The sequence below is a fragment of the Streptomyces sp. NPDC053665 genome (assembly GCF_055585285.1).
The window spans coordinates 1-111,381 of record NZ_JBVJKK010000004.1; the positions used below are offsets into that span (position 1 = coordinate 1).

Consider the following 111,381-nt stretch of genomic DNA (forward strand, 5'->3'; position numbering starts at 1 on the left):
AGGTAGACCACGTCGAACCCCATCGCCGCGATCGCCGGCAACCGCCGCGCCGCCGTGCGGAACGTGCCGTGCGGCCGCTCGGCCGTGCCCTCCGAGCGCGGGAAGAACTCGTACCACGACCCGTACAGCGCCCGCTCCCGCTCCACCAGCAACGGCATCGGTTCGGACGTGCTGACCAGGTCCCGCAGCGGGTACCGGGCCAGCACGCGGTCCACCTCGGGTGTCAGGGCGGCCGCCAGCCGGTCCGTCGTGGGCAGCGAGTCGTCGCGCAGGGTCTCCGCCGCGTCGAGCAGCACACCGCGGCCGGCGTCCCTCGGTACGCCGGCCGCCGCCCGTTCGAGCAGTTCCGCGCCTTCCTCCAGCACCAGGCCCGGGTCGATGCCCGCGGGAACCTTTATCCCCGCCGCGTGCCGCCAGGTGGCGACCGGGTCGCTCCACGCCTCCACGCGGTACGTCCAGCGGCCGACGGCGCGCGGCGTGATCTCGGCGCCCCAGCGGTCGCTGCCCGGGGCGAGCTCGCGCATCGGCGTCCAGGGGCCGGGACGGCCCTCGGGGTCCTTCAGGACGACATTGGCGGCCACCGCGTCGTGCCCCTCCCGGAACACGGTGGCGGTGACCTCGAACGTCTCACCCACGACCGCCTTGGCCGGCCGGTTGCCGGCTTCCACGGCCGGCCGGACGTCCCGCACCGGGATACGGCCGATGGCCCGGGTCTTCCTCATGGTCCTCACCTCCACCGTGCTCGAAAGCCGGGCCGCGGAGGCCCGGTCAGGGGGACAGCTGCGGCGGGAAGGGCATCACCTTCCCGCCGGGGATCTCCGCTCCGCCACCGGCGGCCTGCGCCGGACCGCCGTGGCCGGGCGCGGTCTGTCGTTCTGCTCCTGCAGGTACGTGACGTGATTGGTGCGCAGGTACCGCTCGGCGGCGTCCGCCGCCTCCCGCGCGCAGCGCTTGCCCATGAGCACGCACAGCGTGTAGCCGGAGTCCTCGAACGTGCTCCGCACGGTGAGGTCGTTCGGTGCGGCGAGCATCACGCGTTCCCAGGCCCGGTAACGGCGCAACTGCCGGGCGACTTCGGCTCTGGCGGGTAGCAGCATGGCGCCGATCACCTTTCGGGCTCGGGGGGCACGGTCTCCCGACGGTCGGACGGAGGCCGCGCACAGCGACGCGGACCCGTGACGGCGATCGAGTTCTTTCACACATGGTGCACGCGCCATGACGCAGCGTCTTGTTGGATCTTCAACGAGTCGCGGCCGGGGTGGGCCGTTCGGGACCCGTCCCGCTGCTCACATGGGCGCTCCCACGCCTCAGGTGTGTCCTCGTGTTGCACGAACGGAGCAGCACCCTCACTCTGAGGGTGACTCAGAAGCGATACGCGCTCACGTTCTGTGTTCGGGGCTCGTTCCGCAGACGCGGACGAGAAGGAATTGAGCTTCGCGGTGAGGAGCCGACCGATGAAGACCGCAGTGCCCTGCTACTACCACCTCGACGTGGAAGTCAGCCCCGACCGGGTGGGACAGGTCAGCCGCATTCTGGCCGCTCACCTGAGGTTCTGGGACCTGGACAACCTCGTCCAGCCCGTCTGCGGCGGTGCCGAGATGCTGCTCAAGGCCATCGACGAGCACGCCACGGACAAGAACACGTCGATCGAGATGTGGTGGAACGGGCAGCACCTGATCACCGCCATCGGTGACAACGACCGCGGCCTGCGCCCCGACCAGGAACTGCGAGGCTGCCTGGAGCACCTCGCGGCGATGAGCGACGGCTGGGGCTGCTGCGCCACCGAGACCGGCAGCAAGGTCATCTGGTTCTCGCAGCGCGCCCGCGCCGGTGAGCGCGTCCCGCTGGTGCCGACCGCGCCGGCCCCGCGCGAGAGCGAGGGCCTGGACGTGCCCCGTGAGGTGCCCATCACCCGGCTGGCCGGTCCGGCCGGCACCCCGGCCGAGGTCCTGGAGGACGCCCGGTGACCCGCAGGCAGGAACGGAAAGGGGTGTCCGCCTGGGGCGGGCGCCCCTACCCGCTGGGTGCCGACTTCGACGGGGAGGGCACCAACTTCGCGCTCTTCAGCGAGGTCGCCGAACGCGTGGAGCTGGTCCTCGTCGACGACGACGGCACCCACACCCGGGTCCCGCTCAACGAGGTCGACGGCTTCGTCTGGCACGGCTACGTGCCCGGCGTCGGCCCGGGCCAGCGCTACGGCTACCGCGTGCACGGGCCCTGGGCCCTCAGCGCCGGCCACCGCTGCAACCCGGCCAAGCTGCTGCTCGACCCGTACGCCCGCGCGGTGGACGGGCAGATCGACAACCACCCCTCGCTCTACGAGCGCAACCCCGACGGCCCCGACCCGGCCGACAGCGCGGGGCACACCATGCTCGGCGTGGTGACCGACCCGGCCTTCGACTGGGGCGACGACGCCCGGCCCGGCCGGCCCTACGCCGACACGGTCATCTACGAGGCCCACGTCAAGGGCATGACCAGGACCCACCCCGAGGTGCCCGAGGAACTGCGGGGCACCTACGCGGGCCTGGCCCACCCCGCCGTGGTCGAGCACCTGACCTCCCTCGGCGTCACGGCCGTCGAGCTGATGCCCGTGCACCAGTTCGTCCACGACGGGGTGCTGCACGACCGGGGCATGTCGAACTACTGGGGCTACAACACCATCGGCTTCTTCGCGCCGCACAACGGCTACGCCGCCCACGGCACACGCGGGGAGCAGGTCGCCGAGTTCAAGCAGATGGTGAAGACCCTGCACGCGGCGGGCCTCGAAGTCATCCTCGACGTGGTCTACAACCACACCGCCGAGGGCAACGAGCTGGGCCCGACCCTGTCCTTCCGGGGCATCGACAACTCCTCCTACTACCGCCTGGTCGACGGCGACTGGAAGCACTACTACGACACCACCGGCACCGGCAACAGCCTGCTGATGCGGCACCCCTACGTCCTGCAACTGATCATGGACTCGCTGCGGTACTGGGTGACCGAGATGCACGTCGACGGCTTCCGCTTCGACCTGGCGGCCACCCTGGCCCGGCAGTTCCACGAGGTGGACCGGCTCTCGGCGTTCTTCGACCTCATCCAGCAGGACCCCGTGATCAGCCGCGTGAAGCTGATCGCCGAGCCGTGGGACGTCGGCGAGGGCGGCTACCAGGTGGGCAACTTCCCGCCCCTGTGGTCGGAGTGGAACGGCATGTACCGGGACGCCGTACGGGACTTCTGGCGAGGTGAGGACCACACCCTCGGCGAGTTCGCCTCCCGGCTGACCGGCTCGTCCGACCTGTACCAGCACAGCAGGCGCCGCCCCCGGGCCAGCGTCAACTTCGTCACCGCGCACGACGGTTTCACCCTGCGCGACCTCGTGTCGTACAACGACAAGCACAACGAGGACAACGGCGAGGGCAACCAGGACGGCGAGAGCACCAACCGGTCGTGGAACTGCGGGGCCGAGGGGGAGAGCCGCGACCCGGCCGTGCGGGAGCTGCGCATCCGCCAGCAGCGCAACTTCCTCGCCACCCTGCTGCTCTCCCAGGGCATCCCGATGCTCTCGCACGGCGACGAACTCGGGCGCACCCAGGGCGGCAACAACAACGCCTACTGCCAGGACAACGAGATCTCCTGGATCGACTGGGGGCTGAGCGAGGAGCAGCGGGACCTGCTGGACTTCACCCGCTACCTCATCAACCTGCGCACCGCGCACCCCGTGCTGCGCCGGCGCCGCTTCTTCCGCGGCGAGACGATCAGGCGGGCCGACCAGCCGCTGCCCGACCTGGTCTGGCTGGCGCCCGACGCCCGCGAGATGACCGACGACGACTGGCAGCGCGGTGACGCGCACTCGGTCGGGGTGTTCCTCAACGGCGACGCCATCGCCGAGCCCGACCCGCGCGGCCGCCCCGTCGTCGACGACTCCTTCCTGCTGCTGCTCAACAGCCACTGGGAGCCGGTCGACTTCCGCATCCCGGACGCCTCCTACGGCGAGAGATGGACGGCGCTGATCGACACGGCCGACCCCGACGGCACACCGGACGAGGCGGAGCACAAGGCGGGCACCGGCCTCACCGTCGGGGCACGCAGCCTGGTCCTGCTGTCCCGGCCCTCCCGGGCGGAGCGGGGCGACCGGACGCGGTGACGGCCACGGACTCCGGCCCCGCGGGAGCACCGCTCCCGCGGGGCCGGCGCATGCCCGGGGTGATCAGCGTGCGCGTCGCGCGGTGACGGTGAACTGCGCCCCGTCGTGGTCGCGCAGCACCGCCTCGTCGCCCCCCTTGGACACGACGCTGCCGCCGTGCAGCTCCGCGGCGCGGGCGCAGGCCGCCACGTCGTCGACGCTGAAGTGGACCTGCCAGTGGGGGCGGATGGCGGGATCCGGCGCCGCTTCGAGGGCGCCCGACTCGATCCGTGCGACGACGTCGCCGCGGCTGCGCAGCACGACCTCGCCGCCCTCGTAGTGGACCTCGCAGCACCCGGGGCTCCGCGACGCCCAGTCCAGGACCTCGCCGTAGAAGATGGCGGCGTCGAAGGCGTCCCGGGTGTGCAGGGTGATGAAGGCGGGCTGCGCGTTGCGCCAGGTCTCCCAGTCGGTGAACAGGTCGCCCTCCCAGATGCCGAAGGCCGCCCCGTCGCGGTCGGCCAGCAGCGCGGCCCGCCCGGGCGGCAGGGAGATCGGCCCCACCGCGACCGTGCCCATGCGCTCCTGCACCCGGGCCGCCGCCTCGTCCGCGCTGCGCACCGCGAAGTACGGCAGCCACGCCACGGCCATCTGCCACATGGTCGCCACGCCCGCGATCCCGGCCACCGGCGACCCGTCCACCAGGGCGATCCGGAAACGGTCGCCGAGCTTGGCCGGCCGCCACTGCCAGCCCAGCACCGCCCCGTAGAACTCCTCGGTCGCCCGGACGTCGCGGCTGGTCAGACTCACCCAGCAGGGAGCGCCGAACACGGAGTGCGAGGAGATGACGTCCTTCGTGCCGGAGGGGGTGGGCATGTCGTGGTTCATGGCAGTCGTGTCCTGATCTCGTCGGCCCGGCGGCCACCGGTGGATGGCCACCAGTGTCCGGCCGCGGCCATGGGCTGCGCCTGCCGAGTACCCCGGCGGGCGCACCGAAACGGAACCGGCTGGTCCACCCGGGTGGCACCCGGCGGGCCGGGTGACGACGATGGACGGGCCGGACACTGCGTCAAGGCACTCAAGCACCCTGTCCGGCCATCCGGGCAGCGGCGCACCGGACCCGGAGGTGACCATGCCCACGGACGGGGGCTCGGAGCGGATCCTTCAGATGCAGGAGGAGATCCAGCAGCTGAAGGAGGCGGTCGTCTCCCACGCCGTCGTGGACCAGGCGATCGGGATGGTGGTGGCACTCGGCAGGGTCTCGCCCGACCAGGGATGGGCCGTGCTGAAGCAGGTCTCCCAGCACACCAACACCAAGCTGCGCAACGTCGCCGAGATGATCCTCGTGTGGGGGCGCACCGGCCTGATGCCCGAGGAGATCCGGGCTGCGCTGGAGGACGCCCTGGACCGCGCGGGGCCGGTGCAGCTGCCCGGCACGCCCCCCGAGCGCTGATCCGCGCGGGAGGCGTGGCGCCGGCTCCCCGTTCACCCGGTCTCGGTGAGCAGTTCCTCGCGCAGGTGGGCGAAGCAGCTGCTGAGCAGCCGTGAGACGTGCATCTGGGAGATGCCGAGCTGTTCCGCGATGCGGCTCTGGGTCATGCCCTTGAAGAACCGCAGGTACAGGATGACCCGCTCGCGCTCGGGCAGGGCCTCCAGGCAGGGCCGGACGGCCACGCGGTCGACCACGATGTCGAAGGCCGGGTCGGGTCCGCCGATCGCGTCCCCGAGGGCGTAGCCGTCGGTGCCCGGCATCTCCGCCTCCAGCGACAGCGCGGAGAAGCACTCCAGCGCCTCCATCCCGGTGCGCACCTCGCCCTCGGTGAGCTGGGCGTACTCGGCGATCTCGGCCAGGGTGGGGGAACGGCCCGAGGTGGTCTGGGACAGGTCCTTGACGGCGTGCCGCACGCGGTTGCGCAGGTCCTGGACCCGGCGGGGCACGTGCAGCGTCCACATGTGGTCGCGGAAGTGGCGCTTGATCTCGCCGGTGACGGTGGGCACGGCGTAGGCCTCGAAGGCGTTGCCGCGGGCCGGGTCGTAGTGGTCGACCGCCTTGACCAGCCCCAGGGCCGCGACCTGGTAGAGGTCCTCCAGGGCCTCGCCGCGGCCGCGGAACCGGACGGCGATCCGCTCGGCCATGGGGAGCCAGGCCTCGACCAGTTCGTCGCGCAGGGCCTTGCGCTCGGGTCCCTCGGGCAGTCGTGCCAGCCGCCGGAACGCCTCGGCGGTGTCGGGGGCGTCGTCGTGCGGGTGCGTTCGGGTGCTGCCGGCGATACGCATGTGGTGCGCACCTCCCTGAGCAGGTGCGGAAGGGACGGACACCATGGGAAGCACGGACTCGGACCTCACGGAAGCACCCGGGGCCCGGCAGGCCGGCTCCCACGGATGTGCCTCCTGTCCGAAGCACTTCACCGCCCGCGGCCGGGCAGTGACAACGAAGCACTTCCGACAATACGACATTCGGGGCATCTTGGCCTGGCTGCGACCGAGAAGCCGTCGCCGCCTCCGGAGTGCGGTGACCATGCCGCCGCCCTGCCCGGTGGCCGGTTCCCTGCGCCGCCCGCCCTCGAGGCGGTGGTGTCCGGGCGGCTCCGGCGCCACCGGGTCGCCCGACCCGTTGATCTTCACTCGTGGAAGTGATGTGCGGCACGCCTGGGCAAGCGCTTTCTCCGGCGGCTCGCGGATAACCGCTGGGCACGGCTTGATCATCGATCAGGTACGGCGAACTGCCTGGCCACAGCGCATTCTGCTCATTTGACACTGCGCTCGGGCCACAGATAGGAAGCAGCTTCCAGAGGTCGAGAGGGTGCAGCGTGTACGAGCCGAACGTGGTCGGGGACTGGCAGGAGTACGAGGAGCATGCCGGTCTGCGCGTCCGCGTCCACCGTCTGGAACCGGCCGAACCGCCTCGCGGCAGGGACGACGCGGCCGACGGGCTCACCTACTTCCGCCTGCGCGTGACGGTCGAGAACCGCGGCAGCCGGCACCTCGGCATCCACCTGGAGGACGGCCAGATCGACGTGCGCGTCGGCCCGGACGGCGAGAGTGCCTTCGTCGACTGGCGCAACTCCCAGTTCATCGAGGGCTTCGACGTCTATCCGCTGCGCCGGGTCACGGCCGTGCTCTACGCGGCCGCGGCCGAGGAGGCCCTGAGCCTGGTGGACGTGCAGGTGCAGTTGCGCGTCGAGGAGGAGTGGACCGCCCGGCGTCTGTGGGCGGGCGGCATCGGGGTGCACGAGGGATCCCCCGGGGCCCCGCAGGGCCAGTGCCGCGACAGCCTGGCCCACCAGGTGAGCGTCTTCCTGCGGGACCAGGCGGAGGAAGGCACCGCCTGACCCGCCGTCAGGGCGACGCCGCGCTCAGTGCGGGATGCCGTCGATGATCTCCCGGGCGCCCTGGCGCAGCAGCGCCACCGCGACCGAGGTGCCGAGCGTGGCGGGATCGAGCCGCCCCGCCCACTCGTGGGCGTTCAGCCGTGTCTTGCCGTCCGGAGTGAACACGCAGGCGCGCAGGGAGAGTTCCCCGCCGCGGTCGACCCGCGCGAACCCGGCGATGGGGCTGTTGCAGTGCCCCTGCAGCACGTGCAGGAACATCCGCTCGGCCGTCGTCTCCCGGTGGGTGTCCGGGTCGCCGAGACCGCTCACCGCGTCGATCAGGTCGGCGTCGTCCTCGCGGCACTGGAGGGCCAGGACGCCCGCGCCGATCGGCGGCATCATCGTCTCGGTCGAAAGGATCTCGGTGATCACGTCCGTCCGGCCGATGCGCTCCAGGCCGGCGGCCGCGAGAAGCAGGGCGTCGGCCTCCCCGGCCGCCAGCTTCGCCAGACGGCGGTTGGCGTTGCCGCGGAACGGCACGCACTCCAGGTGCGGGTGCGTGGCCGCCAGTTGCGCGACCCGGCGCACCGAGGAGGTGCCGACGCGCGTCCCCGCGGGCAGCTCGTCCAGGGTGAGGCCGCCGGGGTGGATCAGCGCGTCACGGATGTCGTCCCGCTTGAGGAAGGCGGCGAACACCGTGCCCGCCGGGAGCGGACGGTCGGCGGGCACGTCCTTCACGCAGTGCACCGCGAGGTCGGCCTCCCCGGCCAGGAGTGCCGCGTCGACCTCCTTGGTGAAGGCGCCCTTGCCCTCCACCTGGGACAGGTCGCCGAGCCACTTGTCCCCGGTGGTCTTCACCGGGACGACCTCGGTGCGCACCGAGGGGTGGGCGGCGGCCAGTTCGGCCCGGACGCGCTCCACCTGGGCCAGCGCCATGGGGGAGTCGCGGGAGACGATGCGGATCAGTTCGGGGGCGGACATGCGCCCCACGATAGACCCTCCCGGTGGAGCGGAGCTCGCGTGCCTCCCCCGACTGCCGGGCGGCGTACGCCAGTTCGGGACGTTCGGCTGTGTGTTCCCCCCCCGGGCCGGACCGGGCGGGTCACGCGTAGGGGTCGAAGGGGATGCCCGACGGCTTGGCCTTGGCCAGGTGGCTCTCGAAACTGCCGTCCTTCAGGCCGAAGTGGGCGCTGCCGAAGTCATGGGAGGACAGCTTGTCGCGCAGCCCGGCCGGGTAGCCGTTCCAGCCGACCAGCGGCGGGTACTGCCAGGTGCCCCGGTGGTTCTCGGGCGGTTCGTCGCCCGGGCCGGCGAGGCGGAAGCAGTGGGTGCCGATCCCGTCCTTGTGGTAGACGATCTTGGGGTGCGTGCCGTCGAAGCGGACCTGCGCGGCCGCGTGCACGTCGAAGTCGCCGTGGGCGGAGGTCGAGACGTAGCGGACCTGGTCGTCCTGCACGAACACCGCGACGTGCTCGAAGTCGTGCCGGTGCCCGCCGAGGCTCACACCGGGCAGGGCCTGGTCCTTCTCGAAGTAGAGGGCGTACAGGACGGCGCACCAGCCGTTGTTGCACTTGGCGCGCGCGTAACCGTTGGTGTTGGCGAGGTCGGAGGCGTCGCGGCAGTTGCCGTCGAGCGCCCCGGTCGGCTTGAGCCCGCTGTTCACGCTGCCGTCGGGACCGATCGCGGCCGAGGAGTAGCAGCCGTCGGTGTCGTAGTCGTACGCCGGCTGGTACGTCCGCTCCAGGGGCTCGGCGTCGGCCGGCAGGGCGGGCGGCGGGGCGGCGAAGGCGGTCGCGGGCAGGGCGAGCACGAGGGCGGCGGCCCCGGCGGCCCCGGTGAGCCATCTCCTGCGGCGGCTGTACGGGCGTGACGACACTGCGTCCTCCTCGGGATCCGGGCGCAGCCCAACGGCTGTGGGGGGAACGGGGGTTCAGCTTCCTGGTTGAACGCGTCCATGCCAAGAGGGTCGGAGCATCCCGCGGGTGAAGGGCGGATCAACAGCCGGCGTCGGGACGCCGTTTCAGGCCGGGTCGTCCGGGATGGCGGCGGCCGACTCCTCGGGCGCGAGGTCCGGCCGCAGCCGCAGCCAGGACGGCTGTCGCAGCAGCCCCTCCCGGGTCCGGGTGCTGTAGCGGACCTCGCCGACCAGCCGCGGCACCACCCAGTGCGCGCCGGGTGCCCGGGGGGCCGGGTCGAAGGGGCAGGTGGCGGTGGCGGCCGCCGCCAGCAGCCCGGCCAGCTCCCGGCGCTCGGTCTCGCTCCACCCGGTGCCCACACTGCCGACGTAGCGCAGCCGTCCGCCCGCGCGCTGACCCACCAGGACCGCGCCCGGCAGGCCGGTGAGCCGCCCCCTGCCGGGCTGCCAGCCGCCGACCAGGACGTCCTCGGTGCGCATGTTGCGGATCTTGATCCAGGCCCGTGAGCGCACGCCCGGCTCGTACACCGAGTCCAGCCGCTTGCAGACCAGGCCCTCCAGGCCGTGCTCGCGGGTGGCGCGCAGCGCCTCGGCGCCGTGGCCGACGAGCGCGGCCGGGGTCGACCAGGACGGTCCGCTCAGGCCGAGGTCCTCCAGGGCCGAGCGGCGGCGTGTGTAGGGCAGCCGCAGCAGGGACTCGCCGGCCAGGTGCAGCACGTCGAACAGCACGAGGTGGGCCGGGACCTCCGCCGCCCGCCGCGCGGCCCGGGCGGGGGCCTGCGCCAGCCCCATGCGGGACTGCAGCAACTGGAAGCTGGCCCGCCCCTCGGCGTCCAGGGCCAGGATCTCGCCGTCCAGGACGGCCGGGGTGGCGCCGAGGGCGGTGCCCAGGGGGCGCAGCTCGGGGTAGGCGGCCGTGATCTCGTCGCCGGACCGGGCGCGCAGCACCACGGTGCCGTCCCCGGGCAGGTAGACCACCACGCGCTGGCCGTCCTGCTTGGTCTCGTAGGCCCAGCGCGCGTCCTGCGCGGCGGGGGGCAGGGTGCCGGAGGTGGCGAGCATGGGCGGGATCAGCGGCAGACTCACGGGTGAGATGTCGACGCCCCGGGGTGCGGTCACGCGCGCCGGCCGTCCCTTTCCCCTGAACGGCGCCCCGCTTTACTTGCGTTACGCAACGACATGGTAACGTGGTGCCATGCCCACCCCACCGCTCCCCGACGGCCCCTCGGCGGAGGTGACCGAGATCGAGCGCGCGCTCACGCGCATCACCTACCTGAGCACGCGCGCCCGTCAGCACGAGCGGCTGATGGCCCTGGCGGGGGTCCCGCTCGACCGGGCCGCCGTCGCGCTGCTGCGCCAGATCGCCGACGCCGATCCGCTGCGTCCGGGCGAGCTGGCCGCCCGGCTGGGTGTGGAGGCCTCGCACGTCACGCGCACGGTCCAGCAGCTGCACAGGTTCGGGTACGTCACGCGCGTCCCCGATCCCGACGACCGCCGCGCCCAGCGCATCGAACTCACCGAGGCCGGCCGGGAGGCCATCGCCAAGGTGCGCGAGGCGGGCGTCCGCGGTATGCAGCTGGCGCTGGCGCACTGGTCCCCGGAGGAACTGGGGCAGCTGGCCACGCTCTTCCACCGCATGGTCGACGACTTCCTCGCGTACGCCGCCGACGCGGCCCCCGAGCCCCACGGGACCCCGGCGCCCACCGCCTGAGGGCCGTGGCCGCGCACCCCTGCGCCCCGCCCCGCCCTGCCCCGGTGTCGACCGCCGAACCGGGCCGGTCCCGCGCCCCGAAGGGGCCGCCCGGGCTCCGAGGGATTCCTACCGTCGAGTAATATCGCGCGGCAGGTCATCAGAGGAGGAACCGTGTCCCGGTCCGAACGCTCGCCCCTGCTGCTCGCCGGCCTGCTGGCCACCGCGGGCATCGCCCACTTCGCCGCCCCCCGCCGGTTCGACGCGATCGTCCCCGGCGCCCTGCCGGGCTCGCCCCGGACCTGGACCCACGTCAGCGGTGCCGCCGAACTCGCGCTCGCCGCCGGCCTCGCGCTGCCCCGCACCCGGAAGGCGGCCGCGCTGGCCACCGCGGCGTTCTTCGTCGGAGTCTTCCCGGCCAACGTCAAGATGGCCGCCGACTGGCGGCACCGCCCCGCACGCCAGAAGGCCGCCGCCTTCGGACGCCTGCCGCTCCAGGTGCCGCTGGTGCTGTGGGCCCGCGGCGTCGCCCGGAACGCCGGGGGCAAGCGTTGAGCGGCCGCGTGGAAGCGGGGGACACGGTCGAGGACTTCTCGCTGCCGGACGAGACCGGCCGCGTCCGCAGTCTGTCCGGGCTGCTCGCCGAGGGGCCGGTCGTGCTGTTCTTCTACCCGGCCGCCCTGACGCCCGGCTGCACCGCCCAGGTCTGCCACTTCCGTGACCTCGCGGCCGAGTTCGCCGCCGTCGGGGCCCGGCCCGTCGGCATCAGCGCGGACAGCGTCGAACGGCAGCGGGAGTTCGCCGGGCAGCACCGCCTCGGCATGCCCCTGCTGTCCGACGCCGACGGCACGGTCCGCGAGCGGTTCGGCGTGCGGCGCGGCTTCTCCCTGGCCCCCACCCGGCGCACGACGTTCGTCATCGCGCAGGACCGCACCGTCCTGGACGTCGTACGCAGCGAACTGCGCATGAACGCCCACGCCGACCGGGCGCTCGCCGCACTCCGCGCGCACCGGCCCTGAAACCCGGCGCGCACCGGCCCTGAAACCCGGCGCGCACCGGCCCTGAAGCCTGGCGCGCACCGGCCCTGAACACCCGTCCCGGCGCCGCCCGTACGCCGCCCCGCGGTTGAGGCGGGACGGCACAGGGTCAATCCTGGACGAATGGAGGACTCCTCCGCTGCTGCGATCATCGACGCCCGGGGCATCGTGACGGGGTGGAGCGAGGGCGCCCGGCAGCTCACCGGCCACCCCGCCGCCGAGGTCGTGGGCCGGTCCGTACGGCACCTGCTCGCCGAGGACGTGTCCGCGCAGGCGCTGTCCGACCGGGCGGACACGGTCGTGGTGCGCCACCGCGACGGCCACCTCGTCGGGCTCCGGGTCCGGGCGTGCGCCGTGGCCGGCGGGGACGGGCGACCGGACGGATACGTGCTCACCGCGGCGCCGCCCGGCCGCGCCGAGACCTCCCTGGCGGGGCGCGCCTTCCAGCAGGCGTCCATCTCGATGTCCGTGTTCGACACCGGCCAGCGCTGTCTGCGCCTCAACGACGCCGCCTGCCAGGTGATGGGCGTGTCCGAGGAGAGCCTGGTCGGCCGGCACTTCCCCGGGACCGTGGAGGAGGCCGGCCACAGCCGCGGCTTCGACTGGCACCTGCGGCACGTCGTGGAGACGGGCCGGCCGCTGCGCTACGAGAGCTTCACCGGAACGCCGGCGCTGAACCGGGAGCACTCCTGGGTGACCGAGATGTGGCCGGTCCGCGACGCCGACGGCGACCTCGTGGGCACCGCCCTGGCCGCGTACGACAGCACCGAGCACTACTGGGCCCGGCAGCGGCTCGCCCTGCTGAACGAGGCCGCGGCGGCCATCGGCACCACCCTGGACGTCGTGCGCACGGCCGAGGAGCTCATCGGCGTCGTGGTGCCCCGGTTCGCCGACTTCGCGAGCGTGGACCTGTTCGACTGGGTCCTCGGCGCGCAGGAGGCACCGGCCGTCCCGGCCGAGGAGATCGCCCTGCGGCGGGTCGCCCACGGATCGGTCAGCGAGGGCACCCCGGAAGCCGCCGTGCACGTGGGCGACGTGGACGTCTACCCGGCGTTCTCACCGATCGCCCGGGCCATGCGCGAGAGCCGGGCCGTCGTCAGCCAGGCGGGGGAGCCGGCCTTCGTGCGCTGGGTCGCCGAGCGCGACAGCCGCTCCCCTCGGGGGCGCCCGTACCGCCAGGGCGCCCACTCGATGATGGCTGTACCGCTGCGCGCCCGCGGCATCACGCTCGGCGTCGCCGTGGCGGTCCGGGTGGCGCAGCCGGACGACTACGGCGGGGACGACGCCGTCTTCGCGGAGGAACTCGCCAGCCGGGCCGCGGTCTGCGTGGACAACGCCCGCCGCTTCGCCCGGGAGCGCGGCACCGCCCTCGCCCTCCAGCACAGCCTGCTGCCGCGCGGCATGCCCGGGCAGGCCGCCGTCGAGGTCGCCCACCGCTATCTGCCCTCCGGCTCGGCGGCCGGGATCGGCGGCGACTGGTTCGACGTCATCCCGCTGTCCGGCAGCCGGGTCGCGCTGGTCGTCGGGGACGTCGTCGGGCACGGCATCCCCTCCTCGGCGACCATGGGCCGGCTGGTCACCGCCGTGCGCACCCTGGCCGACGTCGACCTGCCCCCGGACGAGCTGCTGACCCACCTGGACGACCTGGTCACGCACCTGGCCTCCGACGACCTCGGGGACGAGGTGGCCGAAGTGGGGGCTACCTGCCTGTACGCCGTCTACGACCCCGTCGCCCGCCGCCTCCACCTCGCCGCGGCCGGGCACCCCGCCCCCGCCCTGGTGCTGCCCGACGGGTCCGCCCGGCTGATCCCGATGAGCGCCGGGCCTCCGCTGGGCGTCGGAGGCCTGCCGTTCGAGGCGACGGAACTCCCCTTGCCCGAGGGCTCCCTGGTCGCCCTGTACACCGACGGGCTGGTCGAGGACCGCCACCGCGACGTCGACCACGCGACCGACGAGCTGTGCCGCGCCCTGACCGTGCCCGCCGACTCGCTGGACGCCCTGTGCGACTCGGTGCTCAAGGCCGTCCTGCCGAAGGAGCCCTCCGACGACGTCGCCCTGCTGCTGGCCCGCACCCGGGCGCTGGGCGCCGACCAGGTCGCCACCTGGGACATCACCCCGGACCCCGCGCAGGTGGCCGTGATCCGCCAGGCCGCCACCGACCGTCTCACCGCGTGGGGCCTGGAGGAGACGGCCTTCGTCACCGAACTCGTCGTCAGCGAGCTGGTCACCAACGCCCTCCGCCACGGCGCCCCGCCCGTCCAGCTCCGGCTGATCCGCGACCGGACCCTCATCTGCGAGGTCTCCGACGGCAGTTCGACCTCCCCGCATCTGCGGCGGGCGCACCAGGACGACGAGGGCGGACGGGGGCTGCTGCTGGTCGCCCAGCTCACCCAGCGCTGGGGGAGCCGTCAGACCAGCCGGGGCAAGACCATCTGGTGCGAGCAGGCCCTCACGCCGCTGTTCTGAACGGCACGCTCACCCGGTCTCCGCGGCGACCTGGGCGAGCGTACGGCCGGACACCGCCGAACGGGCCCGGCGCGGATCGGGGGCGCTCCGCGTGCGGGAGCCGCCGGCCTGCTTCACCAGCAGCCACGCCTCCTCGCCGTCGTCGCCACCGCGGAAGCGGGTCAGCGCGTACGCCCCGCGCAGCTTCGAGCCGTGCAGCCGGAACGTGGCGTGCCCGCGCTCCAGCGACGCGGCGAAGTCCACCGGCCGGCCCCGGCGGTCGTGGCTCAGCGGCTCGTACGTGCCGCGGTCCCACACGATGACCGTGCCCCCGCCGTACTCACCTCGGGGGATCACGCCCTCGAAGTCCTCGTACTCCAGCGGATGGTCCTCCGTGGGCACCGCCAGCCGTTTGTCCCCGGGGTCGGCCGAGGGGCCCTTGGGGACCGACCAGGACTTCAGGACGTCGCCGACCTGGAGCCGGAAGTCGAAGTGCATGGTGCTCGCGTCGTGGATCTGCACCACGAAGCGCGGGCGCCGCCCGGGGGCGGCCCCGCTGCCCTCGGGCTCCCCGGTCCGGCCGAAGTCGCGTCTGCCGCGGTAGTCCCGCAGCCGGTCCCGCTCGGCCATGTGCGGTTCCCTCCTGTCCGGCCGGCCCGGGTACCCGTCAGAACTCCTCGTGCACCTCGGGGTCCCCGCCGACCCGGCGGTGGGCCCGGTCGGCCACGGCGGCCATCTCCTCCGCGCTCAGCTCGAAACCGAACACGTCCAGATTGGCGCGCTGCCGCTCGGGGTTCGTTGACTTCGGGATGGGCACGGCGCCCAGCTGGGTGTGCCAGCGCAGCACCACCTGGCCGGGCGTCACCCCGTGCGTCCCGGCGATCCGGGCGAGGGCCGGGTCCTCCAGCAGGGACGTCCCCCGGCCCAGCGGGCTCCAGCTCTCGGTGACGATGTTCCGGCCGGCGTGGAAGGCGCGCAGCTCGTCCTGCGGCAGGAACGGGTGCAGTTCGATCTGGTTGACCGACGGCAGGACCCCGGTCTCCTTCTCCAGCCGCTCGATGTGGGCGGGCGTGAAGTTCGAGACGCCGATCGATCGCACCAGCCCGTCGTCGCGCAGTTTCACCATGGCTTTCCAGGAGTCGACGTACCGGTCCTGGCGCGGCAGCGGCCAGTGGATCAGGTACAGGTCGACGTACTCCAGGCCGAGGCGGGACCGGGACTCCTCGAAGGAGGCGAGGGTCTCCTCGTAGCCGTGGTGGCGGCCCGGGAGCTTCGTCGTCACGACGATCTCCTCGCGGGGCACCACCCCGGCGGCCACGGCGCGGCCGACCCCCGTCTCGTTGCGGTAGTTCGTCGCCGTGTCGATCAGGCGGTAGCCCGCCTCCAGGGCCGAGACCACCGCGGCCTGGGCCTCGTCGTCGCCGAGCGGCCAGGTGCCCAGGCCCAGGGCCGGGAGCGCCGTGCCGTCGTTGAGCGTGTGCGTCGGGATGCTGATCACCGTCGGGCCTTCCCGTTGACTGTGTCGTCCCCCCAGCGTCGCGGACGGAGTGGGCGGTGATCAACCGGGGGACCGGGAGCCGTGCGGCCCGGAGGCGTGGTCGCCCTCCGCCGGGATCGCTGTCACGATCTCCCGGAAGGCAGGACCACGCCCACGACCAGCGGAGCGCTCATGACGACGGACAGCCCGAGGACGGACGAGGCGACGCGGAAGGCCGGGATCGAGGTCCGGCCGGTCGCCGGGCACATCGGGGCGGAGATCGACGGCGTGGACCTGGCCGCCGATCTCGACGACGCGACCGTCGCCGCCGTCCGGGCGGCGGTGCTGCGGTGGAAGGTGGTGTTCTTCCGCGGGCAGCGGCTCGACCACGCCGGGCACGTGGCGTTCGCCCGGCGGTTCGGCCGGCCGGTGGTGCTGCCGCGGCGCGGCAAGGCCTCACCGCCCGACGTCCCCGAGATCGAGACCACCGCCGACCGGCTGGAGCTGGGCGGGCGGTACGGCATGGAGCACGACGAGTGGCTGCGGCGGCGCCGCCACACCCTGCTGCGCGGCTGGCACTGCGACCACGGAGCCCGCGTCGACCCGCCCGCCGCGACGATCCTCCGGGCGGAGACCGTCCCGCCCTACGGCGGCGACACGACCTGGGCGAACCTGGCGGCCGCGTACGCCGGTCTGTCCGCGCCGCTGCGGGAGTTCGCCGACCGGCTGCGGGCCGAGCACCGGCTCGGCGTCGGCTACCAGCCCCGGCCCGGCGACGACGGCTACGTCCGTCACCTGCTGGAGCACCAGGTCGCCTCGCTGCACCCGCTGGTACGGGTCCACCCCGAGACGGGCGAGCGCATCCTGTACGTCAACGGCTACTACGTGGAGCAGATCGAGGGCCTGTCCCGGCCCGAGAGCGCGGCGATCCTGGAGTTGCTGCTGGAGCACGCGGTCCGGCCCGAGTACACGGTCCGCTTCCGCTGGGAACCGGGCAGCGTGGCGTTCTGGGACAACCGCGCCACGATGCACCTCGCCCCCGGCGACACGGCCCACCTGGACCACCCGCGGATCATGCACCGCGTGATGCTCGCCGGTGACGTCCCCGTCGGCCCCGACGGCCGCCCCTCGCAACCCGTCACGGGGACGGCCCCCGGCCGCTGGTGACCCGGGGTCACCTACGGCCGAGGGGGCTCAGCCACGGGGGTGCCGGCCGAGGGCGGGCCCCAGGTGCGTGGCCAGGTCGGTGAGGATCTGGACGTAGTCCTCGTGGCCGAAGGCGAAGGGGAGCGCGAAGGCGACCTCGTCGACCTCGCGGAACGCGGCGTGCGCGTGGAGCCGTTCGGCGATCTCAGCCGACGGGCCCACCAGGTCCGGTGCGAACAGCAGGCGGGCCGGGCCCTGCGGTGACGTGGTGCGCGGGGTGCGCCGGGCGGCGTACTCCGCGTAGCGGGCGCGCTGACCGGGGGTCGCGGAGTCCGTCGGGATCACCACCAGCCCCTGCGAGACCCGGGCCGCCTCGCCGTCGGGGTGGGCGGCGCGGAACGCCCGGACCTGGGCGAGCTGGATCGCCGCGAAGTCCCAGGGCCCCTCCGCGTCCTCGGCCTTCACGACACTGCTGGTGAGGAGGTTCATGCCGTGCTCGCCCGCCCAGCGGGCCGAGCGCAGGCTGCCGCCGCCGTACCACATGCGGCGGCCCAGCCCGGGGGAGTGCGGCTGGACACGGTCGGAGAAGACCTCGAAGCCCTCCACCCCGCTGAAGTCCGAGGCCGGCTTGCCGCGGACGAAGTCCAGCAGCCGCTCCACACGGCCGTAGCCGAAGTCCTCCGCGTCGGCCGTGTGCGGATACAGCGCGTCCTTGACCTGCTCGAAGTGCGCCGGCGGCCCCACACTGACGCCCGGGTTGAGCCGCCCGCCGGACAGCAGGTCGACCGTGGCGAGATCCTCGGCCAGCCGCAGCGGGTTCTCCCAGGCCAGCGGGATGACCGCCGTGCCGAGCTCGATCCGGCGGGTGCGCTGGGAGGCGGCCGACAGGAGGGCGACGGGGGAGGAGATGCCGTACTGGAGGTGGCGGTGGCGCACCCAGGCGCTGTCGAAGCCCAGCCGCTCGCCGAGCTCGATGATCTCCAGCGTGGACTCGTGACCCCGGCGCGGATCCGCCTCGTCGAACAGCCCGATGGTCAGGAAGCCCATTTTCCGCAGCGGTCGTGAGGTCGGTGGCACGGGCCCTCCGTCGTCGTTCGCTCGATGGCTCACGGCAGTGGCAACCCCGGTCGCCACCGCCGTGTTCCCGTCCTTCGCCGATCAGCGCAGCGGGATCGTCACCTCGTCCTCGACCGGCGGGGCGACTTCCTGGGCCCGGTTGCCGGTCGCCGCGTGGCAGCGCAGGCGGACCGACTCCGGGGAGACGTCCAGGCGCAGGAAGCACTTGAAGAAGGGCGGGCTGTACGTCGCCGAGCCCGGGGAGAACAACGACGTGTAGATCTTGCGCACCGGCAGCCGGAACCGCCTGGCCCGGTCGGGGCGGCGGCCGGTACCGAGCAGCGCGGCGACCAGCCGCACCCGCCGGGTCACCTTCACCGGGGCGCCCTGCGCGCGCGTGGGCGGGATGCCGAGGCGCTCGGCGATCACGGCCGTCGCCTCGGCCTCGGTGAGGGTGAAGAAGCGGGGCAGGCGCAACCGCCGGCCGTAGAGGCGGCTGTAGAAGGCCAGGGAGTCGCCGCGCAGCGGGTAGCAGCGGAAGTCCGCCTCGGTGACGCCGGCGACGTCGACGCGGGGGATGGTGTGGGTGGCGTGCATGAACGCCCCGCCGCCGCCCGCGACGACGTACTGGAGGGTGCGCCCGTCGTCCAGCCGGACCGGATAGCGCTGGTAGTTGTGGATGTCGCCGCCGATCGCCGCGACGTAGTGGTGGGCCGGGTCGCGGACGATGTCGTCGACGGTGCCGCCGCCTTCGACCGCGCACGGCTCGCGCCGTCCGTCGACGTACAGCGGCGAGCCGGTGACCAGGATCTTCGGGCGGGGCCCGCGGGAGACCTCGCGCAGCCAGGCGCCCTGCTCGGCGTCGAGGGTGCCGAGCAGGCCGGTGTCGATGCCGACGATCCGCACCGGGCCGGCGTCGATCGCCCAGTACGGCCCGGGCTGGACCGCCTGCTGGGCGGGTGCGGAGCGCAGGGTCCTCGCCTCGTCCAGCCGTCGGCCGTCGCCGGGGCGCGGCCGGTGCCAGAGCAGGGAGCGCAGCCAGGCGCGGGTCAGCGGGCGCGGCCGGGGCTCGGGCGGCAGGGCGGGCGCGTCGTCGCAGAAGACCCGCATGAAGCCGTCGAGGTCCTCGTACCAGTCGTGGTTGCCGGGTATCGCGTAGATCGGCGCCGGGTAGTCGCGGTACGGGCGGAAGAACTTCGGGCCGTAGTCGTCCGCGCTGCCCACCGGGTAGACGACGTCACTGGCCAGGACGGCGAAACGGGTGTCCCGGCCGGCGCTCAGCAACCCGGGCACTACGGCGTACTGCGGGTCGTCGCCCTCCCCGGTGTCGCCGATGACCAGGAACGAGAAGCGGTCCGGGTCGTCGCGCCGGATCACCTTGTCGGCCGGGGCGCCGGCGGCGGCCCGCTGCGCCACCCAGCGGGCGCGGGTGCGGCCGGTGGGGTCGCCGAACCAGGAGGCCAGGACACCGTTGCGGGCGACCCACAGCATCCTCGGGTCCAGCCAGGAGATCTTCTCCGTCTTCGGCGGCATCAGCTGCCGGTAGGCGCCGCGTTCGGCACCGCCCCAGCCGGCGCCCTCGGCGGTATCGCGTGAGGAGTCGGACACCGGTGCACCGTAACAACCCTGCCCGGGGCGGGAGATGGGCGGGGCGCGACTCCCGCCGCACGGGAGCGGGCCGGTGTCAGAACGTGCGCGCGAGCAGGTCCAGCAGCGCCGACCAGTGCCGCTCGTCGCCCTCCCGGTGGTACGCCGCCGTGTCGGCCTGCGTGAAGCCGTGCGGGGCGCCCGCGTACACCTCGCACCGGTGGCGGACACCGGCCTCGGTCAGGGCCTGCTCCAGACGGTCGATCTGCTCCGGCGGCAGCGAGTGGTCCTGGTCGGCGTGGCCGAAGTACAGCTCGGCGGTGACGTCCCCGGCCACCAGATGCGGGCTGTCGGGCTTGTCCGTCGCGAGCCGTCCGCCGTGGAAACCGGCCGCGGCGGCCACCCGCTCGGGGTAGGTCCCGGCGGTGAGCAGGGCGAGGCGGGCGCCCATGCAGTAGCCGGTCAGGGCGACCGGGCCGTCGGCGACCGCGGGCGACGCGGCCAGCCACCGCAGATAGGCGCCGGCGTCCCGCATGGCCCGCTCGCCGGTCAGGGCCTGCATGACGGGCATGATCTGCTTCCACGTGCCCGGTCGCGCCTGCGGGTCGATGAAGTCGGGCAGGTCGAACAGCGGGGCGCGGCCCGCCCGGTAGAACAGGTTGGGCACCAGCACCGTGTAGCCCTCACCGGCCAGCCGGTCGGCCATGGAGCGCAGGTGCGGACGCAGCCCGAAGGCGTCCATGAAGAGCAGGACCGCCGGGTGCGCGGCCCCGTCGCCGGGTTGGGCCAGGTAGGCGTCGGCGATGCCGTCCTCCGTGGGGATGTCGACGGCGGTTCCCTGTACGGCGGTCATGACGGGCTGCCTTTCTGCGGGGGTGGCGGGCCGGAACCGTCCGCGTGACCGGGCGGATCATGGTCATCGTGGCACGCGCGGTTCCGGGGCAATTCGCCCACCCCCGCCGTAAGGTTGAACCGTGAACGGCCCTTGGGCCGGACTTTACTCGAACCGTGCGGGGTCGCCCGCCCCGTACCGCACGATCTCCGCCTCGCCGCCGGAGAAGTCGACGACCGTCGTCGGCTCGGTGCCGCAGTCGCCGGAGTCGACGACCCCGTCCAGCACGTGGTCGAGCAGGTCCTTGATCTCCCAGCCCTGCGTCAACGGCTCCTCCTCCCCGGGCAGCAGCAGGGTGCTCGACAGCAGCGGCTCACCGAGCTCGGCGAGCAGCGCCTGCGTGACGACGTGGTCGGGGATGCGCACGCCCACCGTCTTCTTCTTGGGGTGCTGCAGCATCCGCGGCACCTCCCTCGTCGCGGGCAGGATGAACGTGTAGCTGCCCGGCGTGGACGCCTTGATCGCGCGGAACACGTCGTTGTCGATCCGCACGAACTGCCCGAGCTGCGCGAAGTCCTGGCACACCAGCGTGAAGTGGTGCCGGTCGTCCAGCTTGCGGATCGAGCGGATCCGCTCGATGCCGTCGCGGCTGCCCAGACGGCAGCCCAGTGCGTAACAGGAGTCCGTGGGGTAGGCGACAAGGGCGTCCGCGCGGATGCTGTCGGCGATCTGGCCGATGGTGCGCGGCTGGGGGTTGTCGGGGTGCACGTCGTAGTACTTCGCCATCCGCCGAGCTTAAGCCGCGCGCACCGGCCGCAGGCGCAGGGGCCGGAGCCCGACCTGCGGGGCCGGGCCCGCCGGCGCCCCCGGGACGGCCCGGCACCCGTCGGGTAACGTCCCCGGCCGGTGTGCCGTACGGCGGCACGAGCAGCGAGGGGAGGGCCGAGGTGACCGGCCGTGAGGACGGGACGGGAAGGGCGGCGATCGGCACCGAAGGGGCGTGGGCGGCGGAGCTCCTGGAGCATCTGCGGCCTGCCGGCCGCGATGTGCGCAGGGTCGTCGCCTGGCTCTCCGGCACGGTGGACGCATCCGTCGCCCTCCAGGACGACGCCGGGAACCTGATGGCCGGCGACCGGCTGCCGCTCGACGGCGGCCTCGTCGCGGACGTCGCCGCCGGCCGGATCGCCTCCGCCGCCTGGCAGAGCCGGGAGCGTCATCTGCGCCTGGTCAGGGTGGAGCACGCCGCACGGTCCTGTGTCCTGGCCGTCTCCCGCGCCACGCCGTTCGACCGCCGGGCCTCCGACGCCGTCACACACACCGCCCAGGTGATCGGCCTGCTGCTGACCGCGCACGAGTCGGCCGCGGCCGGACACAGGCTCCGGCGGGCCACCTCCGACCTGCGTCTGGCGATCCTTCAGCTGCTCATGGTCGAGGACACCGTCGCCGCCCGCCGCGTCGCCGCCGGACTGTGGCCGGGGCTGCTCGACGCCGACACGGCGTGCGTCTACGTCGTGGAGTCCGCGCCCTCCGCCCGCGACCGCGTCGCCCGGGAATGCCTGGACCGCACCGGGGAGAACGCCCTCGTCGTCCGGTGCCCCGCCATGTCGGGCCACGTCATCGTCGTCAGCCCCCGGGACAGCGCCGCCGGTGCGCTGCGGTCCCTGGTCGCCGGGCACCGCGACCTGTTCCTCGGCGGCAGCGTCCGCCAGAGCCTCGCCCGGACCGCGACGGCCTACGGGCAGGCCGTCAGCGCCCTCGCGGTGGCCCACTTCCGGCCGGACAAGACGGCCGTCTACGCCGAGCGGACCCACCCCGAGCGCCTGATGGACCCCGAACTGCTGCGCGGCTGGACGGCCCGGGCGCTGCGCCCGCTGGACGCGCTGCCGCACCACACCCGTGCCGAGCTCCTCGCCACCAACCGGCTGGGCCTGGAGTTCACCGCCGTCAACGCCGCCAAGGTCCTCGGCGTGAGCCGCAACACCGTCCGTGCCCGCATGGAACGGGTGGAGAACCTGCTCGGCGCGGACTTCACCGGCCTCGCGGCCCGGGCCGTCGTCCACCTGGCGGTCAACACGCGGATCGGCCTGCCCGACAGCCACCCGGCCGACGGCTCCCGGGGCCGCGGAGCGCTGCTCGCCGACCTGCTGTCCGGCCCCGCCCTGCGCACCTGGGCGCGGGACCTGCTCGGACGGCTGGACGCCGACGCCCGCAACCCGCGCCGCACCCTGCGCGCCTGGATCGCGGCGGGCGGCAACGCCGAGCGGGCCGCCCAGGCACTCGGCATGCACGCGCAGACCGTGCGCGAACACGTCCGCAGCGCCGAACCGGTCCTGGAGCGCCGGCTGCTCACCTCGGGCACGGACCTGTACGAGGTCGTCCTCGCCCACCTGGCCGTGGGCGACCTCGATCTGCCGGTGTTCGGCCAGCCCGACTGAGCGGCGTGCCCGGGCGGCCGGGCAGCGGGCCGGGCCGCGAGGCCCGGCGAACCCGGGCAAACCGGGCGCGGCTGTGCACAGGTGAGTCCGCTGCCGTGCGCGATGGGCACCGGGACGATTCACAAGGCCGCCGTCCGGCACGTAGGTTCGGGGCACCGCGGGGGCACGACCGGAACGGGGGACCGGTCGCGCCCCCGCGCGGCTCCCGCCGCGGCGCGGTGCCGCTCCCGTGGCGCGATCCTCAGTCCCGCAGCCGCACCGGGATCTCCTGCCAGCCGAAGGCGATGAACGACGGCACCTGCCGCAGCTCCTCGTCACCCGCCGCGAGCCGCAGGCCGGGGAAGCGGTCGAACAGGGCGGGCAGCGCGGTCAGCGCCTCCATCCGGGCCAGCGGGGCTCCGATGCAGCGGTGCACCCCGATCCCGAACGACAGGTGGTCGTCGGCGGCGCGCGTGGCGTCGAAGACGTGGGCGTCCGGCCCGTAGTGCTCGGGGTCGAGTCCGGCCGCGGCGTAGGTGGTGATGATGGCGTCGCCGGCGGGGATCGTGACGCCCCCGACCGACAGGTCGCTCACGGCGAACCGCAGCGGCAGCGAGGCGATCGACGGGTGCGCCCGCAGCGTCTCCTCGACGACGGCGTCCCAGCCGATCCGCCCGGCCCGCACGGCGTCGAGCTGCCGCGGATCGCGCAGCAGGGCCACGGCGGCGTTGCCGATGAGGTTGACCGTGGTCTCGTAGCCGGCGCCGATCACCAGCAGGAGCGTGTACAGCAGTTCCTCGTCGCTCAGCCGGTCGCCGTCCTCGTCGCGGACCCGGATCAGTTCGGTGGTCATGTCGTCGCCCGGGTGCGCCGCCTTGTGGGCGATCAAAGCGGGCAGCACCGTGCCGATCTGCCGCTGGACGTGGGCCGCGTGCTCCGGACTCGGGTCGCTGGTGTCCATGATGGCCGCGATCAGCCGCCCGGTGTCCGCGCGCAACTCGTCCGGGACACCGAACAGTTCGCAGATCATCCGCATGGGCAGCGGATGCGCGAACCCCTCCTTCAGATCGACGGTCCCGCCGCCGGCCGCGTCCAGCGCGTCCAGCAACTCCGCCGTGATGGCCTCCACGCGGGGCCGCATCGCCTCGGTGCGGCGGTGCGTGAAGCTGGGCGCGACCAGCTTGCGCAGCCGCGTGTGGTCCGGACCGTAGGTGGAGAGCATGTTCACCACCCCGACCCAGCCCAGGATCCAGCCCCAGGAGGGGTGTTCACCGAGCTCGGGCCACAACCGCCAGTGCTGCCGCGGGTCCTTGCTGACCCGCGGGTCGAGGATGAGCTCCTTCAGCGTGTCGTGGCGCGTGGGCGCCCAGGCGGGGATGCCGCCGGGCAGCTCCACGGGGACGACCGCGCCGAGGTCGCGCAACCGGGCGCTCTCGGCGGCGATGTCGGCGCCGGACGGATCGAGGGCGATGCGGTCGGTGACGGTCACGGGCGTCCTCCTGGCTGGTCGGGGCTGCGGGGGGTGAAACGGACGGGCAGTTCCGTCAGCGAGCGGTGGAAGGGGCCGGGCCGCCAGGTCAGGCGCTCGCGCGGCAGCACGGGTTCGAGGTCGGGCAGCCACTGCGTGAGTCGCTCGATCGCCTCGGTGGCGATGAGCAGGGTGTGCTGCTTGACCGGGCAGGCGTGCGGGCCCGCCGACCAGGACAGGTGCGAGGCGTCGGACGGGTGGCGCCGCGTGCCGTCGGGCCGGCGCTCGGCTTCCTCCGCCAGCGCCCCGTAGGAGATCACCACCGGCACCGCCGCCCTGATCCGCGCGCCGTGGAACGTGACGGGCGTACGGGCGTAGTGGATCCCGTAGTTGGCGAGCGGGGTCTCGTGGTGCAGCACCTGGAGCACCGCGTCGGTCACCGGGCGGGCGCCGCTGGTCAGGGTCGAGTAGTAGGCCGGGTTGCCGAGGATCCGGGACAGGGCGTTCGACACCAGGTTCGCCGTCGGCTCGTGGCCCGCGCCGAGGGTGAGGAACACCTGCCAGGTGACCTCCTCGGGCGTCAGGCCCGCCGGGTGGTCCAGCAGCCGGCTCGGCAGGTCCTCGCCGCGCTGCCGGGTCCGGGCGGCGATCAGCTCCAGCACGTAGCCGCCGAACTCGGCCTCGCCCTCGGCCGCCTGGGCGCCCCCCTCCATCATCTTGCCCAGGGCGGCGTCGAGTCGGTCGCTCGCGCTGTCCGGCAGCCCGAACAGGCTGTTGAACACCAGCGCCATCAGCGGTCGGGTGAACTCGCCCACCAGATCGGCCCGTCCGCGCGGCCCGAACCGGCTCACCAGCACGTGCACCGCCCGGTGCACGCGCTCGCGCAGGTCGTGCGGCTCGACCAGGTCGAAGGCATCGAGCAGCGCGGTGCGGTACCGGACGTGGGCCGCGCCGTCGGCGAACAGGGTGTTGGGCCGCCAGCGCATCATCCCCAGGATCGGGGAGTCGTCCGGGACGGTCGCCTCCCACGGCCGCGGGTCGTGCGAGAACGTGTCCGTGTCGTGCAGCAGCTCCAGCGCCGCCCGCCGCTCCGTGACGACGTAGGCCGGCACGCCGGGCGCGAGTTCCGCCCGGCCGACCGGGCCCTGGGCACGCAGGGCGGCGTAGTACGAGGAGGGGTCGCGGGCGAAGCCGTCCTCCCACAGGCGGACGGGTGCCGCGAGGGTGAAGGCCTGCTCGGCGGGGGAGGGGTGGGTCACCGGGGCTCCGGGGGGTGGTGGTCGATCAGGTGCTGCACCAGAGTGAGCAGGGCGTCGATCGAGGAGTTCGCCTCCCGCGCGTCGCAGGTCACCATGGGGGTCGTGGGTTCCAGGTCCAGGGCCGCGCGCAGTTGTGCGGGCGTGTGGTGCCGGGGCGCGTCCGGGAAGGTGTTGAGGGCGACCGCGTACGGCAGCCCCGACTCCTCCACCAGCCCGAGCACGTCGAACGAGGCGTCGATCCGGCGGGAGTCGACCAGCACGAGCGCACCCAGCGCGCCGTGGGCGATGTCGTCCCACAGGGTCCGGAACCGCTCCTGGCCCGGTGTGCCGAACAGGTACAGCACGATGCCGCCCGGCAGGCTGATCCGGCCGAAGTCGATGGCGACCGTGGTGGTCGACTTGTCCCGCACCCCGGCGAGATCGTCCACCTGGACGGACGCCTCGGTGAGCTGTTCCTCGGTGTGCAGCGGCCGGATCTCCGACACCGAGCCGATCAAGGTCGTCTTGCCCACCCCGAAGGGGCCGGTGACCAGGATCTTCACCAGGTCGCGGGCGGTGTCGGGCAGGTGGATGTCCACGCCGCCGCTGCGGGCGTCAAGGGTGTTTGAGGTCGCGGAGGCCATCGGCCACTCTCTTCAGCAGGTCGGGGTCGAAGCGGCGGGCGGGCGGGATCGGCGGGCGGGCCAGCACCAGGTCGCGGTCGAGCAGCCCGGCGGCCAGCACCAGCACCGCGGAGACCGGCAGCCGCAGCAGCGCCGCGGCCTCCAGCACCGTGAGGGACCCGCCCTGAAGCTCCTCGAGCAGGGCCACCTGCGCGGCGGGCAGACCGGCGGGCGCCGGCAGGCCGCGGCCGGTGAGGACCGACAGCCGCTCCAGATGGTCACGGCTGGGCCGGGCCACCCCACCGGTGGACAGGTACGCGGGAACCAGGGGACGGCCGCCTCGGCGGCCGGTCATGCCGGTGTGCCGCCGTCGGCGCCTCGGGGCCCGGCGGCCATGGCCTTCCGGCCCAGCCGCGCCACCTGGGAGTGCACCCGATGGGCGAGCAGGTCGAGGCGCACGTCCGGGTCGCCGTAGGCCGCCACACAGGTGCCGTGGTCCGTGGGCACGATCAGCACGTATCCGTGGTCGGACTCGACGACGACCTGGCGGACGTCGGCCCGGTCGGCGTCCGCGAAGGCCGCCGCCGCGGTGCGGCAGGCACCCTGCACGGTGCTGGTGATGGCGGCCACCCGCTCGGCCGACGGCTGCGACAGGGCGTCGGTCCAGCCCGTCACCAGTCCGTCCCGGGTGAGCAGGACGGCCGCCACGACGTGCGGCACCTCCAGGACCGGTTCGAGCACCCATGCCGTGTCCCCCGTGGCGCGGCTGGTCATCGCGCGGTTCCCCCTTCGTGGTCGTGGTCGTTGCCGTCGGTGTCGGTGTCGGTGTCGGTGTCGGTGTCGGTGCGGCAGGTGTCGCTGCCGGTGTCGCCGGACGCCCGGTCGGCCGTGGTCGCGGGCGGCGCGTCCTCGGGTACGGGCCCGGTGGCGCCGGTGTTCGATCCGCCGGCGGAACGTGCGGCCGCCGTGCCGGACTGGAGGGCGGCGAGGGCCGCCGCGGACTCCTCGGGGCCGCGCCGCCGGGGCGTGTCCGGGGCGGACGCGGCGGGCGCGTCCGCCGCCCGGGTGCGGCGGCGCCGCTGGGGCAGGCCGCCGCTGTCCCGGGGGCCGTGGTGGCCCGGGGCCGGGGCGGCGGTGCCGTCGTCCGGCGCGGTGCCGTAGGCGTGGTCGGCGGCCGCGGGGGCGACGGCGGTCCCCGCCGGGCCGTGGTGGCGGTCGGCGGCCCCGCGGCCGTCGGCCGTGGGCTCGTGGCCGGTGGCCGGAGCGTCGTGGCCGGTGGCCGAAGCGTCCTGGTCGGCGGCCGGAGCGTCGTGGTCGGCGGCCGCGGGCCCGTCGTCGCCGGGAGCGGGAGCCGGCCCGGCGCCGGCCTCCTCACCGGCGGGCGAACCGGAACCGCCCCGCGCGGCCCCGGGTGCCGCCTTGCGGGTCGGTCGCGGGGCGCTGGCCGCCGGGGGCTGCTCCTCGGGATCGATCCGGGTCAGCAGGTGACTGCCCACCCGCAGCACCGCGCGCACCCCGCCGTACGGCGAGGGCGAGCTCAGGTCGACGCTCAGGTCGAACTGCCGGGTGAGCTGCCCGACGGCCGCGAGTCCCATCCGGGGCGGATCGCCCAGGTCCGTGAGCAGGATCGGCTCGCCACCGGCGACCATCCGCTGGGCGCGGGCCCGTTCGTCCAGGGTCATGCCCAGACCGGAGTCGTCCACCGTCACGCAGACGCCGTGGTGGACGGCCTCCAGGTTGACCACCACGTCGGTGTCGGGCGCGGAGTGCCGCAGCGCGTTGTCGAGGAGTTCGGCCACGATGATGGCGACCGGCTCCACGGCGTGGGACACCAGGGCGGTGCCGGCCTCCAGGTGGTTGTGCACCCGGACGCGTTCGTATCCCACGAGCCGCGCCTGACCCCCCGTCACCGCGTCGACCAGGTGGGACTCCTGCCGGGCCAGACCCACCCACGCCCCGCAGACCACCGCGGCGACCTGCGCGCGCCGCAGGGACTGCTCGTTCTCGTGGTCCAGGGCGAACAGGGTCTGCGCCAGCTCGGGATCGTCGTAGCGCTGTTGCAGGGAGCGCAGGGCGTCTTGCAGGCGGTACAGCGCCGCCTGGATCTCCCGGGTGGCCCCGCGCATCCCCGCCTGCGCGGCGGCGTCGACCCTGGTGCGCTGGGCGGCCAGCTCGGCGTGCAGCGCCTCCAGCACCCGTTGCAGGGCTGCTTCGAGGGGTGAACCCGCCAACTGCGCGTTCAGCGGGCCGGGGACGGCGACGTGCGGATGTGCCGTGCGCCGGGCCGCGGCGGGCACGCGTCGCTCCGCGAGGTGCTCCACCTCCGCCGTGAACATCCGTGCGGTGCCGTCCAGTCGGGCGCGCAGGGAGGCCGTCGTCGCCCGCAGTGCGGCCACGTGCCGCCGGGAGCGCAGCAGACCGCCGCCCAGAGCGAACGCGGACAGCGTTCCGAGGGCGAGACCGCCCACGGCCAGGTCCGGTATGTCGATCATGAAGGTGAGTCCAGGGGAGGTCGGTCAGGGCGGGGTCGGTGGTGCTCGGGCGAACCGTCCGCAGCACAGTACACACCGTCATCGACTGATCTCGCACGGTGGAGTCCCACTTCGTTCCGAAAGTGATCGACGACTGGGTGCTTCTGCGGCCAACGTCGCAATTGCCGTACTGGAGAGGGGAGTTGGTGTTCCGTGCCGGTCTGCTCGCGGTCGCGGGCGGCCCGAGGGACGATGACCGGAACATGCCCCCGAGACGGGGCTGCGGGCCGTGTGCACTCCCGGTGGCCGGGTACCCGGTCGGCCCAGAAGAGGTCCGCTCCACGGAGAAGGAGGTCCGTATGACCAGCGAGTCGGAGACCGGCGGCGCGACCGGTACGCAGGACAAGGACTACAACCTGATCTGGTACGTCGAGGCGTGCCTGAGCAACGCCCTGCGGCTGGAGAGCTACATCCAGGACGCGGAGCGCGCCAAGGACACCGAGGTCGCGGATCTGTTCCGCAAGGCGCAGGCGGACAGCCGCAAGGGTGCCGAGCTGGGCAAGCAGCTGCTGCGCAGCCGCCTGGCCGAGGGCTGAGCCGCGACGCGCATGAGAAGGCCCGGACCTTTCGGGGGTCCGGGCCTTCCCCTGTGCGGGGGCGTGCTCACTCCACGGAGACCCGGCCGTCCTCCACGAGGTAGTGCGCGGGCTCGGAGCAACCGAGGGACGGGGTCAGCAGCAGGCTGACCGTCAGCGGCGCCGGCTCGGTCCCCGCGGTCGAGAACGCGCACACGGCGCCCTTGCCCGTCAGCGGGTACCAGAACCAGCCGTCGGTCTCGCCGACGGTGACGCGGTCCGACTCCTTCCAGGTGCCCCCGGACTGCGTGTAGACCTGCAGCCGCACCGAGGCGGCGTACGCGTCCTGCGTCGAGCGCAGCGCGGTCAGTGTGATCTTGTAGTCGGACCCGATGACGGACGAGGCGATCTGCCGCTTCTGCTGTGCCTGCTGGACCTGCTGTGTCGAGTGCTTCTGCTTCTGCTGCTTCTGCGGGGCGGCGGTGCCGGCGGTGGAGGCACCGGCCCCGGCGGCACCGAGAGCGGCCGCCATCAGGACGGTGAGGCCGACGGCCGTGCCGCGGCGCAGACGAGTACGGTCCGAGCTCATGTGTTCCCCCGTGGAACGCGTCAGGACGGATGTGGTGGTCGTTCGGTGAGAAAGACACCGCCCACCGGCCGAAGGTTGTACGGACTCACAGCCCGAACACCCGGCTCACCCGCCCGGCGAGTTCGCCCTCCGTCGACGTGAGACCGACGGTGAGGGCGGGCAGCCCCAGACGCGCGGTCTCCTCACGCAGCCGGCCCGTGAACAGCGCGTCCCGCACGGCGACGTTGCGCCTGGCCCGTTCCGGATCCCCGGTCCGCTCCATGAAATCGCCGCCGCGGGCGGCCCGGCCGCGGAACACCGTACGGCGCAACGCCGGCGTGGGCAGCAGCCAGACCGCGTGGCCGGGCCCGGGAAGCAGCGGCTGCACCAGGTGGGGCAGCAGCCGGAAGCCCTCGACGATCACGCCCCTGTCCCGGGGCATGCGCAGCAGGTCCTCCACGATGAGACCGAAGGCCTCGCCCCGGAACCAGTGGAACGTCTCCAGCATGGTCCGCGGGGAACGGTTCACCCACCGTTCGTCCATGTCCATGGCCATGAACCGGTGCAGCAGGGGAGCCTGCTCGGCCGTGCTGCGGCGGGCGTGGTCGGTCATCACGTCGTCGGTGGAGTAGTGGTGCCAGCCGTGGCGGGCGGCGAGCCGGCGGGCGATCGTGGACTTGCCCGCACCGCTCCCGCCGCCGATCCAGTGGACGTTCCGCATACCGGGGCCCCTCCTGTCGAAGTCCGGATCTGGTCGGTTCACCCGAAAAGAGGACGTGAGTGACCCGCGGGGGGCGGGTACCCGGCCCGTCCCGCCATGATCGGCGGCGGCCGCCCCCGGGCACGACCCGGCCGCCCCGGTCTCCAGCCGAAGGAGCCCACGCACATGACGGACGTATCCGGGACCGGCCCCGCACCGGGCGACGACCGCAAGGTACTGACCAACCGGCAGGGCCATCCGGTCTACGACAACCAGAACCAGCGCACCGTCGGCGCCCGCGGCCCGGCCACGCTGGAGAACTACCAGTTCCTCGAGAAGATCAGCCACTTCGACCGCGAACGCATCCCCGAGCGGGTCGTCCATGCGCGCGGCGTGACCGCCTACGGCTACTTCGAGGCGTACGGGAAGTGGGGCGACGAGCCGATCTCCCGCTACACGCGCGCCAAGCTCTTCCAGGAGCAGGGCAAGCGCACGGACCTCGCCGTCCGCTTCTCCACCGTCATCGGCGGGCGGGACTCCTCCGAGGCGGCGCGCGACCCGCGCGGCTTCGCGGTGAAGTTCTACACCGAGGACGGCAACTGGGACCTGGTCGGCAACAACCTCGGCGTCTTCTTCATCCGCGACGCCATCAAGTTCCCGGACGTCATCCACGCCCTCAAGCCGGACCCGGTGACCTTCGAGCAGCAGCCCCGGCGCATCTTCGACTTCATGTCGCAGACGCCCGAGTCCATGCACATGCTGGTCAACCTCTTCAGCCCGCGCGGCATCCCGGCCGACTACCGGCACATGCAGGGCTTCGGCGTCAACACCTACAAGTGGGTCAACGCCGAGGGCCAGACCAAGCTCGTCAAGTACCACTGGATGCCCAAGCAGGGCGTGCGCAGCATGACCGAGGAGGACGCGGCCAACGTCCAGGCCGGCTCCCTCGGCCACGCCACCAAGGACCTGTACGAGGCGGTCGAGCGCGGTGACTACCCCGAGTGGGAGCTGCTCGTCCAGATGATGGACGACCACGACCACCCCGAGCTCGACTTCGACCCGCTGGACGACACCAAGACCTGGCCCGAGCAGGACTTCCCGCCGAAGCCGGTCGGCCGGATGGTGCTCGACCGCATGCCGAAGGACTTCTTCGCCGAGAACGAGCAGATCTCCTTCGGCACCGGCGTCCTCGTCGACGGGCTGGACTTCTCCGACGACAAGATGCTCGTCGGCCGGACCTTCTCCTACAGCGACACCCAGCGCTACCGGGTCGGGCCGAACTACCTCCAGCTGCCCGTCAACCAGGCCAAGAACGCCGAGGTGCGCACCAACCAGCGCGACGGGCAGATGGCGTACCACCAGGACGGCGGCGGCGAGAACCCGCACGTCAACTACGAGCCCTCGATCACCGGCGGCCTGCGCGAGGCGCAGTACCCGACCCACGACGAGCAGGGCCCCGAGATCGTCGGCCGGCTGACCCGCAAGCGCATCCCGCGCACCAACGACTACCTGCAGGCCGGTCAGCGCTATCTGCTCCTGGAGGACTGGGAGCGCGACGACCTGGTGAAGAACTTCGTCGACCTGCTGTCGCAGTGCGACCGGGCGGTGCAGGAGCGCATGGTCTGGCACTTCCTGCTGGTCGAGAACGACCTCGGTCTGCGGGTCGGCGAGGGACTGGGCATCGGCCCCGAGGACGTGGCGGGCCTGGAGCCGCTGGCGAGCCAGGACCTGACCGACGAGGACCGCGAGCGCCTGTCCAACCTCGGCAAGAACAAGCCGCGGGACGTCGAGGGGCTCACGATGACCCACTGCGTCCCGGACGAGCGGCATGTCGTGACGCGGTGACGCGTCAGCCCGACAGGGCCGCACGGGCCGCGGACAGGGCCTGCTCCGCGTAGCCCCGGCCGAACAGCACGGCGTGCACCAGCAGCGGGAACAGCTGGTGCACGCCGACGCGTGCGGCCCAGCCGTCAGCGAGCGGCGCCACCTGCTGGTAACCGGCCACCACCGCGTCCAGGTACGGGCAGCCGAACAGGCGCAGCATCGCCAGATCGGTCTCGCGGTGCCCGCCGTGCGCGGCCGGGTCGATCAGCCGGACGTGCCCGTCGGCCCCCCACAGCACGTTGCCGTTCCACAGGTCGCCGTGCAGCCGCGCGGGCGGCTCGGCGGGGCCCGCCAGCGCGGGAAGCCGCTCGCACACCCGCTCCACGACGGCCGCCTCCCCGGGCCGGACGCTGCCCTCGTCGACGGCCCGGCGCAGGTACGGGAGCACGCGCTGCCCGGCGTACCAGCGGGGCCAGTCGTCATCCGGCTCGTTGCGCATCGGGGCGAGCCCGATGAACGCCTCCGCGGGACCGCCCGGCGGCGGGGCACCGAACGCCGGCGCCCCGGCGGCGTGCAGTCGGGCCAGCCCGCGCCCGAAGCGCTCGGCCGCCTCCCGGCTCGGCGGGCCCTCGGCGACCCGGTCGACGACCAGCCGGTCGCCCTCCTGGCCGTGCACCACCGGTACGCGCACGCCCCCCGCGTCGGCGAGCCAGCGCAGCCCCGCCGCCTCGGCCCGTGCCGCGCCGGGGCCCGGCGCCCGCTTCACGACCACCACCCGCCCGTCGTCGAGGGTGGCCTCGGTGAGCTCCCCCGGCATCGGCCGCCACGCGCGCACGGCCCGGCCGGTGAGCCGGGCCACGACGTCCGTCCGGGCGGTCATCCGCGCTCCTCCCGCTGCTCGCGACGCGGTGCAAGATCGCCCCCCCCAGCGTACGGCCCTCGCCACCACGGCGACCCTTCCGGCAGCACCGCGCGCCTCCGGCACCAGTGCTTCCCGTACCACCGCAGTTCCGGCATCACCGCGCCCCGGCACCGAGGCGGCCCCGGCGCCGCCCGACCTGCGGCCCGTCCCGGCCTCCGGCACACCGCGCCCCGGCACCGTCGCGGCCCCGGCGCCACCCCGTCTGCGGGCCTGCCCCGCCTCCGGTCCGCGCCGCGGGCTCCGGCGTCGCCCCGGTTTGCGGGCTCGTCCCGGCCTCCGCTGTCGCCGGGGCTTGCGGGCTCGCCCCGGCGCTCGTCGTCGCCCCGCTCTGCGGCTCTGCCCGCTTCGGGCCCCCGCCGCGCCTCCAGCGCCACTGTGTCTCGCACCGCCGAGCCTTTCTGCCGCCGAGGGCCGCGGCCCCCAGCGCCGCCCCGGCCCTCGGAGTCGCCCTGGCCCGCGGCCCTGCCCCGCCTCCGGACACGCCTCGGTCCGCGGCCCTGCCGCGGGCTCCGGCGTCGCCCCCGCGCTGAGGGCCCGCCCCGGCCCCCGGCGCCGCCCCGGCCTCCGCTGTCGTCCCGGCTTGCGGGCCCGCCCCGGTCTGCGGGCCCTGCCCCGCCGCGGGATCCGGCAGCCCGGCCCTGCACACCCGGCCGGTCATGGCCACCGGGACGGGGCCGTCCCACCGGCCCGCCGCGGTACTCGACTTGGCGGTGTCGCGCGGCGCGGGGACATTCGCCACGCGTCGTCACGCGGGACGGTGAAAAGCCGCCGCGTGCCGACAGAGCCGGGCGGCGCCGGGGGAGCAGTGGCTCATGACGAGTTCACCGTTCCAGCGCACCATCGCCCTGCCCGCCCCGGTGTGCGAACAGGCCGCCCAGTACCTGGAGCAGGCCGCGCAGCGGACCATCGACGGGGCCGGGGTCCCGCTGAAGGCGTTCCGCGCGGCGGCCGACAGCGACTTCATCCTGCCTCTCTCGGTGGTCGAGCAGGCGGCGGCCTGCCTGCTGGTGCTGGCCACCGAGACGGCCCAGAGCGTCCCGTCCTCCGCGCTGCGCGCCACCATCAGCGTCGCCCTGCGGCTGCGCGACGCCGTGGACCTGGCGCACCAGCCCGCCCTGAGCAGCCGCTACTGGTGAGAGGACGCGGCGCCCCGCCTGAGCAGGGCGGCCGGTCGGCGGCGGTGTCTCACGCGGCCTCTGCTCGCGTGCCGTCGTCCGCTACGGCCACCTGGGTGGTGACCCGGACCAGGCAGGGTCCCCGGGGCGTCGAGCCCGGGCCGAACCGTACGGGAGGCTCCACCGGGGCGAGCGGGCCGAGGTCCGCTCCGTCGTAGTCGGCGCTCGCCGAGGTGATGCGGTGCAGGTCCCGGGCGCCGTACCACTGGTGCCGTCCGGGCCGGACGCTGCCGTGGGTGCCCGCCCCCAGCAGCAGGCGGGCGGGCCGGTCCCACAGGGCGATCCACCCCCGCCGGGTGGCGAGAGCGGGCGGCACCGCACGCAGCGCGAGGCCCGGCAGGCCCCGGCGGCCGGTGCCGAACCGCAGGGTGAGCGGCGGGGCGGTCACGGACCAGTGCCGCCGGCCGGTGACGCCGACGTCCACCGGCACCACGCGCACCTCGTCGAAGACGTACAGGCCGGCGATGAAGTCCGCCGTGTCCCGCGTGGGCGCCAGCAGCAGCCGCCGTCCGTCGGCCCCCTCGAACATCACGTCGCTGAACGGCCCGAACGGCGAGTCCGCCCAATGGCCGAGCACCGCACGCGCCCCCGACGCCGTGCCGACCCCCGCGATCCAGCCGTCGAAACGCAGCAGGCGCGTCGACGGCCGGGCGCGGCCCGCGGTTTCGTCGCTCAACACGGCGGCCGGGTGCCCGGGCCCCGCCCCGGCGAAACGGACCGTGCGGCCGGACGGCGGCGTCCCCCTGCACCGGCCGGGCACGGCCCCCGTGCTGTGGCCGAGGCCACACCGCGGAGGAGGCCCGCATCACGTCCCGGCACCGGAGGCGGCGGCTACCGTCTACGTCCAGTTCCCGCCCCCTTCGTTCGGACGGCCGCCGTGCACGCAGATCTCTCCCCCGTCATAGCGGCGACCGCGCAGTGGCTGCACCGCGCCTTCCCCGCCTCCGGCGGCGCGCTGGCCTCCGCCCTGTGCGAGGCGCAGGCCCGCCAGGCCGTCACGGTCGCGGCGTGGCTGAGATACCCCACCGAGATGGACGTCGCCCTCCTCGGCATCGCCGGCCCCGGCGGCTCGGCCCGGCTGGACCGGGTGACCGGTGCGCACGCGGTCCTCGACGACGACGAGGACGCGCACGCCTGGCGGACCTGGGTGGACGAGGTCGTCGCCAGCTGGGCGGCCTGCCTGCTCGCCGACCCGGAGCTGGCGGGCCGGGCGGTCGCCGCCCTCGCCGGCGGCATGCACGCCGACGGTTCACCGGCCGCGTTCCGGCGGCTCGTCGCCCCCGACGACGGCGACCTCGGCGCCGCCGCGCTGCTGCGCCACCCCGACCTGGTCGCACCCGTGGCCGCACTGCACCAGGCGCAGCTGGCCGACCGTCTCGCCCCGGGCCGCACCCTGATCGGCTGAGCCGCCCGGCAGCTCGCCGGCCCGCCAGCCCGTCAGCCCGCCCGCCCGATGCCCGCACCGCCCCGCGCGTTCGGGCCGGTGCTCCCCACTGGACCGCCGCGCGCGTCCGGCCACCCCGCGTGACCTGCACCGACGCCCGGACGGCCCCCCCTCCTCACTCCGCGTGATTCACCGGTTCGCCGTAAGCGACCGTGCCGGACGCCGACCTCCGACGGACGCTGGTCACAGGCTCGACGGCCCCGGACCCCATGGCCCCGGGCGCGAGGTCGCGCCGGGCAGTGCCGCCGCTGACGGAGGGAACCGACCCATGACCACCGCCTTCTCACGGAACTGGAGACACGCCGTCGTGACCGGCGGTGCCGGGTTCGTCGGCTCCCACCTGTGCGCCGCCCTGCTGGACGCGGGCGCCGAGGTCACCTGCGTGGACGACTTCAGCACCGGCCGTCCCGAGAACATCACGGCGCTGCTCGACCGGCCCGGCTTCACGCTGGTGCAGGCGAACGTCGCCGAGGGGCTGCGCGTCAAGCGCCCGCCGGACCTCGTCCTGCACTTCGCCTCCCCGGCGTCCCCTGCGGACTACCTGCGGCTGCCGCTGCACACCATGGAGACGGGCAGTCTCGGCACCCGCAACGCCCTGGAGCTCGCGCACTCCTGCGAGGCCCGCTTCGTCCTCGCCTCGACCTCCGAGGTGTACGGCGACCCGCAGCAGAACCCGCAGGACGAGCGCTACTGGGGCAACGTCAACCCCGTCGGCCCGCGCAGTGTCTACGACGAGGCCAAACGCTTCGGCGAGGCGCTGACCACCGCCCACGCCGAGACCCACGGCACCGACACCTGCATCGTGCGGCTGTTCAACACCTACGGCCCCCGCATGCGCGGCCACGACGGCCGCGCCGTGCCGACGTTCGTCCGGCAGGCCCTGGCCGGCGAGCCCCTCACCGTGACCGGCGACGGCCGGCAGACCCGGTCGCTGTGCTTCGTCGACGACACCGTGCGCGGCATCCTCGCCGCGGCCGCCCACGGCATGCGCGGCCCGGTCAACATCGGCAACCCCGGCGAGATCACCATGCTCGACCTCGCACGCCTGGTCGTCGAACTCGCCGCGTCCCCCTCGGAGATCCGCTACATCGAACGCCCGGTGGACGACCCGGCCGTGCGCTGCCCGGACATCACCCTGGCCCGCGACAAGCTGGGCTGGGAGCCGCAGGTGCGCGCCGAGGAAGGACTGCGGCGCACCATCGCCTGGTTCCGCGAGCACGAAGCGGACGCCTGAGCCCGCCCGGGGCGGCCCCCCCCCCCGCCGCCCCGCCGCGTCCGGATCCGTCCCGACCGCCGAAAGGCCCGCCCGTCATGCGCATCCTCGGAATCAACGCCCTCTTCCACGACCCCGCCGCCGCCCTGGTGATCGACGGGCGGACCCTCGCCGCCGCGGAGGAGGAGCGGTTCTCCCGGCGCAAGCACGGCAAGCGGCCCCTGCCGTTCTCCGCGTGGGAACTGCCCGAGCAGGCCGCCGCCTGGTGCCTGAAGCGGGCCGGGCTGCGGCCGCAGGACCTCGACGCCGTCGCCTACTCCTTCGACCCCGAACTGGCCCGGCCGGCCGCCGACATGGGCCTGGACGACCCCTGGGACCACCTGCGGCTGACCTACGCCCGCGAGGCACCGGCCTTCCTGAGCACCGCGCTGCCCGGCCTCGACGCCGGCCGGGTCCGCTTCGTGCCGCACCACATGGCCCACGCCGCCTCGGGCGCCTTCGCCGCCCCCGACGCCGGCGACTCCTCCGTGCTGGTCCTCGACGGCCGCGGCGAGCGCGCCTCCCACCTGGCCGCGCGCCGCGTGGGCGACCGGCTCGAAGCCCTGTACGCGCAGGACCTGCCGCACTCGCTCGGCCTGGTCTACGAGGAACTCACCGAGCACCTCGGATTCCTGCGCTCCTCCGACGAGTTCAAGGTGATGGCCCTGGCCTCGCACGGCAGACCGCGCATGCTCGCCGAGCTGCGCCGCCACGTGTACCCGACCGGCGACGGCGGTTTCCACGCCGCGGGCGTGCCCTGGCACGAGCTGTGCGCCCCCCGCGGGGCCGACGAGCCGTGGACCCAGGACCACGCCGACGTCGCCGCCGGCGCCCAGGCCGTCCTGGAGGAGACCCTGCTCGACCTGGTGCGCTGGCTGCACGGCCGGACCCACGACCGGGTGCTCACCCTGGCCGGCGGTGTCGCCCTGAACTGCGTCGCCAACTCCCGGATCGCCCGCGAGGGGCCGTTCTCCCGCGTGTGGGTGCAACCCGCCGCCGGTGACGCGGGCACCGCCCTGGGCGGCGCCCTGCTGCTGTCCGCGCGCGAGGGGGACATGCCGGAGGCCATGGCCGGCGCCGACCTCGGCCGCGACTGGTCCGACGCGGAACTCGGCGCCTGGCTGAAGACCGCGGCCGTCCCCTTCGAACGCCCCGCGGACATCGCCGCCACCGTCGCCCGGGCCCTCGCCGACAACGGGATCGTCGCCTGGTTCCAGGGCCGCTCCGAGTACGGCCCGCGCGCCCTCGGCCACCGCTCCCTGCTGGCCCACCCGGGGCACGCCGGGAACCTGGAGCGGCTCAACGACGTCAAGGGACGCGAGCAGTTCCGGCCCGTCGCGCCGATGGTGCTGGCCGACCGGGCCGCCGGCATCTTCGACGGCCCGCTGCCCAGCCCGTACATGCTGTTCGTGCACGACGTGGACCCCGCCTGGCGGGACCGCATCCCCGCCGTGGTGCACGTCGACGGAACGGCCCGCATCCAGACCGTCGACCGCCACCGCGAACCGCTGGTCGCCCGCATGCTCGAGGAGTTCGAGCGGCTCACCGGACTGCCCGTCGTCGTCAACACCAGCCTGAACACCGCCGGCCGGCCCATGGTCGACGACCCGCGCGACGCCCTGGAGTGCTTCGGCTCCTCGCCCGTGGACCTGCTGGCCATCGGCCCGTACGCGATCCGGCGCGGCGACCTCTTCCGCACCGACTCCCGCAGCGACGACGCCGGAGGCCCGCGATGACCGACTTCGGCGCACCGGCCCGGGACGCCGCCTACGCCGTCGTGATCCCCACCCTCGGGCGGCCCAGCCTGGGCAAGTGCCTGCACGCTCTCGCCGAGGCGACGGGACCGGGCCCGGTACGGGTCGTCCTCGTCGACGACCGGCCCGACGCGTCCCGGGTGCCCCTCACCGCCGACGTTCCGCCCGCCCTGCGCGCACGCACGATCGTCGTGCCCGGCGGGGCGCGCGGACCCGCGGCCGCACGCAACCTCGGCTGGCGCGCGGCGGGCGACGTGCCCTGGATCGTGTTCCTCGACGACGACGTCGTCCCCGGCCCCACCTGGGGCGACGACCTCACCCTGGACCTCGCGGCCGCCACCGGGCGGACCGCCGCGATCACCGCCCGCATCGAGGTGCCCCTGCCGCCCGACCGCCGCCCCACCGACTGGGAACGCAACACCGCCGGACTCGCCGGGGCCCGCTGGATCACCGCCGACATGGCGTATCGCCGGGCCGCGCTGGTGGCCGTCGGCGGTTTCGACGAACGCTTCCGGCGCGCCTTCCGCGAGGACGCCGACCTGGCCCTGCGCGTCCTGGACGCGGGCTGGACCCTCACCACCGGCCGGCGCGCCACCACCCACCCGGTGCGGCCGGCCGGGCGCTGGATCTCTGTCCGCCTCCAGGCCGGCAACGCCGACGACGTGCTGATGACCCGGCTGCACGGCCGCCACTGGTGGCGCCGGGCCGGAGCACCCCGCGGACGGCTGCCGCTGCACCTGGCGGTGACGGGGGCCGCCGTGACCGCACTCGGCTGCACCCTGCTGGGCCGGCACCGCGCGGCCGCGGTGTGCGCCGGGGCATGGCTCGCGGGCACCACGGAGTTCGCGCTCGCCCGGATCCTGCCCGGCCCGGCCACCCGCGACGAGGTGCTCACCATGGCCGCGACCAGTGCCCTCGTGCCGCCCGCCGCGACCTGGCACTGGCTGCGCGGCCGGATCGAGCACCGCAACGCCGGTCCGCTCGTCCCGCCCGGCGCCGGGGAGCCCGCGCCCCCCTCCCGCCCCCCGGCCAGGGAACGGCAGCGGTCGTGACTCCCGCCGACGGCCCCTGGCTGCTCACCGCGCCGCACGAACCCCCCGTGCGGCGGCCCCCGCGCGGCCCGGGCCACCCGCTCCCGGCGGCCGTCCTCTTCGACCGCGACGGCACACTCGTCGCCGACATCCCCTACAACGGCGACCCGGCCCGCGTCACGCCCATGCCCGGAGCGCGCGAGGCGGTGGACGCCCTGCGCGCCGCCGGGGTGCCCGTCGGTGTCGTCACCAACCAGTCGGGCGTGGCCCGGGGGCTGCTGACCCGCCGCCAGGTGGAGGACGTCCGCCTGCGCGTGGACCAGTTGCTCGGGCCGTTCGCCGTCTGGGCCGTGTGCCCGCACGGACCGGGGGAGGGCTGCGGCTGCCGCAAGCCGGCCCCGGGCCTCGTCGTCGCCGCGTGCCGCCACCTCGGCGTCCCCCCGCGGCGCACGGTCGTCGTCGGCGACATCGGTGCCGACGTACGGGCCGCGCGGGCTGCGGGCGCCCACGGGGTCCTGGTCCCCACGCCCGTCACCCGGGCCGCGGAGGTCGAGGACGCCGACCACACCGCCCCGGACCTGCCGACGGCGGTGCGCCTCGTGCTCGACCCGGACGGCCCCCTGCACCGAGCGGCGGACCACCGCGCGGGCCGGCCGGCCGAGGAGGCGCGATGACCCCCCTGCCGTCGCGCGACCGCCGCCCCCGCACCCTCGTCGTGCGCCTGGACAGCGCCGGGGACGTGCTGCTGGCCGGCCCCGCCGTGCGCGCCGTCGCCGCCGGGTCGTCCCACACCGCGCTGCTGTGCGGACCCCAGGGCGCGGCGGCCGCGCGGATGCTGCCCGGCGTGGACGACGTGCTGGTGCACGACGCCCCCTGGGTCGGGCTGGAACCGGCGCCGGTCAGCCGGGCGGCGACCCGCGAACTGATGCGCGCGCTCACCGCCGGCCGCTTCGACCGGGCCTTGGTGCTCGTGTCCTACCACCAGAGCCCCCTGCCCGCCGCCCTGCTGCTGAAGCTGGCCGGCATCGGCTGGACCGGCGCGGACAGCGAGGACTACCCCGGGGCCCTGCTCGACCTCAGGCACCGCAGGCGGCCTCACCGCCACGAGGTGCTCGCCGCCCTCGACCTGGCGCACGCCGCCGGTTTCGCGCTGCCCGACGGCGACGACGGCGCCCTCGCGGTGACACCGCCACCGCGCACCACCCACCTCACCGGACCCGAGCCGTACGTCGTCGTCCACCCGGGCGCCGCCGTCCCCGCCCGCGCCTGGACGCCCGGACGGGCCGCCCAGGCCGTGGCCGCGCTGTCCGCCGCCGGGCACCGGGTCGTCGTCACCGGCGGACGCGCCGAGAGCGGGCTGACCGCACGGGTCGCGGGCCGGCACGCCCTCGACCTCGGCGGCGCCACCGATCTGCCGGAGCTCGCCGGGGTGCTGGCCGGCGCGCGGGCGGTCGTGGCCGGCAACACCGGCCCGGCCCACCTCGCCGCGGCCGTCGGCACGCCCGTGGTCAGCCTCTTCGCGCCGGTCGTGCCGGCCGAACGGTGGGCCCCCTATGGCGTGCCGCACATCCTGCTGGGCGACCGGCGGGCCCCGTGTGCGGACACCCGGGCACGGCACTGCCCCGTGCCCGGACACCCCTGCCTGGACGCCATCGGCGACGCCGAGGTGCTCGCGGCCGTCGCGGCCCTCACCGACCACCCCGCCGGCCAGGGAGAACAGACGGAGCGAGGAGCGACCGTATGAACATCCTGCTGTGGCACGTGCACGGTTCCTGGACCACCGCGTTCGTCCAGGGCCCGCACACCTACCTCGTCCCCGTCACCCCGGGCCGCGACCCGGACGGTCTCGGGCGGGCCCGCACCTTCGCCTGGCCCGCGTCGGTGCGCGAGGTCACCCCCGAGCAGCTCCGCGACACACCGGTCGACCTCGTGCTGCTGCAACGCCCGCACGAGAGCGAGCTGGCCGAACGCTGGCTCGGTGGCCGCCGCCCCGGCCGAGACGTGCCCGCCGTGTACCTGGAGCACAACGCGCCCGACGGCGACGTGCCCGACACCCGCCACCCGTGCGCCGACCGCACCGACCTGACGCTCGTGCACGTCACCCACTTCAACCGGCTGTTCTGGGACTGCGGCGGCACCCGCACCGAGGTGATCGAGCACGGCATCGTCGACCCCGGCCACCGCTACACCGGCCGGCTCGCCCGCGCCGCCGTCGTCGTCAACGAACCCGTGCGGCGCGGCCGCCACACCGGCACCGACCTGCTGCCCGGACTGGCCGAGGCGGTGCCGGTCGACGTGTTCGGCATGGGCACCGCGGACCTGGCCGCCCACCTCGGCCTGCCGCCCGACCGGTGCGGCGCCGCCGACCTGCCCCAGAGCGAGCTGCACGCGGCCATGGCCGAACGCCGCATGTACCTGCACCCGGTGCGCTGGACCTCCCTGGGGCTGTCGCTGCTGGAGGCCATGCACCTGGGCATGCCCGTCCTCGCGCTCGCCACCACCGAGGCGGTGGAGGCCGTCCCGCCCGGAGCGGGAGCCCTGTCCACCCGGCCCGAGGCCCTGGCCCGGGCCGCCCGCCACTACCTGCACGAGCCCGAGGCCGCGGCGGCGGACGGGGCCCGCGCCCGCCAGGCGGCCCTCGAACGCTACGGGCTCAAGCGCTTCCTGGCCGACTGGGAGCGACTGATCACGGAGGTGTGCTCATGACCCCGTCCCTCAGCGCCTTCCCCGCCGGGCCCCTCGGCGGGGACGGACTCGACCCGGGCGCCCTCGCGATCGCCCTGGTCTCCGAGCACGCCAGCCCCCTCGCCACGCTCGGTGGGGTCGACGCCGGAGGCCAGAACGTCCACGTGGCCAGCCTCGCGGCCGCCCTCGCCGACCGCGGCCACCTCGTCACCGTCTACACCCGCCGCGACGCGCCCGACCTGCCCGCCCGGGTGCGGCTGTGCGAGGGCGTGGAGGTGCACCACGTGCCCGCCGGGCCCGCCGAGGCCCTGCCCAAGGACGAACTCCTGCCGCACATGGACGCCTTCGGCCGCTACCTCGCCCGCAGCTGGCGCACCCGCGCCCCCGACGTGGTGCACTCGCACTACTGGATGTCCGGCCTCGCCGCGATGCAGGCCGCCCGCGAGCACGGGCTGCCGCTGCTGCACACCTACCACGCGCTCGGCACGGTGAAGCGACGGCACCAGCGGCTGGCCGACACCAGTCCGCCCGAGCGCATCCCGGGCGAGATCGAGATCGGGCTCGGCTGCGACCGGGTCGTCGCCACCTGCCGCGACGAGGTGCACGAGCTGGCCCGCATGGGCGTTCCGCCGCAGAAGGTCACCGTCGTGCCGTGCGGCGTCGACACCGAACGGTTCACCCCCGAGGGGCCCGCCGCACCCCGCGGACCCCACCCGTACCGGCTGCTGCAACTGGGCCGGCTGGTGCCCCGCAAGGGCGCCTCGGTGACCGTCACCGCCCTCGCCCGGCTCCCCGAGACCGAACTGGTCGTCATCGGCGGACCGCCGGCGGACCGGCTCGACGACGACCCGGAGGTGCGGCGGCTGCGCGGCATCGCCCGGGACGCGGGGGTCGCCGACCGGGTCCGCTTCGCCGGAGGCGTCGCCGGCCAGGACGTTCCGGCGTTGCTGCGTTCGGCCGACGTGGTGGTGTGCCCCGCCGACTACGAGCCGTTCGGCATCGTCCCGCTGGAGGCCATGGCCTGCGGCGTGCCCGTGGTGGCCAGCGCGGTCGGCGGGCAGCTCGACACCGTCGCCGACCCCGCCACCGGCCGGCTGGTGCCGCCCGGCGACCCCCAGGCCTTGGCCCGCGCCGTCGCCGGACTGCTCGCCGACCCCGCGGCCCGAGCCGCCTGCGGCGCGGCCGGCCGCCGCCGGGTCCTGAGCCGGTTCGGCTGGAGCCGGGTCGCCGCGGCGACGGAGGCCGCCTACTGCGCGGTCCTCGACACCGAGTCCGCCGCCACCGGCGCCGGCTGACCCCCGCCCGTCCCGCCTACCGCCCGAAGGAGGTGTGGGTCCCCGCCGTCCCCGCACGGCGGTGCGCCCGATCCGCATGAGCGAATCCCCCGCACAGTCCGGCCTCGACGCCGCCCGCCTGCACTGCCGGTCGCTGGAGGAGGCCCTCGGCCGGTTCCGCCGGGACGGCCTGGACCGCGTCGCCGACTGGGGCGGCCGGCTCGCCGGCGTCCTCGGCGGCGGCGGCCGGCTGCTCGCCGCGGGCAACGGCGGCAGCGCCGCCCAGGCCCAGCACCTCACCGCCGAGCTCGTCGGCCGCTACCGCCGCGAGCGCCGCGCCTACTCGGCGATCTCCCTGCACGCCGAGACCTCCAGCATGACCGCCATCGGCAACGACTACGGCTTCGACCAGGTCTACGCCCGGCAGGTCGCCGCCCACGGCCGTCCCGGCGACGTCCTGATGCTCCTGTCCACCTCGGGCCGCAGCGCCAACCTCGTCGCTGCCGCCGTCACCGCCCGTCAGGCCGGACTGCACGTCTGGGCTCTCACCGGCCGCGGGCCCAACCCGCTGGCGGAGGCCGCCGACGAGGCCCTGTGCGTCGACGCCGACAGCACCGCGAACGTCCAGGAGACGCACCTGGTCGCCGTGCACCTGCTCTGCGAGTGCTTCGACACGGCCGTGTCCGCGTCCCTGGCCCGGCGCACGGTCCTCACCCGCGGGAGCGCCTCATGACCGGCCCGAAGCCCCTCGCCGTCGTCGGCGACGTCCTGCTCGACGAGGACATCGAGGGCGTGGCCACCCGCCTTGCCCCCGACGCCCCCGCCCCCGTCGTCGACGTCACCGGCGACCGGCGCCACCCCGGCGGTGCGGGGCTGGCCGCCGCGCTGGCCGCGCGCGGTGGCCGGGACGTGGTCCTGGTGACCGCCCTCGGCGACGACGAGGCCAGCGAGGCCGTGCGCCGCGACCTGCGCGACCGGGTCCGCCTGCTGGAGATCCCGCTGAACGGCACCCTGCCGGTCAAGACCCGTGTCCTCGCGGACGGGCGGCCCGTCGTCCGCATCGACCGAGGCGGCGGCACCCCCGGCGAGCCCGACGAGGCCGTCCGCGAGGCGCTCGCGAACGCCCGTGCCGTCCTGGTCGCCGACTACGGCCGCCGCACCGCGGGTGCCCTGCGCCCGCTCCTGGAGGACGTGGCGCGGCGCACGCCCCTGGTGTGGGACCCGCACCCCAAGGGCGACCCGCCCGTGCCCGGGGCCCGCCTGGTCACCCCCAACGCGGCGGAGGCACGGGCCCTGTACCCCGGCTCCGGCGACACGTCCCTGGGCGCCTACGCCGAGCGCGGGGCGCACCTGGCCGAGCTGTGGCGCGCCGCCGGTGTCGCCGTCACCCTCGGCGAACGCGGCGTCCTGCTCACCCGGCCCGAATCCGCCACGCCGATGCTCGTGCCCGTCCCCTTCCGGGCCGACGGCGACCCGTGCGGGGCGGGCGACTGCTTCGCGGCGACGACGGCGGCGGCCCTCGCCGACGGTCTGCTCCCCGAGGAGGCCCTGCAGCGGGCCGTCGCCGAGGCGGCCGCGTTCGTCGCCGCGGGCGGGGCCGGCAACCCCGACCTGTGGCGCACCGAGCCGGTGCCCTCTGCCGCCGGTGACCCGGCCTCCGACGCGTTCGCCCTCGCGGAGAGCGTGCGGGCGCGCGGGGGCACGGTCGTCGCCACCGGCGGCTGCTTCGACCTGGTCCACGCCGGTCACGTGGGTCTGCTGGAGAGCGCCCGGCGCATCGGCGACTGCCTCATCGTGTGCCTGAACTCCGACGCGTCCGTCACCCGCCGCAAGGGCCCGGGCCGTCCGTTCAACCCGGCCGCCGACCGGGCCCGGGTCCTGTCCGCCCTCGGCAGCGTGGACGCGGTCGCGGTGTTCGAGGAGGACACCCCCGAGGCGGTCCTGGCCCGGCTGCGGCCCGATGTCTGGGTCAAGGGCGGCGACTACTCGGTGCAGGACCTGCCCGAGGCGGAGGTCCTGCGCGCGTGGGGCGGCCAGGCGGTGGTACTGCCGTACCTGGACGGCCGCTCCACGACCCTCCTGGCCCACAGGGCGGCCAAGGCCGCCTCCCCGACCCCCGGCCCCCCGTCCGGCCCCTGACGGGGGGCGCCGGAGGCCGGCGTTCGCCCGGGCGCTGCGGCGATGACGGCCTTCGCGGCCCGCACGGGTGTCCCCGCGTGCCTGGAGGACCGGCGTGCGCCGCAGTGGCGGCCGCGCGGCTGAGGGCTGTGCGCACGCTGTCCGGTTCGGCCGGGAACCCGTCGGTCGCCCGGCGCTGTGGCAACGGCGACGGGTTCCCGGCCTGCGGCGGTGTCAGCGAGTGCCCCAGGGCCAGCGTGGCCGCCATGCCGACGGGCGCACGGCTCGTGGCTGTGCGTGCGCTGACCGGGTCGCCGAAGGCTATAGGTCGCCCGGCGCGCTGCGGCGACGGAGTTCGCGGCCCGCACGGTGTCCGCGTGTTGTGCCCGGGGCCGGGCGTGGTCGCCGCGTCGGCGGATGCGTCGCCCGGCCGGTCGAGCCCGCCGGGCGGCCACCGGCGGGCTCGACGGCCTCGGGCCGTCCGGGCGCTGACCACATCGGCCGGAGGCCACCGGTCGCTCGGGCGCTGCGGCGACGGCGACGGGGTTCGCGGCCGGCGAAGGTGCCCGCACGTTGTTCCCAGAGGTCGGGCGTGGTCGCCGCGACGGCGGCCTGGGGTCGCCCCGGGCCGTCCGGGCGTTTTGACCGGCTCGGCCGGAGGCCATCGGTCATCCGGGCGTGTTTCGGCGGCGGGGTTCCCGGCCCGCATGGGTGTCCCTGTGTGCCCGGGGGATCAGGCGTGGTCGCCGAGACCCCGGCCGCGCGGCCCACGGCCGTTGAGTCCGCCGCGTGCGAGACCGGCGACACCCGCACAACGGCGGGCGGCCCGGCCGGGGGGCGCGGAGTGTTCACGAGGCCATGGAGGAGAGGCGCGCCCAGGGACGTCGGCCGGACGCGCGCCGCCGGGCTGCCGGGCGTCGGGCCTGGCCGCAGCCGTGGCGTATCGAGTGGCGCTCGGAGTGGCCGGACGCGCCCGTCGGTGCCCTGCCCGTGTGGCCGGGCAGGTCCAAGGCCGCCCTGCCCGTGCATCGGGAGCAGGCGGTACCCGGGGGCGCGGCGGCCCCGCCGTTCTCAGGCCGCCGCGCTCAGGGCCGGGCGGCCCGGCATGTCGTCCTGGTCCTTGCGCAGCAGGACCGGCGTCAGGGCCCGGCGCCGGCGCAGCGCGTACCCGGCGCCGATCGAACCGGCGATGATCAGACCGCCGGTGACGAGGGCGCCGCGTGCCCCGGCCAGCTCCATCAGCAGTCCCAGGGCGGGCGGGCCGCCCAGGCCCCAGACCGTGCCGATGCTGCCCCACACGCCCAGCACGCGCCCTCGCAGGTGGGCGGGCGGGTCCGTCTGGAGCACGGACGTGCCGGCGGTGTCGGAGACGGACTCCACGACGGCCATCGGCAGCACCAGCACGATCAGGACCGCCAGCGACGGCGACAGACCCGCCACCACCTGCAGCAGCGCACCCGCCGCCGCGAGGGCGCCCACCAGCCGGACGGAGGGACGCCGCAGCCGGGCGCCGAGCACCGCGCCGAGGATGCCGCCGAGGGCCAGCACGGTCGACACCGTGCCGAACGAACCGGCACCCCCCGCGAGCGGCCCGGTCACCAGCACGGCCAGGGTGAGCCCGTAGTTCCGGCCGAACACCGCGCTGATCCCGGTCACCCCGGCGAGGGCGACCAGCCGCGGCCGGCGCGCGAAGAACGCCAGTCCCTCCCGCACGGTGAGGCCGGCCGGCTGCCCGTCCCCGCCTGCGGGGGCCGGGACGTCCTGCCGCACCGCTCCCGGCGCCGGGCGCAGGAACGGGATCACCGAGGCCACGAACAGGAAGGACAGGCCGTTGGCGAAGTACGCGGCCGACGTGCCGAGGAACCCGACCGCCACCCCGGCCATGGCCGCTCCGACGAGCCGGCCCGCCTGGTGCACCAGCGCCCCGACCCCGATGGCCGAGGGGACGTCCTCCGGCGGGACGAGGTCGTTGCCGAGCAGGGCGCACGCCGGGTTGTCGACGGTCGCGACGACACCGGTGAGCGCGGCCAGCACCATCAGCGAGGTCATGTCGATCCGGTCCAGCGCCACGAGCACGGCCGTGGTGAACGCGATCGTCCCGAGCAGCGCCTGGCTCACGGCCGCCGTCAGCTTCCGGGGCCACCGGTCGACGGCGGCGCCGCCGAAGACGCTGATCAGCAGCGCGGGCGCGGCCTGCACGGACATCGACAGCCCGGTCGCGGCGGCGGAGCCGGTGATCTGCAGGACCAGCAGGTTCTGCACGGTGAGCTGCATCCACGTGCCGGCGTTCGACACGAAGTTCGCGGCGGACCACCAGCGCATGCTGCGGTACCTCAGCGAACGCCAGGGCGAGCGGGAGGCGGACTGGGCAGGGGAGGGCGACGAAGACACAGGACGGTACTCGCAAGACGAGTCGGGGACTCAGCGGAGGGAGGCGGGGGAACGAGAGCACCGGCCGCGCTGCGCGGTGGCTCCCCTCGCCGGGTTACGGCGCGGACCATCGTGACAGAGGGCGACCCCTGCGACGTTCCCCCGGCACGGCACACCCCGCCCCGGATGTCCCAACGCCCCGCGTGTCGAGGCACGTTGACGGACCGCGTGGGGTTGATCACAGTTGATGATCATGAAGCCCTCGCACGTCACTCCACGTGACGACGGCCACAGGCACGGCGAAGGGCCCGTCGCCCAGGAGGCGACGGGCCCTTCGGGATGCGGACGCGCTACTCGAACTTGCCCCGGCCGGACAGGGCGTCCCGCAGCCGGTCGACCATGCCGGCGCCCGGGTTCAGCAGCTTGTTCGCCGGAGGCTTGTCCGGGGCCGCCGGGTGGGGCCGGGTCGGGGCGGCCTTCTTCGCCCTGCGGACCTTCTCGCCCAGCTCCTCCAGCGCATCCGGCGGGCAGGCCTCGCGCAGGGCGGGGAAGAGGTTGCCCTCCTCGTCGGCGACGTGCGAGCGGATCTCGCTCATCAGCATGCCGACGAGCCGGTCGAACTCGGCGTCGCCCGCGTCACAGCCCTCCAGATCCTTCATAATCTGCTCGGCCGTGGCGTGGTCCCGCAGCTCCCGGTCGGCGAGGGCGTCCCCGCCGGTCACGTGCTCCCGCACGGCCGGGTAGAGATACGCCTCCTCGGCCACCGAGTGCCGGACGAGCTCGATGGTGACCTGGTCCGCGTAGACCTTGCGGTCCTCGTGGCCGGGCGGCAGGGCCTCGATCCTGCCGAACATCTCCTCGACCTCGCGGTGGTCGGTGACCAGCTCGTCGATGACGTTGCCTCCGTGTCCCATGTCCTTCACCTCCGGCCCCCGGGTCCCCCCGGCCCTCGGGGGCTAACGCGCGGCCCGCCGCCCGGTGCGGGCGGCGGCTCAGACGGGGAGCTTGGCGCGGACCCGGCCGGCCGTGGCGGCCGGACGGGCGGTGGCGCGCACCGAGCGCCGCACCAGGCCCGCGTCGCGCCGCGCCCCGCGCGCGGCGTGGGTGCCGCGCCACAGCAGCGAGGGGCGGGAGCCGGTGTCGTCGGCCGCGATCAGCAGACCGCCCAGCATCGACAGGTTCTTCAGGAAGTGGATCCGCTGCTGGGCCCGCTCCTCGGGGTCCTCCGCCTCCCAGAAGCGGTGCCCGGCCAGCGTCGTGGGCACCAGCGTGGCCGCGATGGCCAGGGCCGCCGGTCGCGGCATGCGCCCGGTGGCCAGCATCAGCCCGGCCACGACCTGCACGGCGCCGTTCAGCCGCACCGCCTGCTCGGTGCGGTCCGGCAGCGCGGACACGCGGTCGGTGACCGGTTTGACGACCGGCTCGGCGGCCTCGGCGACCTGCTTGGGGTCGCGGACGGAGTTCACCCCGCCCGCCAGGAACATCGAGGCCAGCAGGGGGCGGCCGAGCACGCGCAACAGACTCATGTCCCTCTCCAGGGTGTCGGTGGAACCACTGCACGCCGGGTTCCCCGGGCGGGAGGGACCACTCACGCCGCGCGGTGCGCGGCCCACGCCCGCGCCCGCAGCTCCCCGGAGAGCAGCACGTCGGCGGCGGTGCAGGCGAGCGCCCGCGTCACGGCGAGCAGCACCTCACGGGCCCGGGGCGAGGCGGCGGCCGCGGCGAACTCGGGGGTGTGGTCGGAGCCGTCCTCGCCCATGATCGCGACGAACGGATGGATGGCGGGGACCCGGCCGCTGACGTTGCCGATGTCGGACGACCCCAGGAAGACCCCGGGCACCGGCGGGGACAGGGGGATGCCGGCCTCGGCCAGGTGCGCGGCGAACCGGTCGGACAACGCGGCGCTGTCCCGGAAGTGCTCGTAGCGCACGGTGACCCGTTCGACCTCGGCGGTGGTGCCCGTGGCCCGGGCGACGCCCTCGGCGCAGGTCCGCAGCTGCTCCGTCAGCTCCTGGAGCGCCCCGGTGGTGGCCGCCCGCAGCCCGAACCGCCCCTGCGCGAAGTCCGGAACGATGTTGGTGGCCGTGCCGCCGTGGGTGACGATGCCCTGCACGTGCGAACCCTGCGGCAACCGCCGCCCCAGCACCGCCAGCACGTTGAACAGCTCCACGAGGGCCGCCAGCGCGTCGACGCCCTCCGTCGGGTTGCCGGTGGGGTGGGCGGCGCGGCCGTGGAAGGCCACCCGGTACTGCACCTGCGCGGTCAGCGGCGCCCGCGCCCAGTCGTACACGCCGGGGTGGAACATCAGCGCGGCGTCGACGTCGTCGAACACCCCGGCCTCGACCTCCAGGGCCTTGCCGCCCCCGCCCTCCTCCGCCGGGGTGCCCACGGCCAGCACCGTCCCGGCGGACGCCGGGACGGCCGAGGCCACCGCGAGCGCCGCTCCCAGGCCCGCCGCCGCGATCAGGTTGTGGCCGCAGGCGTGGCCCAGACCGGGCAGCGCGTCGTACTCCATCAGCAGCGCGACGGCGGGCCGGCCCCGGCCCGAGCGCGCGGTGAACGCGGTCGGCATCCCCGCCACCTCCCGCTCCACGGCGAAACCGGCGCGCTCCAGCTCGCCGGAGAGCAGGGCGGCCGCGCGGTGCTCGGCGAAGGCTTGCTCGGGATCCTCGTGCAGCCGCAGGGCCACGTCCCACAGGGCGTCGGCCCGAGCCGCCACCTGCGCGCGGACGGACACGTGCACGTCGTCACGGTTGTCGCTCACGTACTCCTCCTCGGCCTCGCCACGCCGGGCCGGGTTTCACGGCCGGGCGGGTCGACACCGTGTGTGTTTCGTCCGGTGCCGCAGTGCAACACGGTGGATGTACCCGCCGGGTCCCGACCGCGCGGCCGGTGTGCGGCGGCCGGCGGGCCGGATTCGGGAGGTACGACCATGGACCACTCGCGCGTGCCCGTGCTGGAGGCGCTGCAGGAGTTCCGGCGCCGGGGCGACATCGCCTACGGGCCGCCCGGCCACAAGCAGGGCAGGGGAGTGGACCCCCGGGTCGCCGAGATCGTCGGGCTGGACGTGTTCCGCTCCGACGTGCTCTCCCTCAACGGCCTGGACGACCGGCGCCAGTCGCAGGGCGTCATCGGCCAGGCGCAGGAGCTGATGGCCGACGCCGTCGGCGCCGAGCACGCGTTCTTCTCCACCTGCGGCAGCTCCCTGTCGGTGAAGACGGCCATGCTGTCGGTGGCCGGGCCCGGGGAGAAGCTGCTGCTGTCCCGCAACGCCCACAAGTCGGTGATCGCGGCGGTCGTGGTCAACGGCGTCGAGCCGATCTGGGTCCACCCGAAGTTCGACACCGAGCGGCACATGGCCCATCCGCCCGAGCCGGAGGACGTGCGCCGGCGGCTGCGGGAGCACCCCGACGCCAAGGGCATGCTGCTCATCACACCCACGGACTGGGGCTCGTGCGCGGACATCCGGGGCGTGGCCCGGGTGTGCCACGAGTACGACGTGCCGCTCATCGTCGACGAGGCCTGGGGCGCCCATCTGCCCTTCCACCCCGGGCTGCCCGCGTGGGGCATGGACGCCGAGGCCGACCTGGTCGTGACCAGCGTGCACAAGATGGGCGGGGCGGTGGAGCAGAGCTCCGTCTTCCATCTCCAGTACGACCGCGTCTCGCCCGAGGTGCTCAAGCAGCGCGAGGACCTGCTCGGGACCACCAGCGCCTCGTCCCTGGTGTTCGCCACGCTCGACGGCTGGCGGCGCCACATGGTCGAGCAGGGGCACGGGCTGCTCGACACGGCGCTGCGCAGGGTCGAGCGGATCCGCGCGGAGGCCGCCGCGCTGCCCGGGCTGCGGCCCATGGGCGGGGAGATCGTGAAGGAGGGGCTCGCCGCGGAGTTCGACCCGCTCAAGCTCGTGATCGACGTGCGCGGGCTCGGCGTGAGCGGGATGCAGGCCGCCGAGTGGCTGCGCACCCACCGGCACGTGGACGTCGGCGGCTCGGACACCTGCCGGATCAGCGCCTCGATCACGTTCGCCGACGACGACGAGACCGAGCAGGTCCTGGTGGACGCCCTGCGCGCGCTGGTGGAGCACGCCGACTCGATCGAGCGGCGCCCGCCGGTCCGGCTGCCCGAGCCCGCCACCCTGGAGCTGGAGCAGGCGATGCTGCCCCGCGCGGCGTTCTTCGCCCCGGTCGAGCACGTGCCCGCCGAGCGGGCGGCGGGCCGGATCTCCGCCGAGATGCTGAGCCCCTACCCGCCCGGTGTGCCCGCGATCGCGCCCGGCGAGGTCATCACCGACGCGGTGGTGGACTACCTGCGCAGCGGCGTCGAGCACGGCGTCCTCATCCCGGACGCGGCCGACCCTTCCGTGCGCACGCTGCGGGTGGTGGCACGCGAGGCGGTTCCTCACGGCTGAGATGTTGAAGATGTTACTGAAGTGAATTCTGAGAAATTTGGCATGCTTTGCCCGATTCCGGAGATCCGGAAGATGAAGGTACTCGCTTCCGCTCAAGGAGATGGTGCTATGCCTTCCACCGAAAAGGTCACCAAGGAACTGACCGGTGTCCCGAGCGTCGACATCGAGGCGGCACTCGACCCGGCAGAACTCGACGGCGTCTACCGCGACAGCCGACAGTGCGCAGCGCTCGCGCTGCAGTCGGGCGCGACGAAGCTCCTGCTGTCGCCGCCCACCCCGCGCCCGAAGAAGGGCTGACGGAAACAGGAGTAGTCCATGGAACAGTCTGGCACCTCGACCCTGTTGCAGGGCGCGGTGCGGGACCTCGCTTCCGGTGTGGTCTCCGCTCTTCGGAGCGGGGACCACACCCCGTCGGCCGCCCCCGCGGCGGCCGGCGGGGAAGCCGAGGGACTGGCCGTCGCGGCCGTGCGCGTGCTGGGATCCGACGCGCTGCTGCCGAGCGTCCTCCTGCACACTCCGCCCCTGCCCGACGAATTGGCCGTGTTCCGCAAGGCGGTGGAGGCCTACCCGCCCCGCGCGGACGCCGCACCGACCGTCGTGTGGAGTCACTGGGCGATGCGGCGCACGATGAGCCGGCTCGACCCCTCCTTCGTCGACGCCACCCCCCACGGTGCGCGAACGGAACCCGACGCGGACGCCCTCGCCGACGCGAGCTGGCAGTCCCTCACCCACCAACTCGCCGTCCTGGCCCCCCTCGCCCTGCCCGGCGAGGACTGCGCCGTCGCCCGCGTGGCCCGGCGCCGCCCGCTCGACGTGGCACGCGGCTTCGTCCGCGCCGTACGGCGCCGGGACTGGCGGCAGGCGGCCGGCGCCGGGCGCTGGCTCACCCTGCTCGACGGCGTCCCCGACACGCTCGGACTCGACACCGGCCTCGACTTCACGGAGCTGATGGGCGGTGAGGACCCGCTTGTGGCCCTCCAGGTGCAGGCCGCACGGCTCACCCGCGCCGGAGCCCCCGCGTGACGGCGCCGCTCGACCCGGCGGTGGTCCGCCGGCCGGCCGAGGCCGCGCTGGCCTGGATCTGCCACCGCCGGGACGGCTTCGCGCTCGGCGAGGACGCGCTCGCCGTCGACGGCGAGGTCAACCGCAGCTGGAAACCGCTCGGCGAACTCGCCCTGATGTGCGCCGCGGTGTCCCGCAACACCCCGCCCTGCGACCCGCTGCACGCCCGCGCGGCCGACCTCCTGGAGTACGCCTGGCAGGAGACCGGCCGCGGCGAACTCCTGGTGCGCCTCCAGCGCCTGGAGCCCTTCGCCACCTACCCGCTGGAGGTGTACGCCGCCTTCGCCTCCACCGGGCTGCGCCACCCCGGCTACGAGGCGGCCGCCGCCCTCGTGGCCCGCACCCGCGGCTGGCAGCTCACCGAACAGCCCGCCACCCGCCGGCTCGGCGTCCTCAACGCCGAGGAACGCACCGGAGTCCGCCGCTCGGACGGCATGCCGCAGGCCCTGCGCACCACCTGGCTGGGCGGACTGCCGGAGCCGTGGACCTTCGAGCGCGACTCCGGGTACGCCCTGACGCACGTGGTCTTCCACCTCACCGACTGGGGACGGCTCGGACCCGCGGGACTGCCCCCCGACCTGGCCGCGTACCTGACCGACTGGCTGCCGCCCTGGCTCGACACCTGCCTGGACGCACAGATGTGGGACCTCGGCTGCGAACTGCTGGCCGTGGCGGCGAGCCTGCCCGAACTGCCCGCGCCCGCCCTGCTGCTGGACGCCTGGGAGCGGATCGCGGCCGCACAGCACCCCTCGGGCGCGCTGCGCGAGGCCGGGTACGGCGACGGCGAACCGGACTTCACCGTCCACTACCACTCGACCCTCATGACCGTCTTCGCGGCGGCCCTGACCACCGGGCGGCTGGACGACGCGGCCCCGGCCGGTCCGCACGACCGGCCCGGCGCACAAGGAGTGCTGGGATGACCGACACCCGTCTGATCCACAACGTCGGGGTCCGCGCCCTGGAATGGCTGTGGGCGCACCGCGACGGCTTCCGGCTGGAGACCGACGTCGACCCCGAGACGGGCTTCCTCGAACGGTTCAAGCCCATCGGTGAACTCGCCCTCATCTGCCGCGTCCTCTTCCGCGAGGGCGTCGCCGGCTCGCGCCAGGCGCAGCTGGCCCGGCAACTCCTCGACCACACCTGGCGCGACACCCTCGACGGCGGCCGGATGCTGGTGCGCGGACAGCGCACCGAGCCCGCCTCGCCGATCCCCTTCGAGGTGTACCTGCCGTTCAAGGAACTCGGCTACAGCCAGCCCGAGATCGAGCGGGCCACCGAGCTGAACCACCGGCTGGAGAGCTGGGTGGCCTTCGAGACCACCCCCACCCGCCGCCTGGGCCTGTCCGCCTTCCAGCGCCGCTTCGGCCTGGCGCCCCGCCCGCCGGAGGCGGACCTGGTGGGCGCCACCTGGCTGGCCCGCACCCCCGAGCCCTGGACGGTGGAGGGCCACACCGCCTACGACGTCACGCACACCGTGTTCCACCTCACCGACTGGGGCGAGAACCCGGACGGCCTGCCGCCCGCCATCGCCGACTACCTCGCCACCTGGCTGCCGGTGTGGATCGACGACTGGCTGGACCTGCGGCGCTGGGACCTGCTCGGCGAGCTGCTGGTGGTCGACGCCTGTCTGCCCCGGCCCACTCTGGACCCCCCGGCCTGGGAGGCGTTCGCGGCCGCCCAGCAGCCCGACGGGGCGATGCCCGCCATCCGCACGATGCCCGAGGGCGAGCCGGACGAGGTGTTCGACATCGTCTACCACCCCACGCTGGTGGCCGCGTTCGCCTCGTTCCTGGCCACGTCCCGGTCCCTGTCCGCGCTCTCCCGCGCCTCATGACGGGGCCCGCACCCTTGCTCGCACCCGGCTCGCCCCGCGGGTTCTGGCCGGGCGAGCCCGGCGACGACGAGGAGACGCGGCCCTCGCAGCCCGCCCTCGTGGACGACGTGCCGGACCCGGGCGGACCTGCGGCGGAGCCCCTCACCCGGCGGCTCGCCGACGCCGTCGACGCGGCCGACGCCCCCGACGTCGTCCTCGCCGTCTCCCGCCACGGCCGGCGCACGGTCATGAGCGGCGGCACGGCCGGCCGGCGGGCCCTGCCCCGCGAGGCACTGCGCTACGAGGTCGGCTCGGCCGGCAAGACCTTCACCGGGCTGCTCCTGGCCCGGCTCATCCACAGCGGCACGGTGACCGGGGGCGAACCGGCCGCGGCGCTCCTGGACCCCGCACGTCCCCCCGGCGACCGTCCGGTCACGCTCGCCCACCTGATCACGCACACCTCCGGGCTGCCCGCCCTGCCGCCCGGCTTCCTGCGGCGCGCGCTGCCCGCCTGGCACACCAACCCCTACGCCCGCTTCCCGGCCGAGCTGGTCGTCCGGGCGTTCCTGCGCCACCGGCCCCGCCACCGCCCCGGCACCCGGTGGTGCTACTCCAACTACGGCGTCGCCGTGCTCGGGCACGCCCTGGCGGCCGCCACCGGCACCCCCTGGGAGGACCTGCTCGCCGAGCAGGTCCTGCGTCCGCTCGGCCTGACCGGCACCGCCCTGCACGCGGACGGGCCGGACCGCGACGCCCCGGGACACGACAAGGACGGCCGGACCCCCGTCCCCGCCTTCGACGCGGGCGGGTTCCAGGCGGCCGGCGCGCTGCGGGCCACCCCGGGAGACCTGCTCACGTTCGTCGAGGCCCACCTCGACCCCGCAGGCGTGCGAGGAACCGCACCGACCCTCGCGGCCGCGCTGCGTGCGGTGCGCCGCCCGGTGCTGCGCCGCGGACTGACACACCGGCACGTGCACACCATCGCCTGGTTCCGTCACCCCACCGACGGGGGACCGATGTACTTCCACAGCGGCGCCACCCTCGGCCAGCAGGCGTTCCTGGGCTTCCGTCCCGACACCGGCACGGCACTGGCCGCCGTCTGCACACGGCGCTTCCGGGCCCACGACCCGTTCGTGGCCCGGGCGTACGAGCTGCTCGCCGAGGCGTGACGGAACCCGCCCGGCGCCGGTGACCACCGCACCGGCGCCGGGCAGCCCCGACCCTGTGTCACACCCGCTGCCACAGCGCCGGAGTGCCCACCGGCGACCAGGGGCCCTGCGCCTGGTGGGTCTGCAGGCACTGGTAGCGCACGCCCGCGTGGGTCACCGTCGCCCCGGCCTCGTACACCCGCCCCGCGGCCCAGGTCTGCGCGGCGGCGTCCTGCGGCGCCGGTTCCTCCTCCTCGGCCTCGGCGGTGGTCAGGGTGAGGCCGAACGCCTCGAGCAGGGCGTTGACCGGCTGGTAGAAGGTCGTGCCACCGGAGGTGCAGTCACCGGAGCCGCCGGAGGTGACGCCCTGCGCCTGCGCACCCGAGACGTACGGACCGCCGGAGTCGCCGGGTTCGGCGCACACGGTCGTCTGGGTCAGCCCGTCGACCCTGCCCTCGGCGTAGCTGACGCTCGTGTCGTGCTGCTCGACCTTCCCGCAGTGCCAGCCGGTGGTGGAGCCCGAACGGCAGACCGCCGCCCCCACCAGCGCCTGCACCGAGCCGGTGATCTGCAGGTCCTGCCCGCCCTCGCCCTTGACGTTCGGCGTGACCGTCCACTGGTCGTTGACGGCCACCCAGGACATGTCCTTGCCGGGGAAGGTGGAGGCCTGGAACGTGCCCTGCTCCGCCTGGTTGTGCCCGGTGGTCTTCGCACCCGCCTTGCCGCAGTGGCCCGCCGAGGCGAAGCCCTGCTGCTCGCCCTTGGTGACGGAGAAACCGACCGAGCACCGGGCGGTGCCGTCGATGTAGTAGGCGTCGCCGCCGGTGATGTCCTCCAGCAGCCGGGGCCGATGCGCCGCGACCTTCACGCCCACGTTCCCGGCGTCCAGACCCGCGGCCTCCAGGAACGCGGCGGCGGCGCTCCTGCTCGTGGCCTGCACCACCACCCGGTTGGCCGGCACGTCGACGTACCACAGGGGCGTGTGCGCGGTGCCCACCCGGGCCGCCGCCGCGTCGAGCCTCTCCTTCGCGGCGCGCAGGTCGCGCAGCGGCTGCTTCACGACCGCGGCCTCGGCGCCCTGCGCCTCGATCGCGGACACGTCCGCGGCGTCCGTGGTGGCCACCACCAGCTCCTGCGAGGTGGCGCCGCGCAGCCACGCCCCGGCGAACCGCTCGCCCAGCGCGTTGCGCAGCAGTCCGGCGCGGGTGCCGGCCTCCGCCTCGTTCACCAGCCGCCGGGACGCCTCTTCCGGGGTCAGCCCGAGGTCGCGCTCCATGGCGCGCAGCAGCCCGGCCGACGGCCGGTCGGCGCCCAGGGTCCGGGCGGCCGAGGGCAGGGGGCCGGGGGCGGGCGTCGGCTCGGCCGCCGCGGCGGGGATGCCGGTGGCGACGAGCGCGCCGAGTGCGGCCAGGGCCGCCCGGCGGCCGGTCACGGCATGTCTGTGGGCCATGCGAGGTGTCTCCTTCGGTCACGGTGTGCGCTGCGGGTGTGCGCCGCAGGGGTCTCGCCGCGCGGGGTCCGGTCGCGGCGAAGCCGTTCGCTGAGGCCTTGCCGGACGGGGGCGGCCTGATGCCCGAGGCCGCCCCGGTTCGCGCTTTGGTGCCGGGAAGGGCGCCATGTGCAGTACGGGAGCGCGTCAGGCGGGCTTCAGTCCGGGCGAGCCCACCTCGGTGACGAAGGACGCCGTCGTCGCGATCGACGCGCCGGGCGTCGTGATCGCCGGGACGATCCGGAAGTCGACCTGCGCCTCGTCCCGGCCCAGCTCCACCCGGACGTAGCCGCGGCGGCCGTCGTAGTACTTCATGTGCGGGTTGGCCGTCATGTACGTCTCCCAGTCGGCGGGCTTCTCGGTGCCGTCGCCGCCGCTGGCGATGGAGGTGCAGGTGAACTCCGTGCCGACCGTCCGGGACGCCGGGTCGTCGAAGTCCTCCTTGATGTCGAAGGCGTAGCCGACGTGGACGTCCCCGGTGAGGACCATCCAGTTGTCGATGCCCGCGGCCTTCGCGCCCGCCATGACGCGCTGGCGCGAGGCGCGGTAGCCGTCCCAGGCGTCCATGGAGACCCGGGCGGGCGCGGTCAGGTCGAACTTGCGCTGCGAGAAGCAGACCTGCTGCGGCATCACGTTCCACAGGGCGTCGGAGTTCCGCCAGCCGTCCAGCAGCCAGCGCTCCTGCGCGTCGCCCGTCAGCGTGCGCGCCGGGTCGTCCGACTCGGGGCCCGGCGCGTGCGGCCGGTCGTCGTAGGCCTGGTCGGAGCGGTACTGGCGGGTGTCGAGGATGTCGAACTGGGCGAGGGACCCCCAGGTGAGTCTGCGGTACAGCCGGGCGTCGGGCCCCTGCGGCAGCTGGTCGGCGCGCAGGGGCTGGTTCTCCCAGTACGCCCGGTAGGCGGCGGCACGGCGCACCAGGAACTGGTCCTGGGGGCTGCCCTTCTCGTCGTAGGGACCGGCGTAGTTGTTCTCGGTCTCGTGGTCGTCCCAGGTCACCACGAACGGGTGCTGGGCGTGCGCGGCCTGGAGGTCCGGGTCGTTCTTGTACAGCGCGTAGCGCAGCCGGTAGTCCGCGAGCGTGGTCGCCTCGTGGTTGAAGACGTCCGGCAGTTTGCGGTCGGTGTACCGGCGGGCCCCGCCCGCGGAGTTGACGCCGTACTCGTAGAGGTAGTCGCCGAGGTGGAACACCACGTCGACGTCCTCCTGCGCCAGGTGCCGGTGGGCGGTGTAGTAGCCGTCCTGGTAGGCCTGGCAGGCGACCGCGGCCAGCCGCAGGGTGTCGGTGTCGCCGCCCGGGGCGGGCGCCGTGCGGGTGCGGCCGACGGGGCTGATCCAGGCGCCCACCCGGAACCGGTAGTAGTAGGTGCTGTCCGGCGACAGGCCCTTGACGTCGACGTGCACGCTGTGGGCGTACTCCGGGTGGGCCGTGGCGGCTCCCTGCTGCTCGACGAGGGCGAACCACTCGTCGATCGCCACCTCCCAGTAGACGACGACCCGCTCCTGGCCGAGGCCGCCGTCCTCGGCGAAGGGCTCGGGTGCCAGCCGGGTCCACAGCAGCACCGAGTCGGGCAGCGGGTCACCGGAGGCCACGCCGAGGGTGAACGGGTCGGCGGTGATGCGGGCCGCGTCGCGTTCCCGCGCGGCGGTGGCGCCGCGGGCCGGCCGGTTGGTGGAGAAGGCGAGCATCGCGGCCGCCGCGGTGACGGTCAGGAAGCGGCGGCGGGCGAGGTGCGGCGCCGCCGAGCGCAGTACGGCGTCGTGCGGGGAGAAGGCATGCTCGGACGGTGTTCCTCGACGGCCCGTCAGCGCCATCCTGGGGTCCTCTCGTACGGGGCAGGGGCGCCCCGGGCGAACGCGTGGGGACATCGCCGGCGTGCGGAGCGCGGAGCTCGCATGCTAAGCAGACAAAATGCCTGAAACGGGCACGACGTGCGGGGCGTTCACACCACAGGCGGTACGCGGGTGGGCCGGGCGGCGGGCACGACGCGAACCGCCGCCGGCGGGCGCCGGCGGCGGTTCGGGTGACGCGGGGGTCAGTGGGTGTGTCGGGCGGCGGCGCCGGTCGCGGCGCGCTCCTTGACCGGCAGGTGGTAGACGTGGAAGGCCCGCCCGATGACCGGCTGGGCGACGTTGCGCACCCGGACACCGCCGGTGGTCATGCCGTGCTCGGTGCCGGCGTGCGCGTGCCCGTGCACGGCGAGGTCCGCGCCCGCGGTGTCGATCGCCTCGGCCAGCAGGTAACTGCCCAGGAACGGGTAGATCTCCAGCGGCTCGCCCGCCAGCGTGTCGGCGACGGGGGAGTAGTGGGTCAGGGCGATCCGCACGTCGCAGCCCTCCTCGCCCAACTGCTCCAGCGCGGTCCGCAGGCCGTCCGCGCTGCGGCGCGAGTACCGCACGAACTCCTTCATCACCGGCTCGCCGAACTCCCCGGCGCAGCGGCCGACGAAGCCGCCGCCGAACCCCTTGGTCCCGGCCACGCCGATGCGCGCCCCGCCGCTCTCCACCACCGTCCCCTGTCCTTCCAGGACGTGGGCCCCGGCGTCCCGCAGGATCTGCGCGCACTCCTCCGGGCGGTCGTCGTGGTGGTCGTGGTTGCCCAGGACGGCGGCCACGGGGACGCCGAGACCCTCGATCTCCCGCGCCACCACCCGCATCTCCTCGGGCGTGCCGTGCCGGGTGAGGTCCCCGGCGAGCAGCAGGAGGTCGGCGCACTCGGGCAGGGTCTCGAACGCCGGGCGCAGGACGCCCTGGCTGTCGGGCCCCATGTGGATGTCCCCGACGGCTGCGATGCGGATCATGAGAGCTCCTCCGCGTGGTCGGGGGAGGACGCCTCGGTGACCACGAGGTCGCTGTGGACGGGGAGACCGGCCAGCTCCTCGTGGACGGTGCGCAGGATCTCGTCGCGGCAGGGCGCCGAGGGCACGGTGCCGGTGAGCAGCACCGTCCGGCCGCGGGCCTTGACCCGGACGCCCAGTTCACCGAGGTCGCCCGAGGCGAGCCGGTCCTGGAGGTGGGCGATGCGGTAGTCCAGGTTGTCGGGCGGCGTGCTGCCGCCGGTGTCCTGGGAACCGTGGGTGCTCATGGGGTGCTCCTTCAGATGACGTTCAGGCGCTCCAGGAGGAAGAAAAAGGCCGCGGGCATGGGTTCGTCGCCGCACGCGCCGCGCACCCGCTCCCAGTCGACCTTCTCGCGCAGTGCCCGCGCGATGGGCAGGACCGCGCCGAAGTCGCAGTGGTGCTCGGAGAACGCGGCGAGCAGGCTCCACAGCAGATCGGTCGGGGCCAGCACCGGCATGCGCACCGAGTCGACCGACAGTTCCTCGGCCCGCTCCAGCATGTCGGCGCCGACCGGTCGGTGCGCCAGCTCGAAGATGACGTCGACCGGCTGGCCGAAACAGGTGGCCTTGATCAGCCAGTCCTCCGGCGGGGTGTACACGTTCAGGCCGGCCTCGCGCAGGGTGGCGGCGACGGCGTCCGCGTCCTGCGGACGGATCGCGAAGTCGACGTCGTGCTGCAGGTTCTTCTCCCCGCCATGGGCGTACGCAGCGACGCTGCCGGCCAGCGCGAACAGGTGCCCCTTGCGCTTGAGCAGGGCGCCGACCTGCTTGGCCGCCTCCAGGATCGCCTGGTTGCGGTCCACGGGGAGCTCGTGGGGCGGTTCGTCCGCGGCGAGGTCGGGTGGCGGCGGCGGGGAGTCGGACCCACCCGGTGCCGTCCGGAGATCCGGGGCCTCCGGCCCCCGGACGAGCGTCGCGTCATCCCCGTTGTGCGTCATGACCACTCCTTCGCGCCGAACCGGACACCGCTGCCGTGCGGCGCCGGACCGAGACCGCCTGCGTGTGTCTGCATCAAGTACCCGGCGCGCCCGGCCCGACACGGAAGGCTTCCGGCCGCAGGCGGCCCCCCCGGCCCGGCGGGCTCGGCGCTTCGCCCGGAGCGGTTGCGGTGGTCTGCTCCCGCACCCGGGGCGCGCCGCACCTGCGGCGGCTGCCGGGCGGCGGCTGCGGCGTCCTCCCGTCCGTCGCGGTGCCCCGCGCCGGGAGGCATCCCCCCCCCGGCGGCCGCCGTGCCCGGGCCCGCGGCGTGCGCTCCGGTGGCGGCCCGCGTCGCTCCGGTCGCCGGTCCCTCCGGCCCTCCGGTCCGGCGGGCTCGGCGCTTCGCCCGGAGCGGTCGTGGTCGTCCGCTCCCGCACCCGGGGCGCGGCACCCCCGCGGCGGCTGCCGGGCGGCGACTGCGGCGTCCCTCCGTGTGTCGCGGTGCCCCGCGCCGGGAGGCACCCGCGGCGGCCGCCGTGCCCGGGCCCGGGGCGTGCGCTCCGGTGGCGGCCCGCGTCGTTCCGGTCGCCGGTCCCTCCGGCCCTCCGGTGCGGCGGGCTCGGCGCTTCGCCCGGAGCGGTCGCGGTCGTCCGCCCCCGCACCCGGGGCGCGCCGCACCCGCGGCGGCCGCCGTGCCCGGGCCCACGGCGTGCGCTCCGGTGGCGGCCCGCGTCGCTCCGGTCGCCGGTCGCTCCGGCCCTCCGGTGCGGCGGGCTCGGCGCTTCGCCCGGAGCGGTTGCGGTGGTCTGCTCCCACGGCCGGGGCGCGGCGCACCCGCGGCGGCTGCGGCGTCCCTCCGTGTGTCGCGGTGCCCGCGCCGGGAGGCGTCCCCGGCGGCCGCCGGGGCCGGGCCCGCGGCGTGCGCTCCGGTGGCGGCCCGCGTCGCTCCTGGTCAGGCTGGTAGCGGCCCGGAGCGCCCGGTCCGTCCAGCCGACAAGGAGCACCCATGCGCACGTTGTCCCACGCCGTGATCGCCGCCCTGGCCCTGTCCGCGTTCGCCCTGCCCGCCCGCGCCGCCGTCCTCCCCGCGGCCGTCACCCCGAGCCAGTGCATCGCCGGCGGCGGCATGATCATCATCTCCGCCGTGGGGCAGGGCGATGACGGATACACCAAGCGCTGCGAGGGCGGCATCCACGACGGCCAGACCGTGACCTGAGGCCCCCGGCCGAACAAGACAAGCGCGCCGACCCCCGACAGCGGAGTATGGGGGCAAAGCTCCCTAAACCGGGTGAAGTCATCGGGCACGCTTCCGTGGAGGTCGACATGAACCACCAAGCACCAGCGGCCGCTCTCCCGCAGCCCCTGCGAGCCGTCGCCTCCGGCCTGAAGCACCTGCCCGGCGCGGAACAGGTCGGCAGGGTCGCGACGCAGACCCTGGACAGGATCGGCGCCGTGTCGCCCCGAGGCCGCCGGATGGCCGTCTACGCGGGCGCCGGGGTGCTCGGCGTCGCCGGCGTCGTGGAGTGGCCGGTCGCCCTGACCGGCGCGGCCGTCGCCTGGCTGACCCAGCCCCGGCCCGGACCGCGGCCCGACGGCGCCGCCCCCGACGGCGCCGCCACGACCGGCACCACCGCCGGCGAAGCTTCCGGCCCCGACGAGTCCGGCACCGCCGCCTACGGACCCGGCGACAGGCTCGCCCCCGCCCACTACCGGCGCGAGCGCTCCGAACAGCACGTGCACGAGCAGCCCGCCAAGGTCGGCGACACCGCCACCGCCTCCGCCCTGAAGCAGGTGCACGAAGCCGCCGCCCACAGCGAGGACCGCGACCACCGGCAGGGCCCCGACACCGGCCGCTCCACCGGCTGACCCGAAAGACGCCAGCAGATGCTCACTCGCTTCGACGCCGCCCCGCTCGTCGGGGCCCTGGCCGGCGCCGCCGCCGGCGCCGCCCGCGGCACCGCCCGGACGGCCGCCTCCGCCTACGGCACCACGCGCCGCGTCCGCAACGTCGCCCGCAACGCCCTCGGCGGCGGACGGCACTGGACGGCGGGACAGCGCGTCCACCTCGCCCTGCGGCACCCGGAAGGGGAGACCGCCGCGCTCGCCCGCCGGGCGGCGGCCGAACTCCTCGACCACCCCGAGGTGCTCGCGGCCTACTGGGACGAGGGACTGGCCCGTCTGGTGATCACCGTCGCCGAGGACGCCGCCACCGACCGCGTCACCGAGCACGCCACCGCCCTGGCCGCGCGCCTCGGCCTGAGCGAGGGCGCCGACCCGGTCGCCCGGGAGACCACCCACCCGGGCGACCCGCGCGAGGTGCGGGTGACGGCCGCCGCGATCCTGATGGACGCCGCCGGAGCGGCCGGGGCCCTGGCCGGCCGCTCCCTGCGCCTGCCACCGACCTCCCGCATGGTCACCGCCACCGTCACGCTGCTCCGCGAGAACCCGCGCTTCAGGGCCGTGCTGCGCCGGCGCTTCGGCACCTCCGGCATGGAACTGGTCCTGGCCGCCGCCAACGCCGCCGCCCACGGCGCCGGCCAGACGCCCCTGGCCCTCGTCCTCGACGGCGTGCTGCGCACCGGCCAGCTCACCGAGGCCGTGGCCCGCGCCGCCGCCTTCGAGGCCCTGCACGACGACATCTGCCACGACCGCCGCACCAGCCTCCCGGCCCCGCCGGACAGCCGCCCGCCGCTGAAGGTGACACCGGCCCAGGAGTACGCCTCCCACGCCAGCACCGGCAGTCTCGTCGGCGCCGCCGCCACGCTCCTCGTCACCCACGACACGGGCGAGGCGGCCGAAGCCGTCCTCGCCGGATCGCCCAAGGCCGCCCGCTACGGCCCGGTCGCCTTCAACTCCCTCCTCGGCACCCACCTCGCCCGCGCCGGGATCCTCATCCGCAGCGGGGAGCGGATGCGGCAACTGGAGATCGCCGACGCCCTGGTCCTGCACGCCGGCGCCCTGCGCAGCCGCCGCACGGAGACCGGCGACGACGCCGACGGCTTCCCCGACGACCCCGTGCACCCCTTCGCCGAGGCCGTCCTGGACGCCGCCCGCCGCGCCGGACTGCACGTGGTCATCGCCGGCGGATCCGACCTGAAGGACATCACCCGGCTCGCCGACGAGGTCGCCCCGGGCGCCAGGCCCTTCGGCGACGTCGTCCGGGCCCTCCAGGGCGACGGGCACGTCGTGGTCGCCGTCGCCCGCCTCGACGGCTCCGGCGGCGGGGACCTCGCGACCGGGCTGCCGGCCGCCGACGTGGCCGTCGCCCTCACCGACGGCCGTGCCGCCGTCCCCTGGGGCGCCGACGCCCTCGCGCCCGGCGGCCTCGCCGACGTCTGGCGACTGCTCTCCGCCATCCCCGCGGCCCGTCGCGTCGGGCGCCGCTCGCAGACCCTGGCCCGCGCCGGGGCCGCCCTGTCCGGTCTCCTGGTGGCCCGCGGCGGGCGGCCCCCCGGCGGGCGGTTCCTGTGGCCCCTCACCCGGCACGCCCCCGTCAACATCGCCGCCGCCAACGCCCTGGTGACCGGCTGGCTGGAGGCGACCCGGGTCGCCAGGGCCACCCCGCCGCCACCACGGCTGCACATCCCCTGGCACGCCCTGGAACCCGACGAGGCCCGCGACCGGATCGGCCGCACCCGCCAGGACGACGAACCCCAGGGCCTCGCCCTGCTCACCGACCGCTCACGGCGGCAGGCCGCACGCGTGGGCCGCCACCCCGCCCTCGCCCCGGCCCGCTGGACATGGCAGGCCGCCGGGGCGGTCCGCCGCGAACTCGACGACCCGCTCACCCCCGTCCTGGCCACCGGCGCCGTCGCCTCCGCGCTGCTCGGCTCGGTGGTCGACGCGCTGCTCGTCGTCGGCGCCATGGACCTCAACGCCGTCACGGGCGGACTCCAGCGGCTGCGCGCCGAACAGGCCCTCGCCCGGCTCGCGGCCCGCCAGCAGCCCAAGGCCCGCAGGCACGAGGGTCGCCGCCGCACCGTCACGGTCGACGCCACCCGACTGCGGCCCGGCGACGAGATCAGCCTCGGCGCCGGCGACGTCGTCCCGGCCGACGCGCGCCTGCTGGACGTCGACGGCCTGGAGGTCGACGAGTCCGCCCTCACCGGCGAGTCGCTGCCGGTGACCAAGTCCGTGGCGTCCACCCCCGGCCTGCCGGTGGCCCAGCGCACCTGCATGGTGTTCGAGGGAACGACCGTCGTGGCCGGACACGCCACCGCCCTCGTCGTCGACACCGGCGAACGCACCGAGGCCGGACGGGCCGTCACCCTCGCCGCCCGGACCCCGCCGCCCGCCGGAGTGCAGGCACGGCTGCAGGAACTGACCCGTAAGGCTCTGCCCGTGACCTTCACCGGCGGCGCCGCCGTGACCGGCCTGTCCCTGCTGCGCGGCAGCCCCGTCCGGCGGGCCGTCAGCGGGGGAGTGGCCGTCGCCGTCGCGGCCGTGCCGGAAGGGCTCCCGCTCGTGGCGACGGTCGCCCAGATGGCCGCCGCCCGGCGGCTGTCCCGGCGCGGCGTCCTGGTCCGCACCCCGCGCACGCTGGAGGCGCTCGGGCGGGTCGACACCGTCTGCTTCGACAAGACCGGCACCCTCACCGAGAACAGACTGCGCCTGGTCAAGGTGGCCACCGCCGACGGCACCGTCCTGGACACCGGCAGCGAACAGGCCGACCCCGTCGTACGGCTGGCCGCCCGCGCCTGCCCGCAGGAGGACACCGGGCAGGGCCGCCGCATCGCCCACGCCACCGACGAGGCCGTCCTGGACGTCGCGCCGCCCGACCCCGGCTGGGCCCCGGCCGGCGAACTGCCCTTCGAGACCCGCCGGGGCTACGCGGCGGCGGTCGGCCGGGGCGGCGACCCCGACTTCGGTGAACTCCTGGTCGTCAAGGGCGCCCCCGAGACGATCCTGCCCGCCTGCCGCGACCTGCCCGCCCACGCCACCGACACCGCCCACGACCTGGCCGGGCAGGGCCTGCGCCTGCTCGCGGTCGCCCGGCGCCCCTGCCGGGCCGGCGACGCCCAGGCCGAACTCGACGCGCCCCTGGCCGACCTGGAGTTCAGCGGCTTCGTCGCGCTGGCCGACGTGCCCCGCGACACCTCGCACGCCCTGCTGGCGGAGCTGCGCCGCTCCGGCATCCTGCCCGTCATGCTCACCGGCGACCACCCGGAGACCGCCCGCGCCATCGCCCTGCAACTGGGCTGGCCGGAGGAGACCGAGGTCGTCACCGGCGACGAACTGGTGGCCATGGAACGCCGCGAGCGCGTACGGGCCCTGCACGGAGCCGGTGTCGTCGCCCGGGTCGCCCCCGAGCAGAAGCTGCACGTCGTCGAGGCCCTGCAACAGGCCGGCCGGGTCGTGGCCATGGCCGGCGACGGTGCCAACGACGCCGCGGCCATCCGCGCCGCCGACGTCGGGGTCGGCGTCGAGTCCCGCGGCTCCGCCGCCGCCCGCAACGCGGCCGACCTCGTCCTGACCACCGGCGACCTGTCCGTCCTGGTCGACGCGGTCGCCGAGGGCAGGGCCCTGTGGCGCAGCGTCGCCGACGCGGTCAGCATCCTCATCGGCGGCAACGCAGGCGAGGTCGGCTTCAGCGTCCTCGGCACCCTGCTGGCCGGCGCCTCCCCCCTGTCGACCCGTCAGCTGCTGCTGGTGAACCTGCTCACCGACATGTTCCCGGCCATGGCCGTGGCGGTCACCCCGAGCGACGACCCTTCGACCGCCGAGCACGCCGCGGCCGGGCCCATGGGTCTCGACGTCCTCGGCGCGCCGCTGCTGCGCTCCATCCGCCGCCGCGGCATCACCACCTGCCTCGGCGCGGTCACGGCGTACCTGATCGGCCGTCTCACCCCGGGCACGGAACGCCGGTCCACCACGATGGCCCTGTGCGGGGTGGTCGGCGCGCAGCTGGTGCAGACCCTGACGGGGCGGCGGCACAGCCCGCTGGTGTGGGCCACCGCCCTCGGGTCCGCCGCCGTGCTGGCCGCCCTCGTCCAGACCCCCGGCGTCAGCCACTTCTTCGGCTGCACGCCGCTCGGCCCCGTCGCGTGGGCGGGCGTCGCCGCCGCGATCGCCCTGTCCGCCCTGGCCCCCCGCCTGGAACGCCTCCCCGCCGTGCACGCCCTCTACGGCGTCACCGCGCACCTCGCCCTGTGGCTCGGCGAACTGGTGCGCCAGGCACGGCAGGTGATGCGCAGCGGCGTCGCGGCCCCGGTCCCAGAGTGAGCACGCGGAAGCGGCCGCCGCCCCTCTCGGCAGGGGCGGCGGCCGCTTCCGCGTGCCGGGCGGGCCGGTTCAGACCTCGCCGCGCCAGGCACCGGTCTCCGCGCCGCGGGACTCCATGAACTCCTTGAAGCGGCGCAGGTCACCGGAGACCTGCCGCTTCACGAAGCCGAGCTTGTCCCCGACCGTCTCGGCCAGGCCGCTGGGGTCGAAGTCCATCTGCAGCATGACCTTCGTCGTGTCGTCCTGGATCCGGTGGAAGGTCACCACGCCGGCCTGCTTGGCCTCACCGTCGACGGTGGTCCAGGCGACGCGCTCGTCCGGGACCTGCTCCGTGATCTCCGCGTCGAACACCCGCTCCTGCCCGCCGATCTTGGTCACCCAGCGCGTGAGCGTGTCGCTGCGCTGCTCGATGCGCTCCACCCCGTCCATGAACTGGGGGAACGACTCGAACTGGGTCCACTGGTTGTACGCGGTGCGCACCGGAACGCGGACCTCGATGGATTCCTCTACCTGCGACAAGGCGAAAACCTCCCTCTCTCGTACGGAGCTGCCACCGCCGGGTACCGGAAAACGCGCCGGTCACTCATGCACATGGCGACTTTGTCGTCGAGGTGTCCGTTCCGGCTCAGGCGGGGTACCCGGGGTTCACACCACAGACCGGGAGGTGAAAGCCATGGCGGACACGGACCACAGGGCCGCTGCCGCTCCCCGCGCGGGGAGCGCCCCCACGGCCGCCGACGAGCCCGTCGGCGAGCTGGTGCAGCGCGCCACGCAGCAGCTGACGGAACTGGTGCGCGGAGAGATGCGCCTGGCCCAGGCGGAGATGACCGAGAAGGGCAAGCGCTTCGGCAAGGGCGGCGGCCTCTTCGGCGGCGCCGGCGTGCTCGGATTCGTCACCTTGCAGGCCCTGGTCGCCACGGTGATCGCCGCCCTGGCGGTACCGCTGCCGGTGTGGGCGGCCGCGCTCATCGTCACCGCCGTCCTGGCCGTCGCCACGGGCCTGACGGCCCTGGCCGGACGCAAGCAGGTGCAGAAGGCCACCCCGGCCACCCCGCAGCAGACCATCGACAGCGTCAAGGCCGATGTGGCCGAGATCAAGGAGAGTGCACAGCGATGACCCAGCCTCCGCACGACGAGCCCACCGCCAAGAGCCCGGAGGAGCTGCGCGAGCAGGTGGAGCGCACCCGGCACGAACTGGGTGACACCGTCCAGGCACTGGCGGACCGGACCGACGTGAAGACCCGTGCCCGCGAGAAGGCCGTGGCGGTCAAGGAGCAGGCCGGGACCAAGGCGCAGGAATGGCGCGGGCAGGCGATGGCCAAGGCCCAGCAGGTCGCCCACACGGTGGAGGAGAAGCTGCCCGAGCCGGTGAAGCAGAAGGGCGCCGCGGCCGCCCAGGGCGCCAAGGAGAAGGCCGCCCAGGCCGAGCAGGTCTGGCAGGACAAGGCTCCGCAGCAGCTGCGTGACCGCAAGGCCGCCCTGCTGGCCGGCGCCGGCGCCGTGCTCGTCGCCTGCCTGCTGCTCCGCCGCCGCAGCCACGGCTGACCGGCGCCCCTGCGGGCCTTCCCGCCCGGGCGCGCACGACACGGGACCCCGTCACCGCTTGCGGTGGCGGGGTCCCGCGCGGCAGGGTCACCTGCCGTGGCCACACTGCTGATCGTCCATCACACGCCGTCCCCCAACTGCCAGGCGCTGTTCGAGGCCGTCGTCTCCGGGGCGACGGACCCCGGGATCGAGAACGTCCGGGTGGTGCGCGTGCCCGCGCTGTCCGCCACCGCCTCGGACGTCCTCGCCGCCGACGGCGTGCTGCTGGGCACGCCCGCGAACCTGGGATACATGTCCGGCGCTCTCAAGCACTTCTTCGACCAGGTGTACTACCCGTGTCTGGACGCCACCCGCGGCCGGCCGTTCGGCTACTGGGTGCACGGCGGCGACGACGTCACGGGAGCCGTCCGCGCTATCGAGTCGATCACCACCGGCCTCGGCTGGCGCCGTGCCGCCGAGGCCGTGACCGTGACCGGCGTACCGGACCGGGCGGACACGGAGAGGTGCTGGGAACTGGGCGCGACGGTGGCCGCCGGGCTCATGGGCTGAGCCCGCTCAGGTCTCGTCCAGCCGCCGCCGGTCCTGCTCGTCCCAGGCCCGCGTGTCGCGCGGCTGCGTGTACGGCTCGGCCTCCGGCGGATGCCCGCCCGCGATGGCCCGCTGCCGCACCGTCTCCGCGTCGAACTCCAGACCCAGCAGGATCGCCAGGTTGGTGATCCACAGCCACACCAGGAACACGATGACACCGGCCATCGTGCCGTAGGTCTTGTTGTACGAGGCGAAGTTGGCCACGTAGACGGCGAACCCGGCGGACGCGACCAGCCAGATGAACAGGGCGATGAGGCTGCCCGGAGTGATCCAGCGGAACCCCTTGACCTTGGCGTTCGGGGTCGCCCAGTACAGCAGCGCGATCATCGCCGTGACCAGCAGCACGAGCACCGGCCACTTCGCGATGGACCACACCGTCAAGGCGGTGTCGCCGATGCCCAGTGCCGTCCCGGCCTGCCGCGCCACCCCGCCCGTGAACACCACGATCAGCGCGCTGAACACGGCCATCACCATCAGCACCACCGTCACACCCACCCGCACCGGCAGCAGCTTCCACACCGGCCGGCCCTCGGGCATGTCGTAGACGGCGTTGGCGGAACGGATGAACGCGGCCACGTAGCCGGACGCCGACCACACGGCCAGGACCAGACCGACGATCGCCATCACGGAGCCGACGCCGGCGTTGCCCTGCAACTGCTCGACGGCCTGGGTGATGATGTCGCGCACGGAGCCGGGGGCGAGCTGCTGGACGTTGTCCATCACCTTGTCGGTGGTCGACTTGCCCGTCAGCCCCAACGCCGACACCAGCACCAGCAGCGCCGGGAACAGCGCCAGCACGCCGTAGTACGTCAGCGCCGCCGCGCGGTCGGTCAGCTCGTCGTCCTTGAACTCGCGCAGGCTGCCCTTGAGCACCGCCATCCAGGACTTGCGGGGCAGCTCGCTGAGCGTGTCGGGCGCGGCGCGCTCCACCTCGGGCCCGGGACCGGGCTCGTCCCGCGCCTCGGCGGAGTCCCGGCGCCCGGCGCCGGGCTCCTGCGCGGGGGTGTCACCGCGCTCGGCCCCGAAGGCCAGACGGGCGTCCTCCCGGGCGTCGGAGGGGGCGTCCCGGTGCTCGGGCCCGGCCCCCGCACGCGGCCCGGCCTCGGGACGCGGCCCACCCTCCGCACGCTTTCCGGCCTCCGCACGCGGCTCCGCTTCCTGGGCGGACGGCGGGTTCCCCTCCGCAGCGGACCCCGGGCGCGGGTCCTCGGCCGGCGGGTCCTGACGGTCCTGGCGCTCTTTCCGGCCCGGTATATGCAGCTTCACCATGTGACCCGGGTAACCCCGGCCCGTCTCCTTAAGCCGCGCCCGGCGCCGCAAGACCCGAACGGGCGGCTTCCTCCGGGCCGCGCCCCTCGGGAACCGGGTTGAGGGAGCGCTCCCACAGCGGGCACGATGCCGCCATGACCACGTCCCCCGCCATCCGCCCCTACCGCCCCCAGGACCGGGCGGCCCTCGATGACATCTGTGTGCGCACCGCCCACAACGGCCAGGACAGCCGCCCGCACTACACGGACCCGGCCGTCTTCACGGCGGCGTTCGCGGCCCCCTACGTCCACCTGGAGCCGGACCTGGCCTTCGTCCTGGACGACGGCCGGGGGCAGGCGGTGGGATACGTCCTCGGCACCGCCGACACCCCGCGCTTCGCCGAGCGGTTCCGCACCGAGTGGCTGCCCCTGGTCGCGGACCGCCACCCGGCGCCCCCGCAGCCGCCGCGCACCCCGGACGAGGTGATCGCGGGGCTGCTGCACCGTCCCGAGCGGATGGTCCTGCCCGAACTCGCGGCGTACCCCGCCCACCTGCACATCGACCTGCTGCCCGCGTACCAGGGCCGCGGTCACGGCCGCCGTCTGATGCGCACCCTCCTCGCGGCCCTGCGCGACAGGGGTGCGCCGGCCGTCCACCTGGCCATGGCCACCGCCAACGTCCCCGCCCGGGCCTTCTACGACCGGATGGGGTTCCACGAACTGGACGTGGCCGACCCCGGCGCGGCCACCTTCCTCGGCCGCACCACAGGGGAACTCGACCGGCTCTGACGAAGACGGACCGCGTCCCGCCCCGCCCCGCCCCATCTGCGCTTCTCCCGCCCGGGCACGATGCCGGCCGGGGCCCGAGTGCCGGGTGCTTTCTGAGAGTTCGGCGAAAATCTCCGAGGCGGCTGAACACGCGCGCGCTCCCGTACGTATGGGGCGAGGGGATTTTCATGTCCGGCAGCCACAAGCGCAGGAGAGCACCCTTGGGACGCAACACGCGAAGACGCCCTACCGGCCCACGACGCGCGACCTTCGCCGCATTCGCACTGATCCTGGGCGGAGGCGGTCTGATGGCCGCGAACGTCTACGCCTCCGCAACGGACGGCTTCTCGGGCGATGACCCCGCCCGTACGCGGTCCGCCGCGGGGATCACCGGGGGCGCCACGATCGACTGCCCGGACGTCGGCACCAAGCTGACCTCGGTGCCCGAGCAGGCCCGTGAGGAGGTCGACAAGGAACTGGCGGCGCTCGACCAGCAGATCGCCAAGGCCTACCAGCAGTTGAGCGAATCGGCCCAGCAGCTGCAGCAGGACGCCGGGTTCGCCGACAACGCGATCATGAACCCGCTGAAGGAGAAGCGGGGCGCCACGCTCGAGCGCATCGCCATCGCCATCGACCGTGTCGGGGACCGCCCCGAAGGCCTCGCGGACCTGGCCGCCTGCACCGTGCGCGAGTCCGGCAACCAGGCCCCGGCCCAGGGCGAGGGCCAGGGCGGCGACGACCGGCAGGACGGCCAGGAGCAGGACCAGGGCGGCCAGGAGCAGGGCAACGGGCAGGGCGCCAACGGCGGTCAGGCGGGCAACGGCCCCGTCGCGGCCGACTTCGCCGACATCAAGAAGGTCCAGCCCAACGTGAACGAGCCGCGCCCGGAGGGCAACGCCTCCCGCGGCTCCTTCGCGACCAGCTGCGGCGTGAACGAGAACGGCCTGTTCAACTCGGACAACATCATCGCCGCGCCGGGTGTCACCAACGGCGCCCACCACTTCCACGACTACGTGGGCAACCAGGCCAACAACGCCTTCGCCAGCGACCAGGACCTCGCCGCCGCGGGGACCAGCTGCGACGACCAGGGCGACAAGTCCTCCTACTATTGGCCCGTGCTGCGTCTGCAGAACGGCGCCCAGGAACAGGACGCGCAGAAGCCGGGCGGCGGCATCGAGGGCAACGCCGGCGAGATCGTGACGCCGAAGCAGGTCACGCTGAACTTCGTGGGCAACCCGCGCGAGAAGGTGACGGCCATGCCGCGCCTGCTGCGCATCATCACGGGCGACGCCAAGTCGTTCGTCAACGGCCCCGCGAACGCCAACGCGTCCTGGAGCTGCACGGGCTTCGAGGACCGGCAGCTGAAGGACAAGTACCCGCTGTGCCCGCAGGGCAGTGACGTGGTGCGCACGTTCAAGTTCCAGAGCTGCTGGGACGGCCGTAACATCGACAGCGCCAACCACCGTACCCACGTGGCGTTCGCGGACGCCGCGGGCGCCTGCCCGTCCGGCTTCCGCGCGATCCCGCAGCTGGTCCAGCGCATCGTCTACGACGTCGACGCGCCCAGCCTCCAGGACGGCGGCCGCACGACCCCGCTCTTCGCGGTCGACTCCTTCCCGGAGCAGCTGCACAAGCCGGTCACCGACCACGGCGACTTCATCAACATCTTCGACGAGAAGCTGATGGGGGAGATGGTCGACTGCATCAACGAGGGCCGCACGTGCGGCGCCGGCGCGGGCGGCGGACAGGAACCGGCACCGAGCGAGGAGCCGACGAAGGAACCGACGAAGGAGCCCACGAAGGAACCGACCAAGGAGCCGACGAAGGAGCCCCAGGAGCCGACCAGGACCCCGGACGCTCCGCAGGGCGGCGACGACGGCGGCAAGCCGGCCGACCAGCCCGGCGACGACCAGGGCGACGACGGCAAGGGCGACGACGGCAAGGGCGACAACGGCGGCAAGGGCGGTGACGACGGTGGTGACGGCGACGCGTCGGAGCCCCCGGCGGACGAGCCGGCTCCCGGACAGGAGCCCGACGACGCCACGACGGCCCCCGGCAAGGCCGAGCCCGAGGTGAAGGCGACCGACGCCCGCGAGCAGGGCGGCGGCGCGGGCAAGGACGAGGACAGCGACGGCCTCGGCGACGGCCAGGCCGTCGGCACGGCCACCAGTGCCCCACCGGCCTCGACGGCTCCGTCGCAGACCGAGCCGCAGGCGGCCGGCGGAGGCGGCCTGGCCGACACCGGCGCCCAGCTGTGGCCGGCCGCGGCCGGCGCCGTCCTGGTCGTCGCGGGCTTCGTCGTCCTGCGACGGGGGCGGCGGGCCTAGGGTCCGTCCTCGCGGACCGAGACGGCGGTGGGGTCCTTCCTCAGGACGGATCCCACCGCCGTTCGTCGTGCCGGGGGCGGGCGGGGCCGGCACCCTTCGGCGGCCGCCGAACCGCCCGCCGTCTAGCGTGGCCCCATGAACCTCACCTGGATCGGCCCGTGCGGCGGAGCGGCGGCGTGAGCCCGTGGGAGATGGTGGCCGTGTTCGCCGCGGGGACGGGCGCCGGCGCCGTCAACGCCGTCGTCGGGTCCGGCACGCTGATCACCTTCCCGGTCCTGCTCGCGGTGGGGTTGCCGCCCGTCACCGCCACGGTCTCCAACGGCCTGGGCCTGGTCCCGGGTTCGCTCAGCGCAGTGTTCGGCTACCGCGAGGAACTGCGCGGACAGGGCCGCCGTGCCCTGCTGCTCGCCGTCGGCGCCGCGCTGGGCGGGCTCACCGGAGCGGTGCTGCTGCTGACCCTGCCCGCGTCGGCGTTCGAGCGGATCGTCCCCGTCCTGGTGGGGCTCGCCCTGGTCCTGGTCGCCTGCCAGCCCCGGATCGCCGAACGGGTCCGCCGCCGTCGCGAGGCGGGAGGCCCCGCCCGCCGGGACGGGGGACCCCTGCTGTTCTGCGGCCTGACGCTCGCCAGCGTCTACGGCGGCTATTTCTCCGCCGCGCAGGGCATCGTCTACGTCGCGTTGATGGGCATCCTGCTCGACGACACGCTCCAGCGCCTCAACGCGGTGAAGAACGTCCTGGCGGCCGTCGTCAGCACCGTCGCCGCCCTGCTCTTCCTCTTCTTCGCCGACTTCGACTGGACGGCCGTCCTCCTCATCGCCGGCGGCTCGGCCCTCGGGGGCCTGCTCGGGGCCAGGACGGGCCGCCGCTTCAGCCCGGCGGTCCTGCGCACCCTGATCGTGTCGGTCGGCACACTGGCCCTGGCCCATCTGGTGCTGCACTGACGCTCACCGCGCCGTACGGGCCCGGGTGCCGCCTCCCTCGGCGTCGATGTGCGGCAGGACCCGGTCCAGCCAGCGCGGGGTCCACCAGGCGTGGCGGCCCAGCAGGGTCATGACGGCCGGGACCATCAGCAGGCGCACGACCGTCGCGTCGATGAGGACGCTGACGGCCAGACCGAGTCCGAGCATCTTGACCACGATGTTGTCGCTGACGATGAACGCCGCGAAGACGCTCACCATGATCAGCGCGGCACACGTGATGACACGGGCGGTGATCTCCAGGGCGTGCGCCACCGACGCCTTGGCGTCCCCGGTGCGCAGCCACGCCTCGTGCACCCGGGACAGCAGGAAGATCTCGTAGTCCATGCTGAGGCCGAAGATGATCGCGAACATCATCATCGGCACGTAGCTCTCGATCGGCACCGTGCCGTTGACCCCGAGGGCCGGTCCACCCCAGCCCCACTGGAAGACGGCGACGACCACGCCGTAGGAGGCGGTGATGGACAGGACGTTCAGCACGGCCGCCTTGACGGCGACGAGCAGGCCCCGGAACACGGCCAGGATGATCAGGAACGCCAGGGCGACGACGACCGCGATGATCACGGGCAGCCGGGAGGCGACGATGTCGCGGAAGTCGACCTGGGCGGCCGTCGTGCCGGTGACGTACCCCTCGGCCGCGGTGCCCTGGACCGCGGCGGGCAGCGTGTCGTCGACCAGCCGGTTGGCGAGGTCGGTGGTCGTGCTGCTCTGCGGGGACTGCTGCGAGTAGACCGTGCCGATCAGGACGTCCCCGTCCTGGGTCGCCGTCAGCGGCGTGACGACGGCCGCGCCCTGCACCGACGAGAGCGTCTGCTGCGCCTTGGACTCCAGGGCGGAGCGCTGGGACTGCGGCACGTCCGTCTGGTCGACGACGACGGTGAGCGGGCCGTTCGAACCGGGTCCGAAGGCGTCGGTCATCAGGTCGTAGGCCCGCCGGTCGGTGAACGACTTCGGGTCGGCCCCGTCGCCGATGTGCCCGAGCTGGATGGACAGCACGGGGATGGCCAGCACCACGATGACGGCGACACCGGCCGTCAGGAACCACAGCGGCCTGCGCTCCACCCGCTGCGCGTACCGGTGCCAGGTCCCTCGAGGTGAGCCGCCGCCCTCGGTGTCGGACTCGGCGACCGGCCGGCGCACCGTCCAGCGGTCGATGTGCCGCCCGAGGAGACCGAGCAGCGCCGGGACGAGGGTGAGCGCGCCGATCACGGCGGAGACGACGGTGACGGCGGCCGCGAGGCCCAGCAGCGAGATGAAGGAGACCCCGGAGGCCGACAGACCCGCGAGAGCGATGATCACCGTGCAGCCCGAGACGAGCACGGCGTGCCCGCTGGTGCTCGCGGCCTGCCCGGCGGCCCGCACCGGGTCCATGCCGTCGATGAGGTTCTGCCGGTGACGCGTGATCAGGAACAGGGCGTAGTCGATGCCGACGCCGAGCCCGATCATGGTGGCGAGGGTCGGTGAGACCGTCGCGAAGGTGAAGGCGAGGGCGAGCAGCCCGAGGACGGCGAGCCCGCCCACGACGCTGATCAGGGCGGTGAGCAGCGGGATGCCGGCGGCGATGACGCTGCCGAAGCCGATCAGCAGCACCACGATCGCCACGCCGAAGCCGATGAGTTCGCTCACCCGGTCGTCGGCGTCGGGCCGGGCGAGTTCGCCGAGCGGCCCGCCGTACTCGACCTCGGCCCCGGCCGACCGCAGGGGCTGGACGGCGTCGTCGACCCCCTGGAGGTAGCCGTCGCCCAGGGTCGAGGGCTGCTGGTCGAAGCGGACGGTGATGTACGCGGTCTTGCGGTCGTCGGACAGCGGCCCCACGTTCTGCTGGGACTGCCCGGACGGCGAACCCTGCGCGGTGAGCGGATTCTGCGCCGACAGGACGTGGGGGAGCTTCTCCAGGGCGGTGATCGTGCCGGACATCTGGGAGCCCAGCGAGGTCAGCGGCTCCTGGTCGTCGTGCAGCACGATCTGGCTGCTGTAACCGCCCGCCTGCGGATCGTGCTGCTTCAGCACGTCCAGGCCCTTCTGGGACTGCGCCTGCGGCAGCGAGAAGTTGTCCGAGTACGTACCGCCGGCGAGGTGGTTGGCGACCTGGAGGCCGACCAACGCCACCAGCCAGAGCCCGATGACGATCCCGAAGTGGCGTGCGCACCACTCGCCGAGGCGCCGCAGCACGCCTCCGCGCGCGGCCTTGTCGTCGTCGTCAGCCGTGCGCGTGTGCGGCATGGTCGTCTCCCCGGTCGGCCGGACGTGAATGCCGTCCATTAGAGAGGCGCGGGATCAATCCGCCGCTTCGGACGCGCTGGTCACGCAGGACCGGGCGCCGCGGTTCCCCCGAAAGGCCCGGCCGGCCGGGCGTGCGCGGCGTGCCGTCCGCCGCAGCGCCCCCGAGCCGAGTGCGACACCGAACCCCACCAGGGCGCTGCCCGCCGCCTGGGCCGGGCCGTAGGCGCCGGTGCCGGCGAGCGGGGCCGTGCAGGCCGCGGCGACGGGGATGAGCCCGGAGAACAGGGTGGCCCGTTCGGCGCCGATCCGCTGCATGCCCATGTACCAGCACACGAAGCCCACCACGGTCACCACGACGGCCTGCCACAGCAGGGCGGCGGTCTCCGTGCCGTCCGGGCGCCGCAGCCAGGCGCCACCGTCGAGCAGCAGCCCGAGCACCGCCGACTGCACCGCCGCCACACCGCACACCACGGCGGACAGCAACCGCGGGCCGAGGGGCCGCAGCAGGGGCACGGCGAGCACGGCGAACCCGACCTCCCCGGCCAGGGCACACACGGAGAAGGCGATGCCGGCTCCGTCCGACCGGCCCCAGCCCTGGACGACGAAGGCGCCGGCGGCAACCAGCGACGCCCCGACCAGCACGCCCCGTTGCGGCCCGCGTCCGTCCAGCAGCGGCACCAGCACGGCGACGATCACGGGCGCGCAGCCGACGAAGACGCCGGGCACGGCCGGCTCCGCGGTGCGTTCGGCGGCCAGGACCGCCAGGTTGAAGCCGACCATGCCGACGGCGGCGAGCAGGGCCAGGCGCAGCCACTGACGGGGCGTCAGCATCGCGCACCGGCCGGCCCGGCCCCGCCCGGCCAGGGGCAGGAGCAGGGCGCAGGCCAGTGCGTAGCGCAGGAACTGGCCGCCCGCGTACGGGTAGTCGCCCAGGAGGCTGTTGGCGGTGAAGGACCCTCCGACGAGGACGCAGGCGAGCGCGGCGAGGAGCGCGCCTCGCGTGGTGGTGGCGTTCATGCCGGCGACGCTAGGCAGCCGGGCGGCCCGGGAGGAGGTCCACTTCGGTGCGCGTTGCGTGGACCAATCCGCCCCGGGCCGCGGGGGCCGGCGCGCCGGGGGCGCTTCAGCCGATGTGGTAGCTGTCGCCGTACACCTTCCAGTCCAGCGGGGTGTTCAGGTCGAGGTTGCCGCGGCGCAGGAACACGCGCTGGGCGGTGTCGACGCGGCTGGTGTCGCTGTGGGCCTCCTCCTGCTTCATCGCCCACACGCGGGCGTCGAGGAACGCGTCGAGGTACTTCACCTCGTCACCGCCCTGCGCCGGGGGCCTGGCGGTGCGCAGCGCGCGGTTGCGGATGCTGCGGAAGCCGAGGGGGTCGCCTCCGTCGCCGTGCATCACGAGGGCGTCGTAGTAGGCGAACTGGCCCAGGACGCGCAGTCCGTCGGCCTTGCCCTGGCGGACGGCGGGGCCGAAGTACACGCGGTCGCGCTCGTCGTCCTGCGCCCGCTGGAAGGCGGTGTCCCCGGCCGCCCGGCGCCAGTCGCCGGGGAAGCCCGGGTCGAGTCCGTCGTGCGAGTCGGAGCCGTCGACCTCGCGCAGCGCGGGGAGGTAGCGGGCGAGGACGTTGCCGGGCTTGCGGGCGGTGTAGAGCTCGACGAGGTCGAGCATGTCGCCGGTGCCGGAGCAGAAGCCGATGATGCCGGCGGTGTAGCCCCGGCCGTCCCCGATGTCCTCGATGTAGCGGTACTGCGCCCGCCAGTCGAGCGAGGAGTTCTCCGCGCTCGACACGAGCTGCATGGCGATCTCCTTCTTCGCCGGGTCGTCGAGTCCGAGGGCGCTGACGGACGCCGAGGCGTGTTCCGTCCTCAGGAAGGGAGCGGCCGCGAGGGCCGCCCCGAACAGGGCCAGCACGGTCCGGCGCGTCGCCGGGGTCGAGGCGTGTGTCACGGGGCCTCCAAGCGGAGTGGGGGGTGGGGGAGAGCGGGCCGTGCGAACTGATAGGAAGGTTTCCTATCACCTTGGGGTCGCCGGCGGAACGCCCGGGGCGAAAGTTCGTACGGTCCAACAACTGCGCCCGGCCCGGGAGTCGCCCTCCGCGTACCGCGCGCGTGCTCGCCCGGGCCCGGAACCATCCGCCCCGCCCGTACGTCAACTCTGTGCCCGGTCGGGGCCGATCGCGGGAGAACCGCGGGAGAGGGGAATCGCCGTGGACGAGGCGACGTCGCAGCAGGGGAGCGAGGCGGAGGCCGCCGCCCGTAAGGCCCGGTTCGGGGCTCTGCCGGACCCGGTGCGCGTGGAGGACATGACCGAGGAGCGGGCGGCGACCGCCCCGGACCCGGACCGCACCGCGTACAACCAGGACGAATGGCTCGTGCGCTACTGCCTGTGAGGTGACCCGGCGGGCGGCCCGCGGCCCGGCGGGCCGCCGAGCCGCCCCGCCGTCCCCGCGCACCCGCACGCGGCGCGACACCGCCCGCCTCCGCCCGTGCCCCGCGTGCCCCTTCTGCCGAGGACGTGCTCATGAGGCCCGTGAGGCGTAGCGTCCCGGTAGGAGCGGGAGGACACCATGCCCGGGAGCAACGAGCCGCCCACAGGTGCCGGGTCGCTGGACGACGCCCTCGGGGCGGCCCTGGCCGACACCGTGCGCGGCACGGGTGCGTCGATCGGCGGTCTCTACCTCGTCGAGGACGGCGAACCGGTCCTGCGCCTGGTGGCGCTGTGCGGCCTCCCGCTGGAGTTCAGCGCCCCCTGGCAGCGGCTGCCCCTGTCCGCGCCCGTCCCGGTCGCCGACGCGATCCACGACGACCGCCTCGTGTGGATCGAGAGCCAGGCCGAGATGGCCCGCCGCTACCCCCGGGCCGCCGCCGCACTGCCCTACCCGTTCGCCCTGGCCGCGGTACCGCTGTCCGGCGTGCGGCGGCGCTGGGGCGGCATCGTGCTCATGTGGCCCGCCGGACGACCGCGCCGGGTCACCCCCCGCGAGCACGGCCACCTCGTCTCCAGCGCCCGCCGCACGGCCCGCCTGCTGGACGACGCCACCGAGCCGCCCGGCCTGCCCGACCGGCCCCGCGTGGTGCCGGTCGACGCCGCCCACCATCCCGTGCAGACCGGTCTGGCCGCGGCCGACTACCTCGAACGCCTCCCCGAGGGCGCCCTCTCCCTCGACCTGGAGGGCCGCATCACCTTCGCCACCGGCTCCGCCGCCCGCCTGCTCGGCCGCCCCGTCGACCGGCTCCTGGGCACCCGGCCCTGGCACTCGCTCCCCTGGCTGGACGAACCCGTCCACGAGGACCACTACCGCACGGCGATGGTCAGCCGCATGCCTGTGACGTTCACCGCGCTGCGCCCGCCCGACCAGCCGCTGACCTTCCAGCTCTACCCCGACAACAGCGGCATCAGCGTGCGCGTCGTCCCGGGCGGCGAACCGTCCGGCACCGCGCCGCCACCCGCCGCCCGGCCCTCGACGCAGGCCTCCGCGGGGCGCCTGCACCAACTGGTCCACCTGGCCGCCGCCCTCACCGAGGCCGTCACCGTGCGCGACCTGGTCGCGCTGATCACCCACCAGATCCTGCCCGCCTTCGGAGCCCAGGGCCTGGTCCTGTCCGCCGCGGACGCGGGCCGGCTGAAGATCACCGGCTACCACGGCTACCCGTCCGAGGTCATGGAGCGGCTCGACGCCCTGGCCCTGGACACCGACCTCACCCCCGCCGGGCAGGTCCTCGCCAGCGGCACACCCGCCTTCTTCGCGCACCCGTCCGAGATGGCCGCCAGCTATCCCGGAGCACCGCAGATCAGCGGCAAACAGGCCTGGGCGTTCCTCCCGCTGGTCATCTCCGGCCGCCCGGTGGGCTGCTGCATCCTGTCCTACGAGCAGCCCCACCAGTTCAGCGCCGAGGAACGCGCCGTCCTCACCTCCCTGTCCGGCCTCATCGCCCAGGCCCTGGACCGGGCCCGCCTCTACGACGCCAAACACCGCCTCGTCGGCGAACTCCAGCGTGCCCTGCTGCCCCGCGCCCTGCCCCGGCTCGCCCACCTGGACGTGGCCGCCCGGTACCTGCCCGCCGGGCACGGCATCCAGGTCGGCGGCGACTTCTTCGACGTGTTGCGCCTGAACGAGACGACCGCCGCCGCCGTCATCGGCGACGTGGAGGGCCACAGCATGGCCGCCGCCGCCCTGATGGGCCAGGTCCGCACCGCCATCCACGCCCACGCCACGGCCGGCGCCGCCCCCGGCGAGGTCCTCGCCCGCACCAACCGCCTGCTGGCCGACCTGGACTCGGAACTGCTCGTCTCCTGCCTCTACGCCCACCTCGACCTGGCCCGCCACGAGGTGTCCTTCGCCAGCGCGGGGCACGTGCCCCCGCTGCTGCGCCCCGCCGACGGCCCCGCCGCCGTCCTCGACGTCGAGCCGGGCCCGCTGCTGGGCATCGACACCGGCGTCCGTTACCCGGTCACCAGGGCGCCGCTGCATCCCGGTACCACCCTCGTGCTGTACACCGACGGCCTCGTCGAACTGCCCGGAACGGACACCACCCGGGCCACCGCCGACCTGGCCGGCCGCCTGGACGCCGGCGACGGCCGGGATCTGGAGGGCACAGCGGACCGGCTCGTCCACCGCACGGCGGGCACCGGGCCGTACACCGACGACGTCACCGTGCTCGTGCTGCGTACCACCCGCACCGACGACGGTCGGCGCTGATCCGGCCGGCCCTGCGCACCGCCGGCCGCCGCCCGGTGCGGCTCGCGCCGCGCCCGCCGGCGGGCGTTCAGCGATAGGCCGTCAGCAGCAGCGCCACGTCGTCGGGCCGTTCCCGGGCGCGCCGGGCCGTGCTCATCAGCCGGTCGGCCAGGTGCTCGACCGAGTCCGCCGGGGTGTCGGACAGGCAGCGGCGGACGGTGTCGATGCCCGTCTCGATGTCGCTGCCGGGCCGCTCCACGAGCCCGTCGGTGTACAGGGCCAGCACACTGCCCGGGGCGAGGGTCAGTTCGGTGACCGGGTACTCCGCGTCGGGCTCCACGCCGAGCATGACGCCTCCCGCGAGGAGCAGCGTCTCGCTGCGGCCGTCCCCGTGGCGCAGCAACGGCGGCGGATGCCCGGCCCGTACGGCCTTGGCGCGTCCGGTGCGCGGGTCCAGTTCGATGTAGCAGCAGGTGGCGAAGGCGTCCGCCTCCAGCTCGGCCAGCAGCCGGTTGGTGTGGGTGATGACCTCCTGCGGGGGCCGCCCGCTCGCCGCGAAGGCGTGCACGGCGCTGCGCAGCTGGCCCATCACCGCCGCGGCGCCGACACTGTGACCCTCGACGTCCCCGATGACCAGGGCCACCCCCCGGTCCGTGGTGATCACGTCGTACCAGTCGCCGCCGATGGCCATGCCCTGGGTGCCGGGCAGGTAGCGGCCGGCGGTGCGCAGCCCCTCCACCGTGGGCAGCCGGTGCGGCAGCAGCCCCTCCTGGAGGCCGCGGGCGACGGCGGACTCGGCGTCGTACAGCCGCGCCCGCTCCATCGCCTGGGCGGTGAGTCCGCTGAGGGCGGTGAGGGCGGACCGTTCGTCGGGGGTGAAGCGGTGCGGGGCGTCCCAGCCGAGGATGCAGGAGCCGACAGGGTGTCCCGAGGCGATCAGCGGCAGGAACGACCAGGCGTGCATCCGGTCCAGGGCGATGCCCGGGTAGGCCAGCGACAGGTCTTGCGGCGACTCGAAGAACAGCGGGAGCCGGGTGGTCAGGGCGTGGACGCCGGGGAGCTGCGTGTCGAGGCTGACGCCCTCGAAGGGGGTGAGGAAGCCCTCCGGGTAACCGGACTCCCACAGCAGGTACATACGGCCCTCGTGCATCGTGTACAGGGCCAGCTCGCGCGCCCCGAAGGCGGGCAGCAGCTGCTCGGCCACCGCCCGGCACACGTCCCGCACGGTGACCGCCTCCGTGAGGACGCTGGCCATCTGCACCACGTGGTAGAGCGCTCCGGCGCGGGCCCCGACGGCGGGCTCCGGGGGCGGTGCCGAGCCGGCCGCGCGGTCCGCCGCGGCCGGCGCCCCGGACGGGCCGGCCCCGACCGGCGCGTCCGTGGGGTGGATCCGGCCGGTCAGGCCATGCACGTCCGGGTACAGCACGAAGCTCAGCCAGGTGCCGTCGGGGGGCCGCACCAGGAACGACACCTGCTCCTGGGAGAACATCGCGGCGCGGTAGCGGTCCTCGTAGGCGGGGTCCCGCAGCCAGGTGATGACGCCCCAGGGGTGGCGGCCCAGCAGTTCCTCCCGGCCGCAGCCGAGCAGTTCTTCGCAGCGGCGGTTGGCGTAGGTGAGCCGCCCCTCCTGGTCCAGGGAGAACAGCCCGTCCGGCAACCGCTCGGCGGCCTCGGCGGCCGTCAGCCCGCCCACGGCGTCCACCAGGGCCCCCACCAGCATCCCCGCCGAACCCCCCTCGACGACATGGCCCCACAGCTCGACGGGCCGGTAGCCGGCCGCCCCACCGCCCGGCGAGGCCTCCCGCACCCGGAAGCGCCGGTTTCTGACCCGTCCCGACGTCAGCGCGTCCGTCCGGCAGGCCCGCAGCTCGTGCAGGTCGTCCGGGCTGATCCGGGCCTCGACCTCCGCGATGGTCTCGCCGAAGCCGGACCGGGGGATGCCGAGCAACGCCAGCGCCTCCTCGTCCGCCGTGCACCGGCCGCTGTCCAGGTACCAGTCGAGCAGCCCGACGCGGACGGGGTGGAGGGCGGAGGTGGGCAGCCGCACCCCGAGCGGCTCGCCGTCGTACTCGACGCGCGGCGCCGCCGGTGCGCCATGGCTGCTCGCCGGGCGGCCGAGGTTGCCCTCCACGGCCCGGCGGGCCGGTTCCAGCGCCGCGGCCACCGACGCCGGGTCCAGGGGTGCGCGCGCCGCCGACCGCAGCACCACCAGCACGCCCACCGTCTCGCCCCCGGCGTGGACGGGCTGGTAGGCGGACCCGAAGGAGTAGGGCAGCCCTGCGGTGAAGTGCGGGAAGCGCACCATGGTGGCCCGCTCGTCGGGCAGCCACAGCACCTCGTCGCGCCGGTAGGCCTCCGACATCGGCAGCGCGCCGCCCACCGGCACCCGCCACCAGCTCCTGAGCAGCGAGCGCGGCACACCGGCGACCATCGCCAGCACCAGCGAGCGCCGGTCGCACGAGCGCAGGTAGACCAGCCCGCCGTAGCCCCCGAGGTCCCGTACCGCCTCGGTCAGCGGGCCCGCCAAGGCGTCCTCGAGCGGGCCCGCGCCCGCGGGCCCGGCCCGGCCGCCGGCCTCGCCGGGGCGTCGGTCACGGGGTGACCACGGCCCGTCCGGAGCGGCTGCCTCATCCATGTCGCGTCCTCCCGGTACGGACGCCCGGGACATCCATCGCTCCCCCCAGGATGTGCCATCCTCGGCGCTCCGGCGCGGCAAGTACAACCTTTCGGCCCGGTGGGCCGTCTCATCGGTATCACCAGCACGCAAGCCCGGGGGGCGGCAATGGTACGTATCAGAACAGCATGTGCGACTCTCGCGATCGTGGGGGCCACGGTGGGCGTGGCGGCGGTTCCCGCCGCCGCCGCACCGGTGGCGGCCCGCACCGCCACGACCGCGTCCTGCCCGACCGGCTGGGGCAGCCTCGCCAAGTCCGCGGCCACCACCGAGGTGGCCCCGGTCAGGGACATCCGCACCGGCCGGCACGACTGCTACGACAGGATGGTCGTCGACGTGCCCGGCGCGGGCAGCGGCGTCGGCTACACGGTCCAGTACGTCGACGCCCTCTACCAGGACGGGTCCGGCCGCCACATCCCCGTGGCCGGCGGCGCCGTCCTGGAGGTGCGCGTGGGTGCCCCGGCCTACGACCCCGAGACGGGCGCGGCCACCTACCCCGGGCAGGTGGCGCGTCCGCTGCCGGGCGTGGACCTCACCGGCTACCGCACCTTCCGTGACACGCGGTACGCCGGCAGCTTCGAGGGGGAGACCCAGATCGGCCTCGGCGTCCGTGCCCGGCTGCCGTTCCGGGTGCTGCAGCTGGACGGCCGCATCGTCGTGGACGTCGCCCACAGCTGGACCGCCACGCGCTGAGTCCAGCGGGCGCCCGGACCGGCCGCGTCCGGGCGCCCGCCCTCAGCGGTCGCGCAGCCGGCCCAGTCCCTCCAGCGTCCGGGCGGCCGCGCCGGCCAGCCGCGGCCGGTCGCGCACGAAGCGGCGGGCCGCCCGGGCCGGTTCCCGGCCCAGCCGGTGCACGGCCCCGCCCGGCACCGGACGCACCACCGCTCCCTCGTACACCCGCAGGTCGCCGGTCTTGAGGGACTCCTTGTAGCGCGCCGGGCCGCTGCCCAGGTCGACCGTCTCCACGCCGTCGGCCGCCGCGGCCCGCAACATCCGCAGGTGCAGCACCAGGCCGGGGGAGTACCGCGCACAGTCGCGGTCGTAGGCCGGGAACCACCACGACAGCACCGTGCGCGAGCGCAGACCGAAATGCGCGGCCACGGGCCGGTCCCCGGCGTACAGCACGGACAGCACGCCCCGGCACTCCCGGTCCTCGCTCTCGCCCAGCAGGCCCACCAGCCGGGTGATCCACTCCTGCGCGAAGCGGTCCCGCCGGCCCGTGCGCCGGTACTGCGCCGACTTCCACGCCATCAGCGCCCGCAGCGCCCGCGGATCCCGCGAGTCGTGGACGAACCGCACCTCGCCGACCCGCCGGCCCAGCCTGCGCTCCTTGGCCAGGGTCTGCTTCAGGAACCCCGGCGACCTGGCCCGCAGGCCCTCGGCGTACCGCTCGTAGCCCCCGGTGAGATCGACGACGGGCGAGGCGAGTTCCTCGGCCGCGTACGGCGCGCACCAGCCCTGACCGGCTTCGAGGTTGTCGAACTCCCACGAGGACAGCCCGCAGACCCGCAGCAGCCGGTGGGCGTCCGGCCGGACGCCGGGCCGCAGCACGGCGCCCTGGCTGTCGGACACCCCCAGCCCGATGGCCCGCCCCCGGCCCCACATCCCCCTCTCGTACGGGAAGTAGCCCACGGGGGAGCCGTCCTCCAGCAGGGCCGCCACTCTGGCCCCGGGCCTGACCCGGCCCACCGCCTGCGTGAACGCCGGGTCGAGGAAGGGGTTGGCCGGGGCACCCGACTCGGTGCGGATCTCCCGCCACATCTTCACGTCGTCCGGGCCGAGTTCGTCCGGCCGCAGAACGACGACGCGCTTTTCGGGCATCACTGCCTCCTGTGTCATCGGCGTGGGGACACACGAAGGCCTGCACATCACCGCGATCGGGTACCGGGGCGGTACTCGGGCCGCACGGCGCAGGCGCCTGTCGGTACGGCCCTTCTCAGCAGCGGAACGCCTGCAGTTCGACGGCGCGAGGAGGCGTCGCGGCCGTCGCCGGAGCCCGTGCCGGCCCCGTGGCGCGGACCTCCGCGCCGTCCCGGACCGCTCCGGCGGCCGCGGCGGCCGGAGCCTGCGCGCCGGCCGCGCCCCCGGTCCGCGGCGTGCGGGCGAGGAGGCGCCGCAGCGAGGCGTCCCCGTCGCACGGACACGACTCCCCGGCCGCCTCGGCCCCGGAGTCCGGGGCCGGACCGGTCACCGCCGTCTCCGCGGGCGCGGTGACCGTCACGGCCGCGGGCCCGTCGTCCGCCGGCCCGGGTGCGAGCAGGGGCAGCAGGAGCAGGCAGGCCACGGCCACCAGGCACAGCACCGCTGCCCGTCGTTCCCGCACGTCGCCCCCTGACCTGCGCGCCGGGGGACGAAGACCGGCGGGCCCGTCCTGGAGGACCTGCGCGGAACCGGCCCCCCGACACGGCCGGCCGCGGCTTCCAGTAGGTCCGAGCCCGGCCCGCCCCGTCAAGCCCCGGCCCGGTGTTCGCCCTCTGCCCGGTGCCCTCGCGAGCGGACCACCGCGCGGCGGACGACGGGTCGGTGCGGCACCCGGCCGCCCGGCAGGGGATCCGAGTCAGTCCACGCCGTCGACCTCCCGGACCAGTTCGATCGCCCTGCCGAGCGTGGCGAGCCGGGCGTCGAGCGTCTCGCCCGCCGGGTAGAGCCGGACCGTGTCGACACCGGCGTCGCGCCACACGCGCAGCCGGCGCCGGACCATGTCCTCGGTGCCGATCAGCGTGGTGGCCAGCACCATCTCGTCCGTCACGAGCGCCGCGGCCCCGTCCCGGTCGCCCGCCTGCCAGCGCTCACGGACCTCCGCGGCGACCTCGGCCCAGCCCTGGCGGCTGTAGGCACGGTTGTAGAAGTTGGTGGACGCCGAGCCCATGCCGCCCAGGCTGAAGGCGAGTTCCTTCTTCCGGCCGGCGACCATGGCGGCCAGGGCCTCCTCGTCCGGGGCGAACGCGACCTCGGCGCCCTGGCACACGTCGAACCCGGCCCGGTCGCGCCCCGCGGCGGACAGCCCCTCCTCCAGCGGGGCGAAGTAGGCCTCCGCGGCGCCCTCGGGCACGAAGCTGGTGCCGAGCCAGCCGTCCGCGACCTGCCCGGTCAGCCGCAGCATGGCGGGCGAGAGCGCGGCCAGGTAGACGGGCACGGGGTGCTCGGCCCGCAGGGACAGCCGCATCGGCACCGCTTCCCCACCGGGCAGCGGGATCGTGAACTCCGAGCCGCTGTGCGCGATCCTGCCGCCCGCGACCACCTGCCGGACGATCTCCACCGTCTCGCGCACCCGGGCGACGGGCCGGGCGAACGGCACCCCGTGCAGCCCCTCCATGACCTGCGGCCCGGACGGCCCGAGCCCCAGCAGGAAGCGCCCGCCGGAGAGGTTGGAGAGGGTGACGGCGGTCTGTGCCAGGGCGACCGGTGTGCGCGTGCCGACCTGCATCACCCCCGAGCCGAGCAGCATCCGCCGGGTGTGCGCGGCGTAGTAGCCCAGGGCGGAGGGGGCGTCCGAGCCCCACGCCTCGGCCACCCAGCAGATGTCTAGGCCGAGTTTCTCGGCCTCGACGACGAAATCGGCCTGCCGGGACCAGGAGCCGAACCCGGACGCCTCCACGGTCGTCGCCGTGCGCATCACGCCTCCGCCCGTCGCTTGACGTGCTCCAGCGTGGCGGTCATGGCCCGCTCGAACTCCCGCAGCCGCACGAAGACGATCTTCTGCTCCTTGTCGGGCATCGCGTCGATGGCGAAGGACAGCCCGGAGCGGCCGGGGCCCATCCGCATCCACTGGGTCAGAGCCGTGCCGCCGTCGCCCGGCCGGAGTCCGAACCGCCACAGCGCGCTGGGCGCCGCGGGCTCCCCGACCGCCCAGGCGAACTCCCGCCCGGGTTCGCACGCGACGACGGTGGAGGTGGTCTCCCACTCGCCGAACCGCTCGTGCCGGCTGCGACCGACGAACCGGGCCCCGACGGCAGGGCCGGTGGCCCCGTCGGCCCAGCGCGCCGACAGCAGCTCCCCGCTCATCTCCGGCATCAGCGTCACGTCCGACACGACCTCCCACACCCGGCCCGGCGGGGCGTCGACCCAGGTCGCCACCTCCACCGTCGGCTGATCCGCGTACCGCGCACCCGTCCACTCCATCGCGAGCCGGCCTCCTCGCCGTCGACAGCAACGAACTGCAGAGTTGCGTAATGAGACTGACTGGTCAAGGGGGTGGGTCCGCACCGCGGGCCGTGAGGCCGGCCGACGTGCACCGCCGCGCGGGAACGAGGTCGTGCGCGCCGCGTACGCTACGGGTGGCTCCGCCCCGGAGGATCTTCACGGCCGACCGGCCCAGCGGCGGGGGAGCCGTGAGCGACGACGGCGGCCGAGCCGGCGCGTCGGCGGGCACCGAGGTCGCGGCCGGGCGCGATCCGCCGGTCCGCCCGCGCCCGGCCTTCGAGCGGAGGACGAGATGGGATCGGCGATGAGCGAGCGGCAGCACCGCCGGCAGCGATGGGCCGCGAGGGCGGCCCTGGCCGCGGCCGCCCTCGCGGTGCTGCTGCCCCTCGTCGCGGGCGGGCTGGGCGGACTGCTGCTGCTCGCGGCCGGCGTGGCGGGGCTGGGCCTGACCGCCGCCGCGCTCTGGTGGGTGCTGTCCCGGCGCGGCGTGGTCCGCATGGCGGCCGGCGCGCTGGCCGTCGTCGCCCCGGTCGCCCTGCTCACCCTCTTCGCCGCGGCGAACCTGCTGTGGGTGGTGTTCGTGTCCCTGCTGCTGTGGTCCGGCGCGGTGTGGAGCGGCCGCTACGCGCTGCGCAGCACCGGTCTGCGGGCGGTGCGCGTCAAGGAGTACCGGACACCTCCGCCCGAGCGGCCCTTCCTGCTGCTCAACCCGCGCTCCGGCGGCGGCAAGGTGGAGCGGTTCCAGATCAAGGAGAAGGCCGAGGCGCTGGGCGCCCGGGTCGTCCTGCTCGACCCGGACCGGCAGCAGGACGTCACCGCCCTGGCCCGCGCCGCCGTGGCCGACGGAGCCGACCTGCTGGGCGTCGCGGGCGGCGACGGCACCCAGGCCCTGGTCGCCGCCGTCGCGGCGGAGCACGGCCTGCCCTTCCTCGTCATCGCGGCCGGCACCCGCAACCACTTCGCCATGGACCTCGGCCTGGACCGCGAGGACCCCGCCACCTGTCTGGACGCCCTCACCGACGGGGTGGAACTCCGCGTCGACCTCGGCTTCGCCGAGGACCGGCCGTTCGTCAACAACGCGTCCTTCGGCGTGTACGGGGCCGTCGTGCAGAGCCCCGGCTACCGCGAGGACAAGGTGGGCGCCGCACTGGAGCGGCTGCCCGACCTGCTCACCCGGCAGAGCGGACCCCGCCTGACCGCCCGGGCCGACGGCACGACCGTCGCCGACCCGCAGGCCGTGCTGGTGAGCAACAACGCCTACCGCATGGACGACCCCTTCGGCTTCGGCCGCCGCGAACGGCTCAACTCCGGGCGGCTCGGCGTGCTCGCCGTCCGCGTGGACAGCGCCGTGGAAGCGGCCGAACTGCTGCTCTCCCCGCGGCCGGAGGGGCTGACGGTGCTGACCGCCCAGCACGTCCTGGTGGAGGCCGACGAACCGCACCTGGAGGTCGGCCTCGACGGCGAGGCGCTCACCCTGCCCTCACCCGTCCACTGCCGCATCGCCCGGCGTGCCCTGCGCGTGCGCGTGCCCCGCGACCGGCCCGGGGTGCCGGAGGCGCCGCCGCGTCTGGACTGGCGGCGGCTGCGCAAACTCGCGGCCGCCGTCGGCCGCACGGCAGCCCCCAGCCGTTCCCACCGCCCCTGACCCAGCGCCCTCCGTGGCTGGGTCAGCGCCCTCCGGGACGTCTCCCCTCGCCCTCCGGGCCCGGAACTGCTCCCACGCCGGTGGCGCCTGACCCGCGCCGGTGGTGCCTCACGCCGGGCTCGCCGGGACTGCTCCCGCGCCCTCCGGGTCCGGGGCTGCTCCCGCGCCGGAGGCGCCTGGCGCTGCGTCCGCTGTGACTGCTCCTGCGCCCGTGGCGCCTGTCGCCGCGCCGGTCGCTCGGCAGGGCGTTGCGCGCTGTCATGCACGACGGTTCCGCGCTGTCATGCGCCAAATCCCCGCTGTCACGCCCGTGAACTGCCCTGCCCGTTGCGCACACCCCGCACTGTCCAGCACCAGCGCTGCCAGCTGGCACGCACGAGGTCCCCCGTGCCGTCCGGCACGGAGGACCTCAGGGACAGGGAGCCGCCGGCGGGGCTCAGGCGCTCTTCGGGGCCGCCTGCTGCACGACCTCGAAGGACCACAGGGTCGAGCCGCTCGCGGCCGGCCTGGGGCGCTCGCCGCCCTTACCGCCGCCCTGGTGCGCCGACTTCATGGGCCCCTCCATCCACGCCTGGAAGGACGCCTCGTCCCGCCACCGCGTGTAGACCAGGTAGGTGTCGGTGCCCTCCACGGGCCGGAGCAGTTCGAACCACTCGAACCCGTCGGAGTTCTCCACGGCGTGCGCGCGGGAGGCGAAGCGCTTCTCCAGCGTCTCCCGCTGCTCGGCCGGCACGGTCAGCACGTTGATCTTGACTACGCTCATGGCCCCATCCTGCCCCATGAGCCGTCCGCGGCGGTCGACGGAGGCGCTCACGCCCGCCCCGGTCCACCCCGGACGGCGTGCGGGCGGGGCCTGGACACCCGGATCAGCTCTGCTTCCCGCCCTGCTTCAGGATCTTGCCGGTCACATCGGTGACCTGCCCGGCCGGCGGCGCGTCCGCCTCCACCTCCGTGCCGAAGTCGGTGAAGTCCATGACCGTGCGCACGGTGAACCGCTGCGGAGCGGACGAGGACTCCGAGGACGAGCGCTCCTGCGACTGCGCCGGCGCCTTGACGGTCATGTCGATCTGCTGCCGCCGCATCCGGCCCTCGTCGTCGAGCCACACGTCCATCGGCAGGGTGGGGCCGACCTGCTTGCGCAGCGTCTCGCCGTTGGGCAGTTCGGCGACGTCGACGGAGACGCGGTAGCGGGTCGTGCGCACACCGTCGATCGTCTCCGTGCCCTTTTTGGTCACGTCCTTGTCGGTGATCGCCTTGGCGTACGCCGCCGACTGCGCGGGATCGCTCACGGAGCCGTCGCCGGCGCCCTGCTGTGCGGCGACCTTCCCGATGTCGATCTTGACCCAGGGCTTGCCGCCGGGCGCCTGGCCCTTCGGCATCTTCTGGTACAGGATCCGGTCGATCACCCGCTGCTCGATCCGCTGACCCTGCACGGTGACCGTCATGACGCTGTCGCCGTCCTCCAGGTCGACGGCGCCCTGCCCGTTCGCGGTCTCCGAGCGGCCCTCCGCGGAGGTCTGCACGCGCAGCCTGACCTTGGCGGTGTCCTCCTCGGCGGTCCTGTCGTAGGCCGAACGCACCGCCCGCGTGCCCTGCTCGTCGGCCCCGGCGCTCGACTTCGCCGAGGAGGCCCCCGCCTCGTCCTTCGCGTCGCCGTCGTCGCCGCAGCCGACCAGCAGCGTGCCCGCCAGGACACCGGCGATCCCTAAGGCGCAGAGCCTCCTGCCGTTGCCTGCCCCGACCATGGAACCAGCTCCTCTCAGGTGTGTGACGCCACCCAAGTGCCCAAGCCGGGCGTCAACACACCTACAAGTGCGAGGAGTTGCTCGTCGGGACGAACGTGACGTCCGGGTCAGTGCCCGCGGCTGCGCAGCTTGCCGAGCAGACGCTGGGCCTGCGCCCGCTTGCGGGGGTCGGCGGCGGCCCGCCGCGCCTGCTCCACGGCCCTGCGGCCCTGCGGGCTGCGGGCGAAGTCCTTGATGCGGTTGAGCATTCCGGCCATGACGCACCTTCCTCGGTGTTCGGGTGTTCGGGTGTTCGGGTGTTCGGGTGTTCGGGTCTTCGGTGTTCAGGTCTTCCGGTCTTCGGGTCTTCGGTGTTCGTTTGTCGGTCCGTAGCCCGACTACCCCCGTCTCGCGGAGCTCAGGCACCCGTTGGCCCGCCCGGCGCGCGACCGAACGGGTTTGCGCCGGGAGACAGAGGCAAGGCGGTGTCACATGACTGAAGAGAACAAGCGCACGAATCAGAAGGCGACCACGACGCAGACGGCCGAGTCCAAGGCCCGACGCGCCACGGACAAGGCGACCGCGCCGGCGTCCCAGGCCGCGAAGCGTGCGGCTGGTAAGGCCGGTGACGCCACGTCAGCGGCCAAGGCGGGCGCCGAGCGCACGGCCGAGACGACGAAGTCGGCGGCGCAGACCGCGGCCAAGTCCGTCGAGGCCGGGCGTCAGGCGGTCGTGACGGCCTCCGGTCATGTCGCCGCCACGGCGAAGACGGCCTGGACGGTCATCGCCCACCGCAAGCTCGTCGCCGCGGGTGTCGGAGCCGGCCTCACCGTGCTGAGCGCCGCCTCCTACGCCGTGGGCCGCCGCGCGGAGCGCGGTGCGCACGGGCCGCTCACCCGGCTCACCGGCGGGCGGATCTGAGCGTGGCCGGCACGTACGGCGTGCCGGCCACGAGGGACACAGGCGGCGCGGCGCGTCACCGGGCGAACCGGGGACCCGTAGCGCCGCCCTCTCGTGTGCACGGACGCGGCCGGAAGCGCTGACATCCCCGGGGCACGGCAAGCCGCCGGCGTCCCGCGGCCCGGTCCGGGGCGGCACTCACATCCGGCCGCCGCCGGGGTGCCCCTCTCGCGCGGCGCGGCCGCGACGGGGAAGGATGTGACGCAAGCGAACGAACAACCCATGCGGAGGAGCGGGCCATGCAGCACCAGCGAGCGGGCAGTCCGGCCGGACCCGAGGATCTCGTCGACGTCGCCAGGCTGGTCACCGCCTACTACGCGCTCCACCCGGACCTGGACGACCCGGGGCAGCGCGTCGCGTTCGGAACCTCCGGGCACCGCGGCTCGTCCCTGGCGAGCGCGTTCAACGACGACCACATCGCCGCGACGAGCCAGGCCATCTGCGAGTACCGCGCCGAGCAGGGCGTCGACGGCCCCCTCTTCCTGGGCGCCGACACGCACGCCCTGTCGGAGCCGGCGCGCGTCACGGCCCTGGAGGTGTTCGCCGCCAACGAGGTGACCGTGCTGATCGACCAGGCGGACGGCTACACGCCGACCCCGGCCGTCTCGCTCGCCATCCTCAGCCACAACCGCGGCCGCACCACCGGCCTCGCGGACGGCGTCGTGGTCACGCCCTCCCACAACCCGCCCGGCGACGGGGGCTTCAAGTACAACCCGCCCAGCGGCGGCCCGGCCGCCTCCGACGCGACCTCCTGGATCCAGGACCGCGCCAACGAGATCATCCGCGGCGGCCTGAAGGACGTACGCCGCATCCCCTACGCCCGGGCCCTGTCCGCCCCGGGCACCGGCCGCTACGACTTCCTGGGCGCCTACGTCGCCGACCTGCCCGGCGTGCTCGACCTGGACGCGATCCGCTCGGCCGGGGTGCGCATCGGCGCCGACCCCCTCGGCGGCGCGTCGGTCGCGTACTGGGGCCGCATCGCCGAGCAGCACGGGCTCGACCTGACCGTGGTCAACCCGCACACCGATCCCACCTGGCGCTTCATGACGCTGGACTGGGACGGCAAGATCCGCATGGACTGCTCCTCCCCGTACGCGATGGCCTCGCTCATCGAGCAGCGGGACCGCTTCCAGGTCGCCACCGGCAACGACGCCGACGCCGACCGGCACGGCATCGTCACGCCGGACGCGGGCCTGATGAACCCCAACCACTACCTGGCCGTCGCGATCTCCTATCTCTACGCGCACCGCGACCGCTGGCCGGCCGGCACCGGCGTCGGCAAGACCCTGGTGTCCTCCGCGATGATCGACCGCGTCGCCGCCGACCTGGGCCGCGAACTGGTCGAGGTGCCGGTCGGGTTCAAGTGGTTCGTCGACGGGCTGATCGGCGGCACCATCGGCTTCGGCGGCGAGGAGTCGGCCGGTGCGTCGTTCCTGAGGCGGGACGGTTCCGTGTGGACCACCGACAAGGACGGCATCCTCCTGGCGCTGCTCGCCGCGGAGATCACCGCCGTCACCGGCAGGACCCCGTCCGAGCACTACGCGGCGCTGACCGCCCGCTTCGGCGAGCCTGCCTACGCGCGCATCGACGCGCCCGCGACGCGCGAGGAGAAGGCCCTGCTCGCGAAGCTGTCCCCGGCGCAGGTCACCGCGGACACCCTGGCCGGCGACGCCGTCACGGCCGTCCTGACCGAGGCGCCCGGGAACGGCGCGGCGATCGGCGGGATCAAGGTCACCACGGACAACGCCTGGTTCGCGGCCCGCCCCTCGGGCACCGAGGACGTCTACAAGGTGTACGCCGAGTCGTTCCTCGGCCCCGACCACCTGGCACAGGTCCAGGAGGAGGCCAAGGCCGTGGTGCTGGCCGCCCTGTCCGCCTGAACGACGGCACACCGCAGCCCGGGCCGCCTCCACGCGGCCCGGGCTGCGGTGTCCCGGGCGCGGCCGCCGCCGCGCGTCCGGGTCGGGGGTGGCTCAGGTGCGCAGGCTGCGGGCGGGCAGGACGACGTGTGCCGACGCGGCCATGGCCGCCTCGTCCGAGGTGAACGCGGCGAGGGTCTCCACGTCACCGGGCTCGGCGCCGGCCGGCCAGGGGCGGGTGGCGAAGATGAGGTAGGCGAAGCCGAGTTCGGCCACGGCCTCCAGCCAGCTCTCCGGCGGGACGAACTGCGACGTGAGGTGCTGCACGGTCAGGACGGCCGACCCGGGCACGACGAGCAGGCTGACCGGCAGGCTGGGCCGCTGGGTGGCGTGCACGAGCCCCTCGCCCGGGGGCAGCCCGGCGCTCGTCAGCAGCCGCTCGACCGCCTTCGAGGTGGCCTCCGGGCCGCCCTGACCGTCGCCGAGGGAGCAGGCCAGGAGGTAGGGGACGTCCCCGTCGGGGGTCGTGCCCCGCCAGGACTGGACGACGAGCGAACCCAGGTCGTCGGTGGGTGCGGACTGCGTTTCGGGTGAGATCGAGGTCACCGCGGCACGGTATCGGCGCACCGCACCCCGTCCGGCCCGCCGTCACCCGACTGGACCAGTCGGCGCCGGGCTCTCCACACGATCGAGGGGTGCGCACCTCGAACCCGGGATACAGGACACTGGAGGAAGATCCGACCCGGGAAGGACCACACGTGATCATCTTCGGCACCAAGGGCTACCTGTACCAGCTGGCGATACTGACGCTGGTGTGCGGCCGGTGCGGCAACCCCGCCGCGCACACGCTCAGGAAGCGCGTCACGAAGTTCACCCTGTTCTTCGTCCCGCTGTTCCCGATCTCGACGAAGTACCAGACGCAGTGCACCTTCTGCGGCGCGGAACAGAAACTGACCAAGGAGCAGGCCGAGCAGCTCCAGGCGCAGGACGCGTCCGGCCCCGGCGGTCAGGCGTACGGACAGCCGCAGCAGCAGCACCGCTTCTGACCCACGGCGCCCGCCCCCTCCCGGGTTCCGGTGAGCGAACCGTCCCGGGCCGGGCCCGCCCGGTGCCAGACGCCCGCGTGCGGCCGGCGACCGTCGATCCTCGCAGGCGGGTACTTCGGCGCCGGCCGAAGCGTCCCGCTCCTAGCGTCGGGGCCATGAAGAACGACAGCCATCTCGTGATCAGCCCCAGCATCCTCTACTTCGGCACGCCCGTGGTCCTGCTGAGCACCGAGAACGCCGACGGGACGGCCAACCTCGCCCCGATCTCCTCCGCGTGGGCCCTCGGCCGGTACGTGGTGCTGGGCCTGGGCGGCGACAGCCACACCGTGCGCAACCTGGCGCAGCGCCCGGACCTCGTGATCAATGTGCCCGGACCGGAGCTGTGGGAGCACGTGGAGCGGCTGGCGCCGCTGACCGGGGCCGACCCGGTGCCGGAGGTGAAGCGTGCGGTGTACCGGCACGAGCGGGACAAGTTCGCCGCGGCCGGACTCACCCCGGCGCCCGCCCGTCTGGTGCGGCCGCCGCGCGTCGCCGAGTGCGCCCTGCAGTTGGAGGCGAGGGCCCGTGCCCTGACCCCGGGCGGGGCCGGTACGTTCTTCGCCGTGGAGTGCGAGGTGCTGCGGGTGCACGCCGCCGAACGCGTCGTCGTCCCCGGCACCGACCATGTCGACCCGGCCGTCTGGAGCCCGCTGGTGTACAACTTCCGGCACTATCACGGCCTCGGTCCGGAACTCGGCCACGGCTTCCGCTCGGAGACGCCGAGGACCGGCGCTCCCGCGGTCTGAACGCCGGCGACCCGCACCCGCCATCCGCCCCCCGCCATCTGCCTCTTACCTTCCGCCGCCCCCGGTTCCTGCTCGGCCCCCGCGGCCCCCGCCCTGTGTCGCGGGGGCCGGTCAGCCCGCCGGGCGCGTCTCGGGAGCCGCCGCCTCGGCGCCGCGGCGGTCGTGGCGCAGGGCCATCGCCGTGGCCAGGGCCCCGGCCCCCTCCCACAGCCCGACGCCGACGAAGGCGCCGGGCGCCCGGCCCGTGAGCGCGGCGACCATGAAGACCGCGCAGGTGAGCAGCCGGAAGGGCACCGTCCAGCGGAAGAAGGCCCGCCAGTCGGCGAGCGCCGCGAGGACGTAGTACACCCCCATGTTCAGCGCCGCCATGGACGACGCCGTCAGGAACGCGGGGGTGAGGTCCCCGGGGGCGCGGTCACGGGGGGGAGGGGAGTCCCAGCAGTGCCAACTGCACGTCGGGCGCGACCAGCCCGACGACACCGAGGGCGGCGGCGAGCACGCCGAAGACGGCCATGGTCCAGCCCGGGGCGGAACGGGGAAGGCGCACGCCGGGATCGTATCCATGTTCGGTCGTGTGGGTGAGGGGGGTCGCAAGATCCCGGTACACGGGAGGTGGCAATCGCCGCAGCCCGGGTACCCGACGACCACGGGCCCGGACCTCAGTGGGCCGATGGGCCTCCCGCAGTCGATCAGTGAATACGGAGGCATGGGCATGAGCACCGTCAAGGAAACCGTGGAAGTCGGCGTCCCCGTTCACACCGCCTACAACCAGTGGACGCAGTTCGAGGAGTTCCCGCACTTCATGGAGGGCGTCGAAGAGGTCAGGCAGGTGGACGACCGCCACAACCACTGGACGACGAAGATCGGCGGCGTGCGCCGCGAGTTCGACACGGAGATCGTCGACCAGCTGCCCGACGAGCGCGTCACCTGGCGCACGACCAGCGGCGACACCAACCAGAGGGGCTCCGTGCGCTTCGAGCGCGTGGACGACACCCACACCCGGGTGGAGCTGGTGATGGAGATCGAGCCCAGCGGGGCGATGGACAAGGTCGCCGACATGATGGGCACGATCGACCGCCGGGTCAAGGGCGACATGAAGCGCTTCAAGGAGTACATCGAGGAGCGCGGCGCCGAGTCCGGCGCCTGGCGCGGACGGATCCAGCCGGGCGGCGGCATGGGTGGCACCAGCGGCGGCACCGGACCGACGGGCGGTACGGGACCGCTGGGTGGCACCGACCCGCTGCGCGGCACCGGTGGCACCGGCGGCGGCATGGGTGGCACCAGCGGCGGCATGGGTGGTACCAGCGGTACGGGCGGTCCCGGCTCCACCTTCTGACACTCACCCACGGCTGCGACAGGGCCCGGTCTCCGTACGGAGGCCGGGCCCGTCCCTGTGCCGCCGCGGTTCTGCCGTGCGCCTCCCGCGGCACCGGCGCGTCCCGCACCGAGGGGTGTTTCGGCCATCGTTATGACATGCACCTGTCCATCCAGGCCGTCCAGTGGCACGCTGCCCTCTGACTGTCCGCAGTGAGACCCCTGCCTGACCGGGCGGACCGGCATCCCGCCGCCCGGCCCCCACAGCAGAAGGAGACCGCGTGATAGGCAGACCCCGCAGCCCTCGCCCCGCCGGCGACAGCACCCCGGTTCGCCGCGCCGGCACCCGCCGCGCCCTTCTCGGCGCGCTCGCCGGCATCGCCGCCCTGCTGGCGACCGGCGTCACCGCCGCACCGGCCGGCGCCGCGCCGGACCCCGGCCTCAGGACGCCCTCGGCACAGCAGGACGCCCTGTCCTTCTGGACGGCGCAGCGTATGCGCGAGGCCACCCCGCTCGACGTCCTGAGCGTCGACCCCACCGACGTACGCCGAGCGGCCCCGCGCCAGGGGAGGGCGACCGTCGTGCCGCCCAGCGCGCCCGCCGCGGCCGTCGGCCCCCTGGCCTTCCCGCACTCCGGCGGGCCGTGGTCCTGCGGGGGAGCGGTCACCAGGACCGCGGGCCGCGTCTTCTTCACCTACCAGGGGCGCACCGCCTCCTGCTCCGGCAACGCCGTCACCAGCGCCAACAAGTCCACAGTGCTGACGGCCGGCCACTGCGTGAAGCTGGAGGGCGCCTGGCACACCAACTGGGTGTTCGTGCCCGGCTACCACGACGGTCAGCGCCCGTACGGCACCTGGACCGCGGCCAGGCTCCTGTCGACGCCGCAGTGGACGGCCAATGAGGACATCAACTACGACATCGGCGCCGCCGTCGTCGCCCCGCTCGACGGCACGCGGCTCACCGACGCCGTCGGCGGCCAGGGCGTGGCCTTCAACACCGGCTACAGCAAGGCCATGTACTCCTTCGGCTTCCCGGCCGCGGCGCCCTACGACGGCGAGAAGTTCATCTACTGCAGCGGCACCACCTTCCGCGACTTCCTGCTCTCCGGCGACCACGGGCTGACCTGCAACATGACCGGCGGCTCCAGCGGCGGGCCCTGGTTCACGCAGTTCGACGAGGCCACGGGAACCGGGCTCCAGTCGTCGGTGAACAGCTTCAAGTACAACTTCCTGCCCAACGCCATGTACGGCCCGTACTTCGGCGCGGACGCACAGAACCTGTACCAGAGCGCCCAGTCCTCCTGACCCGCCGCTCCGGCAGCAGCCGGGTCCCCGCGCCGCGCCGAGCCGCGGCGCGGGGACCCGGCAACGGCGCCGCGAGGCGGCGGAGTTGCTGCACAATGGCCCGAATGATCGGCAACCGGATCACCTACCGCACCGCGGACGGCATACGCGTCCCGGGAACCTGGCGGCACGCCTTCATCCGCAACGGCGACCACTACCTCACCGACGTGTTCGTCTACGCGGACGGGCTGATCGACTGCTGGGGCCTGGTCACCGTGGAGGAGTTCGAGCGAAAACTGCGCTCGGGTTGGGTCGCCACCGAACTCCCCGAGGGTGCCCGCGTGTCGGCGCACGGCCTCGCGACCTGGAGGTTCAGCGAGCCGTACACCTGGCTCACCCCGGACGTGCTGCTGGCGGAGATCCGCGACACCATCGACCAGCTCAACGGACGTCCTGACTCCACCGGCCGCTGCCTGGCCGCCGTCGACGTGTTCCTCGCCGACCGCACGGAGGAGAACCGCGCCGCTGCCCGCGACGCGTACCACGCCATCCCGGCCACCCAGCGCCACTACGCCCTGGGCGACATGGACCGCAAGGACGGCCCCCTCCAGGTGCTGGTCACCGGGCCCGGCGGGGAGTTCGAGGACGCGCCCGGCGCGACGGTGACGCAGGAGGAGTACGACGAGGCGCTGGCCTACTTCGAGGACCGGGCCCGGTGGATCGCCGACCGTCCCTCACGCGTCCCGGCGGACGGCCCCGCCACTCCGCTGGCGCCTGCCATCCACCTCTACGAGAGCAGCCCTCTCACGCCCTCGGAGTCCCCCGGCACCAAGGGTTTGCGGAATGAATATCCCGCGCCCCTCCGGATCGACGGCGTCACCTACCCGACCGTGACCCACGCGTACTGGGCGCTCTCCACCACCGACCCCGCGTCCCGGGCCGCCGTCAGGGACGCCTCCGGCACGTTCGCCGCCCGGACCGCCGCCGCGGCCGCTCCCCGGCGGCAGGGCTGGGAGCAGGCGAGGACCGCCGTGATGACGATGCTGCTGAGGGCCAAGTTCACCCAGCACCCGCACCTCGCCCAGGCCCTCCTCGACACGGGGGACGCCACCCTCGTCTACGACGACATCGGCCTCGGCCGCCACTGGGGCGACAACGGCGGGCAGGGCAGGAACTGGACCGGCCGCCTCCTGGAACTCGTCCGTTCGGAACTCCAGGCCGCCGCGGCGGGGATCTCCCTCACGCCACCCCCCGGATGACGGGCACGTCACCGCCTGGCGGGCCGCCCGGAGTTCTTCTCCCGCGGGTGTGCGCAGGGGCACGGGCCACTTCCTCCCGCGGCTGCCCGCCACGGCCATGACAGGCAGTACGGTCGGCCCATGACGGACACGACACGCTTCGCGGGCCACGGCGTTCTCATCACCGGTGGGGGGCGCGGCATCGGCGCCGCCACCGCCCGCCGGCTCGCAGGGGAAGGGGCCCGGGTCCTGGTCGCCGACCAGGACCCGGACGCGGCGCGGCGGACGGCGCGGGACCTCACGGCGCAGGGGTTCACGGTCGAGGCGTGCGCCTGCGACGTGACCGACCAGCAGGCGGTGGACGCCGCCGTCGCCCACGCCGCGGACACCTTCGGCTCCCTCGACGTCCTGGTGAACTGCGCCGCCCACTGCTCGCCCGACCTGCCCCGCTTCGAGGCGCAGCCGGACGAGTCCTGGGCGCGGGACCTGGACGTCACGCTGACCGGCACATACCGCTGCTGCCGGGCCGCCCTGCCGCACCTGGCAGACTCCGGACGCGGTGCGATCGTGTCCATCGGCTCGGTCAACGGCCTTCAGGACTTCGGCAACCACGCCTACAGCGCCGCCAAGGCCGGATTGGCCTCCCTGACCCGCACGCTCGCGGGGCACGCGGCCGCGCGCGGCGTACGCGTCAACCTCGTGGTGCCGGGCACGGTGCGCACCAGCGCGTGGGAGGGCCGCGACGCGGACCTCGAAGCCGTGCGGCGGCTGTACCCGCTGGGCCGGGTGGGGGAGCCGGAGGACATCGCCGCCGCCGTGGCCTTCCTGGCCTCACGCGACGCGTCCTGGATCACCGGCACGGCCCTGGTCGTCGACGGCGGCCTCACCGCGGTCAACACCGGTTTCCATCAGGCGCTGCACGAGTGAGGAACGTCGGTCGCCCGAGCCCGAGCCCGAGCCGCTGACCGAGGGTTCGCCCGGTCACGGCCGCAGGGCGCCCCGCGGCTCCGAGCGGCGCCCGATCGGCCCACACCGCGGGGTGACAACGGCCCGCCCCTGTGCCGTACGGGCCCATCGGCCCGGTCCGGCGGCGCTAATCCGGACACGGCGGGGTAAAGGGAGGTCCAACAGCCCCCCACTGTGAGAAGGAGCCGGTCTTGACCGACGACGCCTACCTGTTCCTGCTGGACGACCCGTCCGCGCCGCTCGGCGTCCCCCCGGCCGCCGTCGGCGAGCTCGCCTTCATGGAGACGCCCGCGGTCCGCGCCTGGCTGCACGCCCACGACGCCACGCCCACCTCCCCGTACCTGCGGCTGCTGCCGCCGGAGGAGACCGGGGCCATCCCGGCGGACGCCGAGAGCGTGCCGGTCCCGCTCGGCGACGAGGAACTCAGCCGGCTGCGGCACAGCATGACGCCGGAGTCCCTCGCCCGCCTCGAGGAGGAACTGCTCGCCTACCGCGACTGCTCCGACGGCCGGGACGGCCTGATCGGACGCGCCCTGGCCGCCGGCGTGCCACCCCACCGCATCGTCGAACTGACCGGCGTGGACCCCGCGACGGTGACCGCCGCGGCGAGCGGCTGACGACGCGGCGGGCGGCTGCCGGACCCGCAGCCGCCCCCGACCCGCCCGGTCTCAGGCGCCCGGGCCGGGGTCCGGCTCGACGGCCGAGGCGATCCCGGCCCGGGCCGCTTCCAGTTGGGCGGCGAACGCGATGCCGAGGAACAGCGCGACCGCCGTCAGGTTCGCCCACAGCAGCAGCGCGATGAACGCGGTCAGCGGTCCGTACACGGCGCCGAAGGCACCGCTCTCCTCGACGTACAGCGCGAGCAGCCAGGTGGCCGCCACCCACAGCAGCAGATGCACCGCCGACCCGAAGGCCAGCCAGGTGTAGCCGGGCTGCACGCGCCGCGGGGACCAGCGGAAGATCACCGCGGAGGCCACCCAGGCGAGGACCAGCCCCACCGGGATCTCGACCACGCCCCACCACCGTCCGAAGCCGCTCTCCCAGCCCGCGGTCTCGGCCACGGCGTCCCCCACCGCCCGGCCCGCCACCAGGACGACGAACCCCAGTACCAGGGGCAGGCCCGCGGCCAGGGCGAGCACGAACGACCGGGCGTACTTGCGCGGCAGGGGGCGGTCCCGCTCGATCCCGTAGATGCGGTTGGCGCCGCGCTCGATCTGCCCCATCGCCGACGACAGGTTGAGCAGCGCGAAGCCGAGACCGAGCCAGAGGGCCACCGTGCTCCAGGCGTCGCCGTGGGCCGTGCGCCGCGTTCCCTCGAAGGCGTCCTTCACGATCTCCGCGCTCGCCCCCGGCACGATCCGCCCCAGGGTCAGCTCGATGACCCGGCCCACGGCCTCGGTGTGCACCGAGGTGGCCAGTCCGACCAGCGCCACGGTGCACGGCACCAGCCCGACCACCACCTGGAAGGCCAGCGCCCGGGCGTTGGTGAAGCCGTCCGCGTAACGGAACCGTGCGAAGGAGTCCATCAGGAACCGCCAGCCCCCGTAGTGGCGCAGGGCGGCGAAGGCCTCGTCGCCGGAGAGTTCTTCTCCGATCATGTCCCGGGTCTGCGGGACGTGCACGGCGGTTCCCATGGTGGACTCTCCTTGTCGCACGACGGCTCCCTGCCCGGATGCCCCGTAATCCTGACCGCCCGACCTGTTCGCGGTTCCCCGACCCACAGAGCCGCCGCGGGTGCTCACCCGCTCGGCACCCCACGGCCGCTCCGGGCCCCGGACGCGCGGCGCGGGTCACCTGTTACGCCGTCAGCCGGTCCGCCAGGGCCCGGGCCTCCTCCGTCTTGGGGTGATCGGCGCCGAGCTGGGAGTGCAGGATCCGCTCGCCCCGGCGGGCGCTCTCGGCCGAGGACGGCTCGCCCAGGGCCTCCAGCACCCGTGCCCGGAACAGCAGGGCATAGCCGATGTAGAGGTGGTCGGACGGGTAGCGGGCCTCGCGGATCCGCAGCGCCCGCTCGATGCGCGGCAGGGCCGCCTCGGGGTCGCCCAGGTCGAAGTGGACCGTCGCGAGGGCGATCAGATCGAAGCTGACATAGGGGTCGTCCGGTCCGTGGGCGGCCTCGTCGATGCGCAGCGCCCGCTCGGCCAGCGGCAGCGCCGCCCGGTGCTCGCCGAGCATGCACAGCGTCCGCGCCAGTGTCGCCAGGTCCGTGGCGACGGCGGGGTCCCCGGCCGGCAGAGCGGCCTCGTGCAGCCGCAGCGCCCGCTCGGCGAGGGGGCGTGCCGTCTGCGGGGCGCCCAGGTCCCGGTGGATCTGGGCCAGCGTGATCAGGTCGAACCCGATCTCCGCGTCCCGGCCCGGCAGCGCTTCGTCGAGCGCGAGGGCACGTTCGCACAGGGGCAGCGCCAGCGTGCGGTCACCGATCGCGAGGAGGAACTCCGCTGCCAGCCGCAGCAGCACCGCCGTCTCCGCCGCCGCGCCGGCGGGCGGCTCGCCGCGGGTCACGGCCAGCACGTGGGGGAGCAGCCGGTGCCAGCGCGGCCGGGCCTCGGGATCGCCGTGGACGTCGTGCGGCACGGCCGCGAGGAGCGCATGGCACAACTGCGCCCGTGACGCCGCCCGGTGGTCAGCGGTCATGGAGGCGCGGACGGCCGCCTGGACCAGCCGGTGCAGCACCAGGGAGGAGCCCTCACGCCGGGCCAGACCGAGGCCGGCCAGGGCGCCCACGGTCGTGTCCCAGGCCAGCGGATCGGCGGCCGACGGCACCAGCGGCTCCGGCGCGGCGGTGAACGGGTCCAGCGCGATGGGCTCCGGGGCCAGCAGGGCGCACAGCTCCAGCAGCCGTACGGCGTGCGGCTGTTCCCGCCGGAGCCGATCCACGCCGAGCTGCCACAGGGTCGCGACCACCACCGACGGCCGGTCGGCCAGCTCGCCCCGGGCGATCATCTCGTCCAGCCGCGTAACCAGCAGGGCCAGGTACTCCTCCGGTGCGGTGTGGTTGTAGCCCATGTATCCCGCGGCCTGCTCCAACGCGAGCGGCAGGTCGCCGAGTCGCTCGGCGATCCGGTCCGCGGTCGAGGCGCTCGTGCCGGGCACCCGCCGGACCAGGAGATCCACCGACTCCCGCCTGCTGAACTCCGGCAGGTCCAGCACTCCGGCGGTGGCCGACCAGCCGCTCACCCGGGTGGTGACGACGATGTGGCCGTTGTGCGCCAGGTCGCCCGAGGGCAGCGCGTGCAGCAGCGTGCCGGGCTTCTCGGCGTTGTCGAAGACGACCAGCCAGGGCCGACGGTCGCGAAGCGAGGACCACACCCCGGGCACGGCCTGCTCGGATCCCACCTCCCGCAGCCCCAACTCCCTGGCCAGCGAGGCGAACTGGGTGGCGATGAGGTCGGGGTCCTCGGCGTCGACGAAGGCGACGAACCGGTACTTCGACAGGTGGCGGTAGGCGTACTCGACCGCCAGCTGTGTCTTGCCCACCCCGCCCAGGCCGTGCACGACCTGTGTCGCCATGTCCTGCGCCGAGGTGAGGCGCCGCCGCAGTTCCCGCAGGGCGTCGTCCCGACCGGTGAAGTGGGCGTTGCGGGGCGGCAGCCGGTAGGTCGTGGGTGCGGACGGACGCGGCGGGGGCGGCTGTTCGCGAGCCTCCTGGCGCAGTCCGGCCCAGGCGAGGGGAACCAGCAGCAGGAGCACGATCCAGGGGTGCAGGCGCACGAAGTCGAGCGGACCGGGCCAGCGGCTCTGCCCGGACGCCGCGTTGAAGGCCAGACTGCCGACGAACAGCACCAGCAGACCGGCCACGGTGCCGACCAGTCTGCGCCACATGAGGATCCCTCTCCGGTCGCGACGACGGCCGACGTGATCGTATCCGAGAAGTCGGCCCGGGGGAGGGGGTGTTCGAGGCGACCGCCCGCCGTACCCACCCGGCGGCTTCGCGTACACGCGACAGACCGGGGGCGACCGGGCGGCGGCTCTGCCCGGCCTGCGGCGGAGCGTCCCGCACCCGCGCCGGCTAGGGCGAGATCGTCCAGCGGGGTGCGGTGCGGGCCCAGGCCGTGTCCCAGGCGGCGAGGTTGCGGCGCTGGAGGGTGCGGTGGGCCACGCCGTAGGCCAGGGTGCCGGTCGCGTAGAAGGCCAGGGTGGCGATGACCGCGCTGCCGACGCTGCGGCTGCGGATCTGCTCGGCGGTCAGGGGCGGGTCGGTGAGCCGGCCGTCGGTGCCGGCCCAGACGCGCAGGGTCGTGCCCGCGGGCAACTGCGGCTGGACATCGGTCTCCGCCGTGCGGGTGCGCCCGAGGGGGTCGGTGAAGCGGACGGTGACCGGGTAGAGGGTCTTCCGCGCCTCGGGCGAGCCCGGCTCGGGATGGCGCGGGGCGTCGTGGAGCAGCACCGCGGTGGTCTCCTGCCGGGAGGCGGCCTGCTGCTGCGCGGTACGGGAGTAGTGGCGGTGGGCGAGGTCACGAGCCAGCGTCACCACCGCGGGGGTGGCCGCGAGCACGGCGAGCAGCAGGCCCAGGCCGATCCACGCCTGGATCAGGTCGGTGCGGCGGCGCAGCGGGTTGCGCCGCCAGCGCCACAGCATCAGCCGGGGCAGGTCCTCCGGCGGAGGCTGCGCGGGGGGTATCGGGCGGTCCATGGTGTCCCTCCGTCGTGGGGCAGGGGTGACGGGTGGTCGGCGGGCCGGGGTGACCGGGACCGGTCCGGTCGGGCCCGGTCTGGTCTGACCGGTCCGGTCGGGCCGGCCTAGTCGGGACCGGGAGGGGCGGCGTCGGCCGCGCGCGGCCGGGAGCGCGCCGCCAGGAGGTGCTGGGCCGCGCCCCGCACGGCGGCGGTGTGCGGCGCCGGCACGACGCGCACGGCCGCCTGGAGCCGGGCCGTGAGGTGGTACGTGATGTCGGGGCGCAGGGCGCCGCCGCCCGCCAGGAGCACCCCACGGCTCAGGGCGTCCGCGGTGAGGGAGCCGCCGTCCTGGCGGAGCATGGCGGACACCATGTCCGCGACGGCGTCGCCGACCCGCTCCGGCGGGGTGGCGTCGAGGTCGCTCGTACCCAGGGCGGTGCGGCGCGCGTCGACGACGCCCGTGTCGGCCAGCAGCACCACCTCGCTGAGATGGGCGCCGACGTCGACGACGAGCAGCGGCCGCGTCCGCCCGGCTCCGGCCGCGAGGGCGATGGCCCGGGCGGTGGGGACGGTCAGCACCGTGCGCGGCCGGAGCACCTGCACCGCCGCGCGGGCCGCGTCGCGGTAGGCCGGGCCGCCCAGGACGGGGGTGGTCACGACGACGTGCGGGGCGGTGAAGCGGGGCAGGCGGTGGCCGAGCAGACGCTCCAGCATCCGGGCGCAGCCGGCGGGGTCGATGATCGTGCCGCGCTGGACCGGACACCGCGTGTCCGTGCCGAACGTGACCGTCGGGACGTCGCTGATCAGCCCGCGGCCGAGAAGCCAGACGCGCGTGCGGGCACTGCCCATCTCCAGGGCGATGCCCGAATGGCGTCCGAAGCGGTGCCGTGCGGCGGAGCGCACGGGGAGCGCGGTCACCGGCCGGCCTCCCTCACCTGCTGGCAGCGCCCGCAGTAGCGGGCCTGCGGAACGATCGCCAGCCGCTCGGCCGCGACGGGCCCCCGGCACAGCCCGCAGACGCCGTAGCGGCCCTCGTCCATGCGCCGCAGGGCCGCCTCCACGTCGGTGAGGACCATGCGGGCGCAGGCGGCGAGCTTGACGTGGACCTCGACCTGGGAGGCGGCGTCAGCGGGCCGCGGCCCGTCCGCGCGGGACGGGACCGCGACGGCGAGTTGCTGCAACTGCTCCCGGCGGAACAGGCGCTGCTCCACGAGGTTCTCCCGCAGGGCGGCGAGCTCCTCGGGCGTCAGATGCGTCGTACGGTCGGCGATGAGCTGGTGGTTCACCACACACCCCTCGGGCAGAGCGATGGAGAAGAACGGTGGGGACGGGCCGCCCGGTCAGGGGGCGGCACGGCGCTGGCAGGCGACGCAGCAGGGGGTGTAGGGGAGGATCTCCAGCCGCTCGGCCGGGACAGGGTCGCCGCAGCCCAGGCAGGTGCCGTACCTGCCGTCCTCGACCCGGGCGAAGGCGCCGTCGATCTCCTCGAGCACCCGCCGGATGGCGTCCCGCTGCATCGACGTCAGATGGTCGTCCACGCTGTGCCCGGTCTCCTCGAGCGCCCGCAACTGCGTCAGCCGGGTGCTGCGGGCGTGCTCCAGGCGCCGGCGCACCTCCTGGGCGGTCATGCGCTCGGGGCGGGGGTCGGTGCGGGGGGCGTCGACGGTCACTGGGCTCTTCCCTTTCCGTGGGCCGGGCGGCGGTGCGCCCGGACGGGCGGTCGGGCACCGGGCGATGCCCGGTCCGGCGGTCACCGCACCGGGGCGCCCGGTCCTGCCCCCAGCCTGGTCCGGGGCGGGGCGAATACCCATCGGGCGCAGCACCCATTTCCGGCAGCGCGCGGGATGCAGACCCCAGGGCCCTGGGTAGCCCGCGCACCGGGAAATGGGGGCCGGGCCCCATATCCCCGTGAGGCGGGAGCGGGCAGGCTGGCCTCAAGGCTTGGTCCCCATGGCCTGGTCCCGAGGCATGGTCCCCGAGGTCCGGCCCCATGGCCTGGTCCCCGAGGCCTGGCCCCCAGGCCCGGCCCGATCGCCCGGCTCAGGGGACCCGCCCCGAGTCCCGGCCGACGGCCGGGCACGGCAGCCGGTCGGTCCGGGGGCCATAAGGCACCCGGCGGCCGAGGCACGCCGTAGCGCAGAAGGAGGTTGACGACCGGTGTCGCTGTTCTGGCGGATCTTCGCCCTGAACGCCGTCGTCCTGGGCACCGCCACGGGCCTGCTGCTCTGGGCGCCGGTGACCGTGTCGGTGCCGGTGCTGCTCACCGAGGCGGTCATCCTGCTGGGCGGCCTGGCGGTGATGCTGGTGGCCAACGCCGCCCTGCTGCGCTGGGGACTGGCCCCGCTGGACCGGCTGACCGGCCTGATGACCACCGTCGACCTGCTGCGCCCCGGGCAGCGGCTGTCCGCGCCCCGAGGCGGCGAGGTCGCCGAGCTGATCCGCACCTTCAACGCCATGCTGGAGCGGCTGGAGCACGAACGCGCCGCCAGCAGCGGCCGGGTCCTGCTCGCCCAGGAGGCCGAACGCCGCCGCATCGCCCAGGAACTGCACGACGAGGTCGGGCAGAGCATGACCGCGATCCTGCTCGGGCTCAAGCGGGCCGCGGACGCGGCCCCGGACCCGCTGCGCAAGGACCTGCACGAGGTGCAGGAGATCACCCGGGGGAGCCTGGACGAGGTCCGCCGCCTGGTGCGCCGCCTGCGCCCCGGCGTGCTGGACGACCTGGGCCTGGTCAGCGCCCTGACCTCGCTCACCGAGGACTTCGCCACCCACACCGGGCTGCAGGTCACCCGCCGCTTCGCCGCCGACCTGCCCCCGCTGGAGCCGGAGACGGAACTGGTCCTCTACCGCGTCGCCCAGGAGTCCCTCACCAACGTCGCCCGCCACGCCGGCGCCCGGGGGGCCGTCGTGTCGCTGCACCCCGGCGGGGCGGGCGTGGTCCTGGCCGTGACCGACGACGGCTGCGGCATCAAGGCCCCGCGGGAAGGCGCCGGCATCCTCGGCATGCGCGAACGCGCCCTGCTCGTCGGCGCCGCCCTGGACATCACCCCCGCGCCGCGCGCCGGGACCCAGGTCAGGCTCACCGTGCCCGTGCCCAGGAAGCAGATCTCCTCATGACCCGGACCATCCGCATCCTGCTGGCCGACGACCACGCGCTGGTGCGCCGCGGCGTCCGGCTCATCCTCGACCAGGAACCGGAGCTGCAGGTGGTCGCCGAGGCGGGCGACGGGGCCGACGCGATCGAGCAGGCCCGCAGCCATGACGTCGACCTGGCCGTGCTGGACATCGCCATGCCCCGTATGACCGGTCTGCAGGCCGCCCGCGAACTGGCCGGCCTCAAGCCGGGGCTGCGCGTCCTGATCCTCACCATGCACGACAACGAGCAGTACTTCTTCCAGGCCCTCAAGGCCGGCGCGAGCGGGTACGTGCTGAAGTCCGTCGCCGACCGGGACCTCGTCGCCGCCTGCCGCGCCGCGATGCGGGACGAGCCCTTCCTGTACCCCGGTGCGGTGACCGCCCTGATCCGCAACTACCTCGACCGGGCCCGGCACGGCGAGGAGACCCCCGACCAGGTCCTCACCCCGCGCGAGGAGGAGGTCCTGAAGCTGGTGGCCGAGGGCCACTCCTCGCAGTCGATCGCCGACCTGCTCCACATCAGCATCAAGACGGTCCAGCGCCACCGCGCCAACCTGCTGCACAAGCTCGGCCTGCGCGACCGCCTGGAGCTGACCCGCTACGCCATCCGCGCGGGCCTGATCGAACCGTGAGCCACCCCGACCGTCCGGGGGCCCGGCTGCCCACTCCCCGGCCGGGCCCCCGGGCCACCCCCACCCCGACCCGTCCCGCCGCCCTGTGGGCCGCGGCGCTGCTGGCGCTCTTCCTGGCCGTGGTGCCGGGCGCCGCGTCCCCGGCCTGGGACGCGCAGCCCACGGGGGTGCGGCTCGTACCGTCCGCGGGGGTGCAGGCTCCACCGCCCGCCGAGGAGCGGTCCGGTCCGGCGGGCGGATCCGCCGTCGAGGGGCCGGGCGCCGCTCACGAGGCCCGGCCGTACGCCCCCGACGGCTGTGCCACGGCGTGCGCCGTGCACGCGGCGTTCCGGCTCGAACCGCTCGGCGAACGCATGCCGCCGCCCGGCCACCCCGCCGCCGTCGCGGGCCGCGAGGCCCCCGCCGTCGCCGCCACCGGTCCGCCGGCGGCGGCAGCGACACCGCAGGGGCGTCCGCGCGCCGACCACGCGTCCACCGACCGGGGCCGGTCACCCCCGGTGTCCTCCGGCACCTGAACCCGCCCTTCCCTCACCGTCCTTCACCGCGGCCGCGCCGGCCGCCGCCGCGGTGTGCCCGCCGGAGGCCGCGTTGACCCGCTCGTCCCGG

Annotated in this window: 106 protein-coding genes and 2 pseudogenes (1 of these 108 only partly in view); 55 read left to right on the plus strand and 53 right to left on the minus strand. The window is 74.7% G+C overall.

Annotation, left to right across the window (positions count from 1 at the left end):
• On the minus strand, positions 1-722 hold a 722-nt coding region (locus ACZ6ZN_RS17135), incomplete at its 3' end, for a maltotransferase domain-containing protein (RefSeq protein ID WP_469646954.1).
• Positions 723-797: 75 nt separating this feature from the next.
• Positions 798-1,097, minus strand: a complete 300-nt coding sequence (locus tag ACZ6ZN_RS17140; RefSeq protein ID WP_469646956.1) for a DUF5133 domain-containing protein — start codon at positions 1,095-1,097, stop codon at positions 798-800.
• Positions 1,098-1,454: 357 nt separating this feature from the next.
• On the opposite strand from ACZ6ZN_RS17140, the gene ACZ6ZN_RS17145 reads away from it, so the two are divergent.
• Together ACZ6ZN_RS17145 and glgX are read left to right on the plus strand one after the other, a co-directional pair.
• Positions 1,455-1,967, plus strand: coding sequence for a pep a2 (locus ACZ6ZN_RS17145; RefSeq protein ID WP_398108223.1), 513 nt, complete (start codon positions 1,455-1,457; stop codon positions 1,965-1,967).
• The gene (glgX, locus tag ACZ6ZN_RS17150; RefSeq protein WP_469646958.1) at positions 1,964-4,123 is read left to right on the plus strand and encodes a glycogen debranching protein GlgX; all 2,160 of its coding nucleotides are present in this window, start codon (positions 1,964-1,966) and stop codon (positions 4,121-4,123) included. Before ACZ6ZN_RS17145 ends, glgX begins: the two co-directional genes overlap by 4 nt.
• A gap of 63 nt (positions 4,124-4,186) precedes the next feature.
• Here the strand turns inward: glgX and ACZ6ZN_RS17155 are convergent, their stop codons facing one another.
• A complete protein-coding gene (locus ACZ6ZN_RS17155) occupies positions 4,187-4,990 on the minus strand; it encodes a VOC family protein (RefSeq protein ID WP_398108221.1) in 804 nt (267 codons plus the stop codon).
• Positions 4,991-5,234: 244 nt separating this feature from the next.
• Between ACZ6ZN_RS17155 and ACZ6ZN_RS17160 the strand changes: the two genes are divergently transcribed.
• Positions 5,235-5,555 (plus strand): ANTAR domain-containing protein, encoded by a 321-nt coding sequence (locus ACZ6ZN_RS17160; protein WP_451879627.1) that lies wholly within the window; start codon positions 5,235-5,237, stop codon positions 5,553-5,555.
• A gap of 32 nt (positions 5,556-5,587) precedes the next feature.
• On the opposite strand, the gene ACZ6ZN_RS17165 is transcribed toward ACZ6ZN_RS17160, so the two are convergent.
• Complete coding sequence (locus ACZ6ZN_RS17165) at positions 5,588-6,379, minus strand: RNA polymerase sigma factor SigF (RefSeq protein ID WP_398108219.1); 792 nt, start codon at positions 6,377-6,379, stop codon at positions 5,588-5,590.
• 533 nt (positions 6,380-6,912) lie between these two features.
• On the opposite strand from ACZ6ZN_RS17165, the gene ACZ6ZN_RS17170 reads away from it, so the two are divergent.
• On the plus strand, positions 6,913-7,434 hold the full coding sequence (locus ACZ6ZN_RS17170; RefSeq protein ID WP_451879628.1) for a hypothetical protein: 522 nt from the start codon (positions 6,913-6,915) through the stop codon (positions 7,432-7,434).
• Positions 7,435-7,458: 24 nt separating this feature from the next.
• Here ACZ6ZN_RS17170 and hemC read toward each other — a convergent pair whose 3' ends face one another.
• The 3 genes from hemC to ligD form a co-directional block, all read right to left on the minus strand.
• Positions 7,459-8,394, minus strand: coding sequence for a hydroxymethylbilane synthase (hemC, locus tag ACZ6ZN_RS17175; protein WP_398108217.1), 936 nt, complete (start codon positions 8,392-8,394; stop codon positions 7,459-7,461).
• A gap of 121 nt (positions 8,395-8,515) precedes the next feature.
• Positions 8,516-9,289, minus strand: coding sequence for an NPP1 family protein (locus tag ACZ6ZN_RS17180; protein WP_398108216.1), 774 nt, complete (start codon positions 9,287-9,289; stop codon positions 8,516-8,518).
• A 144-nt stretch (positions 9,290-9,433) separates the two neighbouring features.
• Positions 9,434-10,414: a non-homologous end-joining DNA ligase gene (gene ligD / locus ACZ6ZN_RS17185; RefSeq protein ID WP_469648017.1), complete on the minus strand. Its 981-nt coding sequence runs from the start codon at positions 10,412-10,414 to the stop codon at positions 9,434-9,436.
• Positions 10,415-10,523: 109 nt separating this feature from the next.
• On the opposite strand from ligD, the gene ACZ6ZN_RS17190 reads away from it, so the two are divergent.
• The 4 genes from ACZ6ZN_RS17190 (at position 10,524) to ACZ6ZN_RS17205 (ending at position 14,521) form a co-directional block, all read left to right on the plus strand.
• Entirely contained in the window at positions 10,524-11,039 is a 516-nt protein-coding gene (locus ACZ6ZN_RS17190) for a MarR family winged helix-turn-helix transcriptional regulator (RefSeq protein ID WP_469646968.1), read from the plus strand.
• 153 nt (positions 11,040-11,192) lie between these two features.
• Positions 11,193-11,573 (plus strand): DoxX family protein, encoded by a 381-nt coding sequence (locus ACZ6ZN_RS17195; protein WP_469646971.1) that lies wholly within the window; start codon positions 11,193-11,195, stop codon positions 11,571-11,573.
• Complete coding sequence (locus ACZ6ZN_RS17200; protein ID WP_469646973.1) at positions 11,570-12,037, plus strand: peroxiredoxin; 468 nt, start codon at positions 11,570-11,572, stop codon at positions 12,035-12,037. Before ACZ6ZN_RS17195 ends, ACZ6ZN_RS17200 begins: the two co-directional genes overlap by 4 nt.
• A gap of 141 nt (positions 12,038-12,178) precedes the next feature.
• Positions 12,179-14,521: an ATP-binding SpoIIE family protein phosphatase gene (locus ACZ6ZN_RS17205; RefSeq protein ID WP_469646977.1), complete on the plus strand. Its 2,343-nt coding sequence runs from the start codon at positions 12,179-12,181 to the stop codon at positions 14,519-14,521.
• Between the two features lie 9 nt (positions 14,522-14,530).
• Here the strand turns inward: ACZ6ZN_RS17205 and ACZ6ZN_RS17210 are convergent, their stop codons facing one another.
• Both ACZ6ZN_RS17210 and ACZ6ZN_RS17215 read right to left on the minus strand, forming a co-directional pair.
• Entirely contained in the window at positions 14,531-15,130 is a 600-nt protein-coding gene (locus tag ACZ6ZN_RS17210) for a DNA polymerase ligase N-terminal domain-containing protein (protein ID WP_451879634.1), read from the minus strand.
• 37 nt (positions 15,131-15,167) lie between these two features.
• Entirely contained in the window at positions 15,168-15,998 is an 831-nt protein-coding gene (locus ACZ6ZN_RS17215) for an aldo/keto reductase (RefSeq protein ID WP_469646980.1), read from the minus strand.
• Between the two features lie 171 nt (positions 15,999-16,169).
• Here ACZ6ZN_RS17215 and ACZ6ZN_RS17220 point away from each other — a divergent pair, with 171 nt between their 5' ends.
• The gene (locus tag ACZ6ZN_RS17220) at positions 16,170-17,144 is read left to right on the plus strand and encodes a TauD/TfdA dioxygenase family protein (protein WP_469646983.1); all 975 of its coding nucleotides are present in this window, start codon (positions 16,170-16,172) and stop codon (positions 17,142-17,144) included.
• A gap of 27 nt (positions 17,145-17,171) precedes the next feature.
• Here ACZ6ZN_RS17220 and ACZ6ZN_RS17225 read toward each other — a convergent pair whose 3' ends face one another.
• The 4 genes from ACZ6ZN_RS17225 to ACZ6ZN_RS17240 form a co-directional block, all read right to left on the minus strand.
• Positions 17,172-18,200: an LLM class flavin-dependent oxidoreductase gene (locus ACZ6ZN_RS17225; protein WP_469646986.1), complete on the minus strand. Its 1,029-nt coding sequence runs from the start codon at positions 18,198-18,200 to the stop codon at positions 17,172-17,174.
• An 81-nt stretch (positions 18,201-18,281) separates the two neighbouring features.
• Complete coding sequence (locus tag ACZ6ZN_RS17230; protein ID WP_469646989.1) at positions 18,282-19,787, minus strand: metallophosphoesterase family protein; 1,506 nt, start codon at positions 19,785-19,787, stop codon at positions 18,282-18,284.
• A 76-nt stretch (positions 19,788-19,863) separates the two neighbouring features.
• On the minus strand, positions 19,864-20,619 hold the full coding sequence (locus ACZ6ZN_RS17235) for a dienelactone hydrolase family protein (protein ID WP_469646990.1): 756 nt from the start codon (positions 20,617-20,619) through the stop codon (positions 19,864-19,866).
• Between the two features lie 144 nt (positions 20,620-20,763).
• Positions 20,764-21,384, minus strand: coding sequence for an L-threonylcarbamoyladenylate synthase (locus ACZ6ZN_RS17240; protein ID WP_398108205.1), 621 nt, complete (start codon positions 21,382-21,384; stop codon positions 20,764-20,766).
• A gap of 161 nt (positions 21,385-21,545) precedes the next feature.
• Here ACZ6ZN_RS17240 and ACZ6ZN_RS17245 point away from each other — a divergent pair, with 161 nt between their 5' ends.
• Entirely contained in the window at positions 21,546-23,033 is a 1,488-nt protein-coding gene (locus tag ACZ6ZN_RS17245; protein WP_469646996.1) for a helix-turn-helix domain-containing protein, read from the plus strand.
• Between the two features lie 241 nt (positions 23,034-23,274).
• Here ACZ6ZN_RS17245 and ACZ6ZN_RS17250 read toward each other — a convergent pair whose 3' ends face one another.
• The 6 genes from ACZ6ZN_RS17250 to ACZ6ZN_RS17275 are packed head-to-tail and all read right to left on the minus strand — an operon-like array spanning position 23,275 to position 28,833.
• Positions 23,275-24,501 (minus strand): cytochrome P450 family protein, encoded by a 1,227-nt coding sequence (locus ACZ6ZN_RS17250; protein ID WP_469646999.1) that lies wholly within the window; start codon positions 24,499-24,501, stop codon positions 23,275-23,277.
• A complete protein-coding gene (locus ACZ6ZN_RS17255) occupies positions 24,498-25,739 on the minus strand; it encodes a cytochrome P450 family protein (RefSeq protein WP_469647002.1) in 1,242 nt (413 codons plus the stop codon). The genes ACZ6ZN_RS17250 and ACZ6ZN_RS17255 overlap by 4 nt, the downstream gene beginning before the upstream one ends.
• A complete protein-coding gene (locus ACZ6ZN_RS17260; protein ID WP_398108201.1) occupies positions 25,736-26,362 on the minus strand; it encodes a GTP-binding protein in 627 nt (208 codons plus the stop codon). The genes ACZ6ZN_RS17255 and ACZ6ZN_RS17260 overlap by 4 nt, the downstream gene beginning before the upstream one ends.
• A complete protein-coding gene (locus ACZ6ZN_RS17265; protein WP_398108200.1) occupies positions 26,334-26,696 on the minus strand; it encodes a DUF742 domain-containing protein in 363 nt (120 codons plus the stop codon). The genes ACZ6ZN_RS17260 and ACZ6ZN_RS17265 overlap by 29 nt, the downstream gene beginning before the upstream one ends.
• Positions 26,693-27,115, minus strand: a complete 423-nt coding sequence (locus ACZ6ZN_RS17270; RefSeq protein ID WP_469647006.1) for a roadblock/LC7 domain-containing protein — start codon at positions 27,113-27,115, stop codon at positions 26,693-26,695. Before ACZ6ZN_RS17270 ends, ACZ6ZN_RS17265 begins: the two co-directional genes overlap by 4 nt.
• On the minus strand, positions 27,112-28,833 hold the full coding sequence (locus ACZ6ZN_RS17275) for an ATP-binding protein (protein ID WP_469647009.1): 1,722 nt from the start codon (positions 28,831-28,833) through the stop codon (positions 27,112-27,114). Before ACZ6ZN_RS17275 ends, ACZ6ZN_RS17270 begins: the two co-directional genes overlap by 4 nt.
• Positions 28,834-29,171: 338 nt before the next feature.
• Between ACZ6ZN_RS17275 and ACZ6ZN_RS17280 the strand changes: the two genes are divergently transcribed.
• The gene (locus ACZ6ZN_RS17280) at positions 29,172-29,408 is read left to right on the plus strand and encodes a hypothetical protein (RefSeq protein WP_333930269.1); all 237 of its coding nucleotides are present in this window, start codon (positions 29,172-29,174) and stop codon (positions 29,406-29,408) included.
• Between the two features lie 67 nt (positions 29,409-29,475).
• Here the strand turns inward: ACZ6ZN_RS17280 and ACZ6ZN_RS17285 are convergent, their stop codons facing one another.
• Positions 29,476-29,976, minus strand: a complete 501-nt coding sequence (locus tag ACZ6ZN_RS17285) for a hypothetical protein (RefSeq protein ID WP_469647013.1) — start codon at positions 29,974-29,976, stop codon at positions 29,476-29,478.
• An 85-nt stretch (positions 29,977-30,061) separates the two neighbouring features.
• The gene (locus tag ACZ6ZN_RS17290; RefSeq protein ID WP_469647014.1) at positions 30,062-30,676 is read right to left on the minus strand and encodes an AAA family ATPase; all 615 of its coding nucleotides are present in this window, start codon (positions 30,674-30,676) and stop codon (positions 30,062-30,064) included.
• A gap of 165 nt (positions 30,677-30,841) precedes the next feature.
• Here ACZ6ZN_RS17290 and ACZ6ZN_RS17295 point away from each other — a divergent pair, with 165 nt between their 5' ends.
• Positions 30,842-32,500 (plus strand): catalase, encoded by a 1,659-nt coding sequence (locus ACZ6ZN_RS17295; protein WP_469647016.1) that lies wholly within the window; start codon positions 30,842-30,844, stop codon positions 32,498-32,500.
• Between the two features lie 4 nt (positions 32,501-32,504).
• On the opposite strand, the gene ACZ6ZN_RS17300 is transcribed toward ACZ6ZN_RS17295, so the two are convergent.
• A complete protein-coding gene (locus ACZ6ZN_RS17300; protein WP_469647018.1) occupies positions 32,505-33,359 on the minus strand; it encodes a fructosamine kinase family protein in 855 nt (284 codons plus the stop codon).
• An 854-nt stretch (positions 33,360-34,213) separates the two neighbouring features.
• On the opposite strand from ACZ6ZN_RS17300, the gene ACZ6ZN_RS17305 reads away from it, so the two are divergent.
• Positions 34,214-34,537, plus strand: a complete 324-nt coding sequence (locus tag ACZ6ZN_RS17305) for a hypothetical protein (protein WP_398108193.1) — start codon at positions 34,214-34,216, stop codon at positions 34,535-34,537.
• Positions 34,538-34,586: 49 nt separating this feature from the next.
• On the opposite strand, the gene ACZ6ZN_RS17310 is transcribed toward ACZ6ZN_RS17305, so the two are convergent.
• Positions 34,587-35,255, minus strand: coding sequence for a hypothetical protein (locus tag ACZ6ZN_RS17310; RefSeq protein ID WP_469647021.1), 669 nt, complete (start codon positions 35,253-35,255; stop codon positions 34,587-34,589).
• A gap of 198 nt (positions 35,256-35,453) precedes the next feature.
• Here ACZ6ZN_RS17310 and ACZ6ZN_RS17315 point away from each other — a divergent pair, with 198 nt between their 5' ends.
• The 10 genes from ACZ6ZN_RS17315 (at position 35,454) to rfaE2 (ending at position 46,155) form a co-directional block, all read left to right on the plus strand.
• Complete coding sequence (locus tag ACZ6ZN_RS17315; protein ID WP_469647024.1) at positions 35,454-35,981, plus strand: hypothetical protein; 528 nt, start codon at positions 35,454-35,456, stop codon at positions 35,979-35,981.
• Positions 35,982-36,288: 307 nt separating this feature from the next.
• Positions 36,289-37,254, plus strand: coding sequence for an NAD-dependent epimerase/dehydratase family protein (locus tag ACZ6ZN_RS17320; RefSeq protein ID WP_398108190.1), 966 nt, complete (start codon positions 36,289-36,291; stop codon positions 37,252-37,254).
• A gap of 77 nt (positions 37,255-37,331) precedes the next feature.
• Positions 37,332-39,008 carry a carbamoyltransferase family protein gene (locus ACZ6ZN_RS17325; RefSeq protein ID WP_469647026.1) on the plus strand — a complete coding sequence of 559 codons (1,677 nt, stop codon included), beginning with the start codon at positions 37,332-37,334 and terminating at the stop codon, positions 39,006-39,008.
• Complete coding sequence (locus tag ACZ6ZN_RS17330) at positions 39,005-40,078, plus strand: glycosyltransferase family 2 protein (RefSeq protein WP_469647028.1); 1,074 nt, start codon at positions 39,005-39,007, stop codon at positions 40,076-40,078. Before ACZ6ZN_RS17325 ends, ACZ6ZN_RS17330 begins: the two co-directional genes overlap by 4 nt.
• Complete coding sequence (locus ACZ6ZN_RS17335; RefSeq protein ID WP_469647031.1) at positions 40,075-40,731, plus strand: D-glycero-alpha-D-manno-heptose-1,7-bisphosphate 7-phosphatase; 657 nt, start codon at positions 40,075-40,077, stop codon at positions 40,729-40,731. Before ACZ6ZN_RS17330 ends, ACZ6ZN_RS17335 begins: the two co-directional genes overlap by 4 nt.
• Positions 40,728-41,801, plus strand: a complete 1,074-nt coding sequence (locus tag ACZ6ZN_RS17340; RefSeq protein ID WP_469647033.1) for a glycosyltransferase family 9 protein — start codon at positions 40,728-40,730, stop codon at positions 41,799-41,801. The genes ACZ6ZN_RS17335 and ACZ6ZN_RS17340 overlap by 4 nt, the downstream gene beginning before the upstream one ends.
• Positions 41,798-42,763: a glycosyltransferase gene (locus ACZ6ZN_RS17345; RefSeq protein ID WP_469647036.1), complete on the plus strand. Its 966-nt coding sequence runs from the start codon at positions 41,798-41,800 to the stop codon at positions 42,761-42,763. Before ACZ6ZN_RS17340 ends, ACZ6ZN_RS17345 begins: the two co-directional genes overlap by 4 nt.
• Entirely contained in the window at positions 42,760-44,037 is a 1,278-nt protein-coding gene (locus tag ACZ6ZN_RS17350; protein WP_469647038.1) for a glycosyltransferase, read from the plus strand. The genes ACZ6ZN_RS17345 and ACZ6ZN_RS17350 overlap by 4 nt, the downstream gene beginning before the upstream one ends.
• Before the next feature lie 76 nt (positions 44,038-44,113).
• The gene (locus ACZ6ZN_RS17355) at positions 44,114-44,749 is read left to right on the plus strand and encodes a D-sedoheptulose-7-phosphate isomerase (RefSeq protein ID WP_469647041.1); all 636 of its coding nucleotides are present in this window, start codon (positions 44,114-44,116) and stop codon (positions 44,747-44,749) included.
• Positions 44,746-46,155 (plus strand): D-glycero-beta-D-manno-heptose 1-phosphate adenylyltransferase, encoded by a 1,410-nt coding sequence (gene rfaE2 / locus ACZ6ZN_RS17360; protein ID WP_469647043.1) that lies wholly within the window; start codon positions 44,746-44,748, stop codon positions 46,153-46,155. Before ACZ6ZN_RS17355 ends, rfaE2 begins: the two co-directional genes overlap by 4 nt.
• Before the next feature lie 1,050 nt (positions 46,156-47,205).
• Here rfaE2 and ACZ6ZN_RS17365 read toward each other — a convergent pair.
• From ACZ6ZN_RS17365 to ACZ6ZN_RS17380, 4 genes are all read right to left on the minus strand, one after another.
• A complete protein-coding gene (locus ACZ6ZN_RS17365; protein ID WP_469647046.1) occupies positions 47,206-48,525 on the minus strand; it encodes an MFS transporter in 1,320 nt (439 codons plus the stop codon).
• A 329-nt stretch (positions 48,526-48,854) separates the two neighbouring features.
• Complete coding sequence (locus ACZ6ZN_RS17370; protein ID WP_398108179.1) at positions 48,855-49,418, minus strand: hemerythrin domain-containing protein; 564 nt, start codon at positions 49,416-49,418, stop codon at positions 48,855-48,857.
• A gap of 78 nt (positions 49,419-49,496) precedes the next feature.
• Positions 49,497-50,030 (minus strand): DoxX family protein, encoded by a 534-nt coding sequence (locus ACZ6ZN_RS17375; protein ID WP_469647049.1) that lies wholly within the window; start codon positions 50,028-50,030, stop codon positions 49,497-49,499.
• A 62-nt stretch (positions 50,031-50,092) separates the two neighbouring features.
• A complete protein-coding gene (locus tag ACZ6ZN_RS17380; protein WP_469647051.1) occupies positions 50,093-51,268 on the minus strand; it encodes an amidohydrolase in 1,176 nt (391 codons plus the stop codon).
• A gap of 168 nt (positions 51,269-51,436) precedes the next feature.
• Here ACZ6ZN_RS17380 and ACZ6ZN_RS17385 point away from each other — a divergent pair, with 168 nt between their 5' ends.
• The 6 genes from ACZ6ZN_RS17385 to ACZ6ZN_RS17410 all read left to right on the plus strand — a co-directional run bounded on the left by ACZ6ZN_RS17385 (position 51,437) and on the right by ACZ6ZN_RS17410 (position 56,959).
• On the plus strand, positions 51,437-52,915 hold the full coding sequence (locus ACZ6ZN_RS17385) for an aminotransferase class I/II-fold pyridoxal phosphate-dependent enzyme (RefSeq protein WP_451880174.1): 1,479 nt from the start codon (positions 51,437-51,439) through the stop codon (positions 52,913-52,915).
• 108 nt (positions 52,916-53,023) lie between these two features.
• Complete coding sequence (locus tag ACZ6ZN_RS17390) at positions 53,024-53,212, plus strand: hypothetical protein (RefSeq protein ID WP_333930290.1); 189 nt, start codon at positions 53,024-53,026, stop codon at positions 53,210-53,212.
• Between the two features lie 18 nt (positions 53,213-53,230).
• Positions 53,231-53,938, plus strand: a complete 708-nt coding sequence (locus tag ACZ6ZN_RS17395; protein ID WP_469647055.1) for a hypothetical protein — start codon at positions 53,231-53,233, stop codon at positions 53,936-53,938.
• A complete protein-coding gene (locus ACZ6ZN_RS17400; protein WP_469647056.1) occupies positions 53,935-54,897 on the plus strand; it encodes a DUF6895 family protein in 963 nt (320 codons plus the stop codon). Before ACZ6ZN_RS17395 ends, ACZ6ZN_RS17400 begins: the two co-directional genes overlap by 4 nt.
• The gene (locus ACZ6ZN_RS17405; RefSeq protein ID WP_469647059.1) at positions 54,894-55,811 is read left to right on the plus strand and encodes a DUF6895 family protein; all 918 of its coding nucleotides are present in this window, start codon (positions 54,894-54,896) and stop codon (positions 55,809-55,811) included. The genes ACZ6ZN_RS17400 and ACZ6ZN_RS17405 overlap by 4 nt, the downstream gene beginning before the upstream one ends.
• On the plus strand, positions 55,808-56,959 hold the full coding sequence (locus tag ACZ6ZN_RS17410) for a serine hydrolase domain-containing protein (RefSeq protein WP_469647061.1): 1,152 nt from the start codon (positions 55,808-55,810) through the stop codon (positions 56,957-56,959). Before ACZ6ZN_RS17405 ends, ACZ6ZN_RS17410 begins: the two co-directional genes overlap by 4 nt.
• Before the next feature lie 58 nt (positions 56,960-57,017).
• Here the strand turns inward: ACZ6ZN_RS17410 and ACZ6ZN_RS17415 are convergent, their stop codons facing one another.
• The 5 genes from ACZ6ZN_RS17415 to ACZ6ZN_RS17435 all read right to left on the minus strand — a co-directional run bounded on the left by ACZ6ZN_RS17415 (position 57,018) and on the right by ACZ6ZN_RS17435 (position 62,201).
• Entirely contained in the window at positions 57,018-58,388 is a 1,371-nt protein-coding gene (locus tag ACZ6ZN_RS17415) for an alpha-lytic protease prodomain-containing protein (protein WP_451880179.1), read from the minus strand.
• 186 nt (positions 58,389-58,574) lie between these two features.
• Positions 58,575-60,239, minus strand: coding sequence for an alkaline phosphatase D family protein (locus ACZ6ZN_RS17420; RefSeq protein WP_469647063.1), 1,665 nt, complete (start codon positions 60,237-60,239; stop codon positions 58,575-58,577).
• Positions 60,240-60,460: 221 nt separating this feature from the next.
• Positions 60,461-61,225, minus strand: coding sequence for a metallophosphoesterase family protein (locus ACZ6ZN_RS17425; RefSeq protein ID WP_398108169.1), 765 nt, complete (start codon positions 61,223-61,225; stop codon positions 60,461-60,463).
• On the minus strand, positions 61,222-61,509 hold the full coding sequence (locus ACZ6ZN_RS17430) for a BON domain-containing protein (RefSeq protein WP_469647065.1): 288 nt from the start codon (positions 61,507-61,509) through the stop codon (positions 61,222-61,224). The genes ACZ6ZN_RS17425 and ACZ6ZN_RS17430 overlap by 4 nt, the downstream gene beginning before the upstream one ends.
• An 11-nt stretch (positions 61,510-61,520) precedes the next feature.
• Positions 61,521-62,201, minus strand: a complete 681-nt coding sequence (locus ACZ6ZN_RS17435; protein ID WP_451880182.1) for a nucleotidyltransferase family protein — start codon at positions 62,199-62,201, stop codon at positions 61,521-61,523.
• A gap of 986 nt (positions 62,202-63,187) precedes the next feature.
• On the opposite strand from ACZ6ZN_RS17435, the gene ACZ6ZN_RS17440 reads away from it, so the two are divergent.
• From ACZ6ZN_RS17440 to ACZ6ZN_RS17450, 3 genes are all read left to right on the plus strand, one after another.
• Complete coding sequence (locus ACZ6ZN_RS17440) at positions 63,188-63,397, plus strand: hypothetical protein (RefSeq protein WP_469647068.1); 210 nt, start codon at positions 63,188-63,190, stop codon at positions 63,395-63,397.
• A 107-nt stretch (positions 63,398-63,504) separates the two neighbouring features.
• Complete coding sequence (locus tag ACZ6ZN_RS17445) at positions 63,505-64,047, plus strand: hypothetical protein (RefSeq protein WP_469647070.1); 543 nt, start codon at positions 63,505-63,507, stop codon at positions 64,045-64,047.
• An 18-nt stretch (positions 64,048-64,065) separates the two neighbouring features.
• Positions 64,066-68,403 carry a cation-translocating P-type ATPase gene (locus ACZ6ZN_RS17450; protein ID WP_469647073.1) on the plus strand — a complete coding sequence of 1,446 codons (4,338 nt, stop codon included), beginning with the start codon at positions 64,066-64,068 and terminating at the stop codon, positions 68,401-68,403.
• 69 nt (positions 68,404-68,472) lie between these two features.
• Here ACZ6ZN_RS17450 and ACZ6ZN_RS17455 read toward each other — a convergent pair whose 3' ends face one another.
• Positions 68,473-68,922: an SRPBCC family protein gene (locus ACZ6ZN_RS17455; RefSeq protein ID WP_398108163.1), complete on the minus strand. Its 450-nt coding sequence runs from the start codon at positions 68,920-68,922 to the stop codon at positions 68,473-68,475.
• Positions 68,923-69,076: 154 nt separating this feature from the next.
• On the opposite strand from ACZ6ZN_RS17455, the gene ACZ6ZN_RS17460 reads away from it, so the two are divergent.
• The 3 genes from ACZ6ZN_RS17460 (at position 69,077) to ACZ6ZN_RS17470 (ending at position 70,497) form a co-directional block, all read left to right on the plus strand.
• Positions 69,077-69,520: a phage holin family protein gene (locus tag ACZ6ZN_RS17460; protein WP_398108162.1), complete on the plus strand. Its 444-nt coding sequence runs from the start codon at positions 69,077-69,079 to the stop codon at positions 69,518-69,520.
• A complete protein-coding gene (locus ACZ6ZN_RS17465) occupies positions 69,517-69,948 on the plus strand; it encodes a DUF3618 domain-containing protein (RefSeq protein ID WP_451879039.1) in 432 nt (143 codons plus the stop codon). The genes ACZ6ZN_RS17460 and ACZ6ZN_RS17465 overlap by 4 nt, the downstream gene beginning before the upstream one ends.
• Positions 69,949-70,044: 96 nt before the next feature.
• Positions 70,045-70,497, plus strand: coding sequence for a flavodoxin family protein (locus tag ACZ6ZN_RS17470; protein ID WP_469647077.1), 453 nt, complete (start codon positions 70,045-70,047; stop codon positions 70,495-70,497).
• A 6-nt stretch (positions 70,498-70,503) separates the two neighbouring features.
• On the opposite strand, the gene ACZ6ZN_RS17475 is transcribed toward ACZ6ZN_RS17470, so the two are convergent.
• The gene (locus ACZ6ZN_RS17475) at positions 70,504-71,805 is read right to left on the minus strand and encodes a YihY/virulence factor BrkB family protein (protein ID WP_469647080.1); all 1,302 of its coding nucleotides are present in this window, start codon (positions 71,803-71,805) and stop codon (positions 70,504-70,506) included.
• Between the two features lie 134 nt (positions 71,806-71,939).
• Here ACZ6ZN_RS17475 and ACZ6ZN_RS17480 point away from each other — a divergent pair, with 134 nt between their 5' ends.
• The 3 genes from ACZ6ZN_RS17480 to ACZ6ZN_RS17490 all read left to right on the plus strand — a co-directional run bounded on the left by ACZ6ZN_RS17480 (position 71,940) and on the right by ACZ6ZN_RS17490 (position 75,819).
• Complete coding sequence (locus ACZ6ZN_RS17480; RefSeq protein WP_469647083.1) at positions 71,940-72,572, plus strand: GNAT family N-acetyltransferase; 633 nt, start codon at positions 71,940-71,942, stop codon at positions 72,570-72,572.
• A gap of 287 nt (positions 72,573-72,859) precedes the next feature.
• Entirely contained in the window at positions 72,860-74,878 is a 2,019-nt protein-coding gene (locus ACZ6ZN_RS17485) for a DUF1996 domain-containing protein (protein WP_469647085.1), read from the plus strand.
• Positions 74,879-75,054: 176 nt separating this feature from the next.
• Complete coding sequence (locus ACZ6ZN_RS17490) at positions 75,055-75,819, plus strand: sulfite exporter TauE/SafE family protein (protein ID WP_398108155.1); 765 nt, start codon at positions 75,055-75,057, stop codon at positions 75,817-75,819.
• A 3-nt stretch (positions 75,820-75,822) separates the two neighbouring features.
• Here ACZ6ZN_RS17490 and ACZ6ZN_RS17495 read toward each other — a convergent pair whose 3' ends face one another.
• From ACZ6ZN_RS17495 to ACZ6ZN_RS17505, 3 genes are all read right to left on the minus strand, one after another.
• Positions 75,823-78,078, minus strand: coding sequence for an MMPL family transporter (locus tag ACZ6ZN_RS17495; RefSeq protein ID WP_451879043.1), 2,256 nt, complete (start codon positions 78,076-78,078; stop codon positions 75,823-75,825).
• Positions 78,079-78,132: 54 nt separating this feature from the next.
• Complete coding sequence (locus ACZ6ZN_RS17500; RefSeq protein ID WP_451879044.1) at positions 78,133-79,095, minus strand: DMT family transporter; 963 nt, start codon at positions 79,093-79,095, stop codon at positions 78,133-78,135.
• Between the two features lie 106 nt (positions 79,096-79,201).
• A complete protein-coding gene (locus tag ACZ6ZN_RS17505; RefSeq protein ID WP_451879045.1) occupies positions 79,202-80,023 on the minus strand; it encodes a chitosanase in 822 nt (273 codons plus the stop codon).
• A 259-nt stretch (positions 80,024-80,282) separates the two neighbouring features.
• Between ACZ6ZN_RS17505 and ACZ6ZN_RS17510 the strand changes: the two genes are divergently transcribed.
• Both ACZ6ZN_RS17510 and ACZ6ZN_RS17515 read left to right on the plus strand, forming a co-directional pair.
• The gene (locus tag ACZ6ZN_RS17510; RefSeq protein ID WP_398108151.1) at positions 80,283-80,465 is read left to right on the plus strand and encodes a hypothetical protein; all 183 of its coding nucleotides are present in this window, start codon (positions 80,283-80,285) and stop codon (positions 80,463-80,465) included.
• 177 nt (positions 80,466-80,642) lie between these two features.
• Entirely contained in the window at positions 80,643-82,775 is a 2,133-nt protein-coding gene (locus ACZ6ZN_RS17515) for a SpoIIE family protein phosphatase (RefSeq protein WP_451879046.1), read from the plus strand.
• A gap of 67 nt (positions 82,776-82,842) precedes the next feature.
• Here ACZ6ZN_RS17515 and ACZ6ZN_RS17520 read toward each other — a convergent pair whose 3' ends face one another.
• Entirely contained in the window at positions 82,843-85,389 is a 2,547-nt protein-coding gene (locus ACZ6ZN_RS17520; protein WP_469647092.1) for a SpoIIE family protein phosphatase, read from the minus strand.
• A gap of 147 nt (positions 85,390-85,536) precedes the next feature.
• Here ACZ6ZN_RS17520 and ACZ6ZN_RS17525 point away from each other — a divergent pair, with 147 nt between their 5' ends.
• Complete coding sequence (locus ACZ6ZN_RS17525) at positions 85,537-86,121, plus strand: AMIN-like domain-containing (lipo)protein (protein WP_451879048.1); 585 nt, start codon at positions 85,537-85,539, stop codon at positions 86,119-86,121.
• 42 nt (positions 86,122-86,163) lie between these two features.
• On the opposite strand, the gene ACZ6ZN_RS17530 is transcribed toward ACZ6ZN_RS17525, so the two are convergent.
• The 4 genes from ACZ6ZN_RS17530 to ACZ6ZN_RS17545 all read right to left on the minus strand — a co-directional run bounded on the left by ACZ6ZN_RS17530 (position 86,164) and on the right by ACZ6ZN_RS17545 (position 89,550).
• On the minus strand, positions 86,164-87,249 hold the full coding sequence (locus ACZ6ZN_RS17530) for a GNAT family N-acetyltransferase (protein WP_469647095.1): 1,086 nt from the start codon (positions 87,247-87,249) through the stop codon (positions 86,164-86,166).
• Between the two features lie 115 nt (positions 87,250-87,364).
• On the minus strand, positions 87,365-87,751 hold the full coding sequence (locus ACZ6ZN_RS17535) for a hypothetical protein (protein ID WP_469647098.1): 387 nt from the start codon (positions 87,749-87,751) through the stop codon (positions 87,365-87,367).
• 234 nt (positions 87,752-87,985) lie between these two features.
• On the minus strand, positions 87,986-89,044 hold the full coding sequence (locus tag ACZ6ZN_RS17540) for an LLM class flavin-dependent oxidoreductase (protein ID WP_469647101.1): 1,059 nt from the start codon (positions 89,042-89,044) through the stop codon (positions 87,986-87,988).
• Entirely contained in the window at positions 89,044-89,550 is a 507-nt protein-coding gene (locus tag ACZ6ZN_RS17545) for an SRPBCC family protein (protein WP_469647103.1), read from the minus strand. Before ACZ6ZN_RS17545 ends, ACZ6ZN_RS17540 begins: the two co-directional genes overlap by 1 nt.
• Before the next feature lie 313 nt (positions 89,551-89,863).
• Between ACZ6ZN_RS17545 and ACZ6ZN_RS17550 the strand changes: the two genes are divergently transcribed.
• On the plus strand, positions 89,864-91,216 hold the full coding sequence (locus ACZ6ZN_RS17550; RefSeq protein ID WP_469647105.1) for a diacylglycerol/lipid kinase family protein: 1,353 nt from the start codon (positions 89,864-89,866) through the stop codon (positions 91,214-91,216).
• 436 nt (positions 91,217-91,652) lie between these two features.
• On the opposite strand, the gene ACZ6ZN_RS17555 is transcribed toward ACZ6ZN_RS17550, so the two are convergent.
• The 3 genes from ACZ6ZN_RS17555 to ACZ6ZN_RS17565 form a co-directional block, all read right to left on the minus strand.
• Positions 91,653-91,979 (minus strand): antibiotic biosynthesis monooxygenase family protein, encoded by a 327-nt coding sequence (locus tag ACZ6ZN_RS17555; protein WP_469647109.1) that lies wholly within the window; start codon positions 91,977-91,979, stop codon positions 91,653-91,655.
• A gap of 103 nt (positions 91,980-92,082) precedes the next feature.
• Complete coding sequence (locus ACZ6ZN_RS17560; RefSeq protein WP_469647111.1) at positions 92,083-92,961, minus strand: SCO4651 family lipoprotein; 879 nt, start codon at positions 92,959-92,961, stop codon at positions 92,083-92,085.
• 107 nt (positions 92,962-93,068) lie between these two features.
• Entirely contained in the window at positions 93,069-93,218 is a 150-nt protein-coding gene (locus ACZ6ZN_RS17565) for a hypothetical protein (RefSeq protein ID WP_398108140.1), read from the minus strand.
• 214 nt (positions 93,219-93,432) lie between these two features.
• Here ACZ6ZN_RS17565 and ACZ6ZN_RS17570 point away from each other — a divergent pair, with 214 nt between their 5' ends.
• Positions 93,433-93,861, plus strand: coding sequence for a hypothetical protein (locus tag ACZ6ZN_RS17570; RefSeq protein WP_398108139.1), 429 nt, complete (start codon positions 93,433-93,435; stop codon positions 93,859-93,861).
• A gap of 278 nt (positions 93,862-94,139) precedes the next feature.
• Complete coding sequence (gene pgm / locus ACZ6ZN_RS17575) at positions 94,140-95,780, plus strand: phosphoglucomutase (alpha-D-glucose-1,6-bisphosphate-dependent) (RefSeq protein ID WP_469647114.1); 1,641 nt, start codon at positions 94,140-94,142, stop codon at positions 95,778-95,780.
• 93 nt (positions 95,781-95,873) lie between these two features.
• Here the strand turns inward: pgm and ACZ6ZN_RS17580 are convergent, their stop codons facing one another.
• Positions 95,874-96,365, minus strand: coding sequence for a DUF5949 family protein (locus ACZ6ZN_RS17580; protein ID WP_398108137.1), 492 nt, complete (start codon positions 96,363-96,365; stop codon positions 95,874-95,876).
• A 152-nt stretch (positions 96,366-96,517) separates the two neighbouring features.
• Here ACZ6ZN_RS17580 and ACZ6ZN_RS17585 point away from each other — a divergent pair, with 152 nt between their 5' ends.
• Both ACZ6ZN_RS17585 and ACZ6ZN_RS17590 read left to right on the plus strand, forming a co-directional pair.
• Complete coding sequence (locus tag ACZ6ZN_RS17585) at positions 96,518-96,805, plus strand: zinc-ribbon domain-containing protein (RefSeq protein ID WP_369194286.1); 288 nt, start codon at positions 96,518-96,520, stop codon at positions 96,803-96,805.
• Between the two features lie 155 nt (positions 96,806-96,960).
• Positions 96,961-97,590 (plus strand): flavin reductase family protein, encoded by a 630-nt coding sequence (locus ACZ6ZN_RS17590; RefSeq protein ID WP_469647120.1) that lies wholly within the window; start codon positions 96,961-96,963, stop codon positions 97,588-97,590.
• Between the two features lie 111 nt (positions 97,591-97,701).
• On the opposite strand, the pseudogene ACZ6ZN_RS17595 reads toward ACZ6ZN_RS17590, so the two are convergent.
• Positions 97,702-98,104 (minus strand): annotated as a pseudogene (locus ACZ6ZN_RS17595) (hypothetical protein).
• A gap of 198 nt (positions 98,105-98,302) precedes the next feature.
• On the opposite strand from ACZ6ZN_RS17595, the pseudogene ACZ6ZN_RS17600 reads away from it, so the two are divergent.
• The 5 genes and pseudogenes from ACZ6ZN_RS17600 to ACZ6ZN_RS17620 all read left to right on the plus strand — a co-directional run.
• Positions 98,303-98,758, plus strand: a pseudogene (locus ACZ6ZN_RS17600) (SRPBCC family protein); the annotation flags it as partial.
• 427 nt (positions 98,759-99,185) lie between these two features.
• The gene (locus tag ACZ6ZN_RS17605) at positions 99,186-100,208 is read left to right on the plus strand and encodes a trypsin-like serine peptidase (protein ID WP_469647123.1); all 1,023 of its coding nucleotides are present in this window, start codon (positions 99,186-99,188) and stop codon (positions 100,206-100,208) included.
• Positions 100,209-100,312: 104 nt separating this feature from the next.
• Complete coding sequence (locus ACZ6ZN_RS17610) at positions 100,313-101,446, plus strand: NADAR family protein (protein WP_469647125.1); 1,134 nt, start codon at positions 100,313-100,315, stop codon at positions 101,444-101,446.
• A gap of 120 nt (positions 101,447-101,566) precedes the next feature.
• Positions 101,567-102,352: an SDR family NAD(P)-dependent oxidoreductase gene (locus tag ACZ6ZN_RS17615; RefSeq protein ID WP_469647128.1), complete on the plus strand. Its 786-nt coding sequence runs from the start codon at positions 101,567-101,569 to the stop codon at positions 102,350-102,352.
• Positions 102,353-102,582: 230 nt separating this feature from the next.
• Positions 102,583-103,008 carry a DUF6003 family protein gene (locus ACZ6ZN_RS17620; RefSeq protein ID WP_398108133.1) on the plus strand — a complete coding sequence of 142 codons (426 nt, stop codon included), beginning with the start codon at positions 102,583-102,585 and terminating at the stop codon, positions 103,006-103,008.
• A 51-nt stretch (positions 103,009-103,059) separates the two neighbouring features.
• On the opposite strand, the gene ACZ6ZN_RS17625 is transcribed toward ACZ6ZN_RS17620, so the two are convergent.
• The 6 genes from ACZ6ZN_RS17625 to ACZ6ZN_RS17650 all read right to left on the minus strand — a co-directional run bounded on the left by ACZ6ZN_RS17625 (position 103,060) and on the right by ACZ6ZN_RS17650 (position 108,678).
• Entirely contained in the window at positions 103,060-104,025 is a 966-nt protein-coding gene (locus ACZ6ZN_RS17625) for a YihY/virulence factor BrkB family protein (RefSeq protein WP_469647131.1), read from the minus strand.
• A 163-nt stretch (positions 104,026-104,188) separates the two neighbouring features.
• Positions 104,189-106,213 (minus strand): FxSxx-COOH system tetratricopeptide repeat protein, encoded by a 2,025-nt coding sequence (fxsT, locus tag ACZ6ZN_RS17630; protein ID WP_469647134.1) that lies wholly within the window; start codon positions 106,211-106,213, stop codon positions 104,189-104,191.
• Positions 106,214-106,400: 187 nt separating this feature from the next.
• Positions 106,401-107,024, minus strand: a complete 624-nt coding sequence (locus ACZ6ZN_RS17635) for an Rv1733c family protein (protein ID WP_469647137.1) — start codon at positions 107,022-107,024, stop codon at positions 106,401-106,403.
• Between the two features lie 107 nt (positions 107,025-107,131).
• Entirely contained in the window at positions 107,132-107,926 is a 795-nt protein-coding gene (locus ACZ6ZN_RS17640; RefSeq protein ID WP_469647141.1) for a rod shape-determining protein, read from the minus strand.
• Entirely contained in the window at positions 107,923-108,297 is a 375-nt protein-coding gene (locus tag ACZ6ZN_RS17645) for a TraR/DksA family transcriptional regulator (RefSeq protein WP_398108128.1), read from the minus strand. The genes ACZ6ZN_RS17640 and ACZ6ZN_RS17645 overlap by 4 nt, the downstream gene beginning before the upstream one ends.
• Before the next feature lie 51 nt (positions 108,298-108,348).
• Complete coding sequence (locus ACZ6ZN_RS17650; RefSeq protein WP_469647143.1) at positions 108,349-108,678, minus strand: TraR/DksA family transcriptional regulator; 330 nt, start codon at positions 108,676-108,678, stop codon at positions 108,349-108,351.
• Between the two features lie 487 nt (positions 108,679-109,165).
• Between ACZ6ZN_RS17650 and ACZ6ZN_RS17655 the strand changes: the two genes are divergently transcribed.
• From ACZ6ZN_RS17655 to secD, 4 genes are all read left to right on the plus strand, one after another.
• The gene (locus ACZ6ZN_RS17655) at positions 109,166-110,125 is read left to right on the plus strand and encodes a HAMP domain-containing sensor histidine kinase (RefSeq protein WP_398108126.1); all 960 of its coding nucleotides are present in this window, start codon (positions 109,166-109,168) and stop codon (positions 110,123-110,125) included.
• Positions 110,122-110,775 (plus strand): response regulator, encoded by a 654-nt coding sequence (locus ACZ6ZN_RS17660; protein ID WP_451879064.1) that lies wholly within the window; start codon positions 110,122-110,124, stop codon positions 110,773-110,775. Before ACZ6ZN_RS17655 ends, ACZ6ZN_RS17660 begins: the two co-directional genes overlap by 4 nt.
• A complete protein-coding gene (locus ACZ6ZN_RS17665) occupies positions 110,772-111,290 on the plus strand; it encodes a hypothetical protein (RefSeq protein ID WP_469647148.1) in 519 nt (172 codons plus the stop codon). The genes ACZ6ZN_RS17660 and ACZ6ZN_RS17665 overlap by 4 nt, the downstream gene beginning before the upstream one ends.
• 73 nt (positions 111,291-111,363) lie before the next feature.
• Positions 111,364-111,381 carry the 5' portion of a protein translocase subunit SecD gene (secD, locus tag ACZ6ZN_RS17670; protein WP_469647150.1) on the plus strand. Its footprint extends 2,235 nt past the window's final position, so only the first 18 of its 2,253 coding nucleotides appear in the window; it begins with the start codon at positions 111,364-111,366; its stop codon lies beyond the right edge, outside the window.

Coding starts and splice junctions, on each gene's coding strand:
- ACZ6ZN_RS17480 (WP_469647083.1), top strand. CDS start 71,940: ATGACCACGTCCCCCGCCATCCGCCCCTACCGCCCCCAGGACCGGGCG.
- ACZ6ZN_RS17465 (WP_451879039.1), top strand. CDS start 69,517: ATGACCCAGCCTCCGCACGACGAGCCCACCGCCAAGAGCCCGGAGGAG.
- ACZ6ZN_RS17570 (WP_398108139.1), top strand. CDS start 93,433: ATGACTGAAGAGAACAAGCGCACGAATCAGAAGGCGACCACGACGCAG.
- ACZ6ZN_RS17145 (WP_398108223.1), top strand. CDS start 1,455: ATGAAGACCGCAGTGCCCTGCTACTACCACCTCGACGTGGAAGTCAGC.
- ACZ6ZN_RS17375 (WP_469647049.1), bottom strand. CDS start 50,030: ATGAGTCTGTTGCGCGTGCTCGGCCGCCCCCTGCTGGCCTCGATGTTC.
- ACZ6ZN_RS17445 (WP_469647070.1), top strand. CDS start 63,505: ATGAACCACCAAGCACCAGCGGCCGCTCTCCCGCAGCCCCTGCGAGCC.
- ACZ6ZN_RS17345 (WP_469647036.1), top strand. CDS start 41,798: ATGAACATCCTGCTGTGGCACGTGCACGGTTCCTGGACCACCGCGTTC.
- ACZ6ZN_RS17355 (WP_469647041.1), top strand. CDS start 44,114: ATGAGCGAATCCCCCGCACAGTCCGGCCTCGACGCCGCCCGCCTGCAC.
- ACZ6ZN_RS17555 (WP_469647109.1), bottom strand. CDS start 91,979: ATGAGCGTAGTCAAGATCAACGTGCTGACCGTGCCGGCCGAGCAGCGG.
- rfaE2 (WP_469647043.1), top strand. CDS start 44,746: ATGACCGGCCCGAAGCCCCTCGCCGTCGTCGGCGACGTCCTGCTCGAC.
- ACZ6ZN_RS17340 (WP_469647033.1), top strand. CDS start 40,728: ATGACCCCCCTGCCGTCGCGCGACCGCCGCCCCCGCACCCTCGTCGTG.
- ACZ6ZN_RS17460 (WP_398108162.1), top strand. CDS start 69,077: ATGGCGGACACGGACCACAGGGCCGCTGCCGCTCCCCGCGCGGGGAGC.
- ACZ6ZN_RS17220 (WP_469646983.1), top strand. CDS start 16,170: ATGACGACGGACAGCCCGAGGACGGACGAGGCGACGCGGAAGGCCGGG.
- ACZ6ZN_RS17190 (WP_469646968.1), top strand. CDS start 10,524: ATGCCCACCCCACCGCTCCCCGACGGCCCCTCGGCGGAGGTGACCGAG.
- ACZ6ZN_RS17320 (WP_398108190.1), top strand. CDS start 36,289: ATGACCACCGCCTTCTCACGGAACTGGAGACACGCCGTCGTGACCGGC.
- ACZ6ZN_RS17235 (WP_469646990.1), bottom strand. CDS start 20,619: ATGACCGCCGTACAGGGAACCGCCGTCGACATCCCCACGGAGGACGGC.
- ACZ6ZN_RS17425 (WP_398108169.1), bottom strand. CDS start 61,225: ATGATCCGCATCGCAGCCGTCGGGGACATCCACATGGGGCCCGACAGC.
- ACZ6ZN_RS17240 (WP_398108205.1), bottom strand. CDS start 21,384: ATGGCGAAGTACTACGACGTGCACCCCGACAACCCCCAGCCGCGCACC.
- ACZ6ZN_RS17370 (WP_398108179.1), bottom strand. CDS start 49,418: ATGGGACACGGAGGCAACGTCATCGACGAGCTGGTCACCGACCACCGC.
- ACZ6ZN_RS17410 (WP_469647061.1), top strand. CDS start 55,808: ATGACGGGGCCCGCACCCTTGCTCGCACCCGGCTCGCCCCGCGGGTTC.
- ACZ6ZN_RS17560 (WP_469647111.1), bottom strand. CDS start 92,961: ATGGTCGGGGCAGGCAACGGCAGGAGGCTCTGCGCCTTAGGGATCGCC.
- ACZ6ZN_RS17280 (WP_333930269.1), top strand. CDS start 29,172: ATGACCAGCGAGTCGGAGACCGGCGGCGCGACCGGTACGCAGGACAAG.
- fxsT (WP_469647134.1), bottom strand. CDS start 106,213: ATGTGGCGCAGACTGGTCGGCACCGTGGCCGGTCTGCTGGTGCTGTTC.
- ACZ6ZN_RS17265 (WP_398108200.1), bottom strand. CDS start 26,696: ATGACCGGCCGCCGAGGCGGCCGTCCCCTGGTTCCCGCGTACCTGTCC.
- ACZ6ZN_RS17495 (WP_451879043.1), bottom strand. CDS start 78,078: ATGCCGCACACGCGCACGGCTGACGACGACGACAAGGCCGCGCGCGGA.
- ACZ6ZN_RS17435 (WP_451880182.1), bottom strand. CDS start 62,201: ATGACGCACAACGGGGATGACGCGACGCTCGTCCGGGGGCCGGAGGCC.
- ACZ6ZN_RS17210 (WP_451879634.1), bottom strand. CDS start 15,130: ATGGCCGAGCGGGACCGGCTGCGGGACTACCGCGGCAGACGCGACTTC.
- ACZ6ZN_RS17275 (WP_469647009.1), bottom strand. CDS start 28,833: ATGATCGACATACCGGACCTGGCCGTGGGCGGTCTCGCCCTCGGAACG.
- ACZ6ZN_RS17550 (WP_469647105.1), top strand. CDS start 89,864: ATGGGATCGGCGATGAGCGAGCGGCAGCACCGCCGGCAGCGATGGGCC.
- ACZ6ZN_RS17635 (WP_469647137.1), bottom strand. CDS start 107,024: ATGGACCGCCCGATACCCCCCGCGCAGCCTCCGCCGGAGGACCTGCCC.
- ACZ6ZN_RS17350 (WP_469647038.1), top strand. CDS start 42,760: ATGACCCCGTCCCTCAGCGCCTTCCCCGCCGGGCCCCTCGGCGGGGAC.
- ACZ6ZN_RS17415 (WP_451880179.1), bottom strand. CDS start 58,388: ATGGCCCACAGACATGCCGTGACCGGCCGCCGGGCGGCCCTGGCCGCA.
- ACZ6ZN_RS17625 (WP_469647131.1), bottom strand. CDS start 104,025: ATGGGAACCGCCGTGCACGTCCCGCAGACCCGGGACATGATCGGAGAA.
- ACZ6ZN_RS17295 (WP_469647016.1), top strand. CDS start 30,842: ATGACGGACGTATCCGGGACCGGCCCCGCACCGGGCGACGACCGCAAG.
- ACZ6ZN_RS17140 (WP_469646956.1), bottom strand. CDS start 1,097: ATGCTGCTACCCGCCAGAGCCGAAGTCGCCCGGCAGTTGCGCCGTTAC.
- ACZ6ZN_RS17500 (WP_451879044.1), bottom strand. CDS start 79,095: ATGAACGCCACCACCACGCGAGGCGCGCTCCTCGCCGCGCTCGCCTGC.
- ACZ6ZN_RS17160 (WP_451879627.1), top strand. CDS start 5,235: ATGCCCACGGACGGGGGCTCGGAGCGGATCCTTCAGATGCAGGAGGAG.
- ACZ6ZN_RS17205 (WP_469646977.1), top strand. CDS start 12,179: ATGGAGGACTCCTCCGCTGCTGCGATCATCGACGCCCGGGGCATCGTG.
- ACZ6ZN_RS17330 (WP_469647028.1), top strand. CDS start 39,005: ATGACCGACTTCGGCGCACCGGCCCGGGACGCCGCCTACGCCGTCGTG.
- ACZ6ZN_RS17290 (WP_469647014.1), bottom strand. CDS start 30,676: ATGCGGAACGTCCACTGGATCGGCGGCGGGAGCGGTGCGGGCAAGTCC.
- ACZ6ZN_RS17515 (WP_451879046.1), top strand. CDS start 80,643: ATGCCCGGGAGCAACGAGCCGCCCACAGGTGCCGGGTCGCTGGACGAC.
- ACZ6ZN_RS17660 (WP_451879064.1), top strand. CDS start 110,122: ATGACCCGGACCATCCGCATCCTGCTGGCCGACGACCACGCGCTGGTG.
- pgm (WP_469647114.1), top strand. CDS start 94,140: ATGCAGCACCAGCGAGCGGGCAGTCCGGCCGGACCCGAGGATCTCGTC.
- ACZ6ZN_RS17390 (WP_333930290.1), top strand. CDS start 53,024: ATGCCTTCCACCGAAAAGGTCACCAAGGAACTGACCGGTGTCCCGAGC.
- ACZ6ZN_RS17260 (WP_398108201.1), bottom strand. CDS start 26,362: ATGGCCTCCGCGACCTCAAACACCCTTGACGCCCGCAGCGGCGGCGTG.
- ACZ6ZN_RS17395 (WP_469647055.1), top strand. CDS start 53,231: ATGGAACAGTCTGGCACCTCGACCCTGTTGCAGGGCGCGGTGCGGGAC.
- ACZ6ZN_RS17540 (WP_469647101.1), bottom strand. CDS start 89,044: ATGCGCACGGCGACGACCGTGGAGGCGTCCGGGTTCGGCTCCTGGTCC.
- ACZ6ZN_RS17530 (WP_469647095.1), bottom strand. CDS start 87,249: ATGCCCGAAAAGCGCGTCGTCGTTCTGCGGCCGGACGAACTCGGCCCG.
- ACZ6ZN_RS17165 (WP_398108219.1), bottom strand. CDS start 6,379: ATGCGTATCGCCGGCAGCACCCGAACGCACCCGCACGACGACGCCCCC.
- ACZ6ZN_RS17475 (WP_469647080.1), bottom strand. CDS start 71,805: ATGGTGAAGCTGCATATACCGGGCCGGAAAGAGCGCCAGGACCGTCAG.
- ACZ6ZN_RS17485 (WP_469647085.1), top strand. CDS start 72,860: ATGGCCGCGAACGTCTACGCCTCCGCAACGGACGGCTTCTCGGGCGAT.
- ACZ6ZN_RS17430 (WP_469647065.1), bottom strand. CDS start 61,509: ATGAGCACCCACGGTTCCCAGGACACCGGCGGCAGCACGCCGCCCGAC.
- ACZ6ZN_RS17440 (WP_469647068.1), top strand. CDS start 63,188: ATGCGCACGTTGTCCCACGCCGTGATCGCCGCCCTGGCCCTGTCCGCG.
- ACZ6ZN_RS17590 (WP_469647120.1), top strand. CDS start 96,961: ATGAAGAACGACAGCCATCTCGTGATCAGCCCCAGCATCCTCTACTTC.
- ACZ6ZN_RS17325 (WP_469647026.1), top strand. CDS start 37,332: ATGCGCATCCTCGGAATCAACGCCCTCTTCCACGACCCCGCCGCCGCC.
- ACZ6ZN_RS17450 (WP_469647073.1), top strand. CDS start 64,066: ATGCTCACTCGCTTCGACGCCGCCCCGCTCGTCGGGGCCCTGGCCGGC.
- ACZ6ZN_RS17525 (WP_451879048.1), top strand. CDS start 85,537: ATGGTACGTATCAGAACAGCATGTGCGACTCTCGCGATCGTGGGGGCC.
- ACZ6ZN_RS17300 (WP_469647018.1), bottom strand. CDS start 33,359: ATGACCGCCCGGACGGACGTCGTGGCCCGGCTCACCGGCCGGGCCGTG.
- hemC (WP_398108217.1), bottom strand. CDS start 8,394: ATGTCCGCCCCCGAACTGATCCGCATCGTCTCCCGCGACTCCCCCATG.
- ACZ6ZN_RS17305 (WP_398108193.1), top strand. CDS start 34,214: ATGACGAGTTCACCGTTCCAGCGCACCATCGCCCTGCCCGCCCCGGTG.
- ACZ6ZN_RS17270 (WP_469647006.1), bottom strand. CDS start 27,115: ATGACCAGCCGCGCCACGGGGGACACGGCATGGGTGCTCGAACCGGTC.
- ACZ6ZN_RS17615 (WP_469647128.1), top strand. CDS start 101,567: ATGACGGACACGACACGCTTCGCGGGCCACGGCGTTCTCATCACCGGT.
- ACZ6ZN_RS17405 (WP_469647059.1), top strand. CDS start 54,894: ATGACCGACACCCGTCTGATCCACAACGTCGGGGTCCGCGCCCTGGAA.
- ACZ6ZN_RS17385 (WP_451880174.1), top strand. CDS start 51,437: ATGGACCACTCGCGCGTGCCCGTGCTGGAGGCGCTGCAGGAGTTCCGG.
- ACZ6ZN_RS17565 (WP_398108140.1), bottom strand. CDS start 93,218: ATGGCCGGAATGCTCAACCGCATCAAGGACTTCGCCCGCAGCCCGCAG.
- ACZ6ZN_RS17285 (WP_469647013.1), bottom strand. CDS start 29,976: ATGAGCTCGGACCGTACTCGTCTGCGCCGCGGCACGGCCGTCGGCCTC.
- ACZ6ZN_RS17520 (WP_469647092.1), bottom strand. CDS start 85,389: ATGGATGAGGCAGCCGCTCCGGACGGGCCGTGGTCACCCCGTGACCGA.
- ACZ6ZN_RS17420 (WP_469647063.1), bottom strand. CDS start 60,239: ATGGCGCTGACGGGCCGTCGAGGAACACCGTCCGAGCATGCCTTCTCC.
- ACZ6ZN_RS17545 (WP_469647103.1), bottom strand. CDS start 89,550: ATGGAGTGGACGGGTGCGCGGTACGCGGATCAGCCGACGGTGGAGGTG.
- ACZ6ZN_RS17155 (WP_398108221.1), bottom strand. CDS start 4,990: ATGAACCACGACATGCCCACCCCCTCCGGCACGAAGGACGTCATCTCC.
- ACZ6ZN_RS17610 (WP_469647125.1), top strand. CDS start 100,313: ATGATCGGCAACCGGATCACCTACCGCACCGCGGACGGCATACGCGTC.